Source organism: Streptomyces sp. DSM 110735, from assembly GCF_016482685.1.
Lineage (GTDB): Bacteria > Actinomycetota > Actinomycetes > Streptomycetales > Streptomycetaceae > Streptomyces.
In genome coordinates, this window is the sequence record NZ_JACYHF010000020.1 from 1 (window position 1) to 111,934 (window position 111,934).

Sequence of the window (111,934 nt, forward strand, 5' to 3'; positions counted from 1 at the left end):
CCGCGGCGCTGCACCCCCCCGCGGGGGCCCCAATGGCCCACTGGCCAACCCCCCCCCCCGGGCCAGGGGGGGGGCCCCCCCCCCCGGCGGGGGGGGGGGCGCGGGGGAACCCCGGGGGCCCCCTCCGCACGTAGGGGCTCCGCTCAGCCCCGCCGCACCAGGGACAGCGTGCGCCGGGCCAGCGCCACCGTCGCCGCGTCGATGAAGCGACCGTCGGGCAGTGCCTGGGCGCCCTGCTCGGCGGCGGCCGCCTTGACCACGGTCTCGGCCTCCTCCAGCTCCGCCGGGGTCGGCTGGTAGGCGCGCTCGATCACCGGAAGCTGGCGCGGATGGATCGCGGCCCGCCCGAGGAAACCGAGCGCGCGCCCCCGGGCGCAGGAGGCGGCGAGACCGTCCAGGTCCCGGATGTCGGGGTGGACGGACTGCGGGGGCGGGGCGAGTCCGGCGGCACGGGCGGCGACGACGACCCGGGACCGGGACCAGTCGAGCCCCGAGTCCGCCCGTACCCCGAGATCGGCCCGCAGGTCCGCCTCGCCCAGGGAGATCCCGCGCAGCGACGGATGGGCGCGGGCGATGGCGTGGGCGTGCTCGATGCCGAGGGCGGACTCCAGGAGCGCATACAGCGGCAGCGCGGTGAGGACGGCGGTGTGCCGTACCTCGTCGGGGGAGGCGACCTTGGGCAGCCGGAGCCCGGACACGCCGGGCAGGCTGCCCAGCGCGGCGAGGTCCGCCGCGCCCCAGGGGCCGTCGGCGGCGTTCAGCCGGACGTGCACCGGGACGGGCTGGTGCTCGGAGAGCCGTTCGGCGGTGGCCGTGCGGGCGTACTCCTTGCGGTCCGGGGCGATGGCGTCCTCCAGGTCGATCACCACCACGTCGGCGCCCGCGACGAGCGCCTTGTCCACCACATGGGGTCGGTCGCCGGGGACGTAGAGCCAGGTCAGCGGGGTGCGGGTCACAGGGCGCCCTCCTCGCGCAGGGCGCCCAGCTCGGCCGGTCCGAGTCCCAGCTCGGTGAGCACGTCCTCGGTGTCGGCGCCGTGGGCGCGCCCTGCCCAGCGGATCGCGCCGGGGGTCGCGGAGAGCCGGAAGAGGACGTTCTGCATCTTCAGCGGGCCGAGGTCCGGGTCGGGGACGGTGGTGACCGTGTCCAGGGCGAGGTACTGCGGGTCGGTGAACACGTCCCGTACGTCCTGCACGGGGGCGATCGCCGCCTCCGCCTTCTCGAAGGCGGCCAGCACCTCCTCGCGGTCGCGGGCGGCGATCCAGGCGCCGACCGCCTCGTCCAGGACGTCGGCGTGCGCGGCCCGCTGGGCGCCGCTCGCGAACCACGGCTCCTCGATCAGCTCCGGGCGCCCCACCAGCCGCATCACCCGCTCGGCCACCGACTGCGCCGAGGTGGAGACCGCGACCCAGGAGCCGTCGGCGGTGCGGTAGGTGTTGCGCGGGGCGTTGTTCGCGGAGCGGTTGCCGGTGCGCTCCTGGACATAGCCGAGCTGGTCGTACCAGGTGGGCTGCGGTCCGAGCATCGCCAGCATCGGCTCGATGATGGCCATGTCCACGACCTGTCCGGCGCCGGTGCGGTGCCGGGCGGCGAGCGCGGTGAGCACGGCGTACGACGTCGCAAGGGCGGTGACCGAGTCCGCGAGCCCGAAGGGCGGCAGGGTCGGCGGCGCGTCCGGTTCGCCGGTGAGCGCCGCGAAGCCGCTCATGGCCTCGGCGAGCGTGCCGAAGCCGGGGCGGTGCGCGTACGGACCGAACTGGCCGAAGGCGGTGACCCGGGTGAGGATCAGGCGCGGGTTGACGGCCGACAGCTCCGGCCAGCCGAGGTCCCACTTCTCCAGGGTGCCGGGGCGGAAGTTCTCGATCACCACGTCGGCGGTCGCCGCGAGCCGCAGCAGGGTCGCGCGACCGCCGGGGCGGGACAGGTCGAGGGTGATGGCGCGCTTGTTGCGGCCGAGCACCTTCCACCACAGACCGATCCCGTCCTTCGCCGGGCCGTGCCCGCGCGAGGGGTCGGGGCGCCGGGGATGCTCCACCTTGATCACCTCGGCGCCGAAGTCACCGAGCATCGTGGCGGCGAGCGGACCGGCGAAGAGCGTGGCCAGGTCCAGGACGCGCAGTCCGTCCAGCGGCTGGACGGACGGGCGCGGGGCGCGGGGCGTGTTCTCGTCTCGGCTGCTCATGCGGTGTACTGCGCCTCGATCTCCTGGCGGTAGGGCATCGACACCGACGCCCCTTCCCGCTGTACCGACAGGGCAGCGGCGGCGGACGCCCACATCAGGGCTTCGCGGATGGGTCGTTCCTCGGCGAGGGCGACCGCGAGCGCGCCCGCGAAGGTGTCGCCCGCGCCGGTGGAGTCCACGGGGGTGACCAGGGGCGCGGGCACCACCAGGGGCTCGGTGCCGCGCGCGACGTAGAGGCTGCCTGCCGCGCCGAGGGTGACGACGACCTCGGGCACCAGATCGAGCAGGGCGGTGGCCGCGTCGCGCGGGTCGATACGGCCGGTGAGGGTGACCGCCTCGTACTCGTTGGGGATCAACAGGTCGGTGGCTTCGAGGAGTTCGGGTGGCAGCGGCTGGGCGGGGGAGGGGGTGAGCACCGTGCGCACGCCGTGTCGCCGTGCTGTCTCGGCGCCCGCGAGGACGCCGTCGAGGGGGATCTCCAGTTGCAGGAGCAGGGCGTCGGCGGCGGTGAGGGCGCCCTCGTCGCCGGGGGCGAGGTGGTCCACGGTGCCGTTGGCGCCGGGGATGACGACGATGGAGTTGCCGCCCTCGTCGTCCACCACGATGTGCGCGGTGCCGGAGGGACCCTCGACCGTGCGCAGAAAGTCGGTGTCCACACCGGAGTGTTCGAGGGTGTCGCGCAGCCGGAGCCCGAAGGCGTCGTTGCCGACGGCGCCGATCATCGAGACGGTGGCGCCGCACCGGGCGGCGGCGATGGCCTGGTTGGCGCCCTTGCCGCCGGGGATCGTGTGGAACTCGCGACCGGTCACGGTCTCGCCGAGCTGTGGGGCCTTGGCGACGTAGGTGACGAGGTCCATGTTGGTGCTGCCGAGGACCGCGATGTGGGTCATGGTCGGGTCGCCTCCAGGTGGGTGAGGTGGGCCAGGGTGTCGAAGCCGGTGCCGTCGAAGTCGGCGACGGAGGTGGCGAGCCGGTTCTTCAGCGGCGCCCGCCAGCGCTCGGGCAGCGCCTCGGGGGAGCCCGCGAGCAGCCCCGCGATGCTGCCCGCCGTCGCGCCGTTGGAGTCGGTGTCCCAACCGCCGGACACCGCACGGCAGATGGAGCCGGAGAAGTCGCCGTCGGCGTGGGTGAGCGCGGCGGCGATCAGGGCGGTGTTGGGGAGGGCGTGCACCCAGTGGTGGGTGGCGTCGTAGCGGGCGTGGAGTTGGTCCACCACGTCGTCGAAGTCGTCGTGTTCGTGCGCCAGTTGAACGGCGTGGTCGAGTGCCCCGGCCAGGCGGGAGCGGTCCGGGACGACCGTGCGGCCGGTGCGCAGACAGGCGTGCACGTCGTGCGTGCCGGTCGCGGCGGCGGCGAGGACGGCGGCGGTGAACACCGCCGCGTAGACACCGTTGGCGGTGTGGGTCAACACGGCGTCGCGGTACGCCTGTTCGGCGGCGGCGGCCGGGTCGCCCGGGTGGGTCCAGCCGTGGACGTCGGCGCGGATCAGCGCGCCGATCCACTCGCGGAACGGGTTGCGGTACCGGGCGGTGCGCGGAGGCTCGATCCCGTCAAGGAGGTTGCGGAAGGCGACGCGCTCGGCGGTGAAGGTGCGGCCGGGCGGGAGTTCGTCCAGCCAGAGCGCGGCGACCTGGTCGGTGGTGAAGGCGCGGCCGTGCCGCCGGAGCAGCAGCAGACCCAGCAGGGGGTAGTTGAGGTCGTCGTCCTCGGGCATCCCGTCGATGTTCTCGGCGAGCGAGGTACCTGCCGAGCGGCGGTTCCAGGGGTGGCGGGCCAGCAGCTCGGCGGGAACGCCCTCCGCGGTGAACCAGGTGGTCAGCGGGCGGTTCCCGGCGGCTTCGGCGAGGGCGCGGATGCCGTCCAGCGGCAGCTTCTCCACGGGCTTGCCGAGCAGACACCCCGCCGCACGGCCGAGCCAGGCTGCCTCCAGGGCGGCGGGGGAGACGCCGGTAAGCCCTTGCGGTGCGGGCCAGTCGGGGCAGGCTTCCTTGAGCGCGGTCCACTCCGTCGGCTCGTCCGCGCTCAACGCGCTGGGCAGATCGGCCAGTTCGTCCAGCAGGTCCTCGGCGAGCAGGCGCAGCGAGCGGGAGACCGGCTCCGGGGAGGCACCGGCCCGCTCAGGGGCGTCCGCGCCGCCCGCCGCCTTCCAGCGCGCCTCGATCCGCGCGGGCTCCCTGCCGTCCAGGCGTGCCTGGCGGATCTCGTGGCCCAGCAGGTCCTCGGGCTGGACCCAGGTCAGCCGGATCATGCCGGGTCCCCGAGCGCGGCGAAGGCCCGCTCGTGCGCGCGCCGCCGCGCCACGTCCCGCGCGAAGACCTCCCGGGCGACCTCGGCCAGTTCCCGCGCCGGAGCCCACAGGTCGAGGCGGCTGGCCTCGGCCACCGTCTTCGCCCACTCCTCGGGCACCGGCGAGCCGAGCGCGCCGGTGATCGCGCCCGCCATGGTGGCGATGGAGTCGCAGTCGCGCCCGTAGTTCACCGAGCCGAGCACCGCGTGCCGGAAGTCGCCGCCCGCGACCAGCACCATGCCGAGCGCCACCGGCAGCTCCTCGATGGAGTGCAGCCGCGAGGGGCGGCGGGCGCCGAGCGAGGGGGCGCGGTAGTCGGGACCGACCGTGTCGTACGGGGCGACCGCCGTGCGCAGCGGGACCAGCGCCGACTCGAAGTCGCCGTGTCCGGCGGCGGTTTCGCAGACCTTCTCGATCGCCTCGCGGGTGCCGTCCTTCGCCAGCGCCAGACAGGCGGCCACCACCGAGTCCGGGGTGGCGCCGGGCGCGGTCGCGGCGGCGACGGCGGCGGCGAAGACCCCGGCCGCCTCCCTGCCGTACGACGACTGGTGCGCGCCCGCGACGTCCAGTGCCTCGGCGTACGCGGCGGCGGGGTCGGCGGCGTTGACCAGACCGACCGGCGCCATGTACATCGCCGCACCGCAGTTGACGATGTTTCCGCTGCCCGCCTCGCGCGGGTCGACGTGACCGTACGCCAGCCGGGCCACCAGCCACTTCTCGGCGAGGAAGATCCGCTGGAGCGGCAGCGCCTCCGCCTCCAGCTCGGGGATCCAGCGGGGGTTGGTCATCAGGTCCGGGACCAGGTGGTCGGCGACCGCGTAGGCGTCGAGGTGGTCGCGGACGCGCTGGTAGACCCGGATCAGCGCGTGCGTCATCAAGGTGTCGTCGGTGACGTGCCCGTCGCCCTTGTGGTACGGCGCGATGGGGCGGGCGGTGCGCCAGGCGTCGCCGTTCCAGGGACCGACGAAGCCGTGGACGCGACCGCCGTGGCGGTCGGCGATCTGGTCGGGGGAGTAGCCCTCGACGGGTCCGCCGAGCGCGTCGCCCACGGCGGCGCCGACCAGGGCGCCGGTGATCCGCGCGTCCAGCGCGGTCAGTCCCGGGCCGGGGGTTTGTTCATTTTCGGGCGTCATGCCCGAATCATCCCTCCGGTCGGGCCCGTTGTGCGGCTTCCAGCAGCCCGGCGAGTTCCACGAGGTCCGTCCCGGTGAGGCGGGGCAGCGCGCAGCCGGACAGCACGCGGCAGGCGTCCCGCCAGGTGCCGGGCACGCACGCGCCGCCGCCCAGCGCGCCGGTGAGCGCCCCGGCCAGCGCCGGAGCGGAATCCGCGACCCGGGAGAGACACGCGGCGGCGGGGACCGCCTCGCGGATACGGCCCTCGGCGGCGGCGGTCAGCGCCAGCGCGACGGGCACGGTCTCGGCCGCCGCCACGCCGTAGCTGTACACATGATCGACGATCCGGTGCTCCAGGAGGGGGATCAGCTCGAAGGCCGAGGTGCTGTCCGGGACCAGCGCGAGCGCCTGGCGGGCGTTCCGCCCGATCTCCGTCCCCGCCGGAAGCTCCGCGAGCGCCGCCGCCACGCACGCGTCCGGCTTGTCCCCGGCCAGCGCCGACGCGACCGCCGCCGCCATCGCCCGCGCGCCGTGCACACCGTCGCCGTCCTGGGTGTAGCGGGCGTCGAACTCCGCGAGGTCCGCCGCGCGCCGGGGATCGCCCGGGTGGGCCACGGCGAGGACGCAGGCGCGCACGCAGGCGGCGTCGTCGAAGTAGTGCGGGTTGTCGTGCCCGGTGGCGGGCGGGCGCAGTCCGGCGGCCAGGTTCCCGAGCCCCGCCCGCACCGAGATCCGCGCCCGCAGCGGCAGCACCGCCGACTCGATCTCCGGGGCGCGGTCCGCCGCGGCGGCGACCTCGGCGGCGACGGCGGTCCAGGTCAGGTCGATCGCCGCGCGCATCCGGCGCTCGCGGCTCAGATCCCCGAGCACGTCGTCCCCGGCCCGCAGCACCGCCTCCGCCGCGAACGCCGCCCACTCCGCGTCGTCGGAGGGACCGAGCCGCAGCGGCTCCGGCGGCTGGTTCAGCGCGACCGGCACCGGCAGGGTGGTCGTCGCGTTCAGCTCCGCGAACGTGTCCAGCTCCCGCGTGAGCCGCCGCGTCCACTCCGGCATCCGCGCCGCCCGGTGCCGCGCGGCGGGCCACCCGGCGGCATCCCCGGCGGCAAGACCGAGCAACAGCCCCTCGATACGGCGGCTCACGCGGGGACCTCCGAGTCGGAGCGGGGGGTTGTGGCGGGGGTGGGTGTGAGCGCCCCGACCTCCGGTGGTGCGCCGCTCCCGGTCGCCACCAGTTCCCGTACCTCCTCGCTCCCGGTCGCCACCAGTTCCCGTACCCCCTCCGGCGCCGCCCCGTTCCCCGTCGTCACCACCTCCCGCAGCGCGCCGCCCCGCACGAACTCCCGTACCTCCTCCGGCAGGAAGTCCGGGACCGCCAGCGCCTCGCCCCATTTGCCGCCCTCCTCCGGGACCAGGAGTTCGGCGATGTCGAGGATGTGGTGGCCGGCCATGGCGGGCAGGCAGCGCCCTCGGGCGGGGCCGATGGCGGCGGCCCAGTCGGCGGGGATGGCGGAGACGCCCCGAGTGGCTCCGGCGAGGGCGCCCGCGACGGCGGCCGTGGTGTCGGCGTCGCGTCCCATGTTGACGGCCGTCAGTACCGCTTCGCGGAAGTCGCCGTCGGCCGCCGCGTACGCGCCGAAGGCGAGGGCGACGGCCTCGGGGGCGAGGTCGGTCCAGGGGTAGCCGCCGATGACGACGGCGGAGCGGACCGCGCGCTCGCCCCGGTGGGCGACGGCGACCGCGCGGCGCAGCGAGCGGGCGGTCCAGGAGTCGTCGGGTACGGCCGCGAGCGCGGCGGCGATCACCACGGTGGGGTCCGCGCCCGCCATCGCCGCCGCCACCCCGGCGGCGACCGCCTGCCCACCGTGGATGCCCTCGCCCTCGTGGCTGACCGAGCCGTCGATCGCCACCAGCCGGGCCGCCTCGGCGGGGCGCCCGGCGGCGAACACCCCGAAGGGCGCCGCCCGCATCGCGAGCCCGTCGCTCCACGCGTGCCGGTGCTGGGCGGAGATGGGAGCCGCGAGACCCCGCCGCAGGTTCTCCAGGGTGCCGCGCTCGCTGAAGCCCGCGCCCCGGAAGGGACCCTCGGCCCGGTCCGCGATCCACTGGTGCCACGCCGCCTCGACGTGCGCCGGGGTGAGCGCGGAGCCGTGCCGGGCGAGCAGCAGCCCCGAGAAGATCGCGTACTCGGTGTCGTCCGTACCCGAGGGACGGTCGCTGACGTACCCGGTGATACGGCCCCAGCGGGCGCGGATCTCGGAGGGCTTCATGTTCTCGGCGGGGGCGCCGAGCGCGTCGCCGACCGCCAGACCGAGCAGCGCGCCGCGCGCCCGCTCACGCGGTCCGGGTCGGTCCCCGGGCGCCGGGTCCGGGGCGGGGTCCGGGGCGGTGCGGGCGGTCGAAGCCATGGCGGACTCTCCTTCGGCGGTGGTCCGCGCCAGGTCCCGTCGGCCGCGCGGCCCTTTGCGGATGTGTCCCCCGCGACACGCGCCGACCAGCCTCCGGAACCCCAGCATCACCCTCTCGGCATCTGAGCGTTCGAATCCTCGGATGAGCAAGAAAAGGTAAAGCCGCAGGTTAGCGCAGCCTTTCCTTGCTGGCGGGCGGGGAATGCCCGACGTAGGTTAGGGGTTGTCAAAAGATAGAAACAGTCCAAAGTTAGCTTTGGCTAAGCTTCCCGGGGGTTCTGGATGGCCATCATCGACACCGAGGCCACGCTGCACGAGGCGCACCGTGACAACCACACGCACCGCGACGTCAACGGCGGCTGGCTGCGCCCCGCCGTCTTCGGCGCGATGGACGGTCTGGTGTCCAACCTCGCCCTGCTGACCGGTGTCGCGGGCGGGTCCGTCGGCCACCAGACGATCGTGATCACCGGGCTCGCCGGACTCGCCGCGGGCGCCTTCTCCATGGCGGCCGGCGAGTACACCTCCGTCGCCTCGCAGCGCGAGCTGGTGCTGGCCGAGCTGGACGTCGAGCGCCGTGAGCTGCGCAAGCACCCGCAGGCGGAGGAGGAGGAGCTGGCCGCGCTGTACACCGCGCGCGGAGTCGAGCCCGGTCTCGCCCGCGAGGTCGCCCGGCAGCTCTCGAAGGACCCCGAGCGCGCCCTGGAGATCCATGCCCGCGAGGAACTGGGCATCGACCCCGCCGACCTGCCCTCGCCGCTGGTGGCCGCGGTGTCCTCGTTCGGTTCGTTCGCCCTCGGCGCCCTGCTGCCCGTGCTGCCGTTCCTGTTGGGCGCGACCGTGCTGTGGCCCGCCGTGCTCCTCGCCCTCGCCGGACTCTTCGGCTGCGGTGCGGTGGTGGCCCGGGTGACGGCGCGGAGCTGGTGGTACAGCGGGCTGAGGCAGCTCGCCCTCGGCGGCGCGGCGGCCGGTGTGACGTACGCCCTGGGCAGCCTGTTCGGTACGGCCCTAGGATGACGTGCAAGGAATGTATGCGAGAGCCCGCATAAATAATCGTTACTCGCGGGTTTCGAACGCTTAACCACGGGGCATGACCAGTGAGCACTGGCACTGCGGGCAATGACGCCTGCGGTGCGCCCCGCGGACCGGGGGAAAGACACCCGGTCCGCCCCCCTCGGACCGGCCCGGTCCCGATCCGACCGATCACCCCCGGCCCGGCCCCCACGCACCTTTCCCGCCGCCGTGCGCGGCACCCGCCGTGACCGACCTCGCGGCACCCGCCGCGACCCCTGCGGCACCCTCGCCGCACCCCGCGGCACCCGACGCGACCTTCCGTGTGGCGTCCGCATGGTGGAACGGTCTATCCGGTTCCCGGGAGCCGCCCCATCATGTAACCTGCACGAAATTTTGCACCCCACGCAGAGGGCCAGCGTCGTCCCTCGGTACCGCACATGGCCAGATGACGACGACGGGAGAGCCGATGCGTACGCCGCGCCAGCCGTCCCAGCACTCCGTGAACGACCGCGCCTGGTCCTTCATGGATGCCCGCCCTGCTGCCCAGGGCATGTACGACCCCCGCGACGAACACGACGCCTGTGGCGTCGGTTTCGTGGCCACCCTCACCGGCGAGGCGAGCCACGCGCTGGTCGAGCAGGCGCTGACCGTACTGCGCAACCTGGAGCACCGAGGTGCCACCGGTTCCGAACCCGACTCCGGGGACGGCGCCGGCATCCTCTCCCAGGTGCCCGACGCGTTCTTCCGCGAGGTGGCCGGATTCGATCTGCCGGCCACCGGTTCCTACGCGGTCGGCATCGCCTTCCTGCCCGAGGACGGCACCTCCGACGCCGTCTCACGGATTGAGACGATCGCCGCCGAGGAGGGCCTCGCGGTCCTCGGCTGGCGCGAGGTCCCGGTCGCCCCCGAGCTGCTCGGCGCGACCGCCCGCTCGACCATGCCCGCCTTCCGCCAGATCTTCGTCTCCGACGGGGTCAGCGAGGGCATCGCGCTCGACCGCAAGGCGTTCGTCCTGCGCAAGCGCGCCGAGCGGGGGGCGGGGGTCTACTTCCCCTCGCTGTCCGCCCGGACCATCGTCTACAAGGGCATGCTGACCACCGGCCAGCTCGAACCCTTCTTCCCGGACCTGTCCGACCGCCGCTTCGCCTCCGCGATCGCGCTCGTCCACTCGCGCTTCTCCACGAACACCTTCCCGTCGTGGCCGCTCGCGCACCCGTACCGCTTCATCGCGCACAACGGTGAGATCAACACCGTCAAGGGCAACCGCAACTGGATGCGCGCCCGCGAGTCCCAGTTGTCCTCGGACCTGTTCGGCACCGAGGACAACCTCGCGCGCACGTTCCCCGTGTGTACGCCGGACGCCTCCGACTCGGCGTCCTTCGACGAGGTGCTCGAACTCCTGCACCTGGGCGGCCGCTCGCTGCCCCACTCCGTGCTGATGATGATCCCGGAGGCATGGGAGAACCACGCCTCCATGGACCCGGACCGGCGCGCCTTCTACCAGTTCCACTCCACGATGATGGAGCCCTGGGACGGTCCCGCCTGCGTCACCTTCACCGACGGCGTCCAGGTCGGCGCGGTCCTCGACCGCAACGGTCTGCGCCCCGGCCGCTACTGGGTCACCGACGAGGGTCTGGTCGTCCTCGGCTCCGAGGTCGGCGTCCTCGACATCGACCCCGCCCGGGTCGTCCGCAAGGGGCGCCTCCAGCCCGGCCGCATGTTCCTCGTGGACACCGCCGAGCACCGCATCATCGAGGACGACGAGATCAAGGCGTCCCTCGCCGCCGAGCAGCCCTACGGCGACTGGATGGAGACCGGGGAGATCGAGCTGGGCGACCTGCCCGAGCGCGAGCACATCGTGCACACCCACGCCTCCGTCACCCGCCGCCAGCAGACCTTCGGCTACACCGAGGAAGAGCTGCGCGTCATCCTCGCCCCCATGGCCAAGGCGGGCGCCGAGCCCATCGGCTCCATGGGCACCGACAGCCCCATCGCGGCTCTCTCCGAGCGCCCCCGGCTGCTGTTCGACTACTTCACCCAGCTCTTCGCCCAGGTCACCAACCCCCCGCTGGACGCCATCCGCGAGGAGCTGGTCACCTCCCTGCGCTCCTCGCTCGGTCCCTCGGGCAACCTGCTCGACCCGACCGCGGCGTCCTGCCGCTCGGTCCTGCTGCCGTTCCCGGTGATCGACAACGACGAGCTGGCCAAGCTCATCCACATCAACGCCGACGGCGACATGCCCGGCTTCAAGGCAGCGACCCTCTCCGGTCTCTACCGGGTCTCCGGCGGCGGCGAGTCCCTCGCCGCGCGCATAGAGGAGATCTGCGCCGAGGCGGACGCCGCCATCGACAACGGTGCCCGGCTGATCGTCCTGTCCGACCGGCACTCCGACGCCGAGCACGCGCCGATCCCCTCGCTGCTGCTCACCGCCGCCGTCCACCACCACCTCATCCGCACCAAGCAGCGCACCCACGTGGGGCTGCTGGTCGAGGCCGGTGACGTGCGCGAGGTCCACCACGTCGCCCTGCTGATCGGCTACGGCGCCGCCGCCGTCAACCCCTACCTGGCGATGGAGTCCGTCGAGGACCTGGTCCGCGCGGGCACCTTCCTGCCCGGCATGGAGCCCGAGCAGGCCATCCGCAACCTGATCTACGCCCTCGGCAAGGGCGTCCTCAAGGTCATGTCCAAGATGGGCATCTCCACCGTCGCCTCCTACCGCGGCGCCCAGGTCTTCGAGGCCGTCGGTCTCGAGGACGAGTTCGTCGCGAAGTACTTCGACGGCACCACCTCCAAGATCGGCGGCGTCGGCATCGACGTCATCGCGAAGGAGGTCGCCGCCCGCCACGCCAAGGCGTACCCGGCCAGCGGCATCGCGCCCGCGCACCGCACGCTCGACATCGGCGGCGAGTACCAGTGGCGCCGCGAGGGCGAGCCGCACCTGTTCGACCCCGAGACGGTCTTCCGCCTCCAGCACTCCACCCGCGCCGGCCGGTACGACATCTTCAAGAAGTACACCGACCGCGTGAACGAGCAGTCCGAACGCCTGATGACGCTGCGCGGTCTGTTCGGCTTCACCTCAGGGCGGGCGCCGATCCCGGTGGAGGAGGTCGAGCCGGTCTCCGAGATCGTCAAGCGCTTCTCCACCGGCGCCATGTCGTACGGCTCCATCTCCCGCGAGGCGCACGAGACGCTCGCCATCGCGATGAACGAGCTGGGCGGCAAGTCCAACACCGGCGAGGGCGGCGAGGACCCGGACCGCCTCTACGACCCCGCCCGGCGCAGCGCCATCAAGCAGGTCGCCTCCGGCCGCTTCGGCGTCACCTCCGAGTACCTGGTCAACGCCGACGACATCCAGATCAAGATGGCCCAGGGCGCCAAGCCCGGCGAGGGCGGTCAGCTCCCCGGCCACAAGGTCTACCCGTGGGTGGCCAAGACCCGGCACTCCACGCCCGGCGTCGGTCTGATCTCCCCGCCCCCGCACCACGACATCTACTCCATCGAGGACCTCGCCCAGCTCATCCACGACCTGAAGAACGCGAACCCGCAGGCGCGGATCCACGTGAAGCTGGTCTCCGAGGTGGGCGTCGGCACGGTCGCGGCGGGTGTGTCCAAGGCGCACGCGGACGTGGTGCTGATCTCCGGCCACGACGGTGGCACCGGCGCCTCCCCGCTGACCTCGCTGAAGCACGCGGGCGGTCCCTGGGAGCTGGGTCTCGCCGAGACCCAGCAGACCCTGCTGCTCAACGGGCTGCGCGACCGGATCGTCGTCCAGACCGACGGCCAGCTCAAGACCGGTCGCGACGTGGTGATCGCCGCGCTGCTCGGCGCCGAGGAGTTCGGTTTCGCCACCGCGCCCCTGGTCGTCTCCGGCTGCGTGATGATGCGCGTCTGCCACCTGGACACCTGTCCGGTCGGCATCGCCACCCAGAACCCGGTGCTGCGCGAGCGGTTCAACGGCAAGGCCGAGTACGTCGTCAACTTCTTCCGGTTCATCGCCGAAGAGGTCCGCGAACTCCTGGCCGAGCTGGGCTTCCGCTCCATCGAGGAGGCGGTCGGTCACGCCGAGGTGCTCGACGTCGAGCGCGCGGTGAACCACTGGAAGGCGCAGGGTCTGGACCTGGCTCCGCTCTTCCACGTGCCCGAGCTGCCCGAGGGCGCGGTCCGCCACCAGATCACCACCCAGGACCACGGTCTGGAGAAGGCGCTCGACAACGAGCTGATCAAGCTCGCCGCCGACGCCCTCGCCGTCCCGGACGCCACCGAGGCGCACCCGGTGCGCGCCCAGGTCGCCATCCGCAACATCAACCGCACGGTCGGCACCATGCTCGGCCACGAGGTGACCCGGAAGTTCGGTGGCGCGGGTCTGCCCGACGACACCATCGACATCACCTTCACCGGCTCGGCCGGCCAGTCCTTCGGCGCCTTCCTGCCGCGCGGAGTCACCCTCCGCCTGGAGGGCGACGCCAACGACTACGTCGGCAAGGGTCTCTCCGGCGGCCGGATCGTCGTCCGCCCCGACCGGGCGGCCGACCACCTCGCCGAGTACTCCACCATCGCGGGCAACACGATCGGCTACGGCGCCACCGGCGGCGAGCTGTTCCTGCGCGGGCGCACCGGCGAACGCTTCTGCGTCCGCAACTCCGGCGCGCTGGTGGTCTCCGAGGGCGTGGGCGACCACGGCTGCGAGTACATGACCGGCGGTCACGCGGTCGTCCTCGGTCCGACCGGCCGCAACTTCGCGGCGGGCATGTCCGGTGGCATCGCCTATGTGATCGACCTCGACCGGGACAACGTCAACCCCGGCAACGCGGGTGCGATCGAGCCCCTGGACGACGCCGACCGCGTCTGGCTGCACGACGTGGTGCGCCGCCACGCGGAGGAGACCGGCTCCACGGTCGCCGCCAAGCTGCTCGACGACTGGGACCGGGCCGTCGAACGCTTCAGCAGGATCATCCCCAGCACGTACAAGGCAGTGCTCGCCGCCAAGGACGCCGCCGAGCGAGCCGGTCTCTCCGAGACCGAGATCACCGAGAAGATGATGGAGGCGGCGACCAATGGCTGATCCCAAGGGCTTTCTCCAGCACGGCCGCGAGGTCGCCCGTACCCGCCCCGTGGACGTGCGCCTCAAGGACTGGAACGAGGTCTACGTCCCCGGCTCCCTGCTGCCGATCATCAGCAAGCAGGCCAGCCGGTGCATGGACTGCGGCATCCCGTTCTGTCACAACGGCTGTCCGCTCGGGAACCTGATCCCCGAGTGGAACGACTACGCCTACCGCGAGGACTGGGCCGCCGCCTCCGAGCGGCTGCACGCGACCAACAACTTCCCGGAGTTCACCGGTCGTCTGTGCCCCGCCCCCTGCGAGTCGGCCTGTGTGCTGGGCATCAACCAGCAGCCGGTCACCATCAAGAACGTCGAGGTCTCCATCATCGACAAGGCGTGGGAGACCGGGGACGTCGCCCCGCGCATCCCCGAGCGCCTCTCGGGCAAGACCGTCGCCGTCGTCGGCTCGGGTCCGGCGGGGCTCGCCGCCGCCCAGCAGCTCACCCGCGCCGGGCACACGGTCGCCGTCTACGAGCGCGCCGACCGCGTCGGCGGTCTGCTGCGGTACGGCATCCCCGAGTTCAAGATGGAGAAGCGGCACATCAACCGCCGCATAGAGCAGATGCGCGCGGAGGGCACCCGCTTCCGCACCGGCGTCGAGATCGGCCGCGACCTCAAGGCGACCGACCTCAAGAAGCGCTACGACGCGGTCGTCCTGGCCGTCGGCGCCACCACCGCGCGTGATCTTCCCGTCCCCGGGCGGGAGTTGAACGGCATCCACCAGGCGATGGAGTATCTGCCGCTGTCCAACAAGGTCCAGGAGGGCGACTACGTCGCCCCGCCGATCTCGGCCGAGGGCAAGCACGTCGTGGTCATCGGCGGCGGCGACACCGGCGCCGACTGCGTGGGCACCGCCCACCGCCAGGGCGCCGCCTCCGTCACCCAGTTGGAGATCATGCCCCGCCCGAACGACGAGCGGCACGCCCTGAACCAGCCCTGGCCGACCTTCCCCATGCTCTACAAGGTCACCAGCGCCCACGAGGAGGGCGGCGAGCGGGTCTACTCCGTCTCCACCACCCACTTCGAGGGCGACGAGGACGGCAACGTCCAGTGGCTGCACCTGACCGAGGTCGAGTTCGTCGAGGGCAAGCTGACCCCCAAGCCGGGCAGCGAGCGGAAGATCCCGGCCCAACTGGTCACCCTCGCCATGGGCTTCACCGGCACCGACCGGGACAACGGGCTGGTCGAGCAGTTCGGTCTGGAGCTGGACGAGCGGGGCAACATCGCCCGCGACGCCGACTTCCGGACCAACGTGCCCGGCGTGTTCGTCGCAGGTGACGCGGGCCGCGGTCAGTCCCTCATCGTGTGGGCCATCGCCGAGGGCCGCTCCGCCGCCCGCGGCGTGGACCGCCACCTCACCGGGGCGAGCGACCTGCCCGCCCCGATCCGTCCGACCGACCGCGCCCTGGCGGTCTGACGGTCCCCGCACCGGATGTCCCGTACAACGACGTACGCGGCATCGGGCGGCGCCTGCCCGACAGTCCCCGACCGGACGCCCCGGCAGGCGCCGCCGCCTGTCCGGGGGCGGTTCCGCGAAGGGCGCGAGGGAGCGGGGCTCAGGCCATGGCGCCTGTGAAGCCCGACACCTTCACCCACGTCAGCACCAGCAGCACCACCACCAGCGCCGCGCACGCCCCCGCCTGGATCAGCGTCCGGCGCCTGTCGCGGGGCGCGTAGGCGTAGGCGAGCGTCACCAGAGCGCCCGTCAGCAGACCGCCCAGGTGCGCCTCCCAGGACGTCATGAACGCCGAGACCACCAGCCATACCAGCAGACCGGTCATGTACTGGTTGACCGCTCGCATGTCGTAGCCGAGGCGGCGCCCCATCACCCAATAGGCGGCGCCCAGGCCGAAGATGGCGCCCGAGGCGCCGATCGTCAGGTCGTCAGGGGCGACGAGCAGCACCAGCACCGAGCCGCCCAGCGCGGAGAGCAGATACAGCGCGAGATAGCGGGCGCGCCCCAACTGGGTCTCCACCACCCGGCCGATGCTCCACAGCGAGACCATGTTCATCACGAGGTGCACCATCCCCAGACCCTCGTCCGGCGGCATGTGCAGGAACGATCCGGTCAGCAGCCGTTCCCACTGCCCGCCCGCGAGCCCCTCCGGGCGCAGCACCGGGTCGTAGGGGTACTGCCACAGGTAGTGCCCGCCGTGCGGTCCGAGCAGCCCCGCGCCCAGCATCCCGAACCGGTCCACCATGGACGGCCGGGCCAGCTCGACGAGATAGGCGAGCACGTTCAGACTGACCAGCGCGTACGTCACCAGCGGCACCGCGCTGATCCTGCCGCCGAACGCCGTCCGCGCCTGCCGGACCGAGCGCGTCCCCTCCTTCACGCACTCCACACACTGGTGGCCGACCGCCGCCTCGCGCATGCAGTTGGGGCAGATGTAGCGGTCGCAGCGGGTGCAGCGGACGTGCGACTCCACCTTGGGATGGCGGAAGCAGGTGGTCACGTCGGACTCGGCGGTCACGGCCGGCTCCTCGGGAAGGACTCGGGGAAGAGTGGGACAGGATGAGCCGGTGGGGCGGCGGCGAACAAACTATCGGACAGGGGCGGACGGTGGGCGAACGGCGGGGGAGGAACGGACCAGCCGGTGGCGATCACCTGATTTCCTGATGTCGCGTCACCTCCCCGCACTCCGCGCACTCATAGGGATGACAGACCCGGCGAGGCACATATCCGCTGGTCGGGACGCGTGCTGATGATGTCCCGGATCATCGCGCCCACCGCAGTCGCCCAGCCCGTTCCCCACAACGGGCTGCTGCGCCGTGCGCGGATCCGGAAGGAGACTGCCGTGTCCGAGCAGCAGACCGAGCAGGCGGAGCGGAGCGTCGGGGCGTTCACCCTCGCCGATCCGGTCACCACCGCACCCCCGGCCGGGCAGCCGGTCCCGGAGCCCGACGAGACGTGGGATCTGCCGGGCGGCTTCGCCCACGTGTACTACGGCGAGGGCAACCACGGCATCGCCCGTCCGGTGGTCATGGCCGACGGCTTCAGCCTCGGCCCCAGCGACCTGTCCTGGCTCCACGCCCACCTCGACCAGGGCGCGTTCCCCCTCCTGACCGAACTGCGCCGCCGCGGCCGTGACGCCGTCCTGATCGGCTACGACGAGCGCAGCGCGTCCCTCCTCGACAACGCCCAGACCGCGACCGCGGCGATCCACCGGACCCTCGCCGAACGGCTGGGCGGCACCAGCCTGATGGTGGGCGGCTTCAGCATGGGCGGCCTGGTCACCCGCTACGCGCTGGCCAGGATGGAGGCGCAGCGCATGGACCACCAGACCGGCGTCTACTTCTCCTACGACACCCCGCACCGGGGCGCGTACATCCCCGTCGGCCTCCAGGCGTTCTCGCACTTCATCCCGGTGCCGAACGACTTCGCCCGGCAGATGGACAGCCCCGCCGCCCGCCAGATGCTGTGGCGCCACTACGACCCGAAGACCGGCGAGAGCGGTATCGCCCCCGAGCGCACCGCGTTCCTCCAGGAGCTGGCGAAGGTCGGCAACTGGCCCCGCATCCCGCGCCTCCTCGCTCTCGCCAACGGCCGCGGCGACGGCACCGGCATCGCCGTCCCGCCCGGCGAGACCGTGCTCACGGTGGACCGCGTCTACCCCGGCACCGCCTTCTCCGCCCAGGCGCAGGGCAAGGACGTCACGGTCGCCGAGCTGAAGCGGCGCTTCCCGGCCGCCGAGAAGACCATCACCACCAGCGGATTCCCCGAGCTGGACGGCGCCCCCGGCGGCACCCTGCGCTCCTACGGCATCCTCGCCGACGCGCTGAAGAAGGCGGGCGCCCAGGTCGACCTGCGCCACCCGGAGGTCTCTTTCGTGCCCACGGTCAGCGCGGTCTCGATCCGCGACCTCGACCAGCAGAAGGACCTGTACGCGAACGTCTACGACCTTCCGCCGGACGAGGCCGACGTGGACGACTTCGTCTGCTCCTCCGACACCACCGCGCACACCACCGTCACCGCGGAACTGGCCACCTGGCTGCTGGACCGGCTGCCGGACTAGAACGCCCCGCCGCTCAGGTGTCGCACTCCAGCACCGTGCGGCACAGCCCGCACCGCGCCTTGACCCGCCCCCGCACCGGCACCCTGATCCGCTGGTGGCAGACCGGGCAGTCGAAGGAGACACGCGGGCGCCCGTCGGCTCCGGAGGTGAAGGTGTAGCCCACCTCCGGGTCCGGCGGGTTGCGCGGGGGACGGCGGCGCTGGTGGGCGTAGCGCAGCCGGGCCGGGCGCCCCGCCGCCGTCAGCGGGGGTCGGCGCTCGTCGTGCCGGGCGCGGGCGAGCCCCTTGGCGTACGCGTCCGCCGCCTGCGGGCTGGTGAACCACACCGCCGGGTCCTCGTGGAACAGCAGCGCCCGCTTGGCCAGCACGTACCCGAACTCCTCCGGAGTGAGATAGCCCAGCTTCTGCGAGGCGGGACCGTGCTCGCGGTAGGCGTCCAGGAGCAGCCAGCCCGCGCCCAGGTAGACCGCCACCGTGTCGGTCAGGATCTCGTTCTCCGCCGTGGTCGGGAAGGCCAGACCGAGCCGGTGCAGATAGACGTGCGTGACCTCGTGGGCGAGAGCCGCGCCGATGTCCTCGCGGTGGGTGCGGAAGCGGTCGTTCAGCTCCACGAAGTACTCCGGACCCGCCGCCAGCTCGACGTTCGCCGCGTGGGTCATCTCCCGGAACCCCACGATCAGCCGGGCGTCCGGCAGCCGGAAGTGCCGCACCAGCTCGCGCGCCACCCGCTGCGCGCCCAGATGCAGGTCGTCCGCGTCCCCGAAGGCCACGTCGGCCGGGGCCACGCTGGTCGCGAAGGTCTCCACCACGTCGTACGACAGCCGCTTGTACAGCGCGGTGACCGCCCGCCGTACCGTCGCCAGATGCGGGAAACCGTGCTCGACCGGTCCGCCGTTCGCCACGTCCGCACCCCCAAAGACGCCGGGAAGCCCCCTCCACCATAGGTCCGTCCCGACCGCCCGGGAACGGCGCCGGGCCGCGCCCCGTAGGGTTGTCGCCCATGACCATCAGCAACACCGGTACCGGTGACGTCGAGCCCGAGGTCCGCGAGGAGCTGGAGCGGCTGCGGGCGAGCATCGACAACATCGACGCCGCCGTCGTCCACATGCTGGCCGAGCGCTTCAAGGCCACCCAGCAGGTCGGCCGCCTCAAAGCCCGCCACCAGTTGCCCCCGGCCGACCCCGCCCGCGAGGCCCGCCAGATCGCCCGCCTGCGCAGCCTCGCCGAGGACGCCCGCCTCGACCCGGCCTTCGCCGAGAAGTTCCTCAACTTCATCGTGGCCGAGGTGATCCGCCACCACGAGCGCATCGCGGAGGACACGGTGCGGCCTCCGGCGAACTGAGGGGTGTGAGCCGCAGTGCCTGGTGCCGGCGTACGCACCTGGCGTACGTCCCGACCGTCCCCGACGGCGGTGCCCACGACCGAGCGCGCCCGCGCCCACCCGACACGGCCGGGCCCACGGGGCACGCCTGTCGCGGCGCCCGCGCCCCGGGTGCATCACGTCAGGGGGCTGTGCGGGAACTGGGGTTCGGACCGCATCCCCCGCCACGGGCGGCGGCGAGCGCGGCTGGTCCCCCCTGGCCGACAGCCGCGGGCGCGAGCGCGGCGGTGACCCGCGCGAGCCGTTCCGGCGGGGCCGGAGCGCCGGGGTGAGGTGCGTGGGAGAAAGGGAGAGGCGGACATAAGCCATGTACCGGTCCGCCCCTGTCCGGCACCGGCGGCATCGGGCAGCATGGCCTGCATGTCCGTACTGACGCGCGACGAAGCGCAAGCCCGAGCACAGCTCATCGACGTCCACCGCTACACCGTCGACCTCGACCTCACCACCGGGGACGAGACCTTCGGCTCCCGTACCGCGATCGCGTTCAGCGCGCGGTCCGACGGGGACACCTTCGTCGAGCTGAAGCCCGCCGAGCTGCGCGCCGTCACCCTGGACGGACAGCCCCTGGACCCCGAGACCCTGGACGGCAACCGGCTGCCGCTGAAGAACCTCACCGCGGGCGAACACGAACTCACCGTGGACGCCGTCATGCGCTACTCGCGCACCGGCGAGGGCATGCACCGCTTCACCGACCCCACCGACGGCGAGACCTACCTCTACACCCAGCTCTTCCTCGACGATGTCCAGCGCGTCTACGCCGCCTTCGACCAGCCCGACCTCAAGGCGGTCTTCGACGTCACCGTCACCGCCCCCGAGGAATGGACCGTCCTCGCCAACGGCGTCACCGAACACCTCGGGGAGGGACGCTGGAAGGCAGCCACCACCCCGCTCATCTCCACCTACCTCCTCGCCGTCGCCGCGGGTCCCTGGCACTCGGTCCGCACCGAACACCGCGGACTGCCCTTCGGCATCCACTGCCGCCGCTCGCTCGCCCCCCACCTCGACGCCGACGCCGACGAACTCCTCGACATCACCCGCGCCTGCTTCGACCGCTACCACGAGAAGTTCGCGGAGCCCTACCCCTTCGACTCCTACGACCAGGCGTTCGTCCCCGAGTTCAACGCGGGCGCCATGGAGAACCCCGGACTCGTCACCTTCCGCGACGAGTTCGTCTACCGCTCCGCCGTCACCGACACCGAGCGGCAGACCCGCGCCATGGTCATCGCCCACGAGATGGCCCACATGTGGTTCGGCGACCTGGTCACCCTCAAGTGGTGGGACGACATCTGGCTGAACGAGTCCTTCGCGGAGTACATGGGCTACCAGACCACCCTGGAGGCCACCCGCTTCACCGAACCCTGGGTGGAGTTCGGCGTCACCCGCAAGGCGTGGGGCTACGACGCCGACCAGCGCCCCTCCACCCACCCCGTCGCCCCCGAGGCAGTCGACGACACCGCCGCCGCCCTCCTCAACTTCGACGGCATCTCCTACGCCAAGGGCGCCTCCGCGCTGCGCCAGCTCGTCGCCTGGCTCGGCGAGAAGGACTTCCTCGCGGGCATCAACATCCACTTCGAGCGGCACCGGTTCGGCAACGCCACCCTCGCCGACTTCATCGACTCCCTCGCCGCCGCCACCGAACGCGACGTCCACGCCTGGGCCGACGCCTGGCTGCGCACCACCGGCGTCGACAAGCTCACCGCTCACCTCGGCGCCGCCGAGGACGGCACCCGCACCCTCACCGTCGAGCACGACGGCAGCCGCCCGCACCGCGTCACCGTCGGTCTCTACGACCACGACCTCACCGAGGAGGGCCGCCTCACCCCGCGCGCACCCCTCGGCCTCGACATCCCGCACACCGCGCCCGCCCCCATCGGCAAGCGCCCCGCCCTGGTCGTCCTCAACGACGGCGACCAGACCTACGCCAAGATCCGCTTCGACGCCGACTCCTTCGAGACCGTCCGCACCAGCCTCTCCGGGCTGCCCGACCCGCTCACCCGCGCGGTCGTCTGGAACGCCCTGCGCGACGCCGTACGCGACGGCGAACTCCCGCCCGCCGCCTACCTGGAGACCGCCCGCGCCCACCTCCCGCTGGAGACCGACCTCGCCCTCGTCGAGGGCGTCCTCGCCTTCGCCATCAGCCACATCGCGCCGCGCTACCTCACCCCCGAGGAGCGCCCCGCGGCGCTCGCCACCCTCACCTCGCTCTGCCGCGACCTCATCCGCCGCACCGAGGACGGCGACCACCCCGGTCTGCGCCTGATCGCCGTACGCCGCTTCATCGACGTCGCCGCCCACCCCGAGACCCTCGACGCCTGGCTCGCCGACGGCACCGTGCCCGGCGGACCCGAACTCGACCCCGAGCTGCGCTGGCGCATCCTCGGCAGGCTCGCCGTCCTCGGCGCCACCGACGAGACCGCCATCGCCGCCGAACTCGAACGCGACCCCTCCGCCAGCGGACAGGAGGGCGCCGCCCGCTGCCGCGCCGCCCTGCCCGACCCCGAGGCCAAGCGGACCGCCTGGGACGCGATGTTCACCGGCGACGACCTCTCCAACTACCTCTTCAAGGCCGTCGCCCTGGGCTTCTGGCAGCCCGAACAGGCCGACCTGGTACGGGAGTACGTGACCCGCTACTTCAAGGAGGCACCCGCCCTCGCCGCCCGCCGCGGTCCCGCCATCGCCGCCGCCGCGGGCGTCTGGGCCTTCCCCCGCCACGCCGTCGACCGCGAGACCCTCACCCTCGGCGAGACCTGCCTGAGCGAGGGCACCCCGCCCACCGCCCTGCGCCGCAAGCTGATCGACGAACTGGACGATCTGGCACGGGCGTTGCGCGTACGGGGCGAATAGCCGACCGGGGCGCCGGGCGGTGCGGTCAGGCGGAGCCCGTCCTCCGCAGCACCGCCCGGCGCGGCGCCCCCTCACGCGGTCCCGCGGCGCGGTTCGCCGTCCCGTTCACAGGCGTCCCCGCCGCGGGGGAGTCCAGCGTGAAACCCAGACGGGTCAGGAAGCGCTCACCCGGAACCCAGCCCGGCGGAACCGTCGCCGTCACCAGCGGGGGCTCGCCGAAACGGGGGAGCAGCGCCTCCGTCACCGCCCGGCCCAGCCCCCGCCCCCGCGCCCACGGCGCCAGCAGGAACAGCCCCACCGCCACCGCCCCCGGCTCGGGATGGTCCCGCACCGCGTCGATCACCCCCGCGATCTCGCCGTTGCGCTCCACCACCAGCAGCGCCTTGGCCGCCGGGTCCGCGCCCGGCGGCAGCGCGTAGAACAGACTCTGCACGTCACCGGGTCCCGACGGCAGACCCGTCGCCGCCAGGAACCAGTCCTCGCACTCCTCGAACAGTCTGAGCAGCGGACCCTCGTCACGCGGATCCACCTCCCGGACGAGAACCCGCTCACCTGGGACGTCGATCGGCCACACCTCGTTCATCCCGCCGACGATAAGCCCGTACACGCACTCCTCCGACGCGTTTTCCCCGCACGGCAGTACCCACGACCGGCTTCGGTCGTTGGACATCGCGGACACCCGGCCCCAAAACCGCCCGGCCGTCCCCCCGCCCCGCAGGAGAGCCCATGAGCACCCCGCCCCTCGCCGCCGGACCCCACGGCCCCGACGCGCTGCGGCCCCTGCTCGACACCGTGCTCGACGCCCTCGCGGCGGGCGCGGCGGACCGGGACGGACCACTGCCCGCCGGAGGACCGCACGCCGTGGACACCCGGGTCGAGCAAGCCCTCGGGGACGTCCTGCCCGAACACGGCGACCCCGACGCCCTGCGCACCCTCGTCCACCTCCTCGCCGCAGGCGCCGCCGACCCCGCGGACCCGCTCTGCGCGGGCCATCTGCACTGCCCCCCGCTCGCCGTCGCCACCGCCGCCGACCTCGCCGCCAGCGCCCTGAACCCCTCCATGGACTCCTGGGACCAGGCGCCCGCCGCCTCCGCACTGGAGACCCGCGTCACCCGCACCCTCGCCCGGGAGACCGGACTCGCCGACGCCCTGGTCACCACCGGCGGCACCGAGTCCAACCAGCTCGCCCTCCTCCTCGCCCGCGAAACCCGCGGGAGCGCCCTCACCCTCGTCTGCGGAGCCAACGCCCACCACTCCCTGCCCCGCGCCGCCTGGCTCCTCGGGCTGCCCGCCCCGCTCGTCCTGCCCACCCCCGACGGCACCCTCGACCCCGCCGCCCTCGACACCGCGCTCACCGCACTCGAAGGACCCGCCCTCGTCGCCGCCACCGCGGGCACCACCGACGCCGGACTCATCGACCCCCTCCCCGAGATCGCCGCCCGCTGCGCCGCCCACGGCGCCCGCCTCCACATCGACGCCGCCTACGGCGGCGGACTCCTCTTCAGCGACCGCCACCGCGCCCGGCTCACCGGACTCGACGCCGCCGACACCGTCACCCTCGACCTGCACAAACTCGGCTGGCAGCCCGTCGCCGCCGGACTCCTCGCCGTAGCCCGCCCCACCGAACTCACCGCCCTCCACCACCGCGCCGACTACCTCAACGCCGACGACGACACCGACGCCGGATACCCCGACCTCCTCGGCCGCTCCCCGCGCACCACCCGCCGCCCCGACATCCTCAAGACCGCCGTCACCCTCAAGACCCTCGGCCGCACCGGGCTCGCCGCACTCGTCGACCAAGTCTGCGAACGCGCCCAGGAGTTCGCCGCCCTCATCCAGGGCCACCCCCGCTTCGAGCTGTACCGCCCGCCCGGCATCAGCACCGTCCTGTTCCGCCCCGCCCACACCCCCGACGACACCGTCGCCGCCGTCCGCCGCACCCTGCTCCACCAGGGCCGCGCCGTCCTCGGCCGGGCCCGCGCCGACGGCCGCCTCTGGCTCAAGGCCACCCTCCTCAACCCCCACACCCGACCGGACGACCTGGCCCACCTCCTGAAACTCGTCGAAGGACACACCCCCAGATGACCCACCCCCCACGACACGAGCCCGCCTCCCCCCGCGACCTCGTCGGCATCGGCATCGGACCCTGCAACCTCTCCCTCGCCGCCCTCGCCCACCCCCTCGCCGAACTCGACGCCGTCTTCTACGAACAGCGCCCCGCCTTCACCTGGCACCCCGGACTCCTCATCGAGGACGCCACCCTCCAAGTCCCCTTCCTCGCCGACCTGGTCACCCTCGCCGACCCCACCAGCCCCTGGAGCTTCCTCAACTACCTCCGCGCCCGCCAGCGCCTCTTCCCCTTCTACTTCGCCGAGCACTTCCACATCCGCCGAGCCGAATTCGACGCCTACTGCCGCTGGGTCGCCCGCCACCTGCCCGGACTGCGCTTCTCCCACCAGGTCGACACCGTCCGCTGGGACCCCGAACACGACGTCTTCGAGGTCGACTTCACCCGCCTCGACGCCGAAGGACAGGCCGAATCCCTCGGCCGCACCCGCACCCGCAACCTCGTCCTCGGCATCGGCACCGCCCCCCACGTCCCCGAACCCCTGCGCCCCCTCGCCGCCGCCCCCGGCGTTCCCGTCCTGCACGCCGCCGACTACCTCACCCACCGCGACACCCTCCTCGCCGCAGGACACGTCACCGTCGTCGGCTCAGGACAGTCCGGCGCCGAGGTCTTCCTCGACCTCCTGCGCCACCGCCCCCAGGGCCACGAGGGCCTCCACTGGATCGCCCGCACCCCCGCCTTCGCCCCCATGGAGTACTCCAAGCTCGGCCTGGAACACTTCACCCCCGACCACACCCGCTACTTCCACGCCCTGGCCGAACCCGTCCGCGACCGCCTCGTCCCCGCCCAGTGGCAACTCCACAAGGGCGTCGACGTGGGCACCCTCGCCGCCATCCACGACGAGCTGTACCGGCGCACCCTCCACGGCGGCTGGCCCGACGCCGTCCTCACCCCCGGCGTCCACGTCCGCACCGCGGGGCGCCTGGGCACCGGACAGGTCGAACTCCACCTCGAACACCACGACCAGGGCACCCGCACCCGCCTCGCCACCGACGCCGTCGTCCTCGCCACCGGCTACCGCGAACGCCCCCTCGACAGCGTCCTCGCCGGACTCACCCCCCACCTGCGCCACGACAGCTCCGGACGCCCCCTGATCGACGAGGACTTCCGGCTCGTCCTCGACCCCGCCGTCACCGGCGCCGTCCACGTCCAGAACGCCGAACTCCACACCCACGGCGTCGGCGCCCCCGACCTCGGCCTCGCCGCCTGGCGCAGCGCCGCCATCCTCAACGCCCTCACCGGCAAGGAGCAGTACCCGCTCCCCACCCGCACCGCCTTCACCACCTTCGGACTCCACCCCCAACGCACAAACCCCGGCGACGGCAGGACCCACCAGGTCCGCACCGTCACCGGGGCACCGGTCTAGAACCGGACTACGAGAACACCGGCGTGCCCTCCCGCGTCAGCTTCCAGTCCACCGACGCGAAGTCCTTCGGGTCCAGCTCACCCTTCGCCGTCACCCACTCCGCGATCCGCGTCCGGATCTCCGTCGACTCCGACCACAGCTCCTTCGCCGACGCCACATACGGGAACGCGCCACCACCGTTCGCCCGGTAGTTGTTCACCGCGAACACGAACTGCGCCGCGTCGTCCAACGGCGCCCCACCGAACGCCAGGTTCTTGATCCGCGACCCAGCCGGCTGCGCCACGTCGATCTCGTACGACAGCCCGGACACATAGTCGTAGTTGTAGTCCGGGCGGTCGTTCGCGTTCGTCAGCTTGTCCACGTCCACCGGCGCACCCGGCGCCATCTGCACGAAGTACTGCGCCGAGTACTCCAGGTACGCCCGCACCTGCGCACCCGTCAGCAGCTTCGCCACCAGCGTGTTGTCGTACACGTACAGGCTCGACAGATCCCGGATCGTCACATCGCCCGCCGGGATCTCACTCGTCCGCGAGAACGGCGACGCCTGCGACAGCACCGGCAGCGACGCGTACTCGGTACCCGCCAGCGCCGCCTTGACCACGTCCTCCTGCACCTTGTTGATCAAGTCGATGATCGGCGCGTCCTTGTACCGCGCGTCCACCGTCGTCAACGTCTCGGTCGCCCGCCCCACCACCTGGTTGACATACGCGACCACCTTCTTGTGCTCCGCCGTCAGCAACTTGGTGATCTTCGGGTCGTCCGCGACCGTCCGCGAATCCCGCAGCGACGCCGCGACCGACTCCACCTCCCACCTGCCCCGCCGCAGCACCAGCTCCACGTCGAACAGCGTCAGCCGCTCCGCGAAGCACAACGGCTCCGACAGCACGACCGTCTTCCCCGACTTCTCGTTGACGACCCGCAGCTCCGGAATCTCCAGATGCGCGTGCCCCACCAGAATCGCGTCGATCCCCGGCACCAGCCGCGCCACATTCGCCGCCGCGTTCTCCACGTACGGCACCTGGTCACCGTACGACGACGTGCCCGACGTACCCGAGTGCGCCGAGACGAGCACCACGTCCGCGCCCATCGAACGCAGCTTCGGCACCCACTTCGCCGCCTGCTCCTCAAGACCCTCGAACGCCAGCTTCCCCTGCACGAACGCCTTGTCCCAGATCGCGATGCCCGGATTGGTCAGACCCAGCACCGCCACCTTCACCGGCGGCGCCCCCGGCACCCGGAACTCCCTCATCACATACGGCTGGAACGCCGGCTTCAGCGTCTTCGCGTCCACCGCGTTCGCGCCCAGCAGCGGAAAACGCAACTGGCTCTCGAACTTCCGCAGCGTCTCGATGCCGTAATTGAACTCGTGATTGCCCAGCGCCGCCGCGTCGTACCCGATCGCGTTCATCGCCAGCGCCATCGGATGCACCGGACCACCCTTGGCGGTGATCGGGTCCACCTTCGCGTAGTAGTACGTCAGCGGGGTGCCCTGGATCGTGTCGCCCGCGTCGATGAGCAGCGTGTTGTGCCGCCCCTTCTCCTCACGCACCTGGTTCACCAGCGTCGAGATCCGCGACAGCCCCAGCGCGTTGCCCGCCGGGTCGGCGTACTCCGCGTTCTTGAAATAGTCCCAGTTGAAGACGTGCCCGTGCAGATCGGTCGTGCCCATCACGGTCAGGGCGTACCGCTTCTCGTGGTGCTTGCCGTGCTTTCCGTGCTGGTCGTGCCCGCTGTGCTTGGCGGGCGCGGCCTCGGCCACCGGCGCTCCCACTCCGCCCGCGACGGCCACCCCCGCCCCGGTCACGGCGGACTTCTTCAGGAACTTCCGGCGGTTCAACGACATCGGTGGCCTCTCTCGGCACGATCGGACAACGCGCGTAGATTGTGCCGGGCCAGGACCCACCGCAACAGACCCCCCAGGTTGCGATCCGGTGACCGATCCCCGCCGAACTCCCCCCGCCCGCACGGGCGTCACATGACACAGTGGGACACATGACCACTCCACCGGCACCCGCGCACGGCACCCCCGACGCACCCCTCCTCGTGGTCCAGGGCGAGGCGGAGTTCGAGACCGGACCCGAAATCGCCCGCATCGGCATCACCGTCGCCGCCCGCGGCCGCGACCGGCGCACCACCCTCGACGACCTCACCCGCCGCAACGCCGCCGTCCTCGACCTCGTCAAGTCCTACGGCGAAGCCCTCGCCGAACTCTCCACCGGCGTCTTCTCCATCACCCCCGAACTCTCCGAACGCGGCCGCGGCGAACGCGTCCGCAGCCACCAGGGCCAGGTCCGCCTCGACGCCGAATTCACCGACTTCACCGCACTGGCCGAACTCACCACCCGACTGGCCGACTTGGAACTCACCCGAGTCGACGGCCCCTGGTGGTCCCTGCGCCCCGGCTCCCCGGTCCACACCGAAGCCCGCCGCCGCGCCGTCGCCGACGCCCTCACCCGCGCCCGCGAATACGCCGACGCGCTCGGCACCACCCTCGCCGCCCTCGTCGAACTCGCCGACACCGGCGCCGACCGCCCCCGCACCACCGCCGCCTACGGCCGCGCCGCTCGCTCCCTCACCAGGGGCGGTCCCGCCGAACCCCCCGAGCCGCTCGACCTGGAACCCGCACGGCTCACCGTGGCCGCGCAGGTCACGGCACGGTTCACCCTGGTGCCGCCGCGGCTGTGAAATGCGCGGCGCCGGAATGGGTGGCGCAATCGGCTGGGATGAAAGAGTGACGAACTGTTGCGCGAAAAACATCGCTCAAAGGAGCGGGGCTCCGCACAATTCAACACTTGTCAATAAGCCTTTCCGTAAAGGTCGTTGAATGGCCACCGGCCCCGGATTCTCTACCCGCCGGTAAGCCCTAGGCTCGAACCATGCGCCGAGCAAAGATCGTCTGCACACTCGGGCCGGCCACCGACTCGTACGACCAGATCAAGGCACTGGTCGAAGCCGGAATGGACGTCGCCCGCTTCAACCTCAGCCACGGCGGCCAGGCCGACCACGAGGCGCGATATCAGCGCGTACGCAAAGCCGCCGACGAAACCGGCCGCAGCGTCGGAATCCTCGCCGATCTTCAAGGTCCGAAGATCCGCCTCGGCCGATTCGCCGAAGGCCCCGTGATCCTCGAACGCGGCGACACCTTCACCATCACCGTCGAAGAAGGCGTCGAAGGCGACCGCCACCGCTGCGGCACCACCTACGCCGGACTAGCCACCGACGTCACCCCCGGCGAACGCGTCCTCGTCGACGACGGCAAGGTCTGCCTGGAAGTCACCTCCGTCGACGGACCCCGCGTCCACACCCGCGTCCTCGAAGGCGGCGTCGTCTCCGACCACAAGGGACTCAACCTCCCCGGCGTCGCCGTCTCCGTCCCCGCCCTCACCAAGAAGGACGAGGACGACCTCCGCTGGGCCCTGCGCACCGGCTTCGACACCGTCGCCCTCTCCTTCGTCCGCGCCGGACGCGACGTGCTCGACGTCCACCGCGTCATGGACGAGGAGGGCCGCCGCCTCCCCGTCATCGCCAAGGTGGAGAAACCCCAGGCCGTCGAGGACATCGAGGGAATCGTCGCCGCCTTCGACGGCATCATGGTCGCCCGGGGCGACCTCGGCGTCGAAATGCCGCTCGAACACGTCCCCGTCGTCCAGAAACGTGCCTGCCAGTTGGCCCGGCGCAACGCCAAACCGGTCATCGTCGCCACCCAGATGCTCGACTCCATGATCGAGAACGCCCGGCCGACCCGTGCGGAAGCCTCCGACGTCGCCAACGCCGTGCTCGACGGCGCGGACGCGGTGATGCTCTCCGGCGAGACCAGCGTCGGCAAGTACCCCGTCGGAGCCGTGCACACCATGGCGAAGATCGTCACCGCCGCCGAGGAGGACATGCTCGCGGGCGGGCTGCCGCCGCTGACCGAACGCGACAAGCCCCGCACCCAGGGCGGCGCCGTCGCCCGCGCGGCGGCGGAGACCGGCGACTTCCTCGGCGCCCGCTTCCTCGTCGCCTTCACCCAGTCCGGCGACACCGCCCGCCGCCTCTCCCGCTACCGCTCCCCGATCCCCCTCCTCGCCTTCACCCCCGAACCGGCGACCCGCTCCCAGCTCAGCCTGACATGGGGCGCGGAGACGTTCCTCGGCCCGCACGTCGACTCCACCGACGCGATGATCGCCCAGGTGGACGAGCTGCTCCTCAAGCACGGCCGCTGCGAGCGCGGTGACCTGGTCGTCATCACCGCGGGCTCCCCTCCGGGCGTGGCGGGATCGACGAACCTGGTCCGCGTGCATCACGTGGGCGAGGACGACAGCCCTCGCTAGACGGTCAGTACTTGGGTCCGACGTGGGCGTCCATGAGGGCGACGGAGGGTTTGCGGGCGACGGAGATGTTGAACGCGTTTCCGTCGCGCGTGCAGTGGGTCCACTCGACGCCGAGTTTGTCGAGGGTGTCGGTGTAGAGGCGGCGGATGTCGTCGGAGGTGTTGGTGAAGAAGTACCGGGGGTATTCGTAGCGCTTGCGCTCGCCGCCGATCAGCTTCTCGGTCCAGTTGGTGACCCGACACCCGTCGGAGTGGATGAGCCCACGGACGAACTCCCAGGGGTGGGCGTCGACGATCTCCTGCTGCCAGGGTTCGAGGACGATCGCGCGCTCGTGCTTCTTGCCGGGGCCGTGTTGCGGGAAGAGGCAACGCCAGTGCCGGCTGTAGCCGACCACGGAGGTGTAGCCGACAGCTTGGACCCGGTACGACTTCTTGCTCGGGTTGATGGCTTCGACTGCGGAGGCGCAGGCTTCGATGAGACCCGGCCACGCGTCGGAGCACGCGATGCGGAGGTAGTAGCCGGTTTTCCTGCCCGGGCTGATACAGCCGTCACCGAGGTAGAGGCCGAGGAGGTAGCTGTACGAAGCCCCGTCCGCAGGCGGCTCGCTCACAGGTCCGCATCGTGAGCACGGGGTGCGCTCCATGCGGGGGAGCGGAGTGATGCGGGTCCGCCAGGATCGCATCGCGCTGCGGGAGATCCCGGTCTCCCTGCTGACAGAGTTGAGGCTGCGCCCCTGGGCTACGAGCGCGAGCGCCCGCTCGCGTGTGCTGAGGTCGTACATGCGGCCACTCTGTGGCAGGTCACGCGGCGACACGCAGCAGAAAGCGGATGTTCACGCGAACGTGCACATCCGGTCGAGAGGCTGAACCTTCGAATCGAAGGAAAAGTGCCCCGAGTCGGACTCGAACCGACACTGTACGGGTTTTGAATCCGTTGCCTGCTGCCAATTGGGCTACCGGGGCTCGAAGAATCCAAGGTTTCCCTTGACCCTCCGCGCGTCCACCTTACCGCAGCTAGGTAGGCTCTTGTCAGCAGTACCCCTGCCCTGAACGGAGAGCCCCCGTGACCGCCGAGTCGCCCCAGCCCGCAGACGTGTCCGACGACGACAAGTCGCATGTGCCCCCGCTGACGACCCGTGTCGTCATCGCGGAGGACGAGGCGCTGATCCGGCTCGATCTGAAAGAGATGCTGGAGGAGGAGGGCTACACGGTCGTAGGCGAGGCAGCCGACGGTGAGCAGGCCGTGGAGCTGGCCCGGGAGCACAAGCCGGACCTGGTGATCCTGGACGTGAAGATGCCGAAGCTCGACGGCATCTCGGCGGCCGAGAAGATCGCCGAGGAGTCCATCGCCCCGGTCCTGATGCTGACCGCGTTCTCGCAGCGCGACCTCGTGGAGCGCGCCCGCGACGCCGGTGCCATGGCCTACCTGGTGAAGCCCTTCAGCAAGAGCGACGTGGTCCCGGCCATCGAGATGGCCGTCTCCCGCTTCACCGAGCTGCGCCAACTGGAGCAGGAGGTCGCGGACCTCACTCAGCGCCTGGAGACCCGCAAGCTGGTGGACCGCGCGAAGTCGATCCTGCAGACGGAGTACGGCCTGTCCGAGCCCGCCGCGTTCCGCTGGATCCAGAAGACCTCGATGGACCGCCGCCTGTCGATGCAGCAGGTCGCGGAGGCGGTCATCGCGGACGACAACGAGAAGAAGTCGTCCAAGAAGAAGGACAAGGACAAGGACTGACCCCCGGTCCACGTGACGAGGCCCGCGCCCCCGGGAGGGGAGCGCGGGCCTCTGTCGTACGACGGATCAGTCCTCGCCGAGGTACGCCTTCCGCACCGACTCGTCGTGCAGCAGGTCCTGCCCGCTGCCGGAGAGCGTGATGTTGCCGATCTCCATGACGTAGCCCCGGTCGGCGAGCGAGAGCGCCGCCTGGGCGTTCTGCTCGACCAGGAGGATGGTCGTGCCCTGGGACTTCAGCTCGGCGATCGTCGCCATGATCTTCTGCATCATGATCGGCGAGAGCCCCATGGAGGGCTCGTCCAGCATCAGCAGCTTGGGCTGGGACATCAGCGCCCGCCCCATGGCCAGCATCTGCTGCTCACCGCCCGAGAGGGTGCCCGCGGCCTGCTTGCGGCGTTCCCCGAGGATGGGGAAGAGGTCGTAGGCGCGCTGGATGTCCTTCTCGATGCCGTCCTTGTCCTTGCGGAGGAAGGCGCCGAGCTGGAGGTTCTCGGTGATGCTGAGGCGCGGGAAGATGTGCCGGCCTTCGGGGGAGTGGGCGAGCCCGAGGGCGACGATCTTGTGCGCGGGGACTCCGGTGAGCGGCTCGCCCTCGAAGAGGATCTTGCCCGAGGTGGGCTTGAGCAGTCCGGACAGGGTGCGCAGGGTGGTCGTCTTGCCGGCGCCGTTGGTGCCGATGAGGGTGACGACCTGGCCGGCTTCGACGCTGAACGAGATGCCCTTGACGGCCTCGATCTTGCCGTAGGCGACCCTGAGGTCCTCGACCTCCAGCAGTGCGGTCACGGGGTCTCTCCCTTGGTGGTGCTGTTCTCCGTCCCGGAGGCGTCCTCGGCGTCGCGGGCCTCGGCGGCGGGCGCGTCGGGCTCGGTGTCCTCGGTCCCGGTGTCCTCGGTCCCGGTGTCCTCGGCGGTGGCCTCCTCGCGGTCCTCCTGCGCGGCCGTCTCGGCGGCTTCGACCTCCGCCGCCTCCGCCTCGCCGGGGTCGCCCTCGAAGGGTTCGCCGAGGTAGGCGGCGACGACGCGCTCGTCGGCCTGGACGACGTCGGAGGTGCCTTCGACGAGCTTCTCGCCCTGGACGAGCACGGCGACCCGGTCGCAGAGGTTGAAGATGAAGCGCATGTCGTGCTCGATGACGAGGACGGCGATGCCCTTGTCGCGGATGGCGAAGACGAGTTCCTCGGTGGTCCGGGTCTCCTGCGGGTTCATGCCGGCGGTGGGCTCGTCGAGGAGAAGCAGTCCGGGCTCGCTGGCCAGTGCGCGGGCGATCTCCAGTTTGCGCTGCTCGCCGTAGGGGAGGTTGCGCGCGAGGTGGTCGCGTTTGGCGGCGAGGCCGACGAACTCGAGGAGTTCCATGGCCTTGGCCTCGGACTCCTTCTCGGCCTTGCGGAAGCCGGGTCCGCGCAGCAGCGCGGACCACAGTCCCTCCTTGGTGCGGGTGTGGCGGCCGACGAGGACGTTCTCCAGGACGGTCATGTTGGCGAAGAGCCGGATGTTCTGGAAGGTGCGGGCGATGCCTGCCTGGGTGACCAGGTGGGGCTTGGGCGGGAGGACCTTGCCCTGGTAGGCGACCGTGCCCTCGGTGGGGACGTAGAGGCCGGTGAGGCAGTTGAAGAAGGTGGTCTTCCCGGCGCCGTTGGGGCCGATGAGGCCCACGATCTCGCCGCTGTTGACGGTGAAGTCGACGGAGCGGACGGCGGTCAGGCCGCCGAAGCGCATGGTGACGTCACGGGCTTCGAGTACAGGTGTCGTCATGGTGCGTCACGCCCCTGCCTGGGTGGGGGCCGGTTCGTCGGTGAGTGTTTTCTGGGCGGGTACGTCGAGCTGGCCGGTCTCGTGGAATTCGAGCTGGCGGCGGCGGTTGGCGATGATGCCTTCCGGCCGGAACCGCATCAGCAGGACGAGGGCGACACCGAAGGCGAGCAGTTCGTAGTTCTGGAGGAACTGGAGCTTCTCGGGGACCAGGTAGAGGACGCTGGCGCCGAGGAGGGGTCCGCTGACGGTGCCCATGCCGCCGAGGACGACGGCGGCCAGCAGGAAGGCGGAGTTGGGCGGGGCTGCTCCGGCGAACTGGTACGGCTGCGGGTTGACGCTGAAGTTGACGTGGGCCATCACGGTGCCCGCGAGTCCGGCGAGGGAGGCGCCGAGGGCGAAGGCGATGAGCTTGACCCGGAAGCCGTTGATGCCCATGGCGGTGGCGGCGGTCTCGTCCTCGCGGATGGCGATCCAGGAGCGGCCGATGCGGGAGTCGGCGGCGCGGGTGAAGACGAGGACGACGATCGCGGTGACGATGAGCATGAGGAACAGGTAGTTGGCGAATCTGCCCAGGGTGAATCCGGCGATCTGGTGGGATGCGCCGAGGTTGAACCCGAAGATGTCGAGGTCGGGGATCTGGGTGATGCCGTTGGGGCCGCGGGTGATGTTGGGGCCGGAGTCGCCGTCGAGGTTGTTGACGGTGATGCGGAAGATCTCACCGAAGCCGAGGGTGACGATGGCCAGGTAGTCGCCGCGCAGGCGGAGGGTGGGGGCGCCGATGAGGACGCCGAAGATCAGCGAGGCGGCCATGCCGGTGAGGGCGGCTGCCCAGAAGGGGAAGTGGACGCCGGAGAAGCGGGAGTACTCGGAGCCGGAGACGAGGGCGGCGGCGTAGGCGCCGACGCCGAGGAAGGCGACGTATCCGAGGTCGAGCAGTCCGGTGAGGCCGACGACGATGTTGAGGCCGAGGGCGACGGTGGCGAAGATCAGGATGTTGACGCCGACGTTGGCGTTGTGGTCGTCGCTCTGGGTGAAGGGGAAGACGGCGGCTGCGGCGAAGGCGAGGGCGGCCGAGAAGCCCTTGTGGCGGGCGGAGACGGTCGCGTAGCGGTCGAGCAGGCCGGCGTGGACGAGGGCGACGGCGCCGAAGCCGACGGCGATGAGGTAGCCGATGAAGGTCTCGCTGGCCTCGTTGTCGATGCCGATGCCGTAGGTGAAGACGACCAGTGCGAGCGCGGTGCCGACGGTGATGGCGAGGCGGTCGGTCAGCGGGCTGCCGGTGGTGGGTCGGGGGGTGGCGGGCTTGGCGAGTCGCAGGGCGCCGAGTGCGCCGATGACGGGGCGTCGGGTCCAGGCGGGCGGGTTGTCGTCGTCGGCGGGGCGGTCCAGTGGCAGGGCGAGGGCGCCGAGCAGCAGGAGGAGTGCGCCCGCCGCGGCGACGAAGCCGCCGGGGTCGACGTTGACGAGGCCGCCGAGGTCGACGGAGATGGCGATGACGGTGAACCAGACGACGGCGAAGGTGCCGGTGGCGAGCAGGGCGAGGGTGTTGCCGCTGCCGCTGGGGTTGATCCGGTTCAGGCCGGGGATGTTGTAGCCGCTGAGGGTGTAGACGAGGGCGATGGCGGCGAGGGTGAGGGTGATGACCTGGAGTCCGGCGGGGTAGCCGTAGACGGTGAGGTCGCCGGGGAATTCGTCGGTCCAGGTCCAGGAGAGGAACGTGGAGGCGATGGTGAGGACGGCTCCTGCGGCGGCCAGGGGCCGGGCGAGGGTGCGCGGGAGCGGGACCAGCGAGGTCTGCTTGGTGTCGGTCATGTCGCTCACGCCCTGTCCGCGACGCGTTCTCCGAGCAGACCTTGTGGTCTGAACAGGAGGACGAGGATGAGGAGGACGAAGGCCCATACGGCCGCCCAGCCGCCGCCGCCGAGCTGCTGCATGCCGGGGATGTCGGCGATGTAGGCGGTGGCCATGGCTTCGGCGACGCCGAGGACGAGTCCGCCGAGCATGGCGCCGTAGATGTTGCCGATGCCGCCGAGGACGGCCGCGGTGAATGCCTTGAGGCCGGCGATGAAGCCCATGTCGTAGGAGACGGAGCCGTACTTGAGGCCGTAGGAGAGACCGGCGACGGCGGCGAAGAAGCCGCCGATGGCGAAGGCGATGACGATGATGCGGTTGGTGTCGATGCCCATGAGCTGGGCGGTGTCCGGGTCCTGGGCGGTGGCCTGCATGGCGCGGCCGGTGCGGGAGAGGCGGACGAAGAGGGCGAGGACGGCCATGCAGAGCGGGGCGGCGATGATGAGGAAGACGTCGCCGCTCTGGACGGTGACCGAGCCGAGGTGCAGCGGGCCGAAGGGCAACTGGGGGAAGACGCGGGCGGACTTGGCGTCCGGGTAGAGGTTGAAGACGAGCTGCTGAAGGGCGAGGGAGAGGCCGATCGCGGTGATCAGTGGCGCGAGGCGGGGTGCCCCGCGCAGCGGGCGGTAGGCGAAGCGCTCGGCGCCGACGGCGATGAGCACGGCGACCAGGGCGCCGCCGATGAGCATCGCCGGCAGGGCAATCCACATGGATATGCCGTCCGGCAGGGCGAGGTAGACCGTGAGGGCTCCGAAGCCGCCGGTCATGAAGATCTCGCCGTGGGCGAAGTTGATGAGCTGGACGATGCCGTACACCATCGTGTAGCCGATGGCGATGAGCCCGTACATCGAGCCGAGGAACAGCCCGTTGGCCAGCTGCTGCGGCAGGGTGTTCACCGCATGGCCTCCATGGGGTGGGGAGAGTTGGGGTGGGTCGGGGTAGAGCGCGGGCCGCGCGGTGACGTCTGGTGTACGCCGCGCGGCCCTGGTGCTGCGGGGTGGTGTGGCCGGGTTTACTTCGGGTTGGCCACGCCGCTCTTGACGGACTTCCACTCGCCCTTGGTGACCTGGTAGACGGTGAGCTGCTTGTTGGTGGTGTCGCCGTACTGGTCGAACGAGATCTTGCCGGAGATGCCGTCGAAGGAGCTCTTCTGGACGCCGTCGACGACCTGCTGGCGGGCGTCGGAGGGGATCTTTCCGTCCTTCACGGCCTGGCCGACGGCCTTGATGATGGCGGTGGTGGCGTCGTAGGAGTACGAGCCGTAGGTGCCGTAGTCGCCGGGGTACTTCTTGGCCTTGTAGGTGGCGACGAAGTCCTTGGCGGCGGGCAGGGTGTCGACGGGGACGCCGATGGAGGTGACGAGGTCGCCCTCGGCGGCCTTGCCTGCGGTCTTGATGTAGGTCGGGGTGAACATGCCGTCGCCGCCGAAGAGCGGGATCTTGGCGCCGGCGTCCTTGAGCTGCTTGGTGAGGACCTGGGACTCGTCGTACTGGCCGCCGTAGTAGAGCAGGTCGGCGCCGGAGTTCTTGATCTTCGTGGCGAGGGTGGAGAAGTCGCGGTCGCCCACGTTGACGTGGTCGGTGCCGACGACCTTGCCGCCCTGCTTGGCGAACTGCTCCTTGAAGATCTTGGAGAGGCCGGCGCCGTAGGTCTGCTTGTCGTCGACGACGAAGGCTTTCTTCTTCTTGAGGCCGTTGTAGGCGTAGTCCGCGGCGAAGGCGCCCTGGAGCTCGTCGGTGGTGGCGGTGCGGAAGTACGTCTTGTACGGGCGGGACTTGCTGGTCTGCCAGTTCTTGCCCTGGGTCAGCTCGGGAGCGGTGTTGGAGGGCGAGATCTGGACCAGGTTGGCGGTGGCCAGGACCTGCTGCATCTGGGTGGCCACGCCGGAGTTGAGCGGGCCGACGACGCCGAGGACGCTCTTGTCGGCGACGAGCTGCGAGGCGTTCTGCTGGCCGGTGGCCGGGAGCGCCTTGTCGTCGAGGGCGTGGATCTTGAAGGTGACGCCGGGAACGGCCTTGTTCTTGTTGGCGTCGTCCACGGCGATCTGCGCGCCGTACTGAATTCCGAGGCCGGTGGCGGAGTTCTGGCCGGTGAGCGGGGCGTCGACGCCGATCGTCACCGTCACGTTGCCGCTGTCGCCGCTCTTGCTGTCCTTGTCACGGGAACCACAGGCGGTGAGAGTCAGAGCTCCGGTGGTCAGCACGGAGGTAAGAATCACCAGAGAACGCTGTCGCACAATCGATCCTTTCCGCAGGCACAGCCCTCCCATGGAACGGAGAGCGACGGGTGCCGCGCCGGTACCGAACTCCCGTTGGAGCGGTGACTGGCCGTGACTCTAAGCGTGTGTGGGGAACGTGGAGGAGGGTCTGACGAATGCTGTGACGCTCTTGTTATGACACGAGGTAATGCAGAGCGGTACGCGGTGGGGGAAAGGCAGGAATTCGATCCGGTTCGCCCCGTCCACATCGTGAGAACTCGCAGGAACCGCCCTCAAGTGTTCAGGCGTCTCAAGGGTTTTGCTGATGACGGGAGTCTGGTTGCCGCAGGTGACATTCGTGGCCCCGATGATCTGCGGGACAGATCGGGAACGCGGTGCGGAACGGGAATCCGTATTGCGTGCGTATTACGCAGCGTTACTTTCAGGGAAATGGTTGGGCGTCTTCCGCTTTCCCGGAATTCGGTCATATGCGGGCACGACGAGGGCCGGGGGCCCGCCCCGCCGGTGCTCCGGACGGCGCGGACCCCCGGCCCTGACGCTTCATCAATTCATGAGTACGGACGGCCACGTGGTCCCGTCCGCGGGATGATCAGCCCTCGGCGCCGCCCGGTCGCGCGTCCCGCAGCAGGCAGGTCAGCCGGGCCGTGCAGACCCGGCGTCCCTCCTCGTCGCTGATCACGATCTCGTACGTCGCCGTCGTGCGTCCCCGGTGCACCGGGGTGGCCACGCCGGTCACCAGACCGGAGCGCACGCCCCGGTGGTGGGTGCAGTTCAGGTCCACGCCCACCGCGATCTTCGAGCTGCCGCCGTGCAGCATGGCGCCGACCGAGCCCAGGGTCTCGGCGAGCACGGCCGAGGCGCCGCCGTGCAGCAGCCCGTACGGCTGGGTGTTGCCCTCGACCGGCATGGTGGCCACCACCCGGTCCGGGGCCGCCTCCAGGATCTGCACACCCATCCGCGTGCCGAGGTGACCCGCCGAGAACAGCGCGGGCAGGTCCACACCGAGCGCCGCGTACTCGTCGATGATCTCCTGCGGGAATTTCACCTGCTGCTGCTCACCCATGGTCCGGCTCCGTTCTCGCCACGCCCGTCCGACGGCACGTCCCCGTCTCCGTCGGCATGTTCCCTGTCTGTCTGTCTGTCTGTCGCTGAGCGAACGCTCAGTCGGTCGCCGATTGTTCCAGACGGAGTTCTACGGTCGCCTCCAGGCGGACCACGACCGACTTGCTCGCCGGGGTGTTGCTGGTGTCGGCGGTCGCGTCCAGCGGCACGAGCACGTTGGTCTCCGGGTAGTACGACGCCGCGCACCCCCGCGCCGTCGGGTAGTGCACCACCCGGAAACCGGGCGCCCGCCGCTCCACCCCGTCGCGCCACTCGCCCACCAGATCGACGTACGACCCGTCGGCCACGCCCAGTTCGCGCGCGTCCTCGGGGTGGACCAGGACGACGCGGCGACCGTCGGTGATGCCCCGGTAACGGTCGTCCAGACCGTAGATCGTGGTGTTGTACTGGTCGTGCGAGCGCAGGGTCTGCAGCAGCAGGCGTCCCTCGGGCAGCTCGGGGTGCTCCACCGGGGCGGCCGTGAAGTTCGCCTTCCCGGTGGCCGTCGGGAAGCGGCGCTCGTCGCGCGGTCCGTGCGGCAGGGCGAACCCCGCGGGGTCGGCCACGCGGGCGTTGAAGTCCTCGAAACCGGGGACCACGCGCGCGATGCGGTCGCGGATCGCCGCGTAGTCCCGCTCGAACTCCTCCCACGGCACCGTGCTGTCCGGCAGCACCCGGCGCGCGAGGCGGCACACGATCGCGGGCTCCGACAGCAACTCCGGGCTCGCGGGCGCGAGCCGTCCGCGCGAGGCGTGCACCATGCCCATGGAGTCCTCGACGGTCACGAACTGCTCGCCGCCGCCCTGCACATCGCGTTCGGTACGGCCGAGCGTCGGCAGGATCAGGGCGCGGGCGCCGGTGACCACGTGCGAGCGGTTCAGCTTGGTCGACACGTGCACGGTCAGCCGCGCCCGGCGCATCGCCGCCTCGGTCACCTCGGTGTCGGGGGAGGCGGAGACGAAGTTGCCGCCCATGGCGAGGAACACCTTCGCCTCGCCGTCGCGCAGCGCGCGGATCGCGCGTACGACGTCGAAACCGTGCGCGCGCGGGGGAGCGAACCCGAACTCCTTCTCCAGCGCGTCCAGGAAGGCGGGGGCGGGGCGCTCGAAGATGCCCATGGTGCGGTCGCCTTGCACGTTCGAGTGACCGCGCACCGGGCAGACGCCCGCGCCCGGGCGCCCGATGTTGCCGCGCAGGAGAAGGAAGTTGACCACCTCGCGGATGGTCGGCACGGAGTGCTTGTGCTGGGTGAGACCCATGGCCCAGCAGACGATGACCCGCTTCGACTCCAGCACCATGGTGAGCGCCCGCTCGATCTCCTCACGGGCCAGACCGGTCGCGGCGAGGGTCTCGTCCCACTCCGCCTTGCGGGCGGCGTCCGCGAACTCCTCGTAGCCGTGGGTGTGTTCGCGGACGAACTCCTCGTCCACCGCGCCCTCGGTCTCCAGGATGAGCTTGTTGAGGAGACGGAAGAGCGCCTGGTCGCCGCCGAGGCGGATCTGGAGGAACAGATCGGTGAGCGCGGCGCCCTTGATCATGCCCTGCGGGGTCTGCGGGTTCTTGAACCGCTCAAGTCCCGCCTCGGGCAGCGGGTTCACGCTGATGATCCGCGCCCCGGACGCCTTGGCCTTCTCCAGCGCGGAGAGCATCCGGGGGTGGTTGGTGCCGGGGTTCTGTCCGGCGACGATGATCAGATCGGCGCGGTAGAGGTCTTCCAGGAGGACGCTGCCCTTGCCGATGCCGATCGTCTCCGACAGCGCCGAACCGGACGACTCGTGGCACATGTTGGAGCAGTCGGGCAGGTTGTTGGTGCCCAGCTCGCGTGCGAACAACTGATAGAGGAAGGCGGCCTCGTTGCTGGTACGGCCCGAGGTGTAGAACACCGCCTCGTCGGGGGAGTCCAGCGCGGCGATCTCCTCGGCGACGATGCCGAGGGCGCGCTCCCAGGTCACCGGCTCGTAGTGGCTCGCGCCCTCGGGGAGGTACATGGGGTGCGTGAGGCGCCCCTGCTGTCCCAGCCAGTAGCCGCTCTTGTCCGACAGGTCGGCGACGGAGTGCTCCGCGAAGAACTCCGGGGTCACCCGGCGCAGCGTGGCCTCCTCGGCCACCGCCTTCGCGCCGTTCTCGCAGAACTCGGCGGTGTGCCGGTGCTCGGGTTCCGGCCAGGCGCAGCCGGGGCAGTCGAAGCCGTCCTTCTGGTTCACCCGGAGCAGGGTGAGCGCGGTACGCCTGATCCCCATCTGCTCCTGCGCGATCCTCAGCGAGTGCACCACCGCGGGCAGCCCCGCCGCCGCGTGCTTCGGCTCCCCTGTCCGCGGCGCGTCCTGCACCGGATCGCTCTTGGGCGGCTTCGTCGCCATGTGCCCGCTCTCCTTCACCTGTGCTTCCGGGTCCGCCACCGCACGCTGTCCGCGGCCCGTCCCCATGTCCCGCGCATCAGCATGCCTGGCGAGGGGGCGGAGGGGGAGGGGGTGGGCGGGGGCGGTCGGTGAGCGGGTGGGTGGGGGCGCTGAGCGGTGGGGGTGGGGTGCCGGTGGGCGGGGTGTTTCTGCGGTCCCCTGTGGTCTCCGGTGGTCGTCGGTGGTGGGTGGGTCATGCGGAGGTCGCCCCTGGGCGCCGCGACCCGTCTCCGGACGGTTCCGGGACGGTTGCGTGGAGTCGGGTGTCAGTGGGCCGTGGCAGGATCGGGGGCGTGGCAGAGACAGCATCGAAGCAGAACGAGACCAACCCCGGCCGGCCCCGGCTGATGCTCATGGACGGGCATTCGCTGGCGTACCGCGCGTTCTTCGCGCTGCCCGCGGAGAACTTCACGACCGCGACGGGCCAGCCCACGAACGCGATCTACGGCTTCGCCTCGATGCTGGCCAACACCCTGCGTGACGAGGCGCCCACGCACTTCGCGGTGGCGTTCGACGTGTCGCGCAAGACCTGGCGTTCGGAGCGCTTCACCGAGTACAAGGCGAACCGTTCCAAGACCCCGGACGAGTTCAAGGGCCAGGTCGAGCTGATCGGCGAGCTGCTGGACGCCATGAACGCGCCCCGCTTCGCGATCGACGGCTTCGAGGCGGACGACGTGATCGCCACCCTCGCCACCCAGGCCGAGGCCGCCGGGTTCGACGTGCTGATCGTCACCGGTGACCGCGACTCCTTCCAGTTGGTCAGCGACCACACCACGGTCCTCTACCCGACCAAGGGCGTCTCGGAGCTGACCCGGTTCACCCCGGAGAAGGTTCTCGAGAAGTACGGGTTGACGCCCGCGCAGTACCCCGACTTCGCCGCCCTGCGCGGCGACCCGTCCGACAACCTCCCCGGCATCCCCGGTGTCGGCGAGAAGACCGCCGCGAAGTGGATCAACCAGTTCGGCTCGTTCGCGGAGCTGGTCGAGCGCGTCGAGGAGGTCAAGGGCAAGGCCGGGCAGAACCTCCGCGACCACCTGGAGTCGGTCAAGCTCAACCGCGTCCTGACCGAGCTGGAGCGCGAGGTCGAGCTGTCGAAGACGGTCGCCGAGCTGGAGCGGAGCCCGTACGACCGCAAGGCGGTCGCGACGATCCTGGACACCCTGGAGATCCGCAACCCCTCCCTGCGCGAGCGGCTCTTCGCCGTCGACCCCGGCGCCGAGGAGGCGGAGACGACCCCGGTCGCGACCGAGGGCGTGGAGATCGACGGCACGGTCCTGGGCACCGGTGAGCTGGCTCCCTGGCTGACTGAGCACGGCACGGAGACCCTCGGCGTCGCCACGGTGGACACCTGGGCGCTGGGCGCGGGTTCGGTGGCCGAGGTCGCCCTCGCGGCGTCCGGCGGAGCGGCAGCCTGGTTCGACCCGTCCGAGCTGGACGAGGCGGACGAGCGGGCGTTCGCCGCGTGGCTGGCGGACGCGGACCGTCCCAAGGTGTTCCACAACGCCAAGGGCGCGATGCGGGTCTTCGGTGAGCACGGCTGGAGCGTGGAGGGCGTCCGTATGGACACCGCGCTCGCCGCGTACCTGGTCAAGCCGGGTCGCCGCTCCTTCGACCTGGACGCGCTCTCGCTGGAGTACCTGCACCGCGAGCTGGCCCCGGCCGCCGCGGCCGACGGGCAGTTGGCGTTCGGCGCGGACGACGGTGCCGAGGCAGAGGCGCTGATGATCAAGGCGCGCGCGATCCTCGACCTGGGCGAGACGTTCGAGGGACGCCTGGAGGAGGTCGGCGCCGCCGATCTGCTGCGCGACATGGAGCTGCCCACCTCCGCGCTGCTCGCCCGCATGGAGCGGCACGGCATCGCCGCCGACCGTACGCACCTGGAGGCGATGGAGCAGACCTTCGCGGGCGCGGTGCAGCAGGCGGTGAAGGAGGCGCACGCGGCCGCCGGGCACGAGTTCAACCTGGGCTCGCCCAAGCAGCTCCAGGAGGTCCTCTTCGGTGAGCTGGCGCTGCCCAAGACGAAGAAGACCAAGACCGGGTACACCACCGACGCCGACGCGCTCGCCTGGCTCGCCGCCCAGACGGAGAACGAGCTGCCGGTGATCATGCTCCGCCACCGTGAGCAGGCGAAGCTGCGCGTCACGGTCGAGGGTCTGATCAAGACCATCGCGGGCGACGGCCGTATCCACACCACCTTCAACCAGACGGTCGCCGCGACCGGTCGGCTCTCCTCCACGGACCCGAACCTGCAGAACATCCCGGTCCGCACCGACGAGGGCCGCGCGATCCGCCGCGGCTTCGTGGTGGGCGAGGGCTTCGAGTCCCTGATGACCGCCGACTACAGCCAGATCGAGCTGCGCGTGATGGCCCACCTCTCCGAGGACGCGGGTCTGATCGAGGCGTTCACCTCCGGCGAGGACCTGCACACCACGGTCGCCTCCCAGGTGTTCTCCGTCGGCCGGGACGCGGTCGACCCGGAGATGCGGCGCAAGATCAAGGCGATGTCGTACGGCCTGGCGTACGGGCTCTCCGCGTTCGGTCTCTCCCAGCAGCTCAACATCGACGCCGGCGAGGCGCGGGCCCTGATGGACACCTACTTCGAGCGCTTCGGCGGGGTACGGGACTATCTGCGCCGCGTGGTCGACGAGGCGCGGGCCACGGGCTACACGGCGACCCTCTTCGGCCGCCGCCGCTACCTCCCCGACCTCAACAGCGACAACCGCCAGCGCCGCGAGGCCGCCGAACGCATGGCGCTGAACGCCCCCATCCAGGGCACCGCCGCCGACATCGTCAAGATCGCCATGCTCCACGTGGACCGCGCCCTGCGCGAGACGGACCTCACCTCCCGCATGCTCCTCCAGGTCCACGACGAAATCGTCCTCGAAATCGCCCCCGGCGAACGAGACGCCGTGGAACAGCTCGTCCGCCAGGAAATGGCGTCCGCGGTGTCCCTCCGGGCGCCCCTGGACGTCTCGGTGGGCGTCGGCCCGGACTGGGAGTCGGCGGCGCACTGATCGCAGCCTGCGCAGGAGGGGAGGGCACGCTGTCTGGTGCCCTCCCCCCCTGCGTGCGCGGCGGCGCGGGGTCGGTTGCGGCAGGGGGTGCGCGTGCCTCCGGGCTCGTTTGGCAGCCGCACAGCCCGCTTCCGGCAGTCCGGACCCTCCCCCTCGCCGGTCGGACCGCCCGAGGCCGCGCTCACGCCCCGGTCCGCTGACGCCGCGCGCGCCGCACCTGGCCGACGAGTGCCGTGGCACGGTCCGATTCAGCCGAGCTGGTGCGCGCAAGAGGAGTCGTGCCCGGCTCGGGTCGGCCGGGCTCTGCGCACCTGCGCCGAGCCGGACTCCCACACCGGTCCCGGCCGACGCTGCCCGTCCCTCCCCCGTCGGGGGCTACCGACGGGGCAAGGGCTGCCCCTTCGTGCGCCCAGCCGAAGCTGTGCCCCAGGGTCGGTTCGCCCGAAACCCTGTACCCACACCTGACAGGGCTGTGCCCCAAGGACCGGGCCGACGAAAGCCCGTGCACCCGCACCCGGCAGGCCGGAGCCTGCTCCCGGGCTGGTGGGGGCACGTTCATGGTCGGCACCCGCACGCAGCGAGGCAGAGCCATGTCCCCGAACCTGGGCGACAGGCGTTCTGGTCCCACCCGGACCGCCCCCGTGCAGCGCCGCCCACCCCGAGTCGCGGCCCAACCCCCGGAGGGTCCCGTCACTCACGTGGCCCCCGCCAGAACGCCTCGCGGCCGTACCTGCGGCAACACTGCGAGCATGGGTATACGGATGCTCCACCGCCGCAGGACCGAGGCGTGGCACCGTCGGATCGAGCGGGCGGAGGCGAACCCGGGACGGGGCGGGGACGCCTCGTCGGTGCCGTCGCTCGCGGCCGACGCGAGCAGCGCCCGCATCCCCGTCGACCCCGCCGCGCGCCTACGCGCCGCACTCATGGCGCTGAGACACCGCCTCGCCGCACTCCAGTGGCGGTCCCGGGCGGACGTCGCCCGCGGCTACCTCGCGCTCCTGCTGGCCGCACTCCCCAAGGCACGCCCCCGACACACCTTGACTGTCTTCGTCGCGTCCCTCACGGAGCGCCCTGCTTCATCGGCTACCGGGCAGGGGCGAGCGCCCAAGCGGGAGCCGGGCGCCACGTCCTGACGGCGACGGCGACGGCGTGGGTACCCAGCCCCTCACCGAGCGTTCTCGCATCCGCTCGCGCTGAAGCCGGACGCCAGTTCCTGACGGTGACGGCGTAGCGCGCCCCCTCGACGAGCAACCCAGCGCCCTCACCGGGCTCAGGGCTCCATCCGGTTGCCCGGGTCAGGGCAGCCGCCCGCGCGGGAGCCGGACCCCCCGTCCTGACGGCGCGGACACTGGGGTCACCCGGCACCGGTTCCCGAGTCGGGGCGCGCCCGCTCGCGCTGAAGCACCGGCGACGGCGTAGACCACCAGGTGCTCACCGCGCCCGGGCCCCACCGCCTCCCGCGCAGGAGCGCCCCTCCGCGCCGCAGTCCGACGCCACACCCTGACGGTGACGGCGGGTGCACCCGTCTCTCATCGAGCGGGTCGCCTCCACCGGCTTCCCGGGACGGGGCACGCGCTCGCGCTGAAGTGACCCGCCAGGCGCTCACCGAGCCCCCCCGCCCTACCGCCTCCCACGCAGCGCACTAGCCCCCGCCGCAGCCGGACACCCCACCCCGACGGAGACGGCGACGGCGTAACCACCCATCCCTCACCGAGCCCCCCGCCCCACCGCCTCCCGCCCAGCCACACCCGCATCCACCCGCCCCCCAGCCGAACGCCACCTCCTCACGGCGACGGCGTACACCACCACCCCCACCACCAACCCCGCACCCGCGCCGAAGCACACAGTGGGGACCAGCTCCAGGAGCCGGGCATGAGGGCGCCCCCACCACAGCGTCATCCGCTGAAGCGCGGCCAGCGTCGCGCAGCCGCCGAGCAGCGCTGTCGCCAGGGCACGGTCGCGGGTGGAGAGGATCGGTACGCCGTACGGCACCGACGCGGGGGCATGGCGTAGCGCGTGGGAGAGGAACACCGCCAGCACCGCCGCCGCCAGTGCCGACGTGCCGTACTGGAGCCAGGTGTACAGGGGCAGGCCGGCGGCGGGTCGCATGAGGGCGGGGATGAGGTGGGAGCCCCAGCGGTCGTGGTGGGTGAAGGCGTCCCAGACGACGTGGGTGAGGGCGCCGAGGGCGGCGGAGACGTACCAGCGCAGCGCGGTCGTAGCCCGCAGGCGGGCAAGAGGCGTACCGCAGCGCAGCAATGCGGCGGGGCGGCCCTGCAGAGACCGGGGGAGCAGTGCCACGAGGGGTTCGCGGACCAGGAGCCACAGTGCGACCAGCCCCCACGCGATGAGCACGTCCACGCTCGCCACACCGGCGAAGGAGTGCGTCACCGCGCCGAATTCCATCGCGCCCGGCACGAAACTCGCCGCGAAATAGGTGAGGTCGGGCGCGAAGGACCCGGCGACGAGTACCGAGGGCACCAGGGGACCGCGCCCGCTGCCGTCCCGGCGGACCGCGGGCAGCACGGCGGCCGCGTGGCTGAGGGTGAAGGGCAACGGAGCCTCCGGAAGCGGCCGTAGGGCGACACGCCGCGCCCGGGGCGAGTGATCGGGCGCGTCCCAGTATGCGTGGTGGAGCGCACGCCGGGACGCGGGCGGAATCCGGACACGAACGGGTGCCCATGGCAAGCAAGTTGTCGTAGGGTCAACTGGGCCGCTGCGCCGGTGCGCACGCGCGCTCACCTGTCACTCGGACGGAATCGCGGAACAGGGGCAACCAGAACACGGCGTCAACCGTCACACCAGCGAGGCAGTCGGACGGAGACGGGCGCCCCGAGCGCCCAGCGGGAGGGTTCACTCTATGGCGGCGCATTTCGGCAGGCGGCTGCGCAAGGGAGCGGCGACCACCGCGGTGGCCGCGGCGGCGGTCGCCGCTCTGTCCGCGTCCCAGGCTCCGGGAGCGACCGGAGCGAGCGGCGGCGCACAGGCGGCGGGCGTCAGCACCCCGGTGCCCGACACGGCGTCGGACGCCACCGGTGGTTCCCCGTACTACACCGACCTGCCCCCGCTGCACAGCCCCAGCCCCGCCCCCAGCTCCTCGCCCGGCACGCCCGTGGCACAGGGCGACGGAGAGGTCGCGGGCCAGATCCCCGCGACCGTCCTGGACGCCTACAAGCGCGCCGAGGCCGAGCTGCGCAGCTCCAAGCCCGGTTGCAACCTGCCCTGGCAACTCCTCGCCGCCATCGGCAAGGTGGAGTCCGGCCAGGCCCGCGGCGGCCGCGTGGACGCCGACGGCACCACCATCGGCCGCATCCTCGGTCCCCAGCTCGACGGCAACGGCTTCGCGCTGATCAAGGACACCGACCACGGCGCGTACGACGGCAATGCCTCCTACGACCAGGCGATCGGTCCGATGCAGTTCATCCCCTCCACCTGGGCGTGGGCGGGCCGCGACGGCAACGGCGACGGCAAGGCCGACCCGAACAACGTCTACGACGCCGCCCTCGCCGCCGGTCACTACCTGTGCCGGGGCGACCGGGACCTCTCCCGCGACGACGACCTGCGCAGCGCGATCCTCAGCTACAACAACTCCACCGACTATCTGAACCTCGTCCTGAACTGGGTGAGTTACTACCGCAAGGGCGTCCACACCGTCCCCGACGGCACCGGCGGCCTGCCCACCCACCGCAGCGACGACACCACCACGCACCCCGGCACGACGACACCCTCCGTACCCGCGAAGCCGACCAAGCCCGCGAAGCCCCACAAGCCCGGCAAGCCGACGAAGCCGTCGAAGCCCGACCCGGGCAACGCAGGCGGGGGCGACGGCCGCCCCACCCCCAAGCCGCCCACCCCGCCGTGGGAGCAGCCCACCCCCTCGGACACCGTGGACCACCTGGACTACGCCGACCCCGACGCCGCCGAGCCGACCGCGATGGCCGGGCATGCCTTCACCGGGAAGATCGCCGCCCGCGCCGAGACCGAGGACGGCAAGGCCGTGGCCAAGGTGCGGGTCCGCTTCACGATCACCGGGGACACCGACGCCACCTTCGCGGGCGGTGAGACCGTGGCCACCGTCGTCACCGACGCCAAGGGTGTGGCCACCGCCCCCGCGCTCCAGGCGGGCGAGAAGACCGGCGACTTCAAGATCACCACCGCCCTCGTCGGCCACCAGGTCAAGGGCGTCACCTACGACGCGACCGTCACCCCGCGCGCCGCCGACGCCCTCGCCCCCACCGACGACAAGGCGCACACCTGCGTCCCCGGCGGCGAATTCACCGACCCCGTCCAGGTCAAGGCCACCTACAAGGGCGCCGTCGCCGACCTGGTCGAGGCGAGCGCCACCCTGATCAAGGCCGACGACGACCCCGCCGAGAACGACAAGGGCCCCTACTTCAAGGACGCCGACGACAAGCCCGTCCGCACCCTCACCGGGCTCAAGACGGACGACAAGGGTCTGCTCACCCTCCCGAAGCTGTACGCCGACGACACCAGCGGCACCTATCTGCTCCGGATCACCACCACCGGCGGCGCCACCCTCACCGTGAAGCTGACAGTCGCCCCGGACGGCGACGCCTCGGCGGAGCCGTCGCCGAACCCCTCCGCGAGTTCCTGACGGCTCGTCAACTCCGCTTGAGGCGCGCCTTGGTGTGCCGGGTGGGCTCGGCCGTGGCAGGGTCCTCCGGCCACGGGTGCTTCGGATACCGCCCGCGCAGCTCGGCCCGTACGCCGCGATAGCCGTCCCGCCAGAACGAGGCGAGGTCGGCGGTCACGGCGGCGGGTCGCCCGGCGGGGGAGAGCAGATGCACGAGGAGCGGTATCCCGGCCACCGCCGGGGTCTGGCCGAGCCCGAACATCTCCTGCAACTTCACGGCGAGCACCGGGCGTTCGGGATCGGAGTAGTCGACCCGGATGCTCGACCCGCTCGGCACCGTGATCCGCTCGGGCGCCAGCTCGTCCAGGCGGCCCGCCTCCCCGCTCGCCCACGGCAGCAGCCGTCCGAGCGCCTGCCCGGCGTCGATCCGGCCGAGATCGGCGCGCCGCCGGGCCCGGCTCAGCTCGGGTTCCAGCCATTCGTCCACGCGCGCGTACAGCGCCTCGTCCGACACGTCCGGCCACGGCTCGCCCCGTTGCGCCCGCAGGAACGCCAGCCGCCGCCGCAGCGCCGTCGCCCCCTCGGACCACCTCAGCAGCCCGAGACCCTCCCGCCGCAGCCCCTCCAGCAGCGCCGCGCGCACCACCGCGGGCTCCGGGTCCGCGAGGGACCGTACGGCCAGCTCCACGGCCCCGAGCCGCTCGACCCGCCGCGCCACGACCTCCCCGTCGGCCCAGTGCACTTCCTCCCCTTCGGAGAGCAGGGCGCGGGCCGCCTCCCGCGCCACGTCCTCCCGTACGGCCGCCCCGAGCCGCACGCGCGCGTGCCCCTTCCCCCCGGGCCGGTCCGCCACCGCCACCACGATCCACGGCGCCCCACGCAGCGCCGACCCCTCCGCGAGTTCCGCCCGCGTCCCGGACGCCATGAGGTACGACCCGCCGTCCAGCTTGGCCACCCGCTCGGGAAAGGCGAGCGCGGCCACGCGACCCACGACCGCGTCGAGACCGTCGTGCTCGTGAGGGGCGCCGGGCGCCGTCGTCCCGGCGAGCCCCCGCAGCCGCCGTACCTCCGCGCGCCACCGTGCCGCGTACGCGTCCCCGCCCCGCCGGGCGCGCCGCAGCGCCGTCGCGAGGTCGTCGCCGTACTCGCGCGGGACCTCCTCCGACAGCAGGGCGACCGCCTCGGCGCCCGAGGGATCGGTGTCCAGCAGGGCGCGGCCCAGGCGGGGGTGGACGCCGAGGCGGGACAGGCGGGCGCCCCGGTCGGTGGCGTGACCCGCCGGGTCGACGGCGCCCACCGCCGTCAGGACCTCGCGGGCAGCCGCCATCGCTCCGGCGGGCGGCGCGTCCAGGAGGGCGAGACCCGAGGCGTCCGGGTCACCCCAGCAGGCCGCCTGGAGGGCGAAGGCGGTCAGGTCGGCCACCTTGATCTCGGGTGCCGGGAAGGCGGGCAGCCTGCCGTCCTCCGCCTCGGCCCAGCACCGGTACACCGCGCCCGGCGCCTCACGCCCGGCACGCCCCGCCCGCTGCCGCCCGGCCGCGCGCGAGGCTCGTACCGTCGCCAGACCGCTCAGCCCGCGCGCGTGGTCCACCCGGGGCTCGCGCGCCAGCCCGGAGTCCACGACCACCCGCACCCCGGGCACCGTCAGCGAGGACTCCGCGACCGAGGTGGCCAGCACCACCCGGCGCCGCGCCCCGGGCGACAGCACCGCGTCCTGCACGGCAGCCGGGGCCCGCCCGTGCACCTGGAGCACGTCCACGTCCGGCAGCTCGCCCAACTGTCCCGCCACGCGCGCGATTTCACCGACGCCCGGCAGGAAGCACAGCACGTCACCGGGACGCTCCGCGAGCGCCCGCCGTACGACGGAGGCGACATGCGTGAGCAGCGCCGGGTCCACCCGCATCCCGTGCGGCGGCCGGACCGGACGCGCGGGCGGCGCCCACACCGTCTCGACGGGATGCGTGATGCCCGCCGCCTCCACCACCGGCGCCCCGCCGAGCAGCCGCGCCCAGCCCTCGGCGTCCGTGGTCGCGGAGGCAGCCACCAGACGCAGGTCCGGGCGCAGGGTCTGCGTCACGTCCCACAGGAACGCCGCCGCCGTGTCCGCGTCCAGATGGCGCTCATGGCACTCGTCGAGGATCACGGCGTCGACGCCGGGCAGCTCCTGGTCGCGCTGGAGGCGCTGGAGCAGCACACCCGTGGTCACGACCTCCGCACGCGTGTGCCGCCCGACGACCCGCTCGCCGCGCACGGTGAACCCGACGCTGTCGCCGGGCTTCTCGCCCAGCAGCCACGCCATCCGCCGGGCCGCCGCCCGCGCCGCGATCCGCCGGGGCTCGGCCACCAGCACCCGCCGCGCGGACCCGCCGCCGACCAGCCCGGCGAGCACCAGCGGCACCAGGGTCGTCTTGCCGGTGCCCGGCGGCGCCACCAGCACGGCGGCGCCGCTCCCGTCCAGCGCGTCGGTCAGGGCGGGCAGGGCGGAGCGCACGGGCAGCACGGCGAGGGCGTCGTCACGGATCACGCCCCCAGTGTCGTACGCGGCCCGTTGCAAGGAGGTTGCCGACCGCCGTGAAGGGGATCCGGTCCCGGAGAGGATTTCAGTCCAGGGAGGGTTTCAGTCCCGCTCGCACACGAAGATCGCCGTGCCCGGGATCAGCGCGCCCCGCAAGGGGGACCAGCCGCCCCACTCGGAGGTGTTCCAGGCCGGCCACTCCGGCTCCACGAGGTCCACCAGACGGAACCCGGCGGACGCGATGTCCCGCACCCGGTCGCCGATCGTGCGGTGGTGCTCCACATAGACGGCGTGACCGTTCTCGTCCTGCTCCACGTACGGCGTGCGGTCGAAGTACGACGCGGCGACCGAAAGCCCCTCGGGACCCGGCTCGTCCGGGAAGGCCCAGCGGATCGGGTGCGTCACCGAGAACACGAACCGCCCGCCGGGGCGCAGCACCCGGCGCACCTCGCGCAGCACCAGCCGGGGATCGGCCACGAACGGCAGCGCGCCGTACGCCGAGCACGCCAGGTCGAAGGAGGCGTCCGCGAAGGGCAGCGCGCCCGCGTCCGCGCACACCAGCGGGATGGAACCGCCGATCCGCAGGGCGTGCTGGAGCTGGCGGTGGGAGAGGTCGAGCGCGACCGGGCGGGCGCCCTGCGCGGCCAGCCAGCGGGAGCACTGCGCGGCGCCCGCGCCGATCTCCAGCACGTCCCGGCCCTTGAGGTCCTCGGGCGCGCCGAGCAGCTCGGCCTCCACCTCGTCCAGACCCTCCGGACCCCACACGAAGCGGTCGTCGCCGAGGAACGTGCCGTGCTCGACCTGGTACTCGTCCGCGTTGCGGTCCCACCAGCCGCGGTTGGCGCGGCTGCTCTCCGCGACGTCCGCGTCACGGCGGGTTGCTTCCGGCTCGGTCCCCTCGGGATCGGGCCCCATGGGCTCTTGGATGATGGGCTCCCTCGTCGTACTCTTCCGTCCAACCGACCCGCCGGGCGAGTGTCACGGAACGGGTCTCCCGGGCCTGCGTGGCCAGTTGGGACGATTCTTCTGCCGGGAATGCGGCGATCCGCCCCGGGTGTGCGCCTTCGCGCATTGACCCTGCCCGGCTGCCCCCGTATGCTACAAGTTGCGCTGCGGGCCTGCGCACCTCAGACGTAGCAGGTCGCGCTCGCATCTGTATGTATCCCTCGGTTCTCGAGGCGCCACCGGGCACCCGGTGCTCAAGTGGCGCTTCCTTGGCTGTCCGGCTTCTACAGAGCGAAACGGGCTCCCGGCGTAAGCAGTACCTACGACTTCAATGTCCGTACCGGAGCCCTTTCCCACATGACGAGCAGCACCGAGACCACCGCCACCACCCCGCAGGTTGCGGTCAACGACATCGGTAACGAGGAAGCCTTCCTCGCCGCGATCGACGAGACGATCAAGTACTTCAACGACGGCGACATCGTCGACGGCGTCATCGTGAAGGTCGACCGGGACGAGGTCCTGCTCGACATCGGTTACAAGACCGAAGGTGTCATCCCGAGCCGCGAGCTCTCGATCAAGCACGACGTCGACCCGAACGAGGTCGTCAAGGTCGGCGACGAGATCGAGGCCCTGGTTCTCCAGAAGGAGGACAAGGAAGGCCGCCTGATCCTCTCGAAGAAGCGCGCCCAGTACGAGCGCGCCTGGGGCACCATCGAGAAGATCAAGGAAGAGGACGGCATCGTCACCGGTACCGTCATCGAGGTCGTCAAGGGTGGTCTCATCCTCGACATCGGCCTCCGCGGCTTCCTCCCGGCCTCCCTGGTCGAGATGCGCCGCGTCCGCGACCTCCAGCCCTACGTGGGCAAGGAGCTCGAGGCGAAGATCATCGAGCTGGACAAGAACCGCAACAACGTGGTCCTGTCCCGCCGTGCCTGGCTGGAGCAGACCCAGTCCGAGGTCCGCCAGACGTTCCTCACGACCCTCCAGAAGGGTCAGGTCCGCTCCGGCGTCGTGTCCTCGATCGTCAACTTCGGTGCCTTCGTGGACCTGGGTGGCGTCGACGGTCTGGTTCACGTCTCCGAGCTGTCCTGGAAGCACATCGACCACCCCTCCGAGGTTGTCGAGGTCGGCCAGGAGGTCACCGTCGAGGTTCTCGACGTCGACATGGACCGCGAGCGTGTCTCCCTGTCGCTGAAGGCGACGCAGGAGGACCCGTGGCAGCAGTTCGCCCGGACCCACCAGATCGGTCAGGTCGTCCCGGGTAAGGTCACCAAGCTGGTTCCGTTCGGTGCGTTCGTCCGCGTGGACGAGGGCATCGAGGGTCTGGTCCACATCTCCGAGCTGGCCGAGCGCCACGTGGAGATCCCGGAGCAGGTCGTCCAGGTCAACGACGAGATCTTCGTCAAGGTCATCGACATCGACCTCGAGCGTCGCCGCATCAGCCTCTCGCTGAAGCAGGCCAACGAGGCCTTCGGTGCCGACCCGTCCGTGGTCGAGTTCGACCCGACCCTGTACGGCATGGCCGCGTCGTACGACGACCAGGGCAACTACATCTACCCCGAGGGCTTCGACCCCGAGACCAACGACTGGCTCGAGGGCTACGAGAAGCAGCGCGAGGAGTGGGAGCGCCAGTACGCCGAGGCGCAGACCCGCTTCGAGCAGCACCAGGCGCAGGTCATCAAGTCCCGCGAGGCGGACGAGAAGGCCGCTGCCGAGGGTGGCGACGTCGCCGGTGCGGCTCCGGCCGCCTCGGGTGGCGGTTCGTACTCCTCCGAGGGTGCGGACACCTCCGGTGCCCTGGCTTCGGACGAGGCGCTTGCCGCGCTGCGCGAGAAGCTGGCGGGCGGCCAGAGCTGAGTCGCTCCCGCTGAGGCTTAGCAGGTAAGTCCGAGGGGCCCGTACCTTTCCAGGTGCGGGCCCCTTGGGCTTTTTGTGCGTTTTCGGGTGCGGGTGCGTTGGGGCTTGTCGCGCAGTTCCCCGCGCCCCTCAGGTGGGACATCCCGCCGTGTCTCGAAGAGTTGCTCTTGGTGATCTTGGGAATGCCGCTGGGTTTGTGGGTGTTGGGGGTATGGACACTAGGAGGGGCGGTCATCGTGCTTGATCCGCAGGGTTTGTACGCGTGGGAGCCGAAGGGGCTGGCCGTGGTGGACATGGCGCTGGCTCAGGAATCGGCCGGGCTGGTCATGCTCTACCACTTCGACGGATACATCGACGCCGGAGAGGCCGGCGACCAGATCGTCGAGCGGCTCCTCGACACGCTTCCCCACCAGCTCGTCGCCCGCTTCGACCACGACCGGCTCGTGGACTACCGGGCCCGCCGCCCGCTGCTGACGTTCCAGCGGGACCACTGGACCGACTACGAGGTCCCCGCCATCGAGGTCCGCCTCGTGCAGGACACCACCGGCGCGCCCTTCCTGCTGCTCTCCGGACCCGAACCGGACGTGGAATGGGAGCGGTTCGCGACGGCCGTACGGCAGATCGTGGAGCGGCTCGGCGTCCGGCTGTCGGTGAACTTCCACGGCATCCCGATGGGCGTCCCGCACACCCGTCCCGTCGGTCTCACCCCGCACGGCAATCGCACCGACCTCGTGCCCGGTCACCGCAGCCCCTTCGACGAGGCCCAGGTGCCCGGCAGCGCCGAGGCGCTGATCGAGTACCGGCTCGCCGAGTCCGGTCACGACACGCTCGGCGTCGCCGCCCACGTCCCGCACTACATCGCCCGCTCCACCTACCCGGACGCCGCCCTGACCGTCCTGGAGGCGATCACCGCCGCCACCGGGCTCGTGCTGCCCGGCGTCGCGCACTCCCTGCGCACCGAGGCGCACCGCACCCAGACCGAGATCGAGCGGCAGATCCGCGAGGGCGACGAGGAACTGACCTCGCTCGTCCAGGGGCTTGAGCACCAGTACGACGCTGCCGCGGGCGCCGAGACCCGGGGCAACATGCTCGCGGAACCGGTCGACATCCCCTCCGCCGACGAGATCGGCCGCGAGTTTGAGCGGTTCCTCGCGGAGCGGGAGGGCGAGGGCTGAGCCGGGGCAGGGGGCTGGGCTCGTGCCGGGCGGGTCGCGTGTGCTGAGCCGCGTGGCTTCGGGCGGGTGCCCGTCGGCACCGGGAGGGTGTGAGGCGGGCGGTCCGCGTTGAGCCGCGGAGTCTGGCCAGGTCGGCGCCCCCGGTGGACGATGACGGGCAGCGGGTCGTGCCGCAGCCTGCCGAGCCGGGCGTCGGCGCCCGTCGGGCGGGCTCTAAGCTTCCGGTCATGCTGACAGTGGGTCTGACCGGTGGCATCGGCGCCGGCAAGAGCGAGGTGTCCCGGCTGCTCGTGGAGCACGGGGCCGTACTGATCGACGCCGACCGGATCGCGCGGGAGGTCGTGGCGCCGGGCACCCCCGGTCTCGCCGCCGTGACCGAGGCGTTCGGGACGGAGATCCTCGCCGAGGACGGCTCCCTGGACCGTCCCCGGCTCGGCGCCCTCGTCTTCGCCGACCCCGAGAAGCTCGCCCTGCTCAACTCGATCGTGCACCCCCTGGTGGGCGCCCGCTCCCGCGAGCTGGAGAACGCCGCGCGCCCCGGCTCCGTCGTCGTCCACGACGTGCCGCTGCTCACCGAGAACGACCTCGCCCCCCTCTACGACCTCGTGATCGTCGTGGACGCCAGCCCCGAGACCCAGCTCGACCGGCTGGTCCGGCTGCGCGGGATGACCGAGGACGACGCCCGCGCGCGCATGGCCGCCCAGGCGAGCCGCGAACAGCGCCTGGAGATCGCGGACATCGTCGTCGACAACGACGTACCCCTGGAGGCGCTGAAGGAGCGCGTCGACCGGGTGTGGGAAGAGCTGGCGGCGCGCGCCCGCGAGGACGGTTCGACGGAATAGCCCTCGGCGTACAGGCGTTGGAATGCCCGAGTGAGGGAAGGACTTCGCCGTGCCCGAGACCAGCGGATCGACCGGACGTACACCGGAGACGCATGTCATCGACTTCCGTGCCGCCGAGCGCCTGCTCGACGCGCGGGACCCCAGAGGCGCGGTGAAGCTGCTCGACGAGGTCATCGCCGCCCACCCCGAGAACACCGCCGCCCGGCTGCTGCGCGCCCGTGCCTTCTTCGCGGCCGCCCAACTGCGCCCCGCGGAGCTTGAGTTCACCATCGTGCTGGAGCGCGAGCCGGACAACGCCTACGCCCACTTCGCCCTCGCCCGCACCTACGAGCGCCAGGGACGCCCCGGCCAGGCCCGCCGCCACTTCCGGCTCGCCGCGGCCCTCGACCCCAACCCGCAGTACCTGCGGGCGGCGCGCTTCGACTCCTGAGCGCGGGCGAGTGTCCGTCCTGAGCCTTGGTGTCCCGGGTCAGGGGTGTCGGCGAGGTGTGGGCGGACGGCGCAGCCGGGGCGGTTTCGGTCCGCCCGGCGGTCCGTCGTCCACGGGCTCGTACGGCGGGACGTCACGGCCCGGCTGGTAGTGCGGACCCTGCCGCAAGTGCCGCAGGACCAGCGTCAGATCGACGGTGACCACCAGCCACAGCACGGCACACGCCGCCGCCCAGCCCGGCCGTCCGACCAGGACGAAGGCGACGGTTCCGAAGACCGCCCAGCCGAACCCCCACACGGCCAGCCACAACCGCGCTCGCAGCGCACTGCGCGCGGTCGTCGGTTCACTGCCCGTACGCATCCCGTCTCCACTCCTCCTTGCAACGTACTCTTCGCCCGCCCCGCGACCAAGGGCGTCCTCACGGGCAGCGCCAGGGGCGGTACCAGAGGCGGCCACCGGGGCGAAGAGTTCCCGCCGGACCGCGAATTGACTCGAACGAGTGGACTGGTCGACGGACGGGAACGGCCGTGCGAGCGCCGCGCGTTGTGCGGGCATGACGGTCGAAATGCGTGAGGGATACGAGGGCACGGGTCCCGGGGCGATCACTCCGGACGGCTGCGCGGTCGAGCTGTACAGCAGGCTGCCGGTCGGAGACGAGCCGGACGTCATCGCGGCGGCGGTGCCCGCCGGGGCGCACATCCTGGAGCTGGGCAGCGGGGTGGGCCGGGTGACCCATGCCCTGCTGGAGCGGGGCTTCACGGTCACCGCCGTGGACGAGTCGGCGGAGATGCTGGCCCGGGTGAGAGGGGCGCGCACGATATGCGCCCCCATCGAGGACCTGGACCTGGGCGAGCGGTTCGACGTGGTCATGCTCGCCTCGTTCCTGGTGCACACCGGCGACCCGGAGGTGCGGCGCGGTCTGCTGCGCACCTGCGTCCGGCACGTCGCGGAGGGCGGCTGTGTCCTCCTCCAACGAGAGGGCGCGGACTATCACTCCCGGATACCGAGGGAGCGGGTCGACCCGAGCGGCTTCACCGTGCGGATCGTGGCGAGCGACCCGGTGGGGGAGGGGGTGCGCTCGGTGCGCGCCGAGTATGTGTTCCCGGACGCGCTCTGGACCCAGACCTTCCGCGCCCGCCCCCTGACAGTGGCGGAATTCGAGGAGGTGCTGGCGGAGGCGGGACTGGAGGTGAACAGCTATCTGACGGAGGACGGGATGTGGGTACGGGCGGTGGCGCTGCCGCTGGGCTGAGCGGAGTGAGGCTGAGCGGGGCTGAGCTGGGCGGGGCGGGCTGAGCTGGGGGTGGGCTCGGCGCGGGGCGCGCGTCGGGAGTCACCGTCCTGGGCGTCGCCCTCCGGAGCCGCCGGATCGGTCGAGTCGGTCCGGTCGGTCGGGTCGGTGCGGTCGGTGCGGTCGGTGCCGCCGGGGTGACCTGGTCGACCGGAGTGACCGGTGTGGACGGTGTCGTCCCGTTCCTCGGGCGTCCTGCGTGCCGCTGCCGAGGCGCCCAGTGATCCCAGGCCCCGGAGTCGTTCCAGCTCGCGGCGGTCGCGCTTGGTGGGGCGGCCGGCGCCACGGTCGCGGACACCGGCGGGGGCAACCGCCTCGCGCGGTGGCGGCGGGGGCGAGTTGTCGACGTAGCACTCGACGGCCACGGGCGCGCCGACCCGCTTGCGGATCAGCCGCTTGACGATCACGACCCGCTCCCGGCCCTCGTGCCGCAGCCGTACCTCGTCACCGACCCGCACGGCGTGGGCGGGCTTCACCCGGTCGCCGTTCACATGGACATGGCCGCCACGGCAGGCGGTCGCGCCCAGCGAACGCGTCTTGACCAGGCGCACGGCCCAGATCCAACTGTCGATCCGGACGCTCTCGCCCGTCGCCGGTCCCGCTGCCTTCGCGGCGGCCACGGCAGCCGAGGTCTTCGGGTCGGGGGCATCGGAGTCACGGCTCACGTCGTCGTCCGCGTCCGGTGAGTCCTGCGCAGCCAAAGCCATGCTGCCGACCCTAACGCGTCGTGCTGTCCGGGCCGGACCCGTTTTCCGCCCGGGTACCCCTGCGGCGGGAGTCTCCTGCGAGCGCCGTCCTCCGCCGGTGCCGTACTCCTCCAGGAGCCCTCCCACGGCCCACCCCCGGATGCGCCCCGGCCGACCGGACCCGACGCTGAAGTGATCGGTGCCGGTGAGGAGGGACGAGGAGGGGACATGGAGACGGCGGCGCAGGCCCAGGAACCGCCCCGGCGCGAGCGGAGGTTCACCTTCCCGAGCGCGCTGACCGTCCTGGCCGTCGTCACCGTGGCGGTGTGGCTGCTCGCCTTCCTGATCCCGCCGGGGGAGTACGCCCGCGACGCCTCGGGCGCCCCCGTCCAGGGCACGTACCACCGGGTGTCCTCGGGGCGGTCCTTCACGGACCGGCTCGACGATCTGTTCCTCTCCCCGGTGAACGGACTGTACGGACTGCGGGACGCCAGGAGCGGTCTGGTCGGACCCGACCTGTCCGGGAGTCTGTACGGCGCGGCGGGGGTGTTCCTGTTCGTGCTCGCCATCGGCGCGTTCATCACGGTCGTGTTCGCGACCGGGGCGCTGGACCGGGGCATCGCCCGGCTCGCCCACCGGCTGCGGGAGCGGGGTGCGCTGCTGATCGCCGGGATCATGGTGGTGTTCTCGGTGCTCGGCACGGTCGAGGGCTTCGCCGAGGAGACCCTCGGCTTCTACGGGCTGATCGTGCCGTTGATGCTGGCACTCGGCTACGACCGGATGGTCGCCGTCGGCACGATCATCCTCGGCGCGGGGGTCGGGGTGCTGTGCTCGACGGTGAACCCGTTCGCGACCGGGGTGGCGTCCTCCGCCGCCGACATCTCGCTCGGCGACGGCATCCTGCTGCGCTCGGCGATGTGGCTGGTGCTGACGGCGGTGACGGCGGCGTACGTGATCCGGTACGCGCGGCGGGTGCGACGCGATCCGGCGCGGTCGCTCACCGGGTTCCTGCCCGGCGACAGGGACCACGCCACCGAGGCGCCGGACGCGGAGCCCGAGCTGACCGGGCTGCACAAGGCGGTCCTGATCACCATGGTGCTGGTCTTCGCGTTCATGATCTTCTCGGTGGTGCCCTGGTCGAGCGCGCTGAGCGGGGACGCGGACGCGAAGCCGTACGGGTTCGAGCTGGACTGGTCCTTCCCGCAGCTCGCCGCGCTGTTCCTGTGCGCGGCGGTGCTGGTGGGGCTGGTGGCGCGGATGGGGGAGCAGCGGCTGAGCGCGACGATCGTGCAGGGCGCGGCGGACTTCATCGCGCCCGCGCTGGTGATCGTGCTGGCCCGGGGCGTCACCGTGATCATGAACAACTCGCGGATCACCGACACCGTGCTGCACTCCATCGAGGGCGTGGTCAGGGGCACGTCCTCCGGTGTCTTCGCGGTGATCGTGTTCGTGGTGAACCTGCCGCTGGCCTTCCTCATCCCCTCCACCTCCGGGCACGCCACGCTCGCCATGCCGATCCTCGCCCCGCTGGCCGACTTCGCCGGGGTCTCGCGCGCGGTCGTCGTCACCGCCTGGCAGGCGTCCAGCGGCTGGATGAACCTGTGGGTGCCGACCACCGCCGTCGTCATGGGCGGGGTGGCGCTGGCGAAGGTCGGCTACGACCGGTATCTGCGGTTCGTGTGGCCGCTGCTCGCGGTGCTGTTCGTGCTGATCTGCGGTTTCGTCGCGCTGGGGGCGGCGTTCACCTGAGGGGCGGGACCGGACGCCCGGCGCGGGTGCGGGGCTTACGGTGGCCGGTATGGACGACAGCGCCGCCCTCGCCCGCCTCGACCGGCGGCTGACCGAGTGCCGGGCCTGTCCGCGCCTGGTCGAGTGGCGCGAGGAGGTGGCCCGTACGAAGCGTGCTGCCTTCGCCGACCAGCCGTACTGGGGGCGCCCGGTGCCCGGCTTCGGACCGGCCGACGCCCGCCTGGCGATCATCGGGCTCGCCCCCGCCGCGCACGGCGGCAACCGCACCGGCCGCATGTTCACCGGCGACCGCTCCGGGGACGTGCTCTTCCAGGCGCTCTACGACGTGGGTCTGGCCTCGCAGCCGACCTCCGTGAGCGCGGACGACGGTCTGGAGCTGTACGGAGCCCGGGTGACCGCGCCCGTGCACTGCGCCCCGCCCGCCAACAAACCCACCCCGGGCGAGCGCGACATGTGCCGCCCCTGGCTGGTCAGCGAACTCGAACTGCTGCGCCCCACCCTGAAGGCGGCCGTCGTCCTCGGTGCCTTCGGCTGGCAGGCGGCGCTCCCCGCCCTCGCCGAGGCGGGCTGGCCCGTACCGCGCCCCCGCCCGCCCTTCGCTCACGGCACCCGCGTCGCCCTCGGCGACCTGGACCTCTTCGGCTGCTTCCACGTCAGCCAGCGCAACACCTTCACCGGGCGTCTGACCACGGAGATGCTCCGCGAGGTCCTGAGCACGGCGGCCCGGGCGGCCGGACTGGGCTGACCGGCCGCCCCGACCCTCAGGGGCGCCAGACGTAGCGCACGTCCGGCTCCCGTTCCTCGTTCCCGGCGCCGTCGGTGTACTCGACGGCGGTGAAGCCGTGCCGCTCGTAGAAGCGGCGGGCGGGCTTGTTCACCTGGAACGCCCACAGGTCGAGACCGCCCGGGACCCGTTCCTTGGCCAGTGCCACGAACCGGTCCCCGAGTCCGCGCCCGCGCCAGACCGGGTCCAGATAGAGCTGGGACAGCGTCTCCCCGTCGAGGACCATCATGCCGACAATCCCCGCCCCCGCGTCCTCGGCCACCCACGTCTCGTGGCGCGGGAGGACCACGTCGCGCAGATAGGCGCGCACCTCGTCGTCGGAGTGGGGCCGGACGACGGTGGGCAGCGCGGCGGCGAAGGAGCGCAGCCAGACGTCGGCGGTGGGGCGGGCGTCCGCCGCCACCGCCCGGCGCAGCGTCACCGGGGTCGTCGTCACCGCTCCGGAACCGCCGCCGTCGCCGTGATCTCCACCAACTGGCCCGGATAGCCGAGACACGCTATGCCGAGCAGCGTCGAGGAGTGCGGGCCGTGGCTCAGACCGGACGCCTCGACCGCCTTCCAGACGGCGGCGAGGACCGCCGGGTCGTCGCTCACCACGTACACATCGGTGGCCAGGACGTGTTCGAGGTCGCTGCCCACGGCGTGGAGCTGGGTGCGCAGATTGGCGAGGACCTGCTCGGCCTGGCGCACGGGGTCGCCCGGACCGACCAGTTCGCCATGCTCGTCCAGCGGGACCGCGCCCGCGAGGAAGGCGATCCGGGTGCCCGCCTCGACCACGGAGGCGTGCGAGTAGGTGGGCGGCGGGAAGAGACCGGGGACGGTCACACGGCGGATCATGGCGGCTCCAGAGACGGGACGACGGGTGACCTCCGCATCATTCGCGGCTACGACCCGCCCCGCACCCGAATTTCGGTGCGCCCGCCCGCCGCCTCCCGTAGCGTCGCTCCGGCTTCCGCCCCGCCCTCGCCCAAGGACACCCAAGGACCCCCATGCCCGCCCGCTCCGACACCGGCTTCCTCGCCGCGACCGCCGACCGCCTCGCCGCGCTGCCCACCGTCCGCGCCGTCGCCCTCGGCGGATCACGGGCGCAGGGCACCCACACCCCCAGCAGCGACTGGGACCTCGCCCTCTACTACCGGGGCGCCTTCGACCCCGGTGACCTGCGCGCCCTCGGCTGGGAGGGCGAGGTGTCCGAGGTGGGCGGCTGGGGCGGCGGGGTGTTCAACGGCGGCGCGTGGCTGACGATCGAGGGACGCCGGGTGGACGTGCACTACCGGGACCTGGACGTGGTGGAGCACGAGCTGGCCGAGGCGGAGGCGGGCCGGTTCCGGGTGGAGCCACTGCTGTTCCACCTCGCGGGCATCCCCACCTATCTGATCGTCGCCGAGCTGGCCGTCAACCAGGTGCTGCGCGGCAGCCTGCCCCGCCCCGCCCGCTACCCGGACGCCCTGCGCCGCAGCGCCCCGCCGCGCTGGTCCGGCGCCGCCCGCGCCACCCTCGGCTACGCCAGGGCGCACCACGCCCCGCACGGCCGCCTCACCGAGGTCGCGGGCGCCCTCGCCGTCGCCGCCGCCCAGTTCGCCCACGCCGTGCTCGCGGCGCGCGGTGCGTGGGTGACCAACGAGAAACGGCTGCTGGAGCGGGCCGGGCTGCGCGCCATGGACACGATCACCGGCGCCCTGCGCCCCGAGCCGCACTCCCTGGTCGGCGCCGTCGAACAAGCGGAGGAACTGCTCGGCGCGCACACCTGAACACCCCCTTCACCTGCCGGAAACCCGCCCGTCGCCGGTACGCGACAACGCCCCGTACTGTGGAAGGCGGCACCAGCCCGGCCACCGTCGTCCGAAGGCACGCCCCCGCCCTCGTACGAACAGGAGCCCCGTGTCGCGCCCCGCCGCCCGGTCACTGCCGCCTTGGCTCGCCCATGCCTTCCGCGCCCAGCGCGGGCCCGTCCCCTGGAGCGCGGTCGCCCGTGGCGCGCTCGCCGCCGGACCGCTGCTGCTCGCGGGCGTCCTGGCCGGACACGTCGCGGACGGCGTCCTCGCCGCCACCGGCGCCATGCTCGCCGGGATCAACGACCGCCCCGGCGGTCGCCGCCTCGCCGTCCGCAGCCTCGCCGTCCCCGCGCTCGCGGGCGGTCTCGGCCTGCTCGTCGGCACCGGCGCGGGCGAGCGTCTGCCCGCCGTACCGCTGACGCTCGTCCTCGCCCTGCTCGGTCTGGTCGCCGGCTCGCTCAGCGCCGTCGGACCGCTGGCCTCCGCCTCCGCGACCCAGTTGCTCGTCACCGCCGCCATCGGCGCCGGAATGCCCAGCCCAGAGAGCGGCTGGCAGCGCGCCCTCGCCTTCCTCGCCGGAGCTGCGTGGCTGCTCCTGCTGCGCCTCGCCCTGCCCACCCCCGGCTCGCTCGTCTCCGACCTGCGCTTCGAGGGCGAACGGACGGCGGTCGCGGAGGTGTACGACGCCATCGCCGGTCTGCTCGACGCCGTCGGCGGACCCGACGCCACCGCCCGCCGCGCCGCGCTCACCGCCGCCCTCGACCGCGCCCAGGACGCCCTGGCCGGACCCCGGCTGCGCCGCTACGCCACCCTGGCTCCCGAACGGAAGCTGCACGCGCAGTACGTCGCCGCGCTCCCGCTCGCCGAGGCCGCCACCGCCCTCTTCTGGGCCGGTGAACCCCTCTCCGCGCGGGCTTCCGCCGGACCCCGGCGGCTCGCCGCCGCCGTGCGCGGCAACACCGGGACGGGACCGCTGCCCGCCCCCGCCCGCACCACGCCCGCCCTGCGCGCCCTGGACGACGCGCTGCTGCGCGCCGCCGAGACGTTCGACCGGGCCGACGGCGGCGCACACCGGCTGCTCGTGCGCCCGTGGGCGCTCCGGCGCGCGCTGCGGGCCGCGTTCGGCACCGGGGGACGCGAGTACGGGCTGCGGGTCGCCCTCTCCTTCGGCGCGGCCGCGGGCATCGCCCAGGCGCTGCACCAGAGCGGCTGGTACGGCAGACACCAGCACTGGTACTGGCTGCCCGTCACCGCCGTCTTCCTCGTCAAGCCCGACCTCGGTCCGCTCGCCTCCCGGGTGCTGTGCCGGGCGGCGGGCACCGTGCTCGGCGCACTCGTCTTCGCCGGGTTCGCCGCGGTGCTGCCCCGGCCCTTCGGGCTGATCGTGCTGGTCGCGGTGTGCGGGGCGCTGCTGCCCGTCTCCACCCGGCACTTCGCCGCGCTGACCGCCGTCGTCACCGTCCTCGTCCTCGCCCTGATCATGATCGGCGGCGAACCGCAGGCGAGTGTCAGCCGGATCGCGGAGACCACGCTGGCCTGCGCGCTGGTGCTGATCGTCGGACATCTGCCGATGCCGGGGAAACGGGGCGCGGGCGTACGGGCGCGGCTCGCCGCCGCCGGGACCGCCGCCCACGCCTACCTCGCGCACGTCATGGCCGAGTCCGGCGACCGCTCCGAACGCTGGGCGCTGCGCCGCGAGGCGTACCGCACGCTCGCCGAGGCGCACACCGCCATGGCGGTCGCCGCCGCCGAACTGCCCGCCCTCGCCCGGCACACCCGCGACACCGGCGCGGTGGCCACCGCCCTGGAACGGCTCGTGGACACCACCACCGCCTGCGCGGTCCACCTCGACGACACCGGTCGTCTCACCCCGCGCCACACCGACCGGCTCCAGGAAGCCCTGCGCGAGCTGGACAGCGGCGGACGGGACTGGCGGGTGCTCCCGGCCGCCTGACCCGCCCGCATCCGGGCGCCGGGAAACCCGCGAAGAAATCCCGGCGCCCCGCGATGAGTTCCGCCCCCGCCCGCGGTCAGCACCACGACACCGACCGTCGGACAGGCAGGAGGGCCCATGTCGCTTCCGGAGATCGTCACCCGCGAGGAGTGGCGCGCGGCGCGCGAGGAGTTACGGCGCAAGGAGGAGGCGGTCGCCCGGGCCCGGGACGCGCTCGACGCCGAGCGGCGGCGGCTGCCCGTCGTGGAGGTCGACCCGGAGTACGTCTTCGAGGGCGGCGACGGCAAGGCCACCCTGCTCGACCTCTTCGACGGCCAGACCCAACTCGTCGTCCACCACTTCATGTTCGCCCCGGAGTGGACGCAGGGCTGCCCCTGCTGCGCCGCCTTCCTCGACCAACTGGGCCACCTCGACCGGCTGCGCGCCCACGACACCGCGTTCGCCGCCGTCTCCCGCGCGCCGTTCACCCGGATCCTGCCGTACAAGGCGCGGATGGGCTGGGCGGTGCCCTGGTACTCCTCGGCGCTCGGTGACTTCAACCGCGACTTCGAGGCGACCGTGGAGCAGGAGGGACGCCCGGTCGAACGCCCCGGGCTGAGCTGCTTCCTGCGCGAGCGCGACCGGGTCTTCCACACCTACTCGGTCCACGACGACGACGTCCTGGACGGACTCGGCGCCGTCCCGGGGCTGCTCGACCTGACCGCGCTCGGCAGGCACCCGAACGGTGGCGGTGCGCACTGACTCGGTGTCGGCAATGTCTCAGTCCCGTCACCGGCCGAGGCGATCACCCCCTTCGAAGCGTTGACTTCCATGAAGTACGACGTCTTCTGGAGGTGCGAGATGGTGAACGGGCGAACGGAGCTCGGGCGCTTTCCCGCCGGTGGACCGCGCGGATCATGGCCGGCGGAGGAGTTCGCGCACGCGCGACGCCTCGAAGGGCTGCCCGCGGAGGTCGTGATGGACCTGGCCACGGACACGTTCCTGGTGATCCTGCGGAGACCGGAGGGCGCCGACTGAGACCTACGGGCGACCCGCTCACGCGGACCGGGGCGTCGGCACCGGCGCCGTGAACTGGTCCGCCTGGAGCGCGTACAGCTCCGCGTACACCCCGCCCCCGGCCAGCAGCTCCTCCGGCGTCCCGGACTCCACGAGCCGCCCGCGCTCCAGCACGTGCACCAGATCGGCGTGGCGTACGGACGCCAGCCGGTGGGTGATCAGTACGACGGTCTGCCCGCTGCCCGCCAGCGCCCGGATCTTCTCGAACACCGCCAGCTCGGCCCGCGCGTCCAGCGCCGCCGTCGGCTCGTCCACGATCAGGATGTCGCCGCGCCGGTAGGCGGCCCGCGCGATGCCCAGGCGCTGCCACTGACCGCCGGACAGCTCGTGGCCGCCGCTGAAATTGCGCGCCAGCAGGGTGTCCAGCCCGTTCGGGAGCGCGGCCACCACCTCCTCGGCGCCCGCCTCGGCCACCGACGCCTCCAGCCGCTCCTTGGTCATGGGCACCGACGAGCGGCCGACGGCCACGTTCACCTTCGCGGTGAACGGCCAGCGCTTGAAGTCCTGCGCCACCATCGCGACCCGCTCCGCCAGCGCCCGCCGGTCGGCCCGCGCCGCGTCCACGCCGTCCCACAGGATGCGGCCCCGGTCCGGGGTGTACAGCCCCGCCAGCAGCTTGACCAGGGTGGTCTTGCCCGAGCCGTTCTCACCGACCAGCGCGATGATCCGTCCCGTCGGCAGGCTGAGGCTGACGCCGTCGAGGGCCGGGCGGGTGTTCTCGCCCGGGTAGCTGAAGGTGACGTCCTCGAACCGGATCTCCTTCGGGTCCTCCGGCAGCTCCTCCCCGCCGACCGGGATCGCCCGCTCCGCCGCCTCCGCGTACATCCGCTCCAGGTCGCCCACGAAGAGCGCCTCCTCGTGCAACTGGTTGATCTCCAGCACCAGCGTGTCCAGGCTCGCCGCGCCGGTCCGGATCGCGATCACCGCCGTACCCGCCACCGACAGCGCCATCGCGCCCGCGACCAGCAGCCCGCCGAGCGTGGCGTACGTGGCGAGCGTCGCGAGACCGGTCCAGGCGGCGGCGACCAGCCCGGTCCGCGCGGCCAGCCGTGACAGCCGCGCCTGCTCCGCCTCCGCCGTCTCCGACATCGACCGGTAGTGCCGCAGCAGGAACGGCCCGACCCCGTGCACCCGGATCTCGGGCGCCGCACCCTGCTCGGTGAGCAGACTGCCGATGAGCTGCCCGGCCCGGGCGTGCTGCACCCAGACGTGGAACGACTCGTAGCGGCGCCGCGCGATGGTCAGGGAGCTCCAGGCGCTCGGCAGGGTCATGGTGACCAGCAGCGGCAGCAGCGCCGGATGCAGGACGGTCAGCACACCGGCGGCAGCGATCAGGGAGATCAGCGCGTTGATCACGCGGGCGCTGTAGGAGATCATGTGCCGCGCCGAGCGGGCGCCGTACTGCGCGGTGTCCAGCAGCTTGTGGAAGGCGTGGTCCTCGATCGCGGCCAGCTCCACGTTGGCGGCGCGTTCCAGATACAGCTCGGTCGCCACGCGCTCCACCTTGGGCTCAAGGCGCCCGGTCGCGTAGGTCGAGGCGGCTCGCAGCAGCGCGGCGACCAGCATCATGGCGGCCATCACCGCCAGCGCCGGTGCCGCCGACCGCAGCCGCTCCTCGATGTCCGGGCCGGTCAGCAGGCTGCCGAGCGCGCTGTTCACGGCCAGCAGACTCACCGCCTGCGCCACACCCCGGCCCACCTCGGCGGCCAGCACGGTCCGCGCGGCCACCGGGTCCGCCCGCCGCGCCAGCCGCAGACTGGACCCCAGCATCCCCGGCAGCCGCCGCACCATCGCCTTGAAGCTCAGCTCCAGGAACGCCTGCGAGTGCTCGTTCCACCCCATGTCGTACCTGAGCGGTCCCCCGAACAGCAGCCGCTCCGACTCCGACACCTCGGTCTCGTCCCGCCCCCGCCTCCGCCCCACCCCGAACCTCCCGCCGCCACGCCCGAACGGCCACTATCCCGACCCACCACCGACACGGGCAGGGCGCGAGCGGGGGTGCGGGGGGCGCGGGGGGAGTGCGACGCGCGCCGGAACGGTGCCTTCCGGGGCGGGGTCGCGCAGGGGCGGGGCGCGACGAGGTCATGCCGGGCGCATGGTGGCGGGGTTCCGGGGCGGGGTGGGGACGGGCGGAGCCTCTGGCTCGGGCAGCGAGCAGCCGGATCGGGGCGGGGTGCCTTCCGGGCGGGCGGGGCGCGCGGGCGCGGGTGGCGGCCACGCGGGCCCGGGTCCTACGCCGGGGAGGTGCCGGAGCGTGCCCTCGGCGGCTTCGCCTCTTGCCCGGCTCCCGGAGGGCCCGGCCCCTCGGATCAGGCCGACAGCGGGCGGGACCAGTCCGGGGTCGTGCCTGTCGCCCGGCAGAGGGCGAGGTACAGAGGGATCGGCGGGGTGTAGGGGATCGTGCCCTCGGGGTGGTGGAGGAGGCGCGCGGTGGTGGGGACGGGGGCGCCGGTGGCGTAGTGCGCCGGGGAAGGCCAGGAGAGGGCGTAGTCGGAGTCGGCGGGGACGATCCACCACCAGTGCGTGGCGTCGGCGTACACACAGCCCACGCGCGGCAGCCGGGGCAGCAGCAGGGCACCGAGCCGGTCCGGCACCGCCACGGCGTCCATGCCGAGCGGGGTCGTCATGCCCTCGGGGAGGACAGGCCGACCGGTCGGTACGGACAAGTGACGACGACGCCCCAGCTTGACCAGCGTGTCGAGCCCCAGTGGCTGCCCGGCGCCGGTCATGGGACGGCCCACGTCTGGATCCGCACCGACGGCAGCGCGCCGCGCCCGGTCCGCTGGGCCGGAACCGTGTCGCCGCGCCGGGCGGCGGGACCGGCGGACTCGTCCTCACCCGGAACGGGCGACGGGTCCGGCTTCGGCCGCACACCCCAGCCGAGGTCGCAGCGGGGATCGCGGGCGGGAGCGTGCTCCCGGGTTCCGGCAGGGGCGACGTCGTCGGCGTCGTCCGCCCCGGCGTAGGCGGCGAACAGCTCGTCGGCGGTGAGGTGCGCCGTGTCGTACGCCCCGTGATGAACGGCCTCGTGCGGGGCGGGCTCCTCCGCGTCGCCCTCCCTCGGCAGCTCCGCCCACACCAGCAGACCGGGACCCTGCCGCCGGGTGCCCCAGGCCCGGCACAGCGCGTCCACGAGAAGCAACCCCCTCCCGTGCTCCTCGTCGGGCCGCTGCTGTGCCGGGTGGGGATCGCCGGGCGCACATCCCTCGTCGCGCACGGCTATGCGCACCACGTCGTCCTGGTCGTGCAGCTCGCACACGACCCGGCTGCTCGCGGTGTGCATGATCGCGTTGGTGACCAGCTCGGACACCACCAGGGCGGCGCTGTCACACGTGTCCGCGCACACCGACCAGCCCTTCAGCCGGGCGCGCGTCACGCGTCGGGCCTCGGCGGAGGACGTCGGATGTGCGGCCAGCTCGAAGCGGAACCGTCGCTTGGTGGCGCCCCTGACCGGGGCTTCTCCGGTGGCGACACCGAGACCGGGCCGGTCTGCGGCGGAGTCTGTTCCTAAGGGCGCGGACGGAATCACGCTTGCCACTATCTCCCCGCCGTGAACACTTGGCAAGTGTCACTCTGAAAAATGCAGAGTGCTGTGTGACGCGGTGAAGCGCCGTGGCACACTGCTGACAACAGCACGTCGCGCGGCGCCAATTGAGACCGTCGTCGATCCGGCCGGATCCACGTACGCGTCTTCGAACGGCGCCGCAGGGCTGTCGGGACACGGTGCCCGGCGCCCCGGCGCTGCCGCGATTCTTTGCCGGAGCGGGATGTCAGTCGGAGGTGGCACGTGAGCGAACCGCGGTCCGCGCCGACCGTGGGTCAGGTGGTCCTCGGCCGACGCCTGCTGGAGCTGCGGGAACGTGCCGGGCTGAAGCGCGAGGAGGCCGCACACATCCTCCACGTCGCCCCCGCCACCGTGCGCCGGATGGAGATGGCCGAGGTCTCCCTCAAGATCCCGTACCTGCAACTGCTCCTGAAGGCATACGGTGTGCCCGACGACGAGGCCGAACTCTTCGTCCGCCTCGCCGAGGACGCCAACAGACCCGGCTGGTGGCAGCGGTTCCACGACATCCTGCCCGGCTGGTTCTCCATGTACGTCAGCCTGGAGGAGGCAGCCTCCCTCATCCGCTCCTACGAACCGCACTTCGTGCCCGGTCTGCTCCAGACCGAGGACTACGCGCGCGGAGTGCTCGAGTCGGGCGCCATCGGCCAGACCAGCCCCGACGACATCGAGCGGCACGTCGCCCTGCGGATGCGCCGTCAGGACCTGCTCACCCGGCCGGACGCGCCCCGCTTCTGGGCCGTCATGGACGAGACCGCCCTGCGCCGCCCGGTCGGCGGCCCGGAGGTGATGCGTCGGCAGATCGACAAGTTGCTCGAGGCCACGAAGCTGCCCAATGTGACGCTCCAGGTGGCCCCGTTCGCCGACGGGCCGCACCCGGGCACGTACGGGCCCTTCGTGCTGTTCCGATTCGCCATGTCAGAACTGCCGGACATGGTCTACAGCGAGTACCTGACCGGCGCCGTCTACCTGGACGCGCGCTCCGAGGTGGCCGGCCACCTCGAGGTCATGGACCGCATGGCGGCCCAGGCCGCTACGGCACAACGCACGAAGGAGATCCTGCGGGATCTCCGCAAGGAGCTGTGAATGGATCGCATCAATCCGCGCGGTCGTGTCTACAACGGTATGCCCGCGCGGGAGCTGGGCAGCATCGGCTGGCACAAGCCGTGGAGCGGGGGCAACGGGGGCAACTGCCTGGAGGCGATGAAGCTCGCCGACGGCCGCATCGCCCTCCGCCAGTCCACCGACCCGGACGGCCCCGCGCTCATATACACCACGGCCGAGATGACCGCCTTCATCGAGGGCGCCAAGGCGGGGGAGGCGGACTTCCTGCTCTCCTGATCCCGCTCACTGTTTTTGACTCATGACCACCTCCCTTGGCCCGCCATAGACCCGACCACCCGTCAACTCTTTTCCGTCCCTTCCCTCCTCCACCGATCCACGACTACACGGCCATCGGCCTGTCGTACGGCGATATCGGCGCCGGCAACCAGGACTCGCCGGTGAGATAGCGGTCCACGGCCGCCGCCACCGACCGCCCCTCCGCTATCGCCCACACGATCAGCGACTGACCACGAGCCGCGTCCCCGGCGACGAACACGCCGGGGACCCCGGTCCCGAAACCGCCGTCCCGGGCGAGCGTCCCGCGCGGCTCCGTCCGCAGCCCCAACTGGTCGATCAGCCCGTCCTCCCGGTCCGGCCCGGAGAAGCCGAGCGCCAGCAGCACCAGATCGGCGGGGAGCGTCCGCTCCGTGTCCGGCAGCGGGCTCCGCCGCTCGTCCACCTCGACCAGGTGCAGCGCCCGCACATGCCCTTCGGCGTCCCCGGTGAAACGGAGCGTCGACGCCGCGAACAGCCGCGCGTCCGCGTCCGCCGCCGGTGCCGTCCGCAACTCCCGCGCCTCCTCGTGCGCCGCCGACAGCCGGTAGAGCTTCGGGTACGTCGGCCACGGCTCGGCGTCCTCGTCGCGCGCCTCGGGCGGCTGGGCGTAGATGTCGAGCTGGGTCACCGACGCGGCACCCTCGCGCACCGCCGTCCCCAGGCAGTCCGCCCCGGTGTCCCCGCCGCCCACGATCACCACATGCCTGCCCTGCGCCGACAGCGGCGAGACCGCCAGATCGCCCTCGCGCACCTTGTTGGCCAGCGGCAGATACTCCATCGCCTGATGTATCCCGGCCAGCTCCCGCCCCGGCACCACCAGTTCCCGCCACGCCGTGGCGCCCGTCGCGATCACCACCGCGTCGTACCGCGCCCGCAGCTCCGTCGCCGGGACGTCCCGCCCGACCGTCACCGACGTACGGAACCGGGTGCCCTCCGCCTCCATCTGCTCCAGCCGCCGCTCCAGTTGCCGCTTCTCCATCTTGAACTCGGGGATGCCGTACCGCATCAGACCGCCGATCCGGTCGTCCCTCTCGTACACCGCGACCGTGTGCCCCGCCCGCGTCAACTGCTGCGCCGCCGCCAGCCCGGCGGGACCCGAACCGATCACCGCCACGGTCTTCCCCGACAGCCGCTCCGGTGGCCGGGGCGGCACGAAGCCCTCCTCCCAGGCGCGATCCGCGATCGCGCACTCGACGTTCTTGATGGTCACCGCGGGCTGGTTGATCGCCAGCACACACCCCGCCTCGCACGGCGCCGGACACAACCGCCCGGTGAACTCCGGGAAGTTGTTCGTCGCGTGCAGCCGGTCACTCGCCGCGCGCCAGTCCGACCGCGCCACCAGGTCGTTCCACTCGGGGATCAGATTCCCCAGCGGACACGCCTCGTGGCAGAACGGCACCCCGCAGTCCATACAGCGATCCGCCTGCGCGCTGATGATCGGCAACAGCGCCCCCGGGACGTAGACCTCGCCCCAGTCCCGCGCCCGCTCCTCGACGGACCGCCGCGGCCATTCCTCGCGCTGGGTGGTCATGAACCCCTTGGGATCGGCCATCGGCGTATTCCTCGTATACGGATACCGGGGGGCTGGGGGTACCTGGGGTACGACGGGCCGCGCGTCATCGGGGCGGGATCACCCGGCGGTCGCCCGGCGCTGCTGCGACACTGCCCCGGAGCGCTCTCTGGGGACTCTTCCGGCCACGATACGTCGCGCCCGACGCCCACGCAGAGCGGCGGACCTCCCCTTTCACCGAGCCGCACGGCACCCCGGCGGCGGTTCATCCGATCACCTCTTCTCGCTGGTCCTGCTCGTCGTTCCGGCCCCTCTCGCGCGGTGCCCGGCGGCGGGGATACGCAGCGGTCGTCCGCCCCATCCCCGCACCACCTCCCGCACGTCCTCCGCGATCCGCTCCCTGGCCTCCCCTCTCGGCACCCCGCTCATGATCAACCGGTCGTACGGCGTGTCCACGTGCCGCACCGACGCCACCACCGCCGAGGTCACCGCCTCCTCGGACAACGCCCGCCCCGCCGCACTCCGCCCGACCCGCCCACTGCCCCGGGCCCCCGCGTGCGCCGCGATGGCCAGAGCCCGCTCGGCGGGACACCCAGGGAACAGCCGCCGCACCTGCGCCGCGAACTCCGCCACGAACCGCTCGTCCTCCACCGCCCTGCGCCCCGCGTCCCGCGCCCTCCGCCGCCGCCTCGCCTCGGCGTCCGCCAGACAGCGCGCCTCGGCACGGGCCAGCGCGGCCTCTTCCACCAGCACCCCCTGCCGCTCGTACCGGCTCCTGCGCCGGTTGAACCGCACCACCACCGCCCACAGCGCGCTCTCCTCCCGCGCCCTGCGCGTCAGCGCGGCATCACCCCGAGGCAGGAACACGAGATGCCCCAGATCCGCACAGTCCAGACAACGCGGCACCCCCTCCTCCATCACGACCAACGACAACGGCCCACCCCGACACCCCGCACACCGCTTGCGCCGCAGGGGCTGGACGACGACGAGTTCGCCTGGGGCGGCGAGGGGGTCGGGGGAAGCGGAGGCGGTGGGGGAGGCGAGCCCTTCGGAAGCGCCGACCCTCTCGGGAGAGCCGAGCCCCGCATGCGAGGCGCGTCCGGCGGGGGCACCGGGGACGACATCCTCGGGTGAACCGAAGGGCGGGGGAGTGGCGGGGCCTGCCATACGCGGTTCATTCCCCGTGACAGCACCCCCGTCCCGTGCCGGACCACCCGGAATTCGGCCGTACTCGCCCGGCGCCCGTGCGGTCCCCATCCCCGGGCCCACCCCGCAGCGCCCGGCGTCCGTGCGGCCCCTCCCGCCCCCCACCTCGCAGGGCGCCCGGCGTCCGCACGGGTCCCGTTCCCGCGCACACCCCGCAGTCGCTCGGCGCCCGTGCGGTCCCTGGCGCCGCACCCACCCCGCAATCGCCAGGGGCCAGTGCGATTCCCGCCCCTACCCCGACCTCGCAGGCGCACGGCACTGTGCGGTTCCCGTCCTGTACTCGCCCGGCGCCCGCGCCATCTCCACCCCTCTCACTCACCCCGCGCCGCCGATCCCCGCCGTCTCGCCGGGCAACCGTCGCTGCCTGCCCAGAGCCCCCTCCCTGACCCCGCCCCGTCCGGCAGGACCATGCATCATGGGCCCGTGCGACTCGAAGCGATCACCTGGGACCGGCTCGCGGAGCGGCTCGCCGACCGGATCGGCGGTCTGGAGACCGCCGACGGGAGTGCCTGGACGCGGGTGGGCTTCGACGGGGCGCCTGCCGCGCGGCCGGGAGACCTCGCGGAGCGGGTCGCGGAGGCGCTACGGGTCCGGGGACGCCCCTCGCTCGTCGTCGGTACCGAGGGCTTTCTGCGCCCGGCCTCGCTGCGCCTCGAACACGGACGGCGGGACGAGGAGTCGTACTACAGCGGCTGGTTCGACACGGGCGCGCTCTGGCGGGAGGTCTTCGGGCCGCTGGACCCCGGTGGCGACGGGCGGGTGCTGCCGGACCTGTGGGACGCGGACACCGACCGTGCCACCCGCAGTCCGTACGTCCGACTACCGCCCGGTGCGGTGCTGTTGGCGCATGGCCCCCTCCTTCTGCGTCACTGGTTCCCCTTCGATCTGACCGTCCACCTCCTTCTGTCTCCGGGCGCCCTGCGCCGCCGCACTCCGGAGGCCGACCACTGGACGCTCCCCGCCTTCGCCCGCTACGAGACGGAGACCGACCCCGTCGGCACGGCCGACGTCCTGGTGCGCGCCGACGACCCCCGCCACCCCGCCTGGAACGGCTGACCCGCCGCCGGACCGCCCGGTGTCAGAGCCAGCCGTTGCGCCGGAAGCCCCGGTAGACCACCGCACAGAACAACGCGGTCACGGACATGACGAGCGGATAGCCGAACCGCCAGTCCAGCTCCGGCATGTGCTTGAAGTTCATGCCGTACACACCGCACACCATCGTCGGCACGGCGATCACCGCCGCCCAGGCCGTGATCTTCCGCATGTCCTCGTTCTGCGCGACCGTCACCTGCGCCAGATGCGCCTGGAGGATCGAGTTGAGCAGTTCGTCGAACGCGGCGATCTGGTCCCGGGCCCGTATCAAGTGGTCGAGCACGTCCCGGAAGTACGCCTGGATCTCCGGGTCCACCACCCGTATCGGCCGGGTCGCCAGATCCTCCAGCGGTCGTCCGAGCGGCACCACCGCCCGCTTCAGCTCCAGCAGTTCGCGCTTCATCTGGTAGATGCGGCCGGGGTCCGTGCGCGCGCCGTTCTCCGCGAACACGTCCGTCTCGACCAGGTCGATGTCCCCCTGCACCGCGTCCGTGACGTTCAGGTACTCGTCCACGACATGGTCCGCGATGGCGTACAGCACTGCCGCCGGACCCTTCGCGAGCTGTTCCGGACGCGCCTCCAGTTCCTCCCGCAGCGGGCCCAGAGAGCCGTGCCGTCCGTGCCGCACGGTGACGACGAAGTCCTCGCCGAGGAACACCATGATCTCGCCGGTGTCCACGACCTCGCTGGTCGCCGTCAGTTGCTCGTGCTCCACGTAACAGACCGTTTTGAAGACCGCGAACAGCGTCTCTCCGTACCGCTCCAGCTTCGGGCGCTGGTGGGCCTCCACCGCGTCCTCCACCGCCAGCGGATGCAGGTCGAACAGCTCGGCGATGCCCGCGAACTCCTGGGCCGTCGGCTCGTGCAGCCCCAGCCAGACGAAGCCCTCCCCGCTCTTGCGGACCGTCCGCACCGCGTCGACCAGATCTATGGCGCCGGGCACCCGGACACCCTCCTGGTACGTCACGCAGTTGACCACCGAGGAACCCAGGGGTGACCTGGCCGGGTGGCTCAGGTCGACCCGGGGGCGCCGTCTGGCCAGCCGTGCCACCTTGCGCAGGCCGCCGACTCCGCTCAGCCCCGTGACCTTCCGCAGATTGCCCGCCATGGTCATCTGGATCTCCTTGCCCTGGATCTCCTCACGTGACGCTTTCGCGCCTTGCCCGGCCAGTGTGCCAGTCCTGCGACCAGCGCGGAAAAGCCTGTGGGAACAGGGAGTTCCGCTTTGTTCCCGCCTGTGGACAACGGGACGCCGAGGGGCGTGGAGCAGGCGTTTGCTGGAATGATCACGACATGACGCGACCCGACGGATACCTTCTGGACAACCGCCAGACGGAGGCGCAGGAACGCTTCGACGCCTTCGCCTCCCTCTTCGATCCCACGACCTTCCGCCACCTCGAACGCCTCGGCATCGGCCCCGGTCAGCGCTGCTGGGAAGTCGGAGCAGGCGGCACATCCGTCGTGTCCTGGCTGGCCCGGAAGGTCGGCCCCACCGGCGAGGTCGTCGCCACCGACATCGACACCACCCGGCTCGCCGCCGCGGCCCGGCCCCCGGTCCGGGTCCTGGTCCACGACGTGGGCACCGAGGAGCCGCCCGGGCAACGCTTCGACCTGGTGCACGCCCGGCTGGTCCTCGTCCATGTCCCCGACCGGGAACGGGCGTTGCGCTCGATGATCGACGCGCTGAAGCCGGGCGGCCATCTGCTCGTCGAGGACGCCGACCCCGCCCTGCAGCCCCTCCTCTGCCCCGACGAGTACGGCCCCGAGCAGGAGCTGGCGAACCGGCTGCGGCAGGGCTTCCGCACCCTGCTCGCCGGGCGCGGCGCCGACCTCTCTTACGGCCGCAAGCTCCCGCGCCTGCTCCGTGACGCCGGGCTGCGCGAGGTGGAAGCCGACGCGTACTTCCCCGTCACCTCACCCGCCTGCACCGCCCTGGAGTCCGCCACCGTCCGGCAGATCCGGGACCGGCTCGTCGCGGCGGGGATCGCCACCGACGAGGAGATCGACCGGCACCTGGCCCACGTGGAAGCGGGCGGCATGGACCTCGCCACGGCCCCGATGATCTCGGCGTGGGGACGCAAGGACTGACGTCCTCACGGGCCGGGTGCGGGCGCCGCGGGGTCCGACCGGTGCGCCTCGTACGGCTCGGGGGCGGTGGTGTCTCCCGTACTCGGCGGCGGAGTCGGTGGCCGACCTCCCACCCGCTCCACCGCCCGCGCCCCGGCCAGACACCCCCGCTGCGCCGCCTCCTCGACGGACGCGCCCGCGACCAGGGCGGCGAGGAACGCCCCGGTGAACGCGTCACCCGCGCCCGTGGTGTCCCGGGGAACGGCAGGTACGGCCGGAATCCGCGCCCGGACCGAGCCGGACCGGGCCACCAGCGCTCCCTCCGCCCCCGACTTGGCCACCACGACCGGGACCAGCCCGCTCAACTCGGCCGCCGCGTCCGCCCAGTCGGTCCGGCAGGTCAGCAGACACGCCTCGTCCCGGCTGGGCAGCAGCACGTCCAGGTCACGTGCGAACGCGAGGAAGCGGTCCACACCGAGTTCCGCGAGGAAGCCCGCCGAGGCGGGGTCGAGGCTGACCGGTACGCCACGCGCGCGTGCCGCGGCGAGCGCCCTCCGCGCCAGCTCCCGGCTCGACTCCGCGAACAGCAGATAACCCGACAGATGCAGTCTGCCGACGCCGTCGAGCAACGCGTCCGACCAGTCGGCGGGTTCGAGCCGCAGCGAGGCGCCGCTGCACGTGAGGAACGTGCGCTCGGCCGCCGCCCCGGCGTCGACCAGGCAGATCACGGTGCCGGTCGGCGCCACCGGATCGACCACCAGGCGGGGGTGCACCCCGGCCGCGCGCAGTTCCCGCTCGTGCCAGCGCGCCGTGTCCGCGCCGACCCGCGCCAGCAGCCGTACGTCCGCACAGCCCGTGTGGGCGGCCCAGCAGGCCACGTTGGCGCCCGCGCCGCCCGGCAGCGTGCGGATCGCGGCGGCGGTGTCGGTGCCGGTCGCGAGCGGTCCCGGATGCCGGGCCACGATGTCGGTGATCACGTCACCGACGACCAGGAGACCGCCCGCCGGGCCGGTCACTCCCCGGCCCACGCCAGGGCGATCCGCGCCGCCAGCCGTACATTGCCGCGCACCGCCGACAGGTTGGCCCGCAGCGACGCCCCGTCCGTGTGCCGGACCAGGTAGCCCAGCAGGAACGGGGTGACCGCCTGGCCGGTGACGCCCTCGCGCTCGCAGGCGTCCAGTGCCTCGGCGAGCACGCGCGCGTGCAGCCCGGGATCGAGCTGCTGCTCCGGCGGGACCGGGTTGGCGACGATGAGCGCCGACTCCTGCGCGCCGAGCGCGTCCTGGGCCCGCATCACCTCGGCCACCTGCTCCGGGCCGTCCAGCGTCCAGTCCACCGGATGGCCGGAGTCCGACAGATAGAAGCCGGGGAACCGGTCCGTGCGGTAACCGGCGACGCTCACGCCCAGTGTCTCCAGGCGCTCCAGGGTCGCCGGTACGTCCAGGATCGACTTGACCCCCGCGCACACCACGGTGATCCGGGTGCGGGCCAGCAGGCCCAGGTCCGCCGACTCGTCCTGGGTGAGCGTCCACTGCCGGTGCACCCCGCCGAGACCCCCGGTGGCGAACACCCGGATGCCTGCCAGTGCCGCGAGCCGGGCCGTCGCCGACACCGTGGTGGCGCCGCTCGCCCCCGCGGCGACCGCCAGGGGCAGATCGCGGTGGCTCAGCTTTCTGATCGCGTCCTCGCCCGCGACCCGCTCCAGCTCGTCCTTGGTGAGGCCGACTCGGGGGCGTCCGTCCAGCACGGCGACGGTCGCCGGCACGGCGCCCTCCCGGCGTACCGCGTCCTCCAGCTCCAGGCCGACCCTCAGGTTGTCCGGGCGGGGCAGTCCGTGCGCGATGATCGTCGATTCCAGGGCCACCACCGGCCGTCCGGCGGACATCGCCTCCCGGACTTCCTCCGACATCACCAGCACCATGTGCCCGCCTCCTGTCAGTCGGTCCCCACTCCCTTTCTGGCGGGCGGGGCGCCCGGCTAAACGGACCGGGGGCGCCTGGCTGGACGGAACCCCGGATGCGGGGCCGTCAGAACAGCGGTTCCGGCAGCACGCCCTCCAGCGCGAGCAATCGGCGCTTGGTCTCCAGACCGCCCCCGAAACCGCCGATCCCGCCGTCGCTCTCCACGACCCGGTGACACGGCACGATTACGGGCAGCGGGTTGGCGCCCATCGCCGCGCCCACCGCCTGCGCCCCGCCGGGCTGCCCGACCCGGCCCGCGAGGTCGCCGTAGCCCACCACCGTGCCGTAGGGGACGCCGGAGGCCAGCTCGCGCAGCACCTCCCGGTTGAAGCCGGAGATCAGCGACCAGTCCAGGGGCAGGTCGAAGTCGCGGCGCTCACCGGCGAGATACGCCTCGACCTGCCGTATCGCCTCCGCGAGCAGCGGGGCGTCCGGGTCCTCGACGGGCTCGGCGCCCAGCCTGGCCGTCAGCCGCTCGAGGACGCGCTCGCGGATCGCGTCCGTGGCGTGGAAGACGACGTTGACCACTCCCTGGCGGGTCGCCGCCAGCATCAGCGGGCCGATGCCGGTGTCCATGACGGTCCACACGACCCGCTGCTCGTCCTGCCCATGGCTGTCCATGCGCCCACCGTACGACCAGGCACTGACAACGCCCCTCGCGGTTCAGTACGCGCTCAGTGCCGCCCGCACCACGTCCGGCTTGTTGGTGATGACGCCGTTCACGCCGTAGTTCCGGACCTTGCGTGCCGTGGCCGCGTCGTTGACCGTCCAGGCGAAGACCCGCAGCGGCTTGCCGTGCGCCCCGGTGAAGGCGTGCACGGTGGAGACGTAACTGGTGGAGATGGTGCCGTGGGAGGGGTTGATCAGGTCGACGTAACGCGCGTACACGTTCAGCCTGGTCACCGCCGGGCGGCCCAGCAGGGCGGTGGTCACGGCGGGCTTGAGCTGGTGCACCTTGCGCACGCTGCTCCCGCTGAAGCTCTGCACGATCAGCCGCTTCAGATGCGCCTTGTCCAGCCAGCCCTCGTTGCCCAGGGACTTCAGGATCTGCTGCTCCATGCCGGGGTACAGCTCGGGGTTCTTGACCTCCAGGAGCAGACTCTCGTGGTTGTGCTCGACACGGCGCATGTACTGCTCCAGCGTCGGCACGCGCGTGCCCGCGTACTTGGGGGAGTACCAACTGCCCGCGTCCAGGCGGGCGATCTCGGCGGCGGTGAAGTCCTTCACCTTCCAGGGCGCGCGGTGCGGGAAGACCTTCTCGACATTGGTGGTGCGCGCCAGGTTGTCGTCGTGGATGACGACCAGGCGGCCGTCCTTGGTGCGCTGCACGTCGTTCTCGACCCAGGTGAAGCCCAGCTTCGCGGCCTTGTCGATGGAGGCCAGCGTGTTCTCGGGCGCGTACGCGGAGGCGCCCCGGTGGGCGATCACCGTGGGCTGGGTCACGGCCCGGGCCGGCCGCGCGTCGGAGGCGGGGGCCAGCAGGACAGCCGTTCCCAGGGCCGCGGTGGCCACTGCGGCGACTGCGTGCGCGTGCATGGGTACTCCTCACGTCCAGCGAATACCGACAGCACCAGAGTGACAGCAGAGCGTCAACGGCACGCGGGCGCAGCAGGGCCACAGGATGAACGGTGTGGGCCAACCGCGCACACCTCTGCCGCACAAGTGGGGTAAGCCCGTGATTCTTTGCCGGATAATCATTCGACCATTCCGGTGGCGGTCATACTCTCTGCGTCAACCCCGACCGCCAGCCGCGGTCCTGGGCCAGGGGAGTGTTCCGGGGGTTCCGGTTACACGTTTGGGCGGAAGGGCAGCCGCGGATGCAGGGCACGGTCGACGGCTTCGACTATGGGGTGGCGACCCCTCTTGTGGGCTATGTGATGGCATGCCTCGGCGGCGCTCTCGGGCTGCGCTGTGTGGCACGGTCCCTGCTGGTCACACGCGTGTGGCGGGCGGCGTGGCTGGCGCTCGGGTCGGTCGCGATCGGCTCCGGCGTCTGGACCATGCACTTCATCGCCATGATGGGCTTCTCCATCGACGGAACGCCGCTCCGCTTCGACGGTCCCATGACCTGGGCGAGCCTCGGACTCGCCGTCGTCATGGTCGGCGTCGGGATCTTCATCGTCGGTTACCGGGGCACCGACCGCACCTCGCTCGTCACCGGCGGCACGATCACCGGTCTGGGCGTCGCCTCAATGCACTACCTCGGCATGGCGGCGGTCCGCTTCGGCGGCCACTTCACCTACAACACGCTCACCGTGGCCGCCTCCGTCGTGATCGCCGTCGCGGCCGCGACCACCGCCCTGTGGGCCGCCGGACGCGTCCGGGGTCTCGCGGGCAGCCTCGGCGCCAGCCTCGTCCTCGGTCTCGCCGTCACCGGCATGCACTACACCGGCATGGCCGCCCTCGGCGTCCACCTGCATCACACCGCGCATACCGTCCCGCCCGGCGCGCCCGCCGAGGCGCTCGTGCCGATCCTCGTCGGACCGCTCGCCCTGCTGCTCCTCGCCGGAGCCGTCGTCGTGTTCGACCCGCTCATGGTCAAGGGCGGGCAGCCGCGCCCGGCCGCCGAGTCCAAACCGGGCGTCCCGGCCGCCACCATCCCCTCCCACCAGCACCTTCGCCCGCCGCACCGACCGGGCCGCCAGCCCGTCGGGCACGCCGGGGCGCAGGGCTCCCGGACCCCGCACGGCCACTGACCCGGTCCGTTGTCAGTGGCGGGTCGTACGGTGGATGACATGCGGCCCGTTTCCCAGATCGAACGCACGGTGGCGCCCTTCGAGGTCGTCAGCCCCTACCAGCCCAGCGGCGACCAGCCGGCGGCCATCGCCGACCTGGCCAAGCGCATCGAGGCCGGGGAGAAGGACGTCGTCCTGCTCGGCGCGACCGGCACCGGCAAGTCCGCCACCACGGCGTGGATGATCGAAAAGCTCCAGCGCCCCACCCTGGTGATGGCGCCGAACAAGACGCTGGCCGCCCAGTTGGCCAACGAGTTCCGCGAGCTGCTGCCGAACAACGCGGTCGAATACTTCGTCTCGTACTACGACTACTACCAGCCCGAGGCGTACGTCCCGCAGTCGGACACCTACATCGAGAAGGACTCCTCGATCAACGAGGAGGTCGAGCGCCTGCGCCACTCGGCCACGAACTCCCTGCTCACCCGCCGCGACGTGGTCGTGGTCGCCTCCGTCTCCTGCATCTACGGCCTCGGCACCCCGCAGGAGTACGTGGACCGCATGGTCCCGCTCCGCGTGGGCGACGAGATCGACCGCGACGAGCTGCTGCGCCGCTTCGTCGACATCCAGTACACGCGCAACGACATGGCCTTCACCCGAGGCACCTTCCGCGTGCGCGGCGACACCATCGAGATCTTCCCGGTCTACGAGGAGCTCGCCGTCCGTATCGAGATGTTCGGCGACGAGATCGAGGCGCTCTCCACGCTCCACCCGGTCACCGGCGAGATCATCACCGACGACCAGCAGCTCTACGTCTTCCCGGCCTCGCACTACATCGCCGGCCCGGAGCGCCTGGAGCGGGCGGTCAACGACATCGAGAAGGAGCTGGGCGAGCGGCTGACCGAGCTGGAGAAGCAGGGCAAGCTCCTGGAGGCCCAGCGGCTGCGGATGCGCACCACCTACGACATCGAGATGCTCCGCCAGATCGGTAGCTGCTCCGGCGTGGAGAACTACTCGATGCACTTCGACGGGCGCCTCCCCGGCTCCGCGCCCAACACCCTGCTGGACTACTTCCCGGACGACTTCCTGCTCGTCATCGACGAGTCCCACGTCACGGTGCCCCAGATCGGCGCCATGTACGAGGGCGACGCCTCCCGCAAGCGCACCCTGGTCGACCACGGCTTCCGGCTGCCCTCCGCGCTGGACAACCGCCCGCTGAAGTGGGAGGAGTTCCAGAAGCGCGTCGGGCAGACCGTCTACCTGTCCGCGACCCCGGGCGCCTACGAGCTGTCGCGCGGCGACGGTGTCGTGGAGCAGATCATCCGCCCCACCGGTCTGATCGACCCCGAGGTCGTCGTGAAGCCCACCGAGGGCCAGATCGACGACCTGGTGCACGAGATCCGCGAGCGCACCGAGAAGGACGAACGCGTCCTGGTCACCACGCTCACCAAGAAGATGGCCGAGGACCTCACCGACTACTTCCTGGAGCTGGGCATCCAGGTGCGCTACCTGCACAGCGACGTGGACACCCTGCGCCGCGTGGAGCTGCTGCGCGAGCTGCGCTCCGGCGAGTTCGACGTCCTGGTCGGCATCAACCTCCTGCGCGAGGGCCTGGACCTGCCCGAGGTGTCCCTGGTGGCCATCCTCGACGCCGACAAGGAGGGTTTCCTGCGCTCGGGGACCTCGCTGATCCAGACCATCGGCCGCGCGGCGCGCAACGTCTCCGGCCAGGTCCACATGTACGCCGACAAGATCACCCCGGCGATGGCGAAGGCCATCGACGAGACCAACCGGCGCCGCGAGAAGCAGATCGCCTACAACAAGGCCAAGGGCATCGACCCGCAGCCGCTGCGCAAGAAGATCAACGACATCGTCGCGCAGATCGCCCGCGAAGAGGTGGACACCGAGCAGTTGCTCGGCTCGGGCTACCGCAAGCAGAAGGACGGCAAGGGGGCCAAGACACCCGTGCCGTCGCTCGGCGACAAGGCGGCGAAGAACGGCAAGGTCACCGCCGACTCCAAGTCCGCGAAGTCCACGAAGTCCGCGCGGGGCAAGGGCGCCGAGGTGACCGACCGTCCGGCGGCCGAGCTGGCAGCGCAGATCGAGGAGATGACCGAGCGGATGCGCGCCGCCGCCGCGGAGCTGAAGTTCGAGATCGCCGCCCGGCTGCGCGACGAGGTCTCCGAGATGAAGAAGGAGCTGCGCCAGATGCGGGAGGCGGGCCTCGCCTGACCCGCTGGACACGTCAGGACCCCGCCCGTGTGCGGTGTGTTGCAACACCGACACAAAGCACGGGGCGGGGTTCGGCACGCTCGGTGGCCCTGCGTAGGGTTCCTGACAACCGCGTGACACGCGGCAACAGGGGAAGCGCCGAGAGGGGAATCAGCCGTGACCGTCAACTTGTCCAAGGGCCAGGCCATCAGTCTGGAGAAGCAGGACGGGGCCAGCCTGACGGCGGTCCGCATGGGGCTCGGCTGGCAGGCGGCGAAGCGGCGCGGGCTGTTCGGCTCGCGCACCCGTGAGATCGACCTGGACGCCTCGGCGGTCCTCTTCGCCGAGAAGCAGCCGGTCGACGTCGTCTTCTTCCGCCACCTGGTGAGCGACGACGGCTCCGTCCGGCACACCGGGGACAACCTGGTCGGCGGCGTCGGCCACGGCGGGGACGACGAGGCCATCCTCGTGGACCTCCAGCGCGTCCCGCCCCACGTCGACCAGATCGTGTTCACCGTGAACTCGTTCTCGGGTCAGACCTTCCAGGAGGTGGAGAACGCCTTCTGCCGCCTGGTCGACGAGACCAACGGCCAGGAGCTGGCCCGCTACACGCTGGCGGGCGGCGGCGAGTACACCGCCCAGATCATGGCCAAGGTCCACCGCGCGGGCCAGGGCTGGAAGCTGACGGCGCTCGGCGAGCCGGCCCGCGGCCGCACCTTCCAGGACCTGATGCCGACGATCCTGCCGCACCTGTAGGGAGGTAGGACCGATCGGCATGACCAAGCGGGCATGACCAAGCAACGGTAAAGCAGGTCTGACCTGCACACTTGGTCTTTATTTTACTTTTCCCTTTACTCTTCCTTGGTTATTGGGGTACTGTCGTCCGTACGGAGGGGAGTACTCCTCATCGCGGCGCGCCCGTCAGTACGGACCTGAACGGTCCCGGGGCGTCGGCCCGTCTCCCGGGTGGAAGAGACCTCCGGCAGCAGCGACAAGCTGATGTGTTTGCCGTTATCCCATGCCGGAGGTGCAGTGGAAGTCTCCGTGACCCTTTGGGTCCTCACCGTCGCGGGCCTCGCCGCGCTGATCGCCGTCGATTTCTTCATCGGCCGCAAGCCGCACGAGGTCTCCATCAAGGAAGCGGGCGTCTGGACAGCCGTCTGGATCGCCCTGGCCGGACTCTTCGGCCTCGGACTGTTCGTCTTCGGTGGCGGACGCCCCGCCGGAGAGTTCTTCGCCGGCTTCATCACCGAGAAGTCGCTGAGCGTCGACAACCTCTTCGTCTTCGTCCTGATCATGGCGAAGTTCGCCGTCCCCGCGCGGTACCAGCAGCGCGTACTGCTCGTCGGCGTGCTCATAGCCCTGGTCCTGCGGGCGGTCTTCATCGCCGCCGGAGCCGCGATCATCGCCAGCTTCTCCTGGGTGTTCTTCCTCTTCGGCGCCTTCCTGATCTGGACCGCCTGGAAGCTCGTCCAGGACGCCCGGTCCGACCAGGAGGACGAGGAGTACGAGGAGAACAAGCTCCTGAAGGCGGCCGAGCGCAGGTTCGGCGTGGCCGACCGGTACCACGGCACCAAGCTGTGGATCCAGCAGAACGGCAAGCGGGTCATGACCCCGATGCTGGTCGTGATGCTGGCCATCGGCACCACCGACGTGCTCTTCGCGCTGGACTCGATCCCCGCGATCTTCGGCCTGACCCAGGACCCGTACATCGTCTTCACCGCCAACGCCTTCGCCCTGATGGGTCTGCGGCAGCTCTACTTCCTCATAGGCGGCCTGCTGAGCAAGCTGGTGCACCTGTCCTACGGGCTGTCGATCATCCTCGGCTTCATCGGCGTCAAGCTGGTGCTGCACGCCCTGCACGAGTCCGGGGTCCACGTCCCGGAGATCAGCATCCCGGTCTCCCTCGGCGTGATCTGCGGCGTCCTGATCGTCACCACGGTCACCAGCCTGCTGGCGACCCGGAAGCAGGCGGCCCTGGAAGCGGCCGAGGGCAAGAGCGGCAAGGACCAGACGAAGGCCGACGTGGACGCCTGACGTCCGGGCGGCACCCGGGGCGATGCCCGGCAGGGACGGAATGCGAAGCGTGTCCGTCTCTGCCACCATCGCTGCATGATCACTCGGCTCAGGTCGCTCGCCGCACGGTGGACGCTCCTCGTGCCGGTGCTCGCCGTCGTCCTGCTGGCCCTCACCTGGGGGCGCGCGCTGCCCGGAGGGCTCGTCGGACTGATCACCCTGGTGCTCGCCGGGTCCGTCCTGGCGGCCGTGCACCACGCGGAGGTCGTCGCCCACCGGGTGGGTGAACCCTTCGGCTCCCTGGTGCTGGCCGTCGCGGTGACGATCATCGAGGTGGCGCTGATCGTCACCCTGATGATCGACGGGGGACAGAAGGGCGCCACCCTGGCCCGGGACACCGTGTTCGCCGCCGTGATGATCACCTGCAACGGCATCCTCGGGCTCTGCCTCCTGGTCGCCTCGCTGCACCACGGCACGGCGGTGTTCAACCCCGAGGGCACCGGAGCCGCCCTCGCGACGGTGGCGACCCTGGCCACGCTCAGCCTCGTACTGCCGACCTTCACCAGCAGCAAGCCCGGACCCGAGTTCTCCAGCGTGCAACTGTCCTTCGCCGCGCTGTCCTCGCTCATCCTCTACGGCCTGTTCGTGGCCACCCAGACCGTGCGGCACCGCGACTACTTCCTGCCGGTCACCCGGGAGGGCGACGTCATCACCGCGGGGCGGCACGCCGAGCCCCCGACCGCTCGCCGCGCCTGGATCAGCCTCGGGCTGCTCGGCCTTGCACTCGTCGGGGTGGTAGGGCTGGCCAAGGGGGTGTCGCCCACCATCGAGTCGGCGGTCGAGCGGGCGGGGCTGCACCACGCGGTGGTCGGCGTGATCATCGCCCTGCTCGTGCTGCTGCCCGAGACGATCGCCGCCCTGCGCGCCGCCCGCCGCGACCGCGTCCAGACCAGCCTCAACCTCGCGCTCGGCTCCGCCATGGCCAGCATCGGTCTGACCATCCCCGCCGTCGCCCTCGCCTCGTTCTGGCTGCCGGGACCGCTCGTGCTCGGCCTCGGCTCCACGCACATGCTGCTGCTCGCGCTGACCGTGATCGTCGGCACCCTGACGGTCGTACCGGGCCGCGCGACCCCGCTCCAGGGCGGCGTCCACCTCGTGGTGTTCGCCGCCTACCTGGAGCTGGCGATCAACCCGTAGCCGTCCGGCACCGCCCGAAGCCGCCGTGATAGACCGGTCCGACGAGCGGTCGTGGAGTACCGCACCCCTGACGGACCGGAGGAACCGTGCCCCGCACCCTGGCCAGCGCCCCGATCATGATTCTCAACGGGCCCAATCTGAACCTCCTCGGCCAGCGGCAGCCCGAGATCTACGGCAAGGACACGCTCGCCGACGTGGAGGCGATGTGCGTCGCGGCGGCGGCCGGGTACGGCGGCACGGTGGACTTCCGGCAGTCCAACCACGAGGGCGAACTGGTGGACTGGATCCACGAGGCACGGCTCGGCCACGCCGGGATCGTCATCAACCCCGGCGCCTACTCCCACACCTCGGTCGCGATCCTGGACGCGCTCAACACCTGCGACGGGATGCCCGTCGTCGAGGTGCACATCTCCAACATCCACCAGCGCGAGTCGTTCCGGCACCACTCCTACGTCTCGCTCCGCGCCGACGGCGTCATCGCGGGCTGCGGAGTGCAGGGCTACGTCTTCGCGGTCGAGCGGGTGGCCACGCTGGCGGGGGCGGCGCGGGCGGAGGCGTAACGGGCGCGCTCGACCCATGCAGGCGGGCGGGCGCCCAGGAGCGCGCCCCCGCCCCACCGTCTCATCGGCGCCCGGCCCGTCGGATCACCAGCCGCGCGCGTGCCACTCCGGCAGGTGCGGGCGCTCGGCGCCCAGGGTGGTGTCGTCGCCGTGGCCGGGGTAGACCCAGGTCTCGTCGGGCAGCACGTCGAAGATCTTCGTCTCCACGTCGTGGATGAGGCTCGCGAACGCCTCGGGGTCCTGGTGCGTGTTGCCGACGCCGCCGGGGAAGAGGCAGTCGCCGGTGAAGACGTGCGGGTGGCCGTGCGGGTCGTCGTAGACCAGGGCGATGGAGCCCGGGGTGTGGCCGACGAGGTGGCGGGCGGTGAGTTCCACCTGGCCGACGCGGATGACGTCGCCGTCGTCCACGGGCACGTCCGTGGCGACCGGGATGCCGGGGGCGTCCTCGCGCCCGGCGTAGGTGCGCGCGCCGGTGGCCGCGACGACCTCGGCGAGCGCCTGCCAGTGGTCGCCGTGCTGATGCGTGGTGACGACGGACGCGACGCCGTCCTCGCCGATCGTGCCGAGCAGTGCGTGCGCGTCGTTCGCCGCGTCGATCAGCAGTTGCTCGTCGGTGGCCCGGCAGCGCAGCACATAGGCGTTGTTGTTCATCGGACCGACCGCGATCTTGGTGATCATCAGGTCTTTGAGCTCGTGAACGTCGGCCGGTCCGCCGACCTTGACCTCGCCGCTGTACGTCATGGTGATCAGCCTATAGCGGGGGAGTGTTCGGCGGACCGCCGATGTACGAGCCCAGCGGTCAGAGCGGGGGCAGGGCGGGCAGCGTGCCGCCCCGTACCGTCAGCGCGGAGCCGTCGCGGCGGCCGGCGAGCCAGCCGAGCAGTTCGGCGGCCGGTCCCTCGACGGTGACCGGACCGCCCGGGGCGCCGCCGCCGGTCTTCCAGGTCCGTCCCGTCTCGGAGACCAGAACCGTCGAGGGAACGTCCGGGTGCTGCGCGAACCGCACCGTCAGGAAGTCGGTCTCCCGCTCGGTGAACTCCGCCGGAAGGTCCTCCAGCTCGTAGCCGGTGCCGAGGTCCACGTGGTGCAGCTCGACCTCGATCCACCGCCGGAACGGCACCCGGGCCGCGGTGTCGGTGACGCCGTTGCGCAGCTCCACGGTGCGGTTCCGGTCCGCCGGGGCCGCGGCCGTGTGCCGGAACCGGTCCGCGCTCGCGCGCAGGTCGTCGAGCTGGGCGGCGAGCGGGCGCGGGGCGTCGCGCTCGATGTCGGCGTCGCGGGTGGCGGCGTCGGCGTACATGGGGCGGGCTTCGAGGACGTTCACGAGAGCGTCGGCGTTGCGGGCGAGATGGGCGAGGACGTGTCCGCGGCTCCAGCCGGGAAGCCGTGACGGCTCGGCCAGTGACGCGTTGTCCAGTCCGGCGGCAGCGCTCAGGAGCCGTTCCGTCGCCGCGTGTACACAGGCCAGGTCATGCGCATCGTCGATCATGCGCCGAACCCTAGTCCCGCCACTCCTTCGGGTGAAGGTGGCGAACCAGGCCCGGTAATCGAAAGCGCGTGCTATATCGTCGTGAGTGGCGCCGGGCATGTTCAGGGCCCCGAGGTTGTTATGCAACCGGGAATCCGACCGGCGTTGTCAGTGGCTCCCCCTAGCCTGGAAGAGCACGGGGGCCCCGCCCCTGTCACTTCTCTCAAGAAAGGTGCGGACCGGCGTGGCCGACCGTCTCATCGTCCGTGGCGCGCGCGAGCACAACCTGAAGAATGTCTCGCTCGACCTGCCGCGTGACGCGCTCATCGTCTTCACGGGCCTGTCCGGGTCGGGCAAGTCCTCCCTGGCCTTCGACACGATCTTCGCCGAGGGCCAGCGTCGCTACGTGGAGTCCCTCTCCTCGTACGCCCGGCAGTTCCTCGGGCAGATGGACAAGCCCGACGTCGACTTCATCGAGGGTCTCTCCCCGGCCGTCTCCATCGACCAGAAGTCGACCTCCCGCAACCCGCGCTCCACGGTCGGCACCATCACCGAGGTCTACGACTACCTGCGCCTGCTCTTCGCGCGCGTGGGCAAGCCGCACTGCCCCGAGTGCGGGCGCCCGATCGCGCGCCAGTCGCCGCAGGCCATCGTGGACAAGGTCCTGGAGCTGCCCGAGGGCAGCCGCTTCCAGGTCCTCTCCCCGCTGGTGCGCGAGCGCAAGGGCGAGTTCGTGGACCTCTTCGCCGAGCTCCAGACCAAGGGCTACTCGCGCGCCCGGGTCGACGGCGAGACCATCCAGCTCTCCGAGCCGCCGACGCTGAAGAAGCAGGAGAAGCACACCATCGAGGTGGTCGTCGACCGCCTCACGGTGAAGGACTCCGCCAAGCGCCGCCTCACCGACTCCGTGGAGACCGCCCTCGGTCTGTCCGGCGGCATGGTCGTGCTCGACTTCGTCGACCTCCCCGAGGACGACCCCGAGCGCGAGCGCATGTACTCGGAGCATCTGTACTGCGCGTACGACGACCTCTCCTTCGAGGAGCTGGAGCCCCGCTCCTTCTCCTTCAACTCGCCGTTCGGCGCCTGTCCCGAGTGCACCGGCATCGGCACCCGGATGGAGGTCGACCCGGAGCTGATCGTCCCGGACGAGGAGAAGTCCCTCGACGAGGGCGCCATCCACCCCTGGTCGCACGGCCACACCAAGGACTACTTCGGCCGCCTGGTCGGCGCCCTCGCGGACGCGCTGGGCTTCCGCACCGACATCCCGTTCGCCGGGCTGCCGCAGCGGGCGAAGAAGGCCCTGCTGTACGGCCACAAGACCCAGATCGAGGTGCGCTACCGCAACCGGTACGGCCGCGAGCGCCGCTACACCACCCCCTTCGAGGGCGCGGTGCCCTTCGTCAAGCGGCGGCACAGCGAGGCCGAGAGCGACTCCAGCCGTGAGCGCTTCGAGGGCTACATGCGCGAGGTGCCCTGCCCCTCCTGCCAGGGCACGCGCCTGAAGCCGATCGTCCTCGCGGTCACCATCATGGGGAAGTCGATCGCCGAGGTCTCCGGCATGTCGATCAGCGACTGCGCGGAGTTCCTGGGCGAGCTGAAGCTGAACGCCCGCGACAAGAAGATCGCGGAGCGGGTGCTGAAGGAGGTCAACGAGCGGCTGCGGTTCCTGGTCGACGTCGGCCTGGACTACCTCTCCCTCAACCGCGCGGCCGGCACCCTCTCCGGCGGTGAGGCCCAGCGCATCCGCCTGGCCACCCAGATCGGTTCCGGTCTGGTCGGCGTGCTCTACGTCCTGGACGAGCCGTCCATCGGTCTGCACCAGCGGGACAACCACCGGCTGATCGAGACCCTGGTCCGGCTGCGCGACATGGGCAACACGCTCATCGTGGTCGAGCACGACGAGGACACCATCAAGGTCGCCGACTGGATCGTGGACATCGGTCCCGGCGCCGGTGAGCACGGCGGCAAGGTCGTGCACAGCGGTGACCTCAAGGAGCTGCTGGCCAACACCGAGTCGCAGACCGGTCAGTACCTCTCGGGCCGTAAGGCCATCCCGGTCCCGGATGTGCGCCGCCCGCTCGACCCGGACCGGCAGCTCGTCGTGCGCGGTGCCCGCGAGAACAACCTGCGGGACATCGACGTGGCCTTCCCGCTGGGCGTGTTCACGGCCGTCACGGGCGTGTCCGGCTCGGGCAAGTCCACGCTGGTCAACGACATCCTCTACACCCACCTGGCCCGCGAGCTGAACGGCGCGCGCAACGTCCCCGGACGGCACACGCGCGTGGACGGCGACGACCTGGTGGACAAGGTCGTGCACGTCGACCAGTCGCCCATCGGACGCACCCCGCGGTCCAACCCGGCGACCTACACCGGCGTCTTCGACCACGTCCGCAGGCTCTTCGCGGAGACCACCGAGGCGAAGGTCCGGGGCTACCTGCCCGGCCGCTTCTCCTTCAACGTCAAGGGAGGGCGTTGCGAGAACTGCGCGGGTGACGGCACGATCAAGATCGAGATGAACTTCCTCCCGGACGTCTACGTCCCGTGCGAGGTCTGCCACGGCGCCCGGTACAACCGGGAGACCCTGGAGGTCCACTACAAGGGCAAGTCCATCGCCGACGTGCTGAACATGCCGATCGAGGAGGCGACCGAGTTCTTCGAGGCCGTCCCCGCGATCTCCCGGCATCTGCGCACCCTCAAGGACGTCGGACTCGGCTACGTCCGGCTGGGGCAGTCCGCCACCACCCTGTCCGGCGGCGAGGCACAGCGCGTCAAGCTCGCCAGCGAACTGCAGAAGCGCTCCACCGGCCGCACGGTCTACGTCCTGGACGAGCCGACCACCGGTCTGCACTTCGAGGACATCAGCAAGCTCCTGAAGGTGCTCTCCGGACTGGTGGACAAGGGCAACTCGGTCATCGTCATCGAGCACAACCTCGACGTGATCAAGACCGCCGACTGGCTCATCGACATGGGTCCGGAAGGCGGCGCCGGAGGCGGCATCGTGGTCGCCGAGGGCACGCCCGAGGAGGTCGCGGCGGTTCCGGCCAGCCACACCGGCAAGTTCCTGCGCGAGGTGCTGGGCGCCGACCGGATCAGCGACGCGGAGCCGGTCAAGCCGCGCGCCACCCGCAAGACGGCGGCGGCGAAGAAGGCCACGACCACCAAGACGGCGACCGCCAAGGTCAACAGCACCGCCACCAAGAAGGCAGCCGCGGCCAAGAAGACCACGGCGACGAAGAAGACGGCGGCCGCGAAGAAGACGACGACGCGGGCCCGCAAAGCCTGACCGTCCTCGGCTGACGGTTCGTCACCAAGCGGCGCCCCCGGGAAAGTTCCCCGGGGGCGCCGCTCGTTCCACCGTCAGACACCCGGGCTGTCCTGCCCGGACCGGATCACCACTCACCCAGCTCCGCCGCGTACGGCGGCTCCGCGCCCGCCCGGGAACAGGTGAGCGCCGCGGCCCGGGCGGCGAAGCGCAGCAGCCGGTGCCAGCCGTCGGCGCCGAGACCGGCCAGCGCCTGCGCGGACAGCGCGTCCTGGGCGGAAAGTCCGTGCAGCAGGGCGGCGTTCACGGTGTCACCCGCGCCGATGGTGTCCACGACGTCGACCTTCTCGCCGGCCACGGAGTACTCCGCGTCCCGCGTGAAGACGGTGAGTCCGTCGCCGCCCCGGGTGAGTACGACCGCCGAAGGACCGGCGGCCAGCCACTCCGCCGGGCTGCCGCCGAGCCACGCCGCGTCCTCCTCGGACAGCTTCAGCAGGGTCACCGAGGGCAGCCAGCCCCGGAAGCGGGCCCGGTAGGCGTCCGCGTCCGGGATCAGCCCGGTGCGGATGTTGGGGTCGAGCGCGGTGAACAGGCCCTGGGCGGCGGCGGTCCGCATCAGCTCCGTGTAGGCGCTCGCGCCCGGCTCCAGGACGAGCGAACAGGTGCCGAAGGACACCGCGCGGGTACCGGCGGGGAGTGCGGAGGGGGCGGTGAAGAGACGGTCGGCGGTGCCCTCCACGTAGAAGGAGTAGGCGGCCGACCCGGCGGAGTCGATCGTGGCTACCGCGAGGGTGGTGGGTTCCGGGCCGCGCTGCACCCCGGACACGTCCACGCCCGCCTGCCGCAGTCCGTCGAGCAGTGCCTCCCCGAAGGCGTCGTGCGAGGCGCGGGAGGCGAAGGCGGTGGCGGAGCCCAGGCGGCCGAGGGCCACAGCCGTGTTGTACGGGCCGCCGCCGAGCGCGGGCTTGAGGCCGGCCAGGGCGCCGGGGCCCTGCGGTACCAGGTCGATCAGTGCCTCACCGGCGACGACGATCACGAGGTGGTTCCCTTCTCGGACTGCGCGGATGGTTCCGTGTTCTCCCCGGCGGGGCGCGCATCGGCGCCCTCGGCCGCGCCGCGCACCCCGCGCGCCTCCTCCGGGCATCCGCAGGAGGTGCGGTGGACGAAGGCACAGGGCAGCCGGACGGTCGTGGTCGGCCGGTCCGGCGCGGCCAGGCGGTCGAGCAGCACCCGTACGGCCCGGGCGCCCATCTCGCGGCTCGGCTGCGCGATGGCGGTGAGCCGGGGTGAGAAGAGGTCGGCCCAGGCGAAGTCGTCGAAGGAGCACAGGGCGATGTCGTCCGGCACGCTCAGCCCGCGCTCGCGCAGGGCGCGCAGGGTGCCGATGGTCATCGCGTTGTTGGCGGTGACGAGGGCCGTGGGCGCGCCGGGTCTGGAGAGCAGGTCGGCGGTCGCGCGCTCGGCGGCGGCCGACTCGGAGCTGCCGGACACGACCAGGTCGGCGTCGTAGGGGAGCCCGGCGCTGTCCAGTCCCTGGCGGTAGCCGGTGATCCGCTCGCTGGTCGTGCTGAGACCGGGCAGTCCGGCGATCAGACCGATACGACGGTGGCCCAGGTCGGCGAGGTGAGTGACAAGGCGGGCCATCGGCTCGCTGTTCTCGGCACAGACCTGATCGAAACCGCCCGCCTGTGACGTAAGTTGATCACGGGGGACGAGCCCGACGCCCCCGCCCGCGTCGCCGTTGCCGCCACCGTCTCCGTCGTCGTCCCGCGTGATCACCCGGTCCAGGAACACCGTCGGCACCGCCTGGCGGCGGAGGTAGGTCACCAGTTCCTCCGGCCGGGCCGAGGGGGCGACGATCATGCCGTCCACCCGGCGCTCGCGGAGCAGTTGGACGACCTTCAGTTCGTGCTCGGGGTCGTCGTGCGGGTCGGCGATGAGGAGGCTGTAGCCCTGGGCGAGGGCGGCTGCCTCGACGCCCTGGAGGATCTCGGTGAAGTACGGATTGCTGATCGCGGACACCGCGAGCCCGATGGAGCGGGTGCGGGAGGTGACCAGGGAGCGGGCGAGGGTGTTCGGGGTGTAGCCGAGGGCGTCCACCGCGTCCAGGACTGCCTGGCGGGTGTGGGGCAGGACCGGGCGCGTGTCGTTGAGCACGTGGGACACGGTCGCCACGGAGACTCCGGCACGCCGGGCGACGTCGGCCATGGTGGGCATCGCGGTTCCCTCCCCGGGGTGTCCGCCGGGGGCACGGGTGAGCCCTCCTGGCTGAGGACGGACCGTCGGTGGTCCGTACCCGTGGCGAACCCCCGGCTGCCGCGCTGAGAGTTCTCCGGGCGGGAAGGTATCCCATCCACCACCCAGCCGTAAACGCTTGCGCAAGCGCTTGCGAGTGGAGCGCGCGGCCGCCCGGTGCGCGGGAGACGTGACATCCCCGCTCCACCGCGCGCCCTGGCTGCGAAGCCGCCCGTGCGGCCCGGTCCCGGAGCGGCGCTTGCGCTTGGGTTGCGGAGCCATGCGCACACCCTGGTCCCTGAGCCGCCCACGCGCCCGGGCCGCGAAGCGCCCGCGCACCCCGTCCCGGAGCCGCCCACGCACTCCGTCCCCGAGCCGCCGCGCACCCCGGCCGCGAAGCGACCGCGCGCCGTGCTCTCAGAGCCGCCCGCGCTCGGGATCCTGAAGCGCACCCAGCCCGGTCCCGCCCGGAGGCGGCTGTGCTCCCCGGCTTCAGAGCCGCCCAGGCGCGCTGCCCATGCGCCTCCGAGCCGCCCGGTGCCCGCCCCGGAGCCCTCCGTCCTCCCATCCCCGGAACCACTCGCGCACTCCGCCCTGGAACCACCCGCGCACCCGCCCCGGAGCCCCCCCCGCGCCCGCCCCCCCCAGATCACTGCCGCACCCGCCCGGAGCGCGCCGAGCGCCCGCCCCCAGACCACCCGCCCCGGAGACACCCGCGCACCGAGCCCCGAGCCCCGAGCCGCCCACGTACCCACTGCCGGGGTCCCGGCCGCCCCGCCTCCGACCCGTCCGCTCTGCCCGGGTATCGTCGGGCTGCATACCGTCTGACCTGTGGAGAGCCTGATGCCGGCCCAGTCGTCCGCGAGCCGTCGTACCGTCCTTCGAGGGGCCGCCGTGGCCCCGGTCGCCGGGCTCGGCCTGGCCGCCTGCGCGGCGCCGGGCGGCTCCTCCGCGCCGACCCCGACCGCGCCCGTCGACCTCGGCGCGGAGAGCGAGGTCGCCAAGGGCGGGGCCAGGCTCTACCGGGACCACAATGTGGTCGTCAGCAGGGGCGCGGACGGCGCCCTGAAGGCGTACAGCACGATCTGTACGCACGCGGGCTGCGCGATCAACAAGCTCCAGGGCACGACTCTGACCTGCCCCTGCCACGGCAGCGAGTTCGACGCGGCGACCGGCAAGGTGCTCGCCGCCCCGGCCACCGAGCCGCTGAACGAACTGCCGGTGAAGGTCTCGGACGGCAGGATCGTCGCGGGCCCCAAGGGCTGACCCCGGACGCCCGGACCGGACCGGCTACGCCTCCGCCGGACCCTCCCATTCCCAGGCGATCCCCACCATGCCAGGGCGCACCCGGGGCTCGACCACGTGGACGCTGCGGTACGGGTGCGTCACCGGGAGTTCGACGCGGCCACCGCGCGGTGCCGCCGGGGAGACCTGGCTGAAGCGGTGGCAGCGCACCGGCAGCGCGGGACTGTCGAAGCGGACCTGGAGGGCGTACTGGCCGCCCAGCGCGCCGAACCGGTGCACGTACTCGTGCGAGACCCCGGCCGTGCCGTCGGCGACGCCGTAGCGGAACAGGAAGGTGTCGCCCCGGCGCAGCGGGGTGCCGAAGAGCAGCTCCGCCGCCAGGACCCCCGTGTCCCGGTCGAACAGGACGCGCCCGGTGCGGCAGTTCTCCAGGGCGCGGACGGCCATGCCGCGCGGATCGCAGCCGGGGTCGCCCTGGTGGACGGCGACGAAGCGGTCCACGCCGTCGCGGTGGGCGCGCACGATGTGCTCGGACTCGCGGGCGGCCAGCTCGCGCCGGGTGCCGATGCGGACGCGCTCGTGGTGTCCGAGGACGTGCAGTCCGCCGTCGGAGATCCAGCCCAGCTCGGCCTGGAGGCGGCGCAGCACCCCGGAGGTCTCCAGCAGGGAGCGGTAGGAGCGGGTCGCCGGGCGCCCGTGCACGGAGCGGTCACCGGACTCGGCGAGCAGCCGGATCAGTGACTCCTCGGGCAGCCGCAGTATCTCCTCCAGCGCGCGTACGGCGCGCAGCGACTCGGGGCGCTGCGGTCGGCGTGCCCCCTGTTGCCAGTAACTCAGGCTGGTCAGACCCACCTTGACCCCGTGGCGGGTCAGATGGTGCTGCACACGCTGGAGCGGCAGCCCGCGCGCGGCGATGGCGGCGCGCAGCGCCACGTGGAAGGGGCCGCCCCGCAGGACGGTGTCCAGCTCGGGCACGTCCGGGGGAGCGGCGGCGTCCGTGTGCTCTGTGACATGCCACATGCACAGAAGCCTTTCTGTGAGGTGTCACCTCGGCTGGTCAGACCGAGGCGCGGGGTTCTGCTTGCCACCCCGTGGGGCACCGGGGCGCGTCGGCACGCGGCACGCCGTGCGCGTGCGCCGTGCGGGCGCCGCCCCGAGTTCCCCCGCATTGAAGCGTGTTGACTTGGACCCGACAACACCCCGGACAGTGCGGTGGCCCACACGCCACCCCTGTACGACGCCCCGCACGGGCCCCGCGACAGCCGCCGGGAGCGGCCTTCCGCAACGCTCCCGACACCCCGCCGTCACCCCGCGCCCACCCTCAGGACGTGCCGGTGCGCCGTACGGGGGCGGCGTTGTCCACAGGCCCGACGCGGTGTCCGTCCTCGCCAGTAGGGTGTGAGACATGGCCGACCCCTCCAGCTACCGCCCCAGGCCGGGAGACATCCCGGACTCCCCGGGGGTGTACCGATTCCGCGACGAGCACCGCCGGGTGATCTACGTCGGAAAGGCCAAAAGCCTGCGCCAGCGCCTGGCCAACTACTTCCAGGACCTGACGAACCTCCACCCCCGCACCCGGTCGATGGTCACCACCGCCGCGTCCGTGGAGTGGACGGTGGTGTCCACGGAGGTCGAGGCGCTCCAGCTCGAGTACTCCTGGATCAAGGAGTACGACCCCCGGTTCAACGTCAAGTACCGCGACGACAAGAGCTACCCGTACCTCGCGGTGACCATGAACGAGGAGTTCCCGCGCGTCCAGGTGATGCGCGGTCACAAGAAGAAGGGCGTGCGGTACTTCGGTCCTTACGCGCACGCGTGGGCCATCCGCGACACCGTCGACCTGCTGCTGCGCGTCTTCCCGGTGCGCACCTGCTCCGCCGGGGTCTTCAAGAACGCCGCCCGCACCGACCGCCCCTGCCTGCTGGGGTACATCGGCAAGTGCTCGGCCCCCTGCGTCGGCCGGATCTCGCCGGAGGAGCACTACGAGCTGGCCGAGGAGTTCTGCGACTTCATGGCGGGCCGCACCGGCACCTATCTGCGCCGCCTGGAGAAGCAGATGGCGGAGGCGGCCGACGAGATGGAGTACGAGCGGGCCGCCCGCCTGCGCGACGACATCGGCGCCCTGAAGAAGGCCATGGAGAAGAACGCGGTCGTGCTCGCCGACGCGACCGACGCCGACCTGATCGCCGTCGCCGAGGACGAGCTGGAGGCGGCCGTCCAGATCTTCCACGTGCGCGGCGGCCGGGTGCGCGGCCAGCGCGGCTGGGTCACCGACAAGGTCGAGGAGATCACCACCGGCGCCCTCGTCGAACACGCCCTCCAACAGCTCTACGGCGAGGAGCGCGGGGACTCGGTGCCCAAGGAGGTGCTGGTCCCGGCGCTGCCCGACCCGGTGGAGCCGGTCCAGGAGTGGCTGACCGGCAGGCGCGGGGCGAACGTGTCGCTGCGCATCCCGCAGCGCGGTGACAAGAAGGCGCTGATGGAGACCGTGCAGCGCAACGCCCAGCAGTCTCTCGCCCTGCACAAGACCAAGCGCGCCTCCGACCTGACCACGCGCTCGCGCGCCCTGGAGGAGATCGCCGACGCCCTCGGTCTGGACAGCGCCCCGCTGCGCATCGAGTGCTACGACATCTCCCACCTCCAGGGCGACGACGTGGTCGCCTCCATGGTCGTCTTCGAGGACGGCCTCCAGCGCAAGAACGAGTACCGCCGCTTCCAGATCAAGGGCTTCGCGGGCCAGGACGACGTCCGCTCCATGCACGAGGTCATCACCCGCCGCTTCCGGCGCTACCTCGCGGAGAAGGAGCGGTCCGGGGAGTGGACGGCGGAGGAGGAGACCCCGGCGGACGGGGGAGTCTCACTCACGGACGGCGCGTCTGTCTCCGACGGTCCGACGGGTGCTGACGGTGCCCTGGCGGGCGGCGCGTCTGTCTCCGACGGTCCGACGGGTGCCGACGATGCCCTCGCGGACGGCGCGGCTGTCTCCGACGGTCCCACCGGCACCGATGCCGCCCTCACCGACGGCGCGCCCCTCGGTGACGGCGCCCTTCCCGCCGGTACCGAAGCCACCCCGCGCCCCCTCCCCACCGCCACCGACGGCGCCCCCCTCCCCGCCCCCGCCCAGGCTGCCGCCCCCCTCCCCGGTCCCGGTCAGGACGGGGACCTGTTCACCGACCCGCTCAAGGACGACGACGGCCGTCCCCGGAAGTTCGCCTATCCGCCGCAGCTCGTCGTGGTCGACGGCGGTCAGCCGCAGGTCGCGGCGGCCCAGCGGGCGCTGGACGAGCTGGGGATCGACGACATCGCCGTGTGCGGACTCGCCAAGCGCCTGGAGGAGGTCTGGGTCCCCGGCGAGGACGACCCGGTCGTACTGCCGCGCACCAGCGAGGGGCTCTATCTGCTCCAGCGCGTGCGTGACGAGGCGCACCGCTTCGCCATCACCTACCAGCGGACCAAGCGGGCCAAGCGCCTGCGCTCCGGCCCGCTGGACGACGTGCCCGGCCTCGGCGACACCCGCAAGCAGGCGCTCCTCAAGCACTTCGGCTCGGTCAAGCGGCTGCGCGCCGCCACGATCGAGCAGATCCAGGAAGTACCCGGCATAGGCCGGAAGACGGCCGAGACCATCGCCGCGGCACTCGCGCGCGCCGTCCCGGCCGGACCCGCCGTGAACACGGCGACCGGAGAGATCATCGATGACGAGGAACCCGGCACGACGCCGGATTCCCCCGGAGAGCCCGTGAGCGCGGGTCTCCCGGACGACCGACGGGGGCAGGAGAGATGACCGAGCACGACACGGGACCCGAGCGGAGCGAACGCGCGCAGGGGAAGGCGGGCGAGGTACGGCCACGGGAAGCGGCCGGGGAGAACGGAGCACAGGTGAGTACGGACGGCACGGCGAACGGGGCCCAGGACGCGGCCATCCCCGAGCTGGTGATCATCTCCGGGATGTCCGGAGCGGGCCGGTCCACCGCGGCCAAGTGCCTGGAGGACCTCGGCTGGTTCGTCGTGGACAACCTCCCGCCCGCGCTGATCCCCACCATGGTGGAGCTGGGCGCCCGCTCGCAGGGCAACGTCGCCCGGATCGCGGTCGTCGTCGACGTGCGCGGCCGCCGCTTCTTCGACAACCTCCGCGAGTCCCTCGCCGACCTCGACAGCCGGGGCGTCACCCGGCGGATCGTCTTCCTGGAGTCCTCCGACGAGGCGCTGGTGCGCCGCTTCGAGTCGGTGCGCCGCCCGCACCCCCTCCAGGGCGACGGCCGGATCGTGGACGGCATCGCCGCCGAGCGCGAGCTGCTGCGCGAGCTGCGCGGCGATGCCGACCTGGTGATAGACACCTCCAGCCTCAACGTGCACGAACTGCGCGCCAAGATGGACGCCCAGTTCGCCGGTGAGGAGGAGCCGGAGCTGCGGGCCACGGTGATGTCCTTCGGCTTCAAGTACGGGCTGCCGGTCGACGCCGACCTCGTCGCCGACATGCGCTTCCTGCCCAACCCGCACTGGGTGCCGGAGCTGCGCCCCTTCACGGGGGTCAACGAGGAGGTCGCCTCCTACGTCTTCAACCAGCCCGGCGCCAAGGAGTTCCTCGACCGCTACGCCGAGCTGCTGCGCCTGATCGCGGCCGGGTATCGGCGCGAGGGCAAGCGGTATGTGACCATCGCCATCGGCTGTACCGGCGGCAAGCACCGTTCGGTGGCGATGTCGGAGAAGCTCGCCGCGCGTCTGGCGGCAGAGGGCGTGGAGACGGTGGTCGTACACCGGGACATGGGACGGGAATGACAGGACGTACACGGCGGCTCGCCGGTCTGCGCCGGGTGGTGCCGGAGGGGCGCGCGGGCCGCGCCATGGCGGAGGCCCGGGCGGGCCGCGCCGAAGCGCGTGGCGGTCGGCCGCGCAGGCGGGGGGCGCAGCCCAAGGTGGTCGCCCTCGGCGGCGGCATGGGTCTGTCCGCCTCGCTCGCCGCGCTGCGCCGGATCACCGGCGACCTCACCGCCGTGGTCACGGTGGCCGACGACGGCGGCTCCAGCGGGCGGCTGCGCGACGAACTGGGGGTGCTGCCCCCCGGCGACCTGCGCAAGGCGCTGGCCGCCCTGTGCGGCGACGACGACTGGGGTCAGACCTGGGCCCGGGTCATCCAGCACCGCTTCCACTCCAAGGGCGATCTGCACGACCACGCGGTGGGCAATCTGCTGATCGTCGCGCTGTGGGAGCAGCTCGGCGACCATGTGCAGGCCCTGGACCTGGTCGGCAAGCTGCTCGGCGCGCACGGGCGCGTGCTGCCGATGTCGGCGGTGCCGCTGGAGCTGCAGGCGCTGGTCAAGGGGCACGACCCGGAGCGCCCCGAGGACGTGGACACGGTGCGCGGCCAGGCGACCGTCGCCCTCACGCCGGGCGAGGTGCAGTCGGTGCACGTCGTGCCGTCCGACCCGCCCGCCGTGCCCGAGGCGGTCGAGGCGGTGCTGGACGCGGACTGGGTGGTGCTCGGTCCCGGCTCCTGGTTCTCCTCGGTCATCCCGCACCTTCTGGTCCCCGAGCTGCTCGACGCGCTCACCGACACCAAGGCGCGCAAGGTGCTCCCGCTGAACCTGGCCCCGCAGCCGGGCGAAACCGAGGGCTTCTCCCCGCAGCGTCATTTGGAGGTTTTGGGGCGACACGCCCCTAAACTCGCCCTGGACGTGGTGCTGGCCGACGAGGCTGCCGTGCCCGACCGCGATTCGCTCACCGAGGCCGCCAAGCGGCTGGGAGCGGCGGTCGAGCTGGCGCCGGTGGCCCGGACCGACGGAACTCCCCGGCACGATCCGGAGCTGTTGGCCGCCGCGTACGACCGTATTTTTCGGATGCATGGAAGGATCGGCCCATGGCGATGACGGCAGCGGTGAAGGATGAGATCTCCCGGCTCCCCGTCACCCGGACCTGCTGCAGGAAGGCGGAGGTCTCCGCCCTTCTGCGGTTCGCCGGCGGCCTCCACCTGGTGAGCGGGCGCATTGTGATCGAGGCGGAGCTGGACACCGCGATGGCGGCCCGCCGCCTCAAGCGGGACATTCTGGAGATCTTCGGCCACAGCTCCGAACTGATCGTGATGGCACCCGGCGGTCTGCGCCGGGGCTCGCGCTACGTGGTGCGCGTGGTCGCCGGTGGCGATCAGCTCGCCCGGCAGACGGGCCTGGTGGACGGCCGGGGGCGCCCGATCCGCGGTCTGCCGCCCCAGGTGGTCTCCGGCGCGACCTGTGACGCCGAGGCGGCCTGGCGCGGCGCGTTCCTCGCGCACGGCTCGCTCACCGAGCCCGGCCGGTCCTCCTCGCTGGAGGTGACCTGCCCCGGTCCCGAGGCGGCGCTCGCGCTGGTCGGCGCCGCCCGCAGACTGTCCATCGCCGCCAAGGCCCGCGAGGTGCGCGGGGTGGACCGGGTCGTCGTCCGCGACGGCGACGCGATCGGCGCCCTGCTCACCCGGCTCGGCGCGCACGAGTCGGTGCTGGCCTGGGAGGAGCGGCGAATGCGCCGCGAGGTGCGGGCCACCGCCAACCGGCTCGCCAACTTCGACGACGCCAACCTGCGCCGCTCGGCCCGCGCCGCCGTCGCCGCCGGAGCCCGGGTGCAGCGCGCGCTGGAGATCCTCGCCGACGAGGTGCCCGAGCATCTTGCCGCCGCCGGGCGACTGCGCATGGAGCACAAGCAGGCGTCCCTGGAGGAGCTGGGCGCGCTCGCGGACCCGCCGCTGACCAAGGACGCGGTCGCCGGCCGTATCCGCCGTCTGCTGGCGATGGCCGACAAGCGCGCCTCCGACCTGGGCATCCCGGGCACGGAGGCCAACCTCTCGGAGGAGCTGGCGGACAACCTCGTCGGCTGATCCCCTCGGCCTCGTCGGCTGAGCTGTGCGACCTCGTCGGCCGAGCCGCGCGGTCTCGTCCGCCGAGTCACGCGGCGGAACCACGGTGTGAGAGCCGGTGCCGGGCGCCCGTTCGGGTGGTCGGCACCGGCTTTCGCGTGTCCGTGAGGCGCCCTTGACGACCCCCTGGTGTGACATGAGCCTGGCAACCTGGTCCGCGCTGTGGCGGACCACCACGAGGGGGGTTCATGAGACACCCAGTGAGATCGATCCTCGCCGCCGGAGCCCTGCTGGCGGGCACGGCGGCCCTCGGGCCCGTACCGGCGCAGGCCCAGCCCCACGCCGCGAGCGCCGCGAAGACGGACCGCGCCGCCGAGGTCAAGGTCTTCCGCGCCGAGGTGACCCGCGCCCAGTTGCCCCTGCTGATCGCGGCGGGCCAGGACGGCCGCGAACTGGAGGCGCAGGCGGCCGGAGCGGGCCGCAGCACCGTCGAGGTGTACCTCACCGACCGCCAGGCCGGGCACCTGCGCGCCCAGGGCGTGCGCCTCACCGAGCACGAGCTGCCGAAGGCGGCGGACAGGCGGGTCGCCGCCGCCGCGCAGGGCGTCTTCCGCCCCTACAGCGGCAGCGGCGGACTCCAGGAGGAGCTGCTGCGCACCGCGCGCGAGCACCCGGACCTCGCCAAGGTCGAGTCCATCGGGCGCACCGTCCAGGGCAAGGACATCCTCGCGCTCAAGCTGACCAAGGACGCCAGGCGCTCGAAGGACGGCGCCAGGCCCGCCGTGCTGTACCTGTCCAACCAGCACGCGCGCGAGTGGATCACCCCGGAGATGACCCGGCGGCTGATGCACCACTATCTGGACAACTACCGCTCGGACCAACGGATCAGAAAGATCGTCGACACCACCGAGCTGTGGTTCGTCCTCTCCGCCAACCCCGACGGCTACGACTACACCTTCCAGAGCGACGACACCCGCCTGTGGCGCAAGAACCTGCGCGACCTCAACGGCGACGGCGTGATCGGCGCGGGCGACGGCGTCGACCTCAACCGCAACTTCCCCTACAAGTGGGGCTACGACGACGAGGGTTCGTCCCCCAGCCCCGCCTCCGAGACCTACCGCGGTCCCGCCCCCGCCTCCGAACCCGAGACCAAGGCGCTGGACGCGTTCGAGAAGCGGGTCGGCTTCCGATACGCCGTCAACTACCACTCCGCCGCCGAACTCCTCCTCTACGGCATCGGCTGGCAGGTCGCCACGCCCAGCCCCGACGACGTCCTCTACAAGGCACTGGCCGGCACCCCGGAGCACTCCGCGATCCCCGGCTACCGCCCGCAGATCTCCTCCGAGCTGTACACCACCAACGGCGAGGCGGACGGCCACGCCGCCAACGTCAACGGCATGGCGATGTTCACCCCCGAGATGTCCACCTGCCAGACCGCCTCGGAGTCCGACCCGGACGACGCCTGGAACCCGGACGACTGCCGGTCGGTGTTCAGCTTCCCCGACGACGAGCGGCTGATCCAGCGGGAGTTCGAGAAGAACGTGCCCTTCGCGCTGTCCGTCGCCGAGACCGCCACGCACCCCGACCGCCCCTCCTCCTCGGTCGGTCTGAGCGCGGCCGACTTCACCCCCGCCCCCTTCACCACCTCGTACGCGCGCGGCGCCGGCCAGGAGGTCTCCGTCGTCGCGCGCAAGGCGGTCCGCGACAAGCGGCTCGAGTACCGCGTCAACGGCGGCCGTACGCACCAGCGGAGCCTGCGCGCCTGGAAGGGCGGCGAGCGCTACGGCGGCGCCGACCACCTCTACTTCGACGAGTACCGCGCCGAGGTGCCGGAGACCAAGCCCGGCGACCGGGTCCAGGTGTGGTTCAGCGGCAAGGGGAAGAACGGCGCGAAGACCGCCAGCACCCCCTTCACGTACACCGTCGAGAAGCGCCCCGCCGCCGACACCCTCGTCGTCGCGGAGGAGGGCGCGGGAGCCGCGCGGGCGACCGCCTACACGGACGCGCTGCGGGCGGCCGGACACCACGCCCTGGTGTGGGACACCGCGAGCCGGGGAGCCCCGGACGCGCTCGGCGTGCTCGGTCACTTCCGCACGGTCGTGCACTACGCGGGTCCCGGCGGACCCGGCAACGCCGTCCAGCTCCAGTTGCGCGCCTACCTCAACGAGGGCGGGCGGCTGATCGAGGCGGGGGAGACGGCGGGAGGCAGCGTCGACCTCGGCGGCGGCAACCGCTCGAACGACTTCAGCCAGTACTGGCTCGGCGCCTACAGCCGCACCTCCGTCAAGGGCGTCACCGCGCTGACCGGCTCCGGCGCCCTCTCCGGGGTCTCCGCCGCCCTCGGTGACGTACCCGGCGACCCGCTCGACGCGGCCGGTGCCTACGGGGTCACCTCCGACGAGCTTCCGGTCGCCGCCTACCCCCAGTTCAAGAGCGCGGGCGCGGGCGCCTTCGCCGGAACCCCCACACCGTACGGTCCGTACTCCGGCTCCTATATGGCCGCCGCCGTCCACACCGACGACGCCTACAAGCGCCTCACCCGCACCGTCGACCTCACCGGTGTCACCGCCGCCGACAAGCCCGCGCTGAGCACCCGGCTGCTGTGGGACACCGAGCCCGGCTACGACCACGCGATCGTCGAGGTCCACACCGTGGGCGCCGACGACTGGACGACCCTGCCCGAGGCGGGCGGCGCGACCGGCTCGGCCGTGCCCGAGGAGTGCGGGGCCGGGTTCCTGATCGGCGAGCACCCCTGGCTGCGCCACTATCTGACGCTCTCCGGCGGCGCCTGCACGGCGACCGGCACCACCGGCGCCTGGCACAGCCTCACCGGCGCCTCCGCGGGCTGGCAGCACACGGAGTTCGACCTGAGCGCCTACGCGGGACGGAACGTCGAGGTGTCCGTCTCCTATGTCACCGACCCCGGCACCGGCGGCCATGGCGTCCTCGTGGACGACGCCTCGCTCGTCGTCGGCGGCACGGCGCGGGACACCGAGGGCTTCGAGACCTCCCTCGGTCCCTGGCGCGCTGCCGGACCCCCGCCCGGCAGTCCCGGCGTGCTGAAGGACTGGACGCGCACCGGCGCCCTCTTCCGCACCTACGGAGCGGTCACCACCCGCGACACGGTGCTGCTCGGATTCGGTCTGGACCAGGTGTCCTCGGCGGCCGACCGGACCGCGCTGATGCGCAAGGCGCTGGCCGCGCTCGGCAGATGACGGGAGCCGTCGCTCACAGGTGAGCGAGACCCCCACTCAACGGTGCGCGGGAGCACCTGACATCAGGTGAGCCGACACCCTCACGAACGAGTGAAATACCCGCCCGCGACGGCGGTCAGTCCCTGACAAAAAGGAGTGAAACGACCGCCGTTCCGGGCTGGTCCGTACCCTACTGACGGGTAAGGAAGACCTGCCCGTGTATGCGCCATCTCGATGTCACCCAGGGGGCCGCGGAGAGGTAGGGTCGGGGGTGGTCGGGGACATCCCAAATACAGCTCGCCGGCACCGCATAAGCCGGCGTACCAACGAGGAGATCGGTTCGTGACGATCCGCGTAGGCATCAACGGCTTCGGCCGCATCGGGCGTAACTACTTCCGCGCACTGCTGGAGCAGGGTGCGGACATCGAGGTTGTGGCTGTCAACGACCTGGGTGACACCGCGACCACGGCGCACCTGCTGAAGTACGACACCATCCTGGGCCGCCTCAAGGCCGAGGTCACGCACACCGCCGACACCATCACGGTCGACGGCCACACCATCAAGGTGCTCTCCGAGCGCAACCCCGCCGACATCCCGTGGGGCGAGCTGGGCGTCGACGTCGTCATCGAGTCGACCGGCATCTTCACCAAGCGCGACGACGCCGCCAAGCACCTCGCCGGTGGCGCCAAGAAGGTCCTCATCTCGGCTCCGGCCAAGGACGAGGACATCACCATCGTCATGGGCGTCAACCAGGACAAGTACAACCCGGAGACGGACCACGTCATCTCCAACGCCTCGTGTACGACCAACTGCGTCGCGCCGATGGCCAAGGTCCTGGACGAGAACTTCGGCATCGTCAGCGGTCTGATGACGACGGTGCACGCGTACACCAACGACCAGCGCATCCTTGACTTCCCGCACAAGGACCTGCGCCGCGCCCGCGCCGCCGCCGAGAACATCATCCCGACCACCACCGGTGCCGCCAAGGCCACCGCGCTGGTCCTGCCGCAGCTCAAGGGCAAGCTCGACGGCATCGCGATGCGCGTCCCGGTCCCGACCGGCTCGGCCACCGACCTGGTCGTGGAGCTGCAGCGCGAGGTCACCAAGGACGAGGTCAACGCCGCGTTCAAGAAGGCTTCCGAGGACGGCTCCCTCAAGGGCTACCTGTCCTACACCGAGGACGAGATCGTCTCCTCCGACATCGTCGGCGACCCGTCCTCCTGCACCTTCGACTCCTCCCTGACCATGGTGCAGGACGGCAACACGGTGAAGATCCTCGGCTGGTACGACAACGAGTGGGGCTACTCCAACCGCCTCGTGGACCTCACGGTCTTCGTCGGCGAGCAGCTCTGAACGACCCCAGCAGGACCTTGAAGTGAGAGCAGGGCCCGGGCAGCGCACGGCCGCGCTGACCGGGCCCTGTCTCACGCACGGACCACGCCCTCTTACGATCGGGGGCATCACGAGCCCTCCTCAGGAGTCCACTCAATGAAGACGATCGACGAACTTCTCGCCGACGGCGTGAGCGGCAAGCGGGTCTTCGTCCGCGCCGACCTCAACGTGCCGCTGGCCGACGGGACCATCACCGACGACGGCCGTATCCGCGCCGTACTGCCCACCGTCAAGGCGCTCGCGGACGCGGGCGCCAAGGTGGTCGTCGCCTCCCACCTGGGCCGCCCCAAGGGCGCCCCGGACCCGGCCTTCTCGCTGCTGCCCGCCGCCGAGCGTCTCGGTGAACTCCTCGGCGCCCCGGTCGCCTTCGCCCAGGACACCGTCGGTCCCGCCGCCCACGCCGCCGTCGACGGTCTGGAGCCCGGCCAGGTCGCCGTCATCGAGAACCTGCGCTTCAACCCCGGCGAGACCTCCAAGGACGACGCGGAGCGCGCCGAGTTCGCGGACCGGCTCGCCGCTCTCGCGGATGTGTACGTGGGCGACGGCTTCGGTGCCGTGCACCGCAAGCACGCCTCCGTCTACGACCTCCCGGCGCGGCTGCCGCACTACGCCGGTTACCTGATCGCCCAGGAGGTCGGTGTCCTGAAGAAGCTCACCGACGACGTCAAGCGCCCCTACGTCGTCGTGCTCGGCGGCGCCAAGGTCTCCGACAAGCTCGCCGTCATCGACCAGCTCCTCGGCAAGGCCGACCGGCTGCTCATCGGCGGCGGCATGGCCTACACCTTCCTCAAGGCCCAGGGCCACGAGGTCGGCATCTCCCTCCTCCAGGAGGACCAGATCCCGACGGTGAAGGAGTACATGGAGCGCGCCGAGAAGAACGGCGTCGAGCTGGTCCTCCCCGTCGACGTCCTGGTCTCCCCGGAGTTCCCGGACCTGAAGACCAAGGCGCCCGCCCAGTACACCGTGGTCGACGCGGACAAGATCCCCGCCGACCAGGAGGGTCTGGACATCGGTCCGAAGACCCGCGAGCTGTACGCCTCGAAGCTCGCCGACGCCGAGACCGTCTTCTGGAACGGTCCGATGGGCGTCTTCGAGCACCCCGACTACGCCGAGGGCACCAAGGCGGTCGCCCAGGCGCTCGTCGACTCCGACGGCTTCACCGTCGTCGGTGGCGGTGACTCCGCCGCCGCGGTGCGTACGCTCGGTTTCGACGAGAACGCATTCGGCCACATCTCGACCGGTGGCGGCGCCTCCCTCGAATACCTCGAGGGCAAGACGCTCCCCGGCCTCGCCGCACTGGAGGACTGACCCCGCATGACCACTCGCACGCCGATCATGGCGGGCAACTGGAAGATGAACCTCAACCACCTCGAGGCCATCGCGCACGTCCAGAAGCTCGCCTTCGCCCTGGCCGACAAGGACTACGACGCGGTCGAGGTGGCCGTGCTGCCGCCCTTCACCGACCTGCGCTCGGTGCAGACCCTGGTCGACGGCGACAAGCTGAAGATCAAGTACGGCGCCCAGGACATCTCCGAGCACGACTCCGGTGCCTACACCGGCGAGATCTCCGGCCCGATGCTGGCCAAGCTCAAGTGCTCCTACGTGGTCATCGGCCACTCCGAGCGCCGCCAGTACCACCACGAGACCGACGAGATCGTCAACGCCAAGGTCAAGGCCGCCTTCAAGCACGGCCTCACCCCGATCCTGTGCGTCGGCGAGGAGCTGGACGTCCGCGAGGCCGGCGACCACGTCGCCCACACCCTCCGCCAGATCGAGGGCGGTCTGAAGGACGTCCCCGCCGACCAGGCCGAGACGATCGTCATCGCCTACGAGCCCGTGTGGGCCATCGGCACCGGCAAGGTCTGCGGCTCCGAGGACGCCCAGGAGGTGTGCGGCGCGATCCGGGGCAAGCTCGCCGAGCTGTACTCCCAGGACGTCGCCGACAAGATCCGCATCCAGTACGGCGGCTCCGTGAAGGCGGCCAACGTGGCCGAGATCATGGCGAAGCCGGACATCGACGGCGCCCTGGTCGGCGGTGCCTCGCTGGACACGGACGAGTTCGTCAGGATCGTGCGCTTCCGCGACCAGTGACCGGTCGCGATCAACGACCGTGATCATCGGTCGTGATCAAGGCCGTGAGTAGGCGGTAGCGGCGATACGTCGTACCCTTGCGAGGGGCATGGCCAGGGTGCCGTGCCCCGTCGTCCATCCGAATCCGAGGAAGTTGGTCCAGCCGTGGTTTTGGGGTTCTCGATCGCCCTGATCGTCTTCAGCCTGCTGCTGATGCTGCTGGTGCTGATGCACAAGGGGAAGGGCGGCGGCCTCTCCGACATGTTCGGTGGCGGCATGCAGTCCTCCGTCGGCGGCTCCTCGGTCGCCGAGCGCAACCTCGACCGCATCACCATCGTGATCGGTCTGCTGTGGTTCGCGTGCATCATCGTCCTCGGCATCCTGATGAAGTCGAACGCCTGACGCGCACGTCCGCGCCGCACAACTCCATACATCCCGTACGTAAAGCCCCATGTTCGGTACGCGCTCCACGGCGCGGCCTATCATGGGGCTTGCGTCTGGGCGGGGACCGTACCTCCCATCACTGGACGCGCGTTGGGCCTTACGTAGACTGAGGCGCTCGCGGCGAAGCGAAAGGCCGACCTGCTTCGCGGCACCATCACGCAGGGAGTTACGACCGTGGCAAGTGGCAACGCGATCCGAGGAAGCCGGGTCGGGGCGGGGCCGATGGGCGAGGCAGAGCGCGGGGAGTCCGCTCCGCGGCTGCGCATCTCCTTCTGGTGCTCCAACGGGCACGAGACCCAGCCGAGCTTCGCCAGCGACGCGCAGGTCCCCGACACCTGGGACTGCCCGCGCTGCGGCTTCCCGGCCGGTCAGGACCGGGACAACCCGCCGGACCCGCCGCGCACCGAGCCCTACAAGACGCACCTGGCGTATGTCCGGGAGCGGCGCAGCGACGCGGACGGCGAGGCGATCCTCGCCGAGGCGCTCGCCAAACTGCGGGGCGAGATCTAATAGTTCACACCGGCCGGGCGCCCCTGGGGCACCCGGCCGGAGCCGTACCGCCCGGCGGTCAGGACCCGTTGTCAGTGGTGCCCGCTACGGTTCACGCATCGATGGAACGTGTGTCGACGCATCGTGTGCCGACGGGGACCACGAGGGGGGACGGATGGCCGGGGGCGTGGCGGCGGGGGAGCGGGCGCCCGCGTGGCGCGGGGGATTCGGGCGGCTGTGGACGGCCGCGATCGTCTCCCGCGTCGGTGACGCGCTGCGCACGGTCGCGCTGCCGCTGCTCGCGGTGCGTCTGACGGACGATCCGCTCGCGGTCGCCGCCGTCAGCGCCTGCGGCTATGTGCCCTGGCTGCTGTTCGGACTGCTCGGCGGCGCGGTCGCGGACCGGGTGGACCAGCGCCGGGCCATGTGGTCGGTCGACCTCGTACGCGCCCTGCTGGTCGCCGCCTTCGCCCTCGCCGTCGGGCAGGGGCACGTCTCGCTCCCGCTGCTGATCGCCCTCGCCTTCTGTCTGACCGCCCTTCAGACGCTCTTCGACAACGCCGCCACGGCCCTGCTGCCCTCCCTGGTCCGGCCGGACGAGCTGGGCGCCGCCAACGCCCGGCTGATGACGGGTCAGCAGCTCGCGGGCGGACTGCTCACCGGTCCGTTCGTGCCGCTGCTGTTCGCGGCGGGAGCCGCGATGCCCTTCGCGGCCGACGCGGGCACCTTCCTGGCCGCCGCCGCACTCGTGGCGTCGCTGCGCACCGCGCCCCCGGACCGCGAGCCCCGGCCGCGGGGCAGCACCCTGCGCGCCGAGACCGCCGAGGGGCTGCGCACCCTGTGGCGCGACCCCGCGCTGCGCGCCTGCTGCGTGGCGACCCTGCTGTGCAACATCGGCATGGGTGGTCTCATCGCCACCCTCGTCCTGCACGTCACCGGCTGGCTGCACGCGGGCAACTCCGGCTACGCGGCGGCCATGTCGGTGTACGCCGCCGGAAGCGTCGCCGGTGGCTTCCTGGCCCAGCGGATCGCCCGCCGCACCGGGCGCGTGCGGGCCCTGCTCCTCGGCGGCACCGTGCAGACCGCCGCGCTCCTCCTCATGGGCTCGGTGCGCCATCTGTCCGCACTGCTCGTCGCGATGGCCGTGCTCGGCGCCATGGGCATGGTGTGGAACGTGAACCAGAGGACGCTGATGCAGCAGCGGGCTCCCGCGTCCACGACCGGCCGGGTCTCGGCGGCGTTCCGTACCGCCTCCGTCGCCGGGGCGCCGCTCGGCGCGCTGCTCGCCGGGGGTGCCGCACGGTTCCTCGGGCTCCAAGCCCCTGCCCTGCTCGCGGGCGCCCTCTTCGCCCTGGCCGTCGTCTCGCTGATACCGGCGCGGCGCGCGGACGTACCAGTGGTCACGACGCGGGGGGACACGGCCACCGTCTCTCCCGCCCGCTGATCAACTAGGTTGGTTCCGCCGCCGGGCAAGGTACGCGGCAGGACAGGCCCAGGAAGGAAGGCTGAAGTCGGAGATGAACGCAGACGGCCGTACCAGGCTCAACCAGTTGCCCGAGTGGGACGCCCTCGCCCGGCACCGCGAGGACATCGCGGGAACCGACCTGCGGGAGCTGTTCGCCGCCGATCCCGGGCGCGGCACCGGATACACCGTCCAGGTCGGTGACCTCTACATCGACTACAGCAAGAACCTGGTGACGGACGAGACGCTCGCCCTGCTCCAGGAACTGGCCACGGCCACGGACGTGTTCGGGCTGCGGGACGCGATGTTCCGTGGTGAGCGAATCAACGTGACCGAGGACCGCGCGGTCCTGCACACCGCGCTGCGCGCCCCGCGTGAGGCGGTCATCGAGGTGGACGGCGAGAACGTCGTCCCCGCTGTGCACGCGGTCCTCGACAAGATGGCTGCCTTCGCCGACCGGGTCCGCTCGGGCGAGTGGACCGGGCACACCGGCAAGCGGATCAAGAACGTCGTGAACATCGGTATCGGCGGCTCGGATCTGGGTCCGGC

At 71.9% G+C, this 111,934-nt stretch carries 89 protein-coding genes, 1 tRNA gene and 1 pseudogene; 49 read left to right on the forward strand and 42 right to left on the reverse strand.

The genetic code is table 11. The annotated features are described in order from the left end of the window. Positions 1-143 precede the first annotated feature (143 nt). The 7 genes from IF655_RS24965 to IF655_RS24995 are packed head-to-tail and all read right to left on the reverse strand — an operon-like array spanning position 144 to position 7,987. The gene (locus IF655_RS24965) at positions 144-956 is read right to left on the reverse strand and encodes a CoA ester lyase (RefSeq protein WP_199587360.1); all 813 of its coding nucleotides are present in this window, start codon (positions 954-956) and stop codon (positions 144-146) included. Next, on the reverse strand, positions 953-2,182 hold the full coding sequence (locus IF655_RS24970; RefSeq protein ID WP_199587361.1) for a CaiB/BaiF CoA-transferase family protein: 1,230 nt from the start codon (positions 2,180-2,182) through the stop codon (positions 953-955). Before IF655_RS24970 ends, IF655_RS24965 begins: the two co-directional genes overlap by 4 nt. Next, a complete protein-coding gene (gene rbsK, locus IF655_RS24975) occupies positions 2,179-3,072 on the reverse strand; it encodes a ribokinase (protein ID WP_199587362.1) in 894 nt (297 codons plus the stop codon). The genes IF655_RS24970 and rbsK overlap by 4 nt, the downstream gene beginning before the upstream one ends. Then, positions 3,069-4,430, reverse strand: coding sequence for an ADP-ribosylglycohydrolase family protein (locus IF655_RS24980; RefSeq protein ID WP_199587363.1), 1,362 nt, complete (start codon positions 4,428-4,430; stop codon positions 3,069-3,071). Before IF655_RS24980 ends, rbsK begins: the two co-directional genes overlap by 4 nt. Beyond that, complete coding sequence (locus tag IF655_RS24985; RefSeq protein WP_199587364.1) at positions 4,427-5,602, reverse strand: ADP-ribosylglycohydrolase family protein; 1,176 nt, start codon at positions 5,600-5,602, stop codon at positions 4,427-4,429. The genes IF655_RS24980 and IF655_RS24985 overlap by 4 nt, the downstream gene beginning before the upstream one ends. Positions 5,603-5,609: 7 nt before the next feature. Further along, a complete protein-coding gene (locus IF655_RS24990) occupies positions 5,610-6,722 on the reverse strand; it encodes an ADP-ribosylglycohydrolase family protein (protein WP_199587365.1) in 1,113 nt (370 codons plus the stop codon). After that, on the reverse strand, positions 6,719-7,987 hold the full coding sequence (locus IF655_RS24995; RefSeq protein ID WP_242488923.1) for an ADP-ribosylglycohydrolase family protein: 1,269 nt from the start codon (positions 7,985-7,987) through the stop codon (positions 6,719-6,721). The genes IF655_RS24990 and IF655_RS24995 overlap by 4 nt, the downstream gene beginning before the upstream one ends. A gap of 282 nt (positions 7,988-8,269) precedes the next feature. Here IF655_RS24995 and IF655_RS25000 point away from each other — a divergent pair, with 282 nt between their 5' ends. The 3 genes from IF655_RS25000 to IF655_RS25010 all read left to right on the forward strand — a co-directional run bounded on the left by IF655_RS25000 (position 8,270) and on the right by IF655_RS25010 (position 15,516). Then, positions 8,270-9,001 (forward strand): VIT1/CCC1 transporter family protein, encoded by a 732-nt coding sequence (locus tag IF655_RS25000; protein WP_199587366.1) that lies wholly within the window; start codon positions 8,270-8,272, stop codon positions 8,999-9,001. A 463-nt stretch (positions 9,002-9,464) separates the two neighbouring features. Beyond that, entirely contained in the window at positions 9,465-14,060 is a 4,596-nt protein-coding gene (gene gltB / locus IF655_RS25005; RefSeq protein ID WP_199587438.1) for a glutamate synthase large subunit, read from the forward strand. Continuing rightward, positions 14,053-15,516 carry a glutamate synthase subunit beta gene (locus IF655_RS25010; protein ID WP_199587367.1) on the forward strand — a complete coding sequence of 488 codons (1,464 nt, stop codon included), beginning with the start codon at positions 14,053-14,055 and terminating at the stop codon, positions 15,514-15,516. Before gltB ends, IF655_RS25010 begins: the two co-directional genes overlap by 8 nt. Before the next feature lie 139 nt (positions 15,517-15,655). Here IF655_RS25010 and IF655_RS25015 read toward each other — a convergent pair whose 3' ends face one another. Then, complete coding sequence (locus tag IF655_RS25015) at positions 15,656-16,573, reverse strand: rhomboid family intramembrane serine protease (protein WP_199587368.1); 918 nt, start codon at positions 16,571-16,573, stop codon at positions 15,656-15,658. Positions 16,574-16,897: 324 nt separating this feature from the next. Here IF655_RS25015 and IF655_RS25020 point away from each other — a divergent pair, with 324 nt between their 5' ends. Then, the gene (locus tag IF655_RS25020; protein ID WP_199587369.1) at positions 16,898-18,115 is read left to right on the forward strand and encodes a triacylglycerol lipase; all 1,218 of its coding nucleotides are present in this window, start codon (positions 16,898-16,900) and stop codon (positions 18,113-18,115) included. 13 nt (positions 18,116-18,128) lie between these two features. Here IF655_RS25020 and IF655_RS25025 read toward each other — a convergent pair whose 3' ends face one another. Then, positions 18,129-19,016 carry a hypothetical protein gene (locus tag IF655_RS25025; protein WP_199587370.1) on the reverse strand — a complete coding sequence of 296 codons (888 nt, stop codon included), beginning with the start codon at positions 19,014-19,016 and terminating at the stop codon, positions 18,129-18,131. 98 nt (positions 19,017-19,114) lie between these two features. Between IF655_RS25025 and IF655_RS25030 the strand changes: the two genes are divergently transcribed. Next, positions 19,115-19,456, forward strand: coding sequence for a chorismate mutase (locus tag IF655_RS25030; protein WP_199587371.1), 342 nt, complete (start codon positions 19,115-19,117; stop codon positions 19,454-19,456). A gap of 399 nt (positions 19,457-19,855) precedes the next feature. Further along, on the forward strand, positions 19,856-22,339 hold the full coding sequence (pepN, locus tag IF655_RS25035) for an aminopeptidase N (protein WP_199587372.1): 2,484 nt from the start codon (positions 19,856-19,858) through the stop codon (positions 22,337-22,339). 25 nt (positions 22,340-22,364) lie between these two features. Here pepN and IF655_RS25040 read toward each other — a convergent pair whose 3' ends face one another. Beyond that, positions 22,365-22,922 (reverse strand): GNAT family N-acetyltransferase, encoded by a 558-nt coding sequence (locus IF655_RS25040; protein ID WP_199587373.1) that lies wholly within the window; start codon positions 22,920-22,922, stop codon positions 22,365-22,367. Between the two features lie 143 nt (positions 22,923-23,065). On the opposite strand from IF655_RS25040, the gene IF655_RS25045 reads away from it, so the two are divergent. Next, on the forward strand, positions 23,066-24,424 hold the full coding sequence (locus IF655_RS25045) for an aminotransferase class V-fold PLP-dependent enzyme (protein WP_199587374.1): 1,359 nt from the start codon (positions 23,066-23,068) through the stop codon (positions 24,422-24,424). Then, a complete protein-coding gene (locus tag IF655_RS25050; protein WP_199587375.1) occupies positions 24,421-25,833 on the forward strand; it encodes a lysine N(6)-hydroxylase/L-ornithine N(5)-oxygenase family protein in 1,413 nt (470 codons plus the stop codon). The genes IF655_RS25045 and IF655_RS25050 overlap by 4 nt, the downstream gene beginning before the upstream one ends. Before the next feature lie 7 nt (positions 25,834-25,840). Here IF655_RS25050 and IF655_RS25055 read toward each other — a convergent pair whose 3' ends face one another. Beyond that, positions 25,841-27,676 (reverse strand): bifunctional UDP-sugar hydrolase/5'-nucleotidase, encoded by a 1,836-nt coding sequence (locus IF655_RS25055; RefSeq protein ID WP_199587376.1) that lies wholly within the window; start codon positions 27,674-27,676, stop codon positions 25,841-25,843. 149 nt (positions 27,677-27,825) lie between these two features. Between IF655_RS25055 and IF655_RS25060 the strand changes: the two genes are divergently transcribed. Next, positions 27,826-28,518, forward strand: coding sequence for an SIMPL domain-containing protein (locus IF655_RS25060; RefSeq protein WP_199587377.1), 693 nt, complete (start codon positions 27,826-27,828; stop codon positions 28,516-28,518). A gap of 191 nt (positions 28,519-28,709) precedes the next feature. After that, a complete protein-coding gene (gene pyk / locus IF655_RS25065; protein ID WP_199587378.1) occupies positions 28,710-30,146 on the forward strand; it encodes a pyruvate kinase in 1,437 nt (478 codons plus the stop codon). 4 nt (positions 30,147-30,150) lie between these two features. Here the strand turns inward: pyk and IF655_RS25070 are convergent, their stop codons facing one another. Both IF655_RS25070 and IF655_RS25075 read right to left on the reverse strand, forming a co-directional pair. After that, positions 30,151-30,927 (reverse strand): helix-turn-helix domain-containing protein, encoded by a 777-nt coding sequence (locus IF655_RS25070; protein ID WP_199587379.1) that lies wholly within the window; start codon positions 30,925-30,927, stop codon positions 30,151-30,153. Between the two features lie 106 nt (positions 30,928-31,033). After that, positions 31,034-31,108, reverse strand: a tRNA-Leu gene (locus IF655_RS25075). A gap of 100 nt (positions 31,109-31,208) precedes the next feature. On the opposite strand from IF655_RS25075, the gene IF655_RS25080 reads away from it, so the two are divergent. Further along, entirely contained in the window at positions 31,209-31,880 is a 672-nt protein-coding gene (locus IF655_RS25080; protein ID WP_199587380.1) for an ANTAR domain-containing response regulator, read from the forward strand. Between the two features lie 66 nt (positions 31,881-31,946). On the opposite strand, the gene IF655_RS25085 is transcribed toward IF655_RS25080, so the two are convergent. The 7 genes from IF655_RS25085 to IF655_RS25115 form a co-directional block, all read right to left on the reverse strand. Beyond that, the gene (locus tag IF655_RS25085; protein ID WP_199587381.1) at positions 31,947-32,663 is read right to left on the reverse strand and encodes an ABC transporter ATP-binding protein; all 717 of its coding nucleotides are present in this window, start codon (positions 32,661-32,663) and stop codon (positions 31,947-31,949) included. Next, entirely contained in the window at positions 32,660-33,631 is a 972-nt protein-coding gene (locus tag IF655_RS25090) for an ABC transporter ATP-binding protein (protein ID WP_199587382.1), read from the reverse strand. Before IF655_RS25090 ends, IF655_RS25085 begins: the two co-directional genes overlap by 4 nt. A gap of 6 nt (positions 33,632-33,637) precedes the next feature. After that, positions 33,638-35,443: a branched-chain amino acid ABC transporter permease gene (locus tag IF655_RS25095; protein WP_242488927.1), complete on the reverse strand. Its 1,806-nt coding sequence runs from the start codon at positions 35,441-35,443 to the stop codon at positions 33,638-33,640. 5 nt (positions 35,444-35,448) lie between these two features. Beyond that, entirely contained in the window at positions 35,449-36,378 is a 930-nt protein-coding gene (locus IF655_RS25100; RefSeq protein ID WP_199587384.1) for a branched-chain amino acid ABC transporter permease, read from the reverse strand. 116 nt (positions 36,379-36,494) lie between these two features. Next, positions 36,495-37,751 carry a branched-chain amino acid ABC transporter substrate-binding protein gene (locus IF655_RS25105; protein ID WP_199587385.1) on the reverse strand — a complete coding sequence of 419 codons (1,257 nt, stop codon included), beginning with the start codon at positions 37,749-37,751 and terminating at the stop codon, positions 36,495-36,497. 538 nt (positions 37,752-38,289) lie between these two features. Continuing rightward, positions 38,290-38,763: a PaaI family thioesterase gene (locus IF655_RS25110; protein WP_199587386.1), complete on the reverse strand. Its 474-nt coding sequence runs from the start codon at positions 38,761-38,763 to the stop codon at positions 38,290-38,292. Positions 38,764-38,860: 97 nt separating this feature from the next. Next, positions 38,861-41,161, reverse strand: a complete 2,301-nt coding sequence (locus IF655_RS25115; RefSeq protein WP_199587387.1) for an FdhF/YdeP family oxidoreductase — start codon at positions 41,159-41,161, stop codon at positions 38,861-38,863. A gap of 332 nt (positions 41,162-41,493) precedes the next feature. Between IF655_RS25115 and polA the strand changes: the two genes are divergently transcribed. Further along, entirely contained in the window at positions 41,494-44,214 is a 2,721-nt protein-coding gene (gene polA, locus IF655_RS25120) for a DNA polymerase I (RefSeq protein ID WP_199587388.1), read from the forward strand. 749 nt (positions 44,215-44,963) lie between these two features. Then, positions 44,964-45,347: a hypothetical protein gene (locus IF655_RS25125; RefSeq protein ID WP_199587389.1), complete on the forward strand. Its 384-nt coding sequence runs from the start codon at positions 44,964-44,966 to the stop codon at positions 45,345-45,347. A gap of 574 nt (positions 45,348-45,921) precedes the next feature. On the opposite strand, the gene IF655_RS25130 is transcribed toward IF655_RS25125, so the two are convergent. Next, positions 45,922-46,770, reverse strand: a complete 849-nt coding sequence (locus IF655_RS25130; protein WP_199587390.1) for a DUF4184 family protein — start codon at positions 46,768-46,770, stop codon at positions 45,922-45,924. Between the two features lie 304 nt (positions 46,771-47,074). Between IF655_RS25130 and IF655_RS25135 the strand changes: the two genes are divergently transcribed. Continuing rightward, complete coding sequence (locus IF655_RS25135; protein ID WP_199587391.1) at positions 47,075-48,829, forward strand: lytic transglycosylase domain-containing protein; 1,755 nt, start codon at positions 47,075-47,077, stop codon at positions 48,827-48,829. 7 nt (positions 48,830-48,836) lie between these two features. Here IF655_RS25135 and hrpB read toward each other — a convergent pair whose 3' ends face one another. Then, a complete protein-coding gene (hrpB, locus tag IF655_RS25140) occupies positions 48,837-51,332 on the reverse strand; it encodes an ATP-dependent helicase HrpB (RefSeq protein ID WP_199587392.1) in 2,496 nt (831 codons plus the stop codon). Between the two features lie 93 nt (positions 51,333-51,425). Next, complete coding sequence (locus IF655_RS25145) at positions 51,426-52,238, reverse strand: class I SAM-dependent methyltransferase (protein WP_199587393.1); 813 nt, start codon at positions 52,236-52,238, stop codon at positions 51,426-51,428. A 387-nt stretch (positions 52,239-52,625) separates the two neighbouring features. Here IF655_RS25145 and rpsA point away from each other — a divergent pair, with 387 nt between their 5' ends. From rpsA to IF655_RS25165, 4 genes are all read left to right on the forward strand, one after another. After that, positions 52,626-54,125 carry a 30S ribosomal protein S1 gene (gene rpsA / locus IF655_RS25150; RefSeq protein ID WP_199587394.1) on the forward strand — a complete coding sequence of 500 codons (1,500 nt, stop codon included), beginning with the start codon at positions 52,626-52,628 and terminating at the stop codon, positions 54,123-54,125. A 236-nt stretch (positions 54,126-54,361) separates the two neighbouring features. Next, a complete protein-coding gene (locus IF655_RS25155; protein WP_199587395.1) occupies positions 54,362-55,300 on the forward strand; it encodes a PAC2 family protein in 939 nt (312 codons plus the stop codon). Between the two features lie 227 nt (positions 55,301-55,527). Beyond that, positions 55,528-56,142, forward strand: coding sequence for a dephospho-CoA kinase (coaE, locus tag IF655_RS25160; protein WP_199587396.1), 615 nt, complete (start codon positions 55,528-55,530; stop codon positions 56,140-56,142). A gap of 49 nt (positions 56,143-56,191) precedes the next feature. Beyond that, a complete protein-coding gene (locus IF655_RS25165) occupies positions 56,192-56,572 on the forward strand; it encodes a tetratricopeptide repeat protein (RefSeq protein WP_199587397.1) in 381 nt (126 codons plus the stop codon). Between the two features lie 39 nt (positions 56,573-56,611). On the opposite strand, the gene IF655_RS25170 is transcribed toward IF655_RS25165, so the two are convergent. Further along, positions 56,612-56,932 carry a DUF6343 family protein gene (locus tag IF655_RS25170; protein WP_199587398.1) on the reverse strand — a complete coding sequence of 107 codons (321 nt, stop codon included), beginning with the start codon at positions 56,930-56,932 and terminating at the stop codon, positions 56,612-56,614. Positions 56,933-57,125: 193 nt separating this feature from the next. Between IF655_RS25170 and IF655_RS25175 the strand changes: the two genes are divergently transcribed. Continuing rightward, entirely contained in the window at positions 57,126-57,824 is a 699-nt protein-coding gene (locus IF655_RS25175) for a bifunctional 2-polyprenyl-6-hydroxyphenol methylase/3-demethylubiquinol 3-O-methyltransferase UbiG (protein ID WP_242488924.1), read from the forward strand. On the opposite strand, the gene IF655_RS31315 is transcribed toward IF655_RS25175, so the two are convergent. Beyond that, entirely contained in the window at positions 57,770-58,570 is an 801-nt protein-coding gene (locus IF655_RS31315) for a S4 domain-containing protein (RefSeq protein WP_242488925.1), read from the reverse strand. The two genes, IF655_RS25175 and IF655_RS31315, sit on opposite strands and share 55 nt — an antisense overlap. A gap of 207 nt (positions 58,571-58,777) precedes the next feature. Between IF655_RS31315 and IF655_RS25185 the strand changes: the two genes are divergently transcribed. Further along, complete coding sequence (locus IF655_RS25185; RefSeq protein ID WP_199587399.1) at positions 58,778-60,298, forward strand: YfcC family protein; 1,521 nt, start codon at positions 58,778-58,780, stop codon at positions 60,296-60,298. A gap of 49 nt (positions 60,299-60,347) precedes the next feature. Continuing rightward, the gene (locus tag IF655_RS25190) at positions 60,348-61,043 is read left to right on the forward strand and encodes a uracil-DNA glycosylase (protein ID WP_199587400.1); all 696 of its coding nucleotides are present in this window, start codon (positions 60,348-60,350) and stop codon (positions 61,041-61,043) included. A gap of 16 nt (positions 61,044-61,059) precedes the next feature. On the opposite strand, the gene IF655_RS25195 is transcribed toward IF655_RS25190, so the two are convergent. Next, positions 61,060-61,518: a GNAT family N-acetyltransferase gene (locus IF655_RS25195; RefSeq protein ID WP_199587401.1), complete on the reverse strand. Its 459-nt coding sequence runs from the start codon at positions 61,516-61,518 to the stop codon at positions 61,060-61,062. Continuing rightward, positions 61,515-61,919 (reverse strand): RidA family protein, encoded by a 405-nt coding sequence (locus tag IF655_RS25200; RefSeq protein ID WP_199587402.1) that lies wholly within the window; start codon positions 61,917-61,919, stop codon positions 61,515-61,517. Before IF655_RS25200 ends, IF655_RS25195 begins: the two co-directional genes overlap by 4 nt. Positions 61,920-62,071: 152 nt before the next feature. Between IF655_RS25200 and IF655_RS25205 the strand changes: the two genes are divergently transcribed. The 4 genes from IF655_RS25205 (at position 62,072) to IF655_RS25220 (ending at position 65,828) form a co-directional block, all read left to right on the forward strand. Beyond that, complete coding sequence (locus tag IF655_RS25205; protein WP_199587403.1) at positions 62,072-62,833, forward strand: nucleotidyltransferase domain-containing protein; 762 nt, start codon at positions 62,072-62,074, stop codon at positions 62,831-62,833. 130 nt (positions 62,834-62,963) lie between these two features. Further along, positions 62,964-64,811 (forward strand): FUSC family protein, encoded by a 1,848-nt coding sequence (locus tag IF655_RS25210; RefSeq protein WP_199587404.1) that lies wholly within the window; start codon positions 62,964-62,966, stop codon positions 64,809-64,811. Positions 64,812-64,928: 117 nt separating this feature from the next. Further along, positions 64,929-65,552 carry a DUF899 domain-containing protein gene (locus tag IF655_RS25215; protein ID WP_199587405.1) on the forward strand — a complete coding sequence of 208 codons (624 nt, stop codon included), beginning with the start codon at positions 64,929-64,931 and terminating at the stop codon, positions 65,550-65,552. A gap of 102 nt (positions 65,553-65,654) precedes the next feature. Then, the gene (locus IF655_RS25220; protein WP_206776421.1) at positions 65,655-65,828 is read left to right on the forward strand and encodes a hypothetical protein; all 174 of its coding nucleotides are present in this window, start codon (positions 65,655-65,657) and stop codon (positions 65,826-65,828) included. A gap of 18 nt (positions 65,829-65,846) precedes the next feature. Here the strand turns inward: IF655_RS25220 and IF655_RS25225 are convergent, their stop codons facing one another. From IF655_RS25225 to IF655_RS31830, 3 genes are all read right to left on the reverse strand, one after another. Then, on the reverse strand, positions 65,847-67,709 hold the full coding sequence (locus IF655_RS25225; RefSeq protein ID WP_242488930.1) for an ABC transporter ATP-binding protein: 1,863 nt from the start codon (positions 67,707-67,709) through the stop codon (positions 65,847-65,849). A gap of 467 nt (positions 67,710-68,176) precedes the next feature. After that, positions 68,177-68,596 carry a hypothetical protein gene (locus IF655_RS25230; protein WP_199587441.1) on the reverse strand — a complete coding sequence of 140 codons (420 nt, stop codon included), beginning with the start codon at positions 68,594-68,596 and terminating at the stop codon, positions 68,177-68,179. Continuing rightward, entirely contained in the window at positions 68,593-69,405 is an 813-nt protein-coding gene (locus tag IF655_RS31830; protein WP_374100348.1) for an ATP-binding protein, read from the reverse strand. The genes IF655_RS25230 and IF655_RS31830 overlap by 4 nt, the downstream gene beginning before the upstream one ends. Before the next feature lie 249 nt (positions 69,406-69,654). Here IF655_RS31830 and IF655_RS25240 point away from each other — a divergent pair, with 249 nt between their 5' ends. Beyond that, positions 69,655-70,515, forward strand: coding sequence for a helix-turn-helix transcriptional regulator (locus IF655_RS25240; protein WP_199587407.1), 861 nt, complete (start codon positions 69,655-69,657; stop codon positions 70,513-70,515). Beyond that, positions 70,516-70,770 (forward strand): DUF397 domain-containing protein, encoded by a 255-nt coding sequence (locus IF655_RS25245; protein ID WP_199587408.1) that lies wholly within the window; start codon positions 70,516-70,518, stop codon positions 70,768-70,770. 103 nt (positions 70,771-70,873) lie between these two features. Here the strand turns inward: IF655_RS25245 and IF655_RS25250 are convergent, their stop codons facing one another. Continuing rightward, positions 70,874-72,361 (reverse strand): glutamate synthase subunit beta, encoded by a 1,488-nt coding sequence (locus IF655_RS25250; protein WP_199587409.1) that lies wholly within the window; start codon positions 72,359-72,361, stop codon positions 70,874-70,876. Between the two features lie 231 nt (positions 72,362-72,592). Next, a complete protein-coding gene (locus tag IF655_RS25255; RefSeq protein WP_307815051.1) occupies positions 72,593-73,225 on the reverse strand; it encodes a DUF2293 domain-containing protein in 633 nt (210 codons plus the stop codon). A gap of 723 nt (positions 73,226-73,948) precedes the next feature. Here IF655_RS25255 and IF655_RS25260 point away from each other — a divergent pair. Continuing rightward, on the forward strand, positions 73,949-74,581 hold the full coding sequence (locus tag IF655_RS25260; protein WP_199587411.1) for a uridine kinase: 633 nt from the start codon (positions 73,949-73,951) through the stop codon (positions 74,579-74,581). Between the two features lie 22 nt (positions 74,582-74,603). Here the strand turns inward: IF655_RS25260 and IF655_RS25265 are convergent, their stop codons facing one another. Further along, positions 74,604-75,731, reverse strand: coding sequence for a magnesium and cobalt transport protein CorA (locus IF655_RS25265; RefSeq protein WP_199587412.1), 1,128 nt, complete (start codon positions 75,729-75,731; stop codon positions 74,604-74,606). Positions 75,732-75,910: 179 nt separating this feature from the next. Here IF655_RS25265 and IF655_RS25270 point away from each other — a divergent pair, with 179 nt between their 5' ends. Then, positions 75,911-76,705, forward strand: coding sequence for a methyltransferase domain-containing protein (locus IF655_RS25270; protein WP_199587413.1), 795 nt, complete (start codon positions 75,911-75,913; stop codon positions 76,703-76,705). 5 nt (positions 76,706-76,710) lie between these two features. Here the strand turns inward: IF655_RS25270 and IF655_RS25275 are convergent, their stop codons facing one another. From IF655_RS25275 to IF655_RS25290, 4 genes are all read right to left on the reverse strand, one after another. Continuing rightward, complete coding sequence (locus tag IF655_RS25275) at positions 76,711-77,712, reverse strand: carbohydrate kinase family protein (protein WP_199587414.1); 1,002 nt, start codon at positions 77,710-77,712, stop codon at positions 76,711-76,713. Further along, positions 77,697-78,605 (reverse strand): pseudouridine-5'-phosphate glycosidase, encoded by a 909-nt coding sequence (locus IF655_RS25280; protein WP_199587415.1) that lies wholly within the window; start codon positions 78,603-78,605, stop codon positions 77,697-77,699. Before IF655_RS25280 ends, IF655_RS25275 begins: the two co-directional genes overlap by 16 nt. Positions 78,606-78,711: 106 nt before the next feature. Next, complete coding sequence (locus IF655_RS25285; protein WP_199587416.1) at positions 78,712-79,266, reverse strand: methylated-DNA--[protein]-cysteine S-methyltransferase; 555 nt, start codon at positions 79,264-79,266, stop codon at positions 78,712-78,714. A 42-nt stretch (positions 79,267-79,308) separates the two neighbouring features. Next, positions 79,309-80,181 (reverse strand): glycerophosphodiester phosphodiesterase family protein, encoded by an 873-nt coding sequence (locus tag IF655_RS25290; RefSeq protein ID WP_199587417.1) that lies wholly within the window; start codon positions 80,179-80,181, stop codon positions 79,309-79,311. A 281-nt stretch (positions 80,182-80,462) separates the two neighbouring features. Between IF655_RS25290 and IF655_RS25295 the strand changes: the two genes are divergently transcribed. From IF655_RS25295 to aroQ, 6 genes are all read left to right on the forward strand, one after another. Then, entirely contained in the window at positions 80,463-81,341 is an 879-nt protein-coding gene (locus IF655_RS25295) for an MHYT domain-containing protein (RefSeq protein WP_199587418.1), read from the forward strand. Between the two features lie 39 nt (positions 81,342-81,380). Then, positions 81,381-83,549 carry an excinuclease ABC subunit UvrB gene (gene uvrB, locus IF655_RS25300; RefSeq protein WP_199587419.1) on the forward strand — a complete coding sequence of 723 codons (2,169 nt, stop codon included), beginning with the start codon at positions 81,381-81,383 and terminating at the stop codon, positions 83,547-83,549. A 156-nt stretch (positions 83,550-83,705) separates the two neighbouring features. After that, positions 83,706-84,284 carry a TerD family protein gene (locus tag IF655_RS25305; protein WP_199587420.1) on the forward strand — a complete coding sequence of 193 codons (579 nt, stop codon included), beginning with the start codon at positions 83,706-83,708 and terminating at the stop codon, positions 84,282-84,284. A 276-nt stretch (positions 84,285-84,560) separates the two neighbouring features. Continuing rightward, the gene (locus IF655_RS25310; RefSeq protein WP_199587421.1) at positions 84,561-85,565 is read left to right on the forward strand and encodes a TerC family protein; all 1,005 of its coding nucleotides are present in this window, start codon (positions 84,561-84,563) and stop codon (positions 85,563-85,565) included. A 75-nt stretch (positions 85,566-85,640) separates the two neighbouring features. Further along, positions 85,641-86,741: a calcium:proton antiporter gene (locus IF655_RS25315; protein ID WP_199587422.1), complete on the forward strand. Its 1,101-nt coding sequence runs from the start codon at positions 85,641-85,643 to the stop codon at positions 86,739-86,741. 86 nt (positions 86,742-86,827) lie between these two features. Next, entirely contained in the window at positions 86,828-87,301 is a 474-nt protein-coding gene (gene aroQ, locus IF655_RS25320; protein ID WP_199587423.1) for a type II 3-dehydroquinate dehydratase, read from the forward strand. A gap of 84 nt (positions 87,302-87,385) precedes the next feature. Here the strand turns inward: aroQ and IF655_RS25325 are convergent, their stop codons facing one another. Next, positions 87,386-88,042, reverse strand: coding sequence for an MBL fold metallo-hydrolase (locus IF655_RS25325; protein WP_199587424.1), 657 nt, complete (start codon positions 88,040-88,042; stop codon positions 87,386-87,388). A 58-nt stretch (positions 88,043-88,100) separates the two neighbouring features. Next, the gene (locus tag IF655_RS25330) at positions 88,101-88,790 is read right to left on the reverse strand and encodes a maleylpyruvate isomerase family mycothiol-dependent enzyme (RefSeq protein WP_199587425.1); all 690 of its coding nucleotides are present in this window, start codon (positions 88,788-88,790) and stop codon (positions 88,101-88,103) included. A 223-nt stretch (positions 88,791-89,013) separates the two neighbouring features. Here IF655_RS25330 and uvrA point away from each other — a divergent pair, with 223 nt between their 5' ends. Next, positions 89,014-92,052: an excinuclease ABC subunit UvrA gene (gene uvrA / locus IF655_RS25335; RefSeq protein ID WP_199587426.1), complete on the forward strand. Its 3,039-nt coding sequence runs from the start codon at positions 89,014-89,016 to the stop codon at positions 92,050-92,052. A gap of 106 nt (positions 92,053-92,158) precedes the next feature. Here uvrA and IF655_RS25340 read toward each other — a convergent pair whose 3' ends face one another. Both IF655_RS25340 and IF655_RS25345 read right to left on the reverse strand, forming a co-directional pair. Next, on the reverse strand, positions 92,159-93,067 hold the full coding sequence (locus IF655_RS25340) for a carbohydrate kinase (RefSeq protein ID WP_199587427.1): 909 nt from the start codon (positions 93,065-93,067) through the stop codon (positions 92,159-92,161). Beyond that, the gene (locus tag IF655_RS25345) at positions 93,064-94,248 is read right to left on the reverse strand and encodes a LacI family DNA-binding transcriptional regulator (RefSeq protein WP_199587428.1); all 1,185 of its coding nucleotides are present in this window, start codon (positions 94,246-94,248) and stop codon (positions 93,064-93,066) included. Before IF655_RS25345 ends, IF655_RS25340 begins: the two co-directional genes overlap by 4 nt. Before the next feature lie 861 nt (positions 94,249-95,109). Between IF655_RS25345 and IF655_RS25350 the strand changes: the two genes are divergently transcribed. After that, the gene (locus IF655_RS25350; protein WP_199587443.1) at positions 95,110-95,532 is read left to right on the forward strand and encodes a Rieske (2Fe-2S) protein; all 423 of its coding nucleotides are present in this window, start codon (positions 95,110-95,112) and stop codon (positions 95,530-95,532) included. Between the two features lie 24 nt (positions 95,533-95,556). On the opposite strand, the gene IF655_RS25355 is transcribed toward IF655_RS25350, so the two are convergent. After that, positions 95,557-96,531, reverse strand: coding sequence for a hypothetical protein (locus IF655_RS25355; protein WP_199587429.1), 975 nt, complete (start codon positions 96,529-96,531; stop codon positions 95,557-95,559). Between the two features lie 385 nt (positions 96,532-96,916). Here IF655_RS25355 and uvrC point away from each other — a divergent pair, with 385 nt between their 5' ends. The 12 genes and pseudogenes from uvrC to IF655_RS25415 all read left to right on the forward strand — a co-directional run. Beyond that, complete coding sequence (gene uvrC, locus IF655_RS25360; protein ID WP_199587430.1) at positions 96,917-99,292, forward strand: excinuclease ABC subunit UvrC; 2,376 nt, start codon at positions 96,917-96,919, stop codon at positions 99,290-99,292. Then, complete coding sequence (gene rapZ, locus IF655_RS25365; RefSeq protein ID WP_199587431.1) at positions 99,289-100,287, forward strand: RNase adapter RapZ; 999 nt, start codon at positions 99,289-99,291, stop codon at positions 100,285-100,287. Before uvrC ends, rapZ begins: the two co-directional genes overlap by 4 nt. After that, positions 100,284-101,375, forward strand: a complete 1,092-nt coding sequence (gene yvcK / locus IF655_RS25370; RefSeq protein WP_199587432.1) for a uridine diphosphate-N-acetylglucosamine-binding protein YvcK — start codon at positions 100,284-100,286, stop codon at positions 101,373-101,375. Before rapZ ends, yvcK begins: the two co-directional genes overlap by 4 nt. After that, entirely contained in the window at positions 101,366-102,355 is a 990-nt protein-coding gene (gene whiA / locus IF655_RS25375; protein WP_018545744.1) for a DNA-binding protein WhiA, read from the forward strand. The genes yvcK and whiA overlap by 10 nt, the downstream gene beginning before the upstream one ends. A 227-nt stretch (positions 102,356-102,582) precedes the next feature. Beyond that, positions 102,583-105,549 carry a M14 family metallopeptidase gene (locus IF655_RS25380; RefSeq protein WP_199587433.1) on the forward strand — a complete coding sequence of 989 codons (2,967 nt, stop codon included), beginning with the start codon at positions 102,583-102,585 and terminating at the stop codon, positions 105,547-105,549. A gap of 321 nt (positions 105,550-105,870) precedes the next feature. Then, positions 105,871-106,881 (forward strand): type I glyceraldehyde-3-phosphate dehydrogenase, encoded by a 1,011-nt coding sequence (gap, locus tag IF655_RS25385; protein ID WP_199587434.1) that lies wholly within the window; start codon positions 105,871-105,873, stop codon positions 106,879-106,881. A 135-nt stretch (positions 106,882-107,016) separates the two neighbouring features. After that, positions 107,017-108,228, forward strand: coding sequence for a phosphoglycerate kinase (gene pgk / locus IF655_RS25390; protein WP_199587435.1), 1,212 nt, complete (start codon positions 107,017-107,019; stop codon positions 108,226-108,228). A gap of 6 nt (positions 108,229-108,234) precedes the next feature. Then, on the forward strand, positions 108,235-109,011 hold the full coding sequence (gene tpiA / locus IF655_RS25395) for a triose-phosphate isomerase (RefSeq protein WP_199587436.1): 777 nt from the start codon (positions 108,235-108,237) through the stop codon (positions 109,009-109,011). A gap of 144 nt (positions 109,012-109,155) precedes the next feature. Beyond that, entirely contained in the window at positions 109,156-109,392 is a 237-nt protein-coding gene (gene secG / locus IF655_RS25400) for a preprotein translocase subunit SecG (RefSeq protein WP_161178236.1), read from the forward strand. A gap of 216 nt (positions 109,393-109,608) precedes the next feature. Next, complete coding sequence (locus tag IF655_RS25405; protein ID WP_003957010.1) at positions 109,609-109,944, forward strand: RNA polymerase-binding protein RbpA; 336 nt, start codon at positions 109,609-109,611, stop codon at positions 109,942-109,944. Between the two features lie 154 nt (positions 109,945-110,098). Continuing rightward, the gene (locus IF655_RS25410) at positions 110,099-111,367 is read left to right on the forward strand and encodes an MFS transporter (RefSeq protein ID WP_199587437.1); all 1,269 of its coding nucleotides are present in this window, start codon (positions 110,099-110,101) and stop codon (positions 111,365-111,367) included. 73 nt (positions 111,368-111,440) lie between these two features. Further along, positions 111,441-111,934 (forward strand): annotated as a pseudogene (locus IF655_RS25415) (glucose-6-phosphate isomerase); the annotation flags it as partial.

Bases quoted from the DNA above. Each gene is read 5' to 3' on its own strand.
- IF655_RS24970 (WP_199587361.1), bottom strand. From the start codon at position 2,182: ATGAGCAGCCGAGACGAGAACACGCCCCGCGCCCCGCGCCCGTCCGTC.
- rbsK (WP_199587362.1), bottom strand. From the start codon at position 3,072: ATGACCCACATCGCGGTCCTCGGCAGCACCAACATGGACCTCGTCACC.
- IF655_RS24980 (WP_199587363.1), bottom strand. From the start codon at position 4,430: ATGATCCGGCTGACCTGGGTCCAGCCCGAGGACCTGCTGGGCCACGAG.
- IF655_RS24985 (WP_199587364.1), bottom strand. From the start codon at position 5,602: ATGACGCCCGAAAATGAACAAACCCCCGGCCCGGGACTGACCGCGCTG.
- IF655_RS24995 (WP_242488923.1), bottom strand. From the start codon at position 7,987: ATGGCTTCGACCGCCCGCACCGCCCCGGACCCCGCCCCGGACCCGGCG.
- IF655_RS25000 (WP_199587366.1), top strand. From the start codon at position 8,270: ATGGCCATCATCGACACCGAGGCCACGCTGCACGAGGCGCACCGTGAC.
- gltB (WP_199587438.1), top strand. From the start codon at position 9,465: ATGCGTACGCCGCGCCAGCCGTCCCAGCACTCCGTGAACGACCGCGCC.
- IF655_RS25010 (WP_199587367.1), top strand. From the start codon at position 14,053: ATGGCTGATCCCAAGGGCTTTCTCCAGCACGGCCGCGAGGTCGCCCGT.
- IF655_RS25030 (WP_199587371.1), top strand. From the start codon at position 19,115: ATGACCATCAGCAACACCGGTACCGGTGACGTCGAGCCCGAGGTCCGC.
- pepN (WP_199587372.1), top strand. From the start codon at position 19,856: ATGTCCGTACTGACGCGCGACGAAGCGCAAGCCCGAGCACAGCTCATC.
- IF655_RS25040 (WP_199587373.1), bottom strand. From the start codon at position 22,922: ATGAACGAGGTGTGGCCGATCGACGTCCCAGGTGAGCGGGTTCTCGTC.
- IF655_RS25045 (WP_199587374.1), top strand. From the start codon at position 23,066: ATGAGCACCCCGCCCCTCGCCGCCGGACCCCACGGCCCCGACGCGCTG.
- IF655_RS25050 (WP_199587375.1), top strand. From the start codon at position 24,421: ATGACCCACCCCCCACGACACGAGCCCGCCTCCCCCCGCGACCTCGTC.
- IF655_RS25055 (WP_199587376.1), bottom strand. From the start codon at position 27,676: ATGTCGTTGAACCGCCGGAAGTTCCTGAAGAAGTCCGCCGTGACCGGG.
- IF655_RS25060 (WP_199587377.1), top strand. From the start codon at position 27,826: ATGACCACTCCACCGGCACCCGCGCACGGCACCCCCGACGCACCCCTC.
- pyk (WP_199587378.1), top strand. From the start codon at position 28,710: ATGCGCCGAGCAAAGATCGTCTGCACACTCGGGCCGGCCACCGACTCG.
- IF655_RS25070 (WP_199587379.1), bottom strand. From the start codon at position 30,927: ATGTACGACCTCAGCACACGCGAGCGGGCGCTCGCGCTCGTAGCCCAG.
- IF655_RS25090 (WP_199587382.1), bottom strand. From the start codon at position 33,631: ATGACGACACCTGTACTCGAAGCCCGTGACGTCACCATGCGCTTCGGC.
- IF655_RS25095 (WP_242488927.1), bottom strand. From the start codon at position 35,443: ATGACCGACACCAAGCAGACCTCGCTGGTCCCGCTCCCGCGCACCCTC.
- IF655_RS25105 (WP_199587385.1), bottom strand. From the start codon at position 37,751: ATGGGAGGGCTGTGCCTGCGGAAAGGATCGATTGTGCGACAGCGTTCT.
- IF655_RS25110 (WP_199587386.1), bottom strand. From the start codon at position 38,763: ATGGGTGAGCAGCAGCAGGTGAAATTCCCGCAGGAGATCATCGACGAG.
- IF655_RS25115 (WP_199587387.1), bottom strand. From the start codon at position 41,161: ATGGCGACGAAGCCGCCCAAGAGCGATCCGGTGCAGGACGCGCCGCGG.
- IF655_RS25125 (WP_199587389.1), top strand. From the start codon at position 44,964: ATGGGTATACGGATGCTCCACCGCCGCAGGACCGAGGCGTGGCACCGT.
- IF655_RS25135 (WP_199587391.1), top strand. From the start codon at position 47,075: ATGGCGGCGCATTTCGGCAGGCGGCTGCGCAAGGGAGCGGCGACCACC.
- IF655_RS25145 (WP_199587393.1), bottom strand. From the start codon at position 52,238: ATGGGGCCCGATCCCGAGGGGACCGAGCCGGAAGCAACCCGCCGTGAC.
- rpsA (WP_199587394.1), top strand. From the start codon at position 52,626: ATGACGAGCAGCACCGAGACCACCGCCACCACCCCGCAGGTTGCGGTC.
- coaE (WP_199587396.1), top strand. From the start codon at position 55,528: ATGCTGACAGTGGGTCTGACCGGTGGCATCGGCGCCGGCAAGAGCGAG.
- IF655_RS25170 (WP_199587398.1), bottom strand. From the start codon at position 56,932: ATGCGTACGGGCAGTGAACCGACGACCGCGCGCAGTGCGCTGCGAGCG.
- IF655_RS25175 (WP_242488924.1), top strand. From the start codon at position 57,126: ATGACGGTCGAAATGCGTGAGGGATACGAGGGCACGGGTCCCGGGGCG.
- IF655_RS31315 (WP_242488925.1), bottom strand. From the start codon at position 58,570: ATGGCTTTGGCTGCGCAGGACTCACCGGACGCGGACGACGACGTGAGC.
- IF655_RS25185 (WP_199587399.1), top strand. From the start codon at position 58,778: ATGGAGACGGCGGCGCAGGCCCAGGAACCGCCCCGGCGCGAGCGGAGG.
- IF655_RS25190 (WP_199587400.1), top strand. From the start codon at position 60,348: ATGGACGACAGCGCCGCCCTCGCCCGCCTCGACCGGCGGCTGACCGAG.
- IF655_RS25200 (WP_199587402.1), bottom strand. From the start codon at position 61,919: ATGATCCGCCGTGTGACCGTCCCCGGTCTCTTCCCGCCGCCCACCTAC.
- IF655_RS25205 (WP_199587403.1), top strand. From the start codon at position 62,072: ATGCCCGCCCGCTCCGACACCGGCTTCCTCGCCGCGACCGCCGACCGC.
- IF655_RS25215 (WP_199587405.1), top strand. From the start codon at position 64,929: ATGTCGCTTCCGGAGATCGTCACCCGCGAGGAGTGGCGCGCGGCGCGC.
- IF655_RS25225 (WP_242488930.1), bottom strand. From the start codon at position 67,709: ATGGGGTGGAACGAGCACTCGCAGGCGTTCCTGGAGCTGAGCTTCAAG.
- IF655_RS25230 (WP_199587441.1), bottom strand. From the start codon at position 68,596: ATGACCGGCGCCGGGCAGCCACTGGGGCTCGACACGCTGGTCAAGCTG.
- IF655_RS25245 (WP_199587408.1), top strand. From the start codon at position 70,516: ATGGATCGCATCAATCCGCGCGGTCGTGTCTACAACGGTATGCCCGCG.
- IF655_RS25250 (WP_199587409.1), bottom strand. From the start codon at position 72,361: ATGGCCGATCCCAAGGGGTTCATGACCACCCAGCGCGAGGAATGGCCG.
- IF655_RS25265 (WP_199587412.1), bottom strand. From the start codon at position 75,731: ATGACCATGGCGGGCAATCTGCGGAAGGTCACGGGGCTGAGCGGAGTC.
- IF655_RS25270 (WP_199587413.1), top strand. From the start codon at position 75,911: ATGACGCGACCCGACGGATACCTTCTGGACAACCGCCAGACGGAGGCG.
- IF655_RS25280 (WP_199587415.1), bottom strand. From the start codon at position 78,605: ATGGTGCTGGTGATGTCGGAGGAAGTCCGGGAGGCGATGTCCGCCGGA.
- IF655_RS25285 (WP_199587416.1), bottom strand. From the start codon at position 79,266: ATGGACAGCCATGGGCAGGACGAGCAGCGGGTCGTGTGGACCGTCATG.
- IF655_RS25290 (WP_199587417.1), bottom strand. From the start codon at position 80,181: ATGCACGCGCACGCAGTCGCCGCAGTGGCCACCGCGGCCCTGGGAACG.
- IF655_RS25295 (WP_199587418.1), top strand. From the start codon at position 80,463: ATGCAGGGCACGGTCGACGGCTTCGACTATGGGGTGGCGACCCCTCTT.
- uvrB (WP_199587419.1), top strand. From the start codon at position 81,381: ATGCGGCCCGTTTCCCAGATCGAACGCACGGTGGCGCCCTTCGAGGTC.
- IF655_RS25315 (WP_199587422.1), top strand. From the start codon at position 85,641: ATGATCACTCGGCTCAGGTCGCTCGCCGCACGGTGGACGCTCCTCGTG.
- IF655_RS25325 (WP_199587424.1), bottom strand. From the start codon at position 88,042: ATGACGTACAGCGGCGAGGTCAAGGTCGGCGGACCGGCCGACGTTCAC.
- IF655_RS25330 (WP_199587425.1), bottom strand. From the start codon at position 88,790: ATGATCGACGATGCGCATGACCTGGCCTGTGTACACGCGGCGACGGAA.
- IF655_RS25345 (WP_199587428.1), bottom strand. From the start codon at position 94,248: ATGCCCACCATGGCCGACGTCGCCCGGCGTGCCGGAGTCTCCGTGGCG.
- IF655_RS25350 (WP_199587443.1), top strand. From the start codon at position 95,110: ATGCCGGCCCAGTCGTCCGCGAGCCGTCGTACCGTCCTTCGAGGGGCC.
- IF655_RS25355 (WP_199587429.1), bottom strand. From the start codon at position 96,531: ATGTGGCATGTCACAGAGCACACGGACGCCGCCGCTCCCCCGGACGTG.
- uvrC (WP_199587430.1), top strand. From the start codon at position 96,917: ATGGCCGACCCCTCCAGCTACCGCCCCAGGCCGGGAGACATCCCGGAC.
- rapZ (WP_199587431.1), top strand. From the start codon at position 99,289: ATGACCGAGCACGACACGGGACCCGAGCGGAGCGAACGCGCGCAGGGG.
- yvcK (WP_199587432.1), top strand. From the start codon at position 100,284: ATGACAGGACGTACACGGCGGCTCGCCGGTCTGCGCCGGGTGGTGCCG.
- whiA (WP_018545744.1), top strand. From the start codon at position 101,366: ATGGCGATGACGGCAGCGGTGAAGGATGAGATCTCCCGGCTCCCCGTC.
- IF655_RS25380 (WP_199587433.1), top strand. From the start codon at position 102,583: ATGAGACACCCAGTGAGATCGATCCTCGCCGCCGGAGCCCTGCTGGCG.
- pgk (WP_199587435.1), top strand. From the start codon at position 107,017: ATGAAGACGATCGACGAACTTCTCGCCGACGGCGTGAGCGGCAAGCGG.
- tpiA (WP_199587436.1), top strand. From the start codon at position 108,235: ATGACCACTCGCACGCCGATCATGGCGGGCAACTGGAAGATGAACCTC.
- IF655_RS25410 (WP_199587437.1), top strand. From the start codon at position 110,099: ATGGCCGGGGGCGTGGCGGCGGGGGAGCGGGCGCCCGCGTGGCGCGGG.